The sequence below is a fragment of the Streptomyces sp. NPDC042201 genome (assembly GCF_055582185.1).
This window is the reverse complement of sequence record NZ_JBVJDS010000004.1, coordinates 654,386-751,761: the sequence shown is the minus strand read 5'-3', so window position 1 is coordinate 751,761 and position 97,376 is coordinate 654,386. Positions and strand designations below refer to the sequence as shown.

Below are 97,376 nucleotides of genomic sequence, written 5' to 3'. Positions count from 1 at the left end.
GGGTGGTGGATGGTTCGGTGCGGGTGCCGGGTCGTCCGGCGCGTGAGGTTCCCGAACGGCTCCTGCGGGTCCTCGAACTCTGCGACGGCACCCGCTCCGCCCACGCGATCCAGCTCCACCTGGGACCGGACACCGATGTCGCCGAGGCGCTCGACCGGCTGGTGGAGCTCCGCTGCGTCACCTGGCGGCTCGACGTACCCGCCGACACCCACCCCGAACTGCGGCTGCGCGAAACGCTCGAACGGATCGGCGACCCCGCCGTACGGGAACGGGCTCTGGCCACCCTGGAGGTACTGGAACGCGGCCGCGACCAGGTCCGGGCGGCCGGGGACGATCCGGACCGGCTGATCAGCGCGATGGCGGCGCTGGAAGCCGACTTCGAGCAGCTCACGGACGCCGCCGCCCAGCGCGAGAAGGGAGCCGCCACCGCTCCCTGCCGCGCCCTGGTCTACTCCGACTCCGTGCGTTCCGCGCGGGCCCGGATCGGCGGCGACGTCCTGACGGCGCTCGCGCCACTGGATCTCTTCATGACCAGCGCCACCTGGCTGACCTCGCACCTCGCCCAGCAGGTGATGCACCGGGTCGGCGAGGTCTACGACCGGCTCCGGGAGGCGGCGGGGGACAGCGGCACCGTGGATCTGGCGGCCTTCTGGTTCGCCTGCATGCCCGTGCTGCACGGGGACGCAGCTGCCGACGCGGCACGCCTCCAGGAGGAGTTCCGCCGGCGCTGGGCCTCCATCCTGCGGCTGCCCGAAGGGGCAGGCCGGGTCCGGGTGTCCGGCGCCGAGATCGCCGAGCAGGTGCACGACGCGTTCGGCGACGCCGGCGCGGGGTGGACCGCGGCGCGCTACCTCAGCCCGGATGTGATGATCGCCGCGACCGACACGGCCGCCCTGGAGCGTGGCGAGTTCGAACTCGTCCTCGGCGAACTCCATCTCGCCACCAACACCCTGGGCGCCTCGCTCTTCGTCCATCAGCACCCCGCGCCGGACGAGCTGTTCGCCCTGACCGGCCGTGACCACCCCGGGCCGCGGCTGGTGCCGATGCTGCCCAAGGAACACAAGTCCCGGCTGTCCGCGCGGATCAGACACTCCCTGGTGCGGCCCGAGGACTACTACGTCGCCCTCGTGGACCACTCGGCGGACCCGCACCGCCCGAACACGGTCCTCAGCGCCGACGCCACGGTCGAACGCCGGGCGGACCGCCTGGTCGTGGTGGTGCCCGACGGGGCCGTGTTCGACGCGGTCGATGTCTTCTCGCACGTACTGACCACTCTCGTGATGGACCTCTTCCAGATCCTTCCGGAGAGCGATCGTTCGCCGCGGGTGATGGTGGATTCGATGGTGGTGGCGCGGGAGACGTGGCGGTTCGTGGGGTCGGAGGTGGAGTTCGCGGGGGAGAAGAGTGAGGCGCGTCGGTTTGTGCGGGCGCGTCGGTGGCGGGAGGAACAGGAGCTGCCGCGGTGGGTGTTCGTGGTGTCTCCGACGGAGCCGCGGCCGTTCTATGTGGACTTCGACAGTCCGGTGTACGTGAACATCTTCGCCAAGGCGGTGCGTCGGCTGGCGCGTAAGGATCCGGCGGCGCGGCTGACGGTGACGGAGATGCTGCCGACACCGGAGCAGGCCTGGCTGACCGACGACGAGGGCAATACGTACACCTCGGAACTCCGCTTCGTCGCGGTGACCGACTGACCGACCGATCGGCGGCCCCGCCGATCCATGAGCCGGGCCCGGTCCTGACCCTCAGGACCGGGCCCGGCTCTCGTATGCGCGGGCGCGGAACCGTCGGGGCGGGGGCGGCGGCATCCTCGGTGGCGGCCACATCCTCGGGCGCGCAGGCGGCGAGGGCACAGAAAAGCGGTGGGGCACCGGCCTGATGCCGGTGCCCCACCGCTCTGTCCTGCCGCGCCCCGCAGGGTCAGCCGGCCGCCCCCTCATGGCCGGGGATCAGCCCGTTGACGACCTCCGCCAGGCGCGACACATGGGGAGGCTTCATGACGCCGAAGTGGTCGCCCGGTACCCGGTGGACCTCCACGCCCTCGGTGAGCAGCTCGCGCCAGCGGCTCACATAGTCGGCGAACGTCTGGCCGAACGCCACCTCGTGCTCGCCCTGGGCGAGTTCGTCGCTGACGATCAGATGGAGCCGGCCGGGGAACGGCCGGTGCCGGTAGGCGAGGTCCATCTCCATCACCTCGCGCCAGATCCGGGCGGCGCGCGGCCACGCGTCGCCGACGCCGTCCTCGGGCAGGGTGATGCCGGTCTCCTCGTCGACATCGTCGACCAGGTGGTCCAGCAGATCGAGGATCTCCTGCCGGCGCTCCGGGGTGTTCGCCGCCGCGCCGCCCTGGTCCACCTCGTTGACCAGCCGTTCCAGCCGGCGGATCAGCGCCAGCTCCCGCCAGCCCTCGGCCCGCTCATGGGCGTCGAGGCCGGGGTCGAGGAGCATGAAGGTGACCTCCTCGCCCTCGCTCACCAGCTGTCGGGCCATCTCCGAGGCGATGCCGCTGCCACCGCACCAGCTGAACAGCACGTACGGCCCGCGGGCCTGGGCGCCGCGCAGCTCGGTGAGATAGCGCTCGGCCATCTCCTCGGCGGTCGGCGGGGCCGCCGACGCGTGCGGGCCCGGCCACTCGAACGCGGCCACCGGTCGGTCGGCCGGCAGATGCGGGGCGAGCCGCAGATACCAGTGCGCGCTGCCGCCGCCCGGGTGCACGAAGAACAGCGGTGTACGGCTGCCCTCCTTGCGGATCCACAGCATCGCGCCGGTCGCCCGCTCGGCCTCCGCGCGCCGCTCGCCCCGGGCCGCCTCGATGCTCGACGCCAGCCCGGCGACCGTACGATGCTCGATGAAGGACCGGAACCGCAGCTCCAGATCGTGCCGGGAGCGCAGCGTCGCCACGATCCGCATCAGCGCGAGCGAGTGCCCGCCGAGTTCGAAGAAGTCGTCGTGCGCCCCGACCCGTTCGATCTCCAGCGCTTCTCTCCACGCGGTGGCGATGGCCACTTCCAGCTCGCCGGAGGGCGCCACGTACTCCGACGTGAGCGCGGGCCTGGCGCCGTCCGGCACGGGCAGCGCCGCGCGGTCGATCTTCCCCGCCGGCGTGAGTGGGAAGCCGTCGAGGGCGAAGTAGTGCGTCGGCAGCAGCCCCCGCGGGACCTTGCCCCGCAGGTGCTCGCGCAGCTCGGCAGGCTCCACGCTGTGCCCTTCCACGGTCTCGGAGTACGCCACCAGGGTCGCGTCCGGGGTACCGGCGCGATGCACGGTGACCACGGCGGCGGCCACCGCGGGATGGCTGAGCAGCAGGTTCTCGATCTCGCCGGGCTCGGCGCGCAGGCCGCGCACCTTCACCTGGTGGTCCCGGCGGCCGCGGTACTGCAAGGTGCCGTCGGCGTTCCTGGAGACGAGGTCCCCGGTGCGGTAGAGCCGTGCCCCCGGCTGCTCGCCGTACGGGTCGGGTACGAAGTGTCCCGCCGTGAGACCCGGGCGGTTGAGATACCCCCGGGCCAGTCCGGCGCCGCCGACGTACAGCTCTCCCTCGACTCCGTCCGGCACCGGGCGCAGGTCCGCGTCCAGGACGTATGTCTGGAAGTTGGCGATCGGCCGGCCCATCGAGGGCTGCCGTCCGGTCGCCGCGGCCGGTACCGGAGCGAGGGTGGCGCAGACCGAGGTCTCCGTCGGCCCGTAGGCGTTGATGAAGGTCACCCGGCCGGACCAGCGGGCCGCCTGCTCGGCGGAGCAGGCCTCGCCGGCCGACACCAGGACGCGCAGCTCCGGGAAGTCCGCGGGGGACAGCCGGTCGAGCAGCGACGGCGGCAGCGTCATGTGTGTGACCAGAGCGGACTGCTGCCGCAGATCCCCCACGTCCGTGTCCGGCGGCGGAAGCACCAGCTCGGCGCCGTTGGTGAGCGCCATGAGCACCTCCCAGACGAAGGCGTCGAAGCTCGGTGAGGCGAATTGCAGCACCCGGTCGCCGGGCCGCAGGTCCAGGTGCTCGCGCTGCGCGTACCGCAGGTTGAGGGCGCCCCGGTGCGGTACCCCGACGCCCTTGGGCAGCCCGGTGGAACCGGAGGTGTAGATGACATAGGCGAGAGCGTCAGGACCGGGCCTGACGTCGGGCGCCTGCGGCACAAACTCCTCGTACGGCAGGTCGTCGATGGTCTCCACCGGGCACGTCAGGCCGGACGGCAGCGTGGATCGCAGCGCGCGGGTGCTGAGGGTGACCGTGACCTCGGCGTCGGTCAGCATGTGCCGCAGCCGGTCGGCCGGATACTCCGGGTCGAGCGGCAGGAACGCGCCGCCGGCCTTGAGGGTCGCCAGCAGCGCGACGATCAGGTCGGGGGTACGGGGCAGATGCAGGCCGACGATGGTGTCGGGCCCGACGCCCAGGGCGCGCAGCCGGTGCGCGAGCCGGTCGGCGCGCTCGGCGAGCGCGCCGTAGCCGACGGTCTCGTCCCCGTACCGCAGGGCCACCGAGCCGGGCGCCGACCGGGCGTGCTCGGCGGTCAGCTCGTGCATGAGCAGATCGCGGGGCACCGGCCGCGCGGTGTCGTTCCCGGTCCGCAGCGCCCGCGCGTGGTCGGCGGGCGGCAGGGTCAGCCCGTACGCGTCACCGTCGGGATCGGCGGCCATCGCCTCCAGCACATGGCGGTAGACGCGGCCCAGCAGTTCGAGCTGCGCGACCCCCACCAGGCTCGGCCGGCCGCCGATGCGCAGCACCCCGGGGAAGGTCCATACCTCCAGGGCGAGTTCGCTCGGGCTGAAGTCGTCGACCATGCCGACCTCGCTGGACTGCCAGTCGAGCACATGGAAGTCCAGATAGCCGAAGGCCACATCGATGAGGGTCGGGGACGTGCCCCACTCCCGCTGCATGGCCGGCATCGGGAAGCGGCGGTGCGGCCACAGCGCGGCCTCGCCCGCGAAGACCTCACGGACCAGCTCACGCCAGGTCGGGGCCGACAGGTCGGCGGCGAACGGCACCGTGTTGAGATACAGCCCGCGCACCTCGTCGCCGCGCGCCAGCTCCGGCCTGCCGTTGCAGACCAGCCCGGTGAAGAAGCGACGGCGGCCGCTGACGATGCCCAGCGCCCTCAGATGGGCGGCGTGCAGCACGCTCTTCATGGAGCCGCCGGCCGCCGCCGCCAGCCGCTTCAGACCCGGCGTCAGATCCCGGTACGGCACATCGATGATGGTGGCCTTCTCGTCGTGGTCCGCGCCGCCCCAGGCCGCGGGGAGCTCGAACTTCTCGCTGCCCCGGATCCGGCCGGCCCAGAAGGCGCGGTCCTCGTCCGAGGCGAGCGCCGCGCGCTCCTGGGCGATGAAGTCGGCGAACCGTACGTCCGGCGGTGGCGGCAGATCCGGCGTGCGCCCCTGCCGTACCGTCCGGTAGAGGGAGATCAGCTCGGCGACCACCGAGGTGTGGCTCCAGCCGTCCAGAATGGCGTGGCACTCGATGTGGGTGAGCCACCACTCCTCGTCGGAGACGTGATGAACGTGGTAGCGCAGCAGCGGGGGACGGCCGAGGTCGAAGGGCTTGCGCCGCTCGCCCACCAGGAAGCCGTCCACGATGGCCCGCTGGTCGGCCGACGGGATCGAACGCAAGTCATCGAATCCCAGCGGGAGTTCGGCCTCGCGGTGGACGAGCTGCATGGCCTCGGAGTAACCGGACAGATCGAACGAGGTCCGCAGGATCTCGTTGCGGCCGACCAGTAGCCGGGCCGCCTCGGTCAGCGCCGTCAGGTCGAACGGCAGAGCGTCGCTGACCCGGTAGCAGGAGACGTTCTGGTAGACCGCCCGGTCGGTGGCGGCCAGCATCTCGTAGACCATCCCGGCCTGCGTCTGCGCCATGGGGTAGGCGTCGTCCAGACCCTCGGGCAGCCGGGCCCGGTCCTCGTCGGCCACCAGCGCGAAGCGCTCCACGAAGGAGTCGGCGGCCAGCGCGCCGGCCGTCTCGCCAGCGGTCTTCGAGCGCAGCAGCGCGGCCAGTTCGGCCACCCGCTGGTGGGTGAACATGTCGTGCACGGACAGCCCGAAGCCCTGCTCGCGCAGTCGGCCGACCACCCGGATGGCGCGCAGTGAGTCGCCGCCGAGCTGGAAGAAGCTGTCGTGCACGCCCACCTTGTCGACGGCCAGGGCCGCGGCGAACGCGTCCGCGAGCGTCTGCTCCAGCGTGTCGCGCGGCGCGGTGTACTCCCCGGCCAGCAGCGACCGGCCCGCGTCGGGCGTGGGCAGCGCCTTACGGTCGATCTTGCCGCTGGGCGTCAGCGGCAGGGAGTCCAGCAGCATCCACTGCGCCGGGCACATGTGCTCGGGCAGCCGTCCGCGCAGCTCCTGGCGCACCGCGGCGACGTCCGCCGTGGCGGGTGCCAGATGGGCGACGAGCCGCTCGTCGTGGAGGGTGACCGCGGCCGCGTCCACGCCGGCGCACTCGGCCAGCACCGCCTCGATCTCACCGAGTTCGACGCGCTGACCGCGGATCTTGACCTGGTGGTCGATCCGGCCGAGGTACTCGATGGCGCCGTCGGCCCGGTGACGGGCGAGGTCGCCGGTGCGGTACAGCCGCTCGCCGGGACCGGTGCCGAACGGGCTGGGGACGAACCGGTCCGCGGTCAGTCCCGGCCGGTTCAGATAGCCGCGGGCCAGCTGCACGCCGCCCAGCAGCAGTTCTCCCGGCACCCCGACGGGGACCGGCCGCAGCTCGTCGTCGACGATGTAGGTACGTGTGTTGGCGATGGGCCGGCCGATGGTGACGGGCAGGCCGGGCACGCACCGTACGGCCGTGACATCGACCGCGGCCTCGGTGGGCCCGTACAGGTTGTGCAGCTCGCAGCCGATCCGCTCGTGCACGGCCGTGACCAGATCCGCGGGCAGCGCCTCGCCGCTGCAGATCATCCGCCGCAGCGAAGGCAGCGCGGGCAGCGGCCCGGCCAGGAACGCGCGCAGCATCGACGGTACGAAGTGCAGCGTGGTGATCTCCTCCGCGGCGACGACCTCGGCCAGATAGGAGGGATCGCGGTGACCGCCGGGCCGGGCGAGGACCAGCGTGGCGCCGGTCGTCAGCGGCCAGAAGAACTCCCACACCGATACGTCGAAGCTGTACGGGGTCTTCTGCAGCACCCGGTCGGCCGCGGTGAGCCCGTACGCCTCCTGCATCCAGTGCAGGCGGTTGACGATGGCGCGGTGCTCGACCACCACTCCCTTCGGGCGGCCCGTCGACCCCGAGGTGTAGATGACGTACGCGGGGTGTTCCGGGGCGGGGCCCGGCAGGGGGGCGGGTGCGGGGCGTGCGGACCGGTCGGCGTCGATGTCCACGACCTGCCGGGCGCCGCCGGACACCAGCGACCCCAGGCCGGCGTCGCTGACGACGACCCGGGCGCCCGAGTCGTCCAGCATGAAGTGGAGGCGCTCCGGCGGGTACTCCGGATCCAACGGCAGATACGCGCCCCCGGCCTTGACGACCGCCAGCAGCGCGACGACCAGCCCGGTGCCCCGGGGAAGACAGACTCCGACGACGGACTCCGGGCCCACCCCGTGGGCCCGCAACTCCGCCGCGAGCCGGTCGGCTTCGGCGCCGAGCCGGGCGTAGGACACCGTGGCGCCCTCGGAACGCAGAGCGGGGGCGTCAGGAGTCAGGGCGGCCTGCGCCTCGAACAGCGCGGGCAGCGTCCCGGACGGGTAGGGCCTGGCGGTGTCGTTCCACTCCTCCAGCAGCAGGCTCCGTTCGGCGGCGGGAAGGATCTCCAGCTCGTCGACCGGCAGCCCGGGGGCGGCCGTGGCACTGTCCAGGAGCCGGGCGAAGTGCGCGGCGAACCGTTCGACGGTGTCCCGGTCGAACAGCGCCGACGCGTAGTTCACGGCGCCGGCCAGCGAACCGTCGGCCCGCTCGGACACCCCGAGCGTCAGATCGAACTTGGCGGTGCTCTCACCGACCGGCAGCCGGCCGAGCGTCAGCCCGCCCATCGTCCTCGGGCCCGCCGCCGCGGCCGATTCGTCCTCCCACAGCAGCATCGCGGAGAACAGCGGGGTGCGTGACGGGTCGCGCTCCGGCGCCAGCTCGTCCACCAGCTGCTCGAACGGCACTTCCTGATGGGCGTACGCGTCCAGCGCCGTTTCCCGTACCCGTCGCAGTACGTCCACGAAGGACGGCGACCCGGACAGATCGGTCCGCAGGACCAGGGTGTTGAGGAACAGCCCGGCCATGCCCTGGACTTCGGGCCGGTCGCGTCCGGCCACGGGGGTGCCGACGGCCACGTCCCGCCGTCCGCTCCAGCGGCCGAGCAGGACCGCGTACGCGGCGAGCAGCGCCATGAACGGCGTGGCGCCGTGCTCGCGGGCCAGCGCGGTCAGCCGCCGGGCCACATCCGCCGGGACGGCCAGCGGCACCTGGGCGCCGGCGCTGTCGCGCACCGCGGGGCGCGGCCGGTCCGTGGGCAGTTCCAGCGGCGCCAGCCCGGTCAGGCGCTCCCGCCAGTGGCCCAACTGCCGCTCCAGCAGCTCCCCGGACAGCCGCTCACGCTGCCAGACCGCGAAGTCGGCGTACTGCAAGGGCTGTTGCGAGTCGGCCGTCGGGCGGCCCGCCACTGCGTCGGAGTAGCGGGTCGCCAGCTCACGCACCAGCAGATCCTCGGACCAGCCGTCCGAGGCGATGTGATGCACGGTCAGCAGCAGTGCGTGCTCGGCGTCCGCGAGCCGGGCCAGCGTCGCCGAGAACACCGGACCGCGGGCCAGGTCGACGGGGCGCCGCTCGGAGGTGACGAGCGCGGCGAGCCGGGCGTCCGCCCGCTCGCGGTCCAGGGCGCCGAGGTCCAGCTCGGTCAGCGGCACCCGGCCCGGCTCGTCGATCACCTGCACCGGATCGTCGTCCACCACCGGATACCGGGTCCGCAGCACCTCGTGCCGCGCCAGGAGCCCGTCCAGGGCGGTGCGCAGCGCCGCCCGGTCCAGCTCGCCCCGTACCCGCAGGGCGGCGGTCATCTGATACTCCGTGCCGCCGGGCGCCAACTGGTCGAGGATCCACAGCCGGCGCTGCGCGAAGGACAGCGGCAGCGGGCCGCCGCGCGGCGCCCTGCCGATGGCGTCGTTCCGCCGGGGCGTCACCCCGCCGCGCAGGCGCTGCCGCAGCAGCTCCTGCCGCAACGCCACTCGGTCGCTGATCTCGGTCATCGCACACCTTCCCGGGACAGCAGCCCCGCCACTTCGTCGTCCGACAACTGGGCGATATCGGCCTCGAGGGCCTCGGACACCGCTTCGGCGAGTCCGGCCACCGTGGTGGCCTCGAACAGCCGGCGCAGCGGCAGCTCGATCGCGAACTCCTCCCTGAGCCGGGCGAGGACCCGGGTGGCCAGCAGGGAGTGCCCGCCCGACGCGAAGAAGTCGTCCATGGCACCGATCCGCGCCAGACCCAGCACCTCGCACCAGATCCGGGCGACGGCCTCCTCCGCAGGATCGCGCGGCGCGACGTACTCCCGCCCGCCGTCCGTGCGCAGGAGCACCGGATCGGGCAGCGCCTTGCGGTCGACCTTCTTGCTCGCGGTCAGCGGCAGGGCGTCCAGCGTCACCCACAGGGACGGGATCATGTACTCCGGCAGCAACTCACCCAGATGGGAGCGGAGTTCGCTCACCGCGGGGACGGCGCTGTCCGGCTGAGCCACCAGATAGGCGGCCAGCCGCTTGTCGCCCGGCGCCACGTCCACCGCCACGACGACGGCCTCCTGGACCGCGGGGTGCCGCACCAGGGCGGCCTCGATCTCGCCCAGCTCGATCCGCAGCCCGCGGATCTTGACCTGGTGGTCGATCCGGCCGAGGAACTCGATGGTGCCGTCGGGCCGGTGGCGTACGAGATCTCCCGTCCGGTACAGCCGTTGCCCCGGCTCGGTGGCCAGCGGATCGGGTACGAACCGGTCGGCGGTCAGCTCAGGGCGGCCGTGGTAGCCACGGGCCAGCCGCACCCCGCCGAGGCAGAGCTCGCCCGGCACGCCGACCGGGACCGGCCGCAGATCCGCGTCCAGCACATAGGCCCGCGTCCCGGAGACCGGCCGCCCGATGGGCAGCGCGGAGGCTCCCTGCTCCTCGGCGGGTTCCGTACCCACCGGGTGGAGCAGACAGGTGACGGTCGCCTCGGTCGGCCCGTAGTTGCACAGGAAGCGCCCGGGCAGCCCGGCCGCCGCCCAGCGCCGCGCGTCGGCCACGGTGACCACGTCACTGCCGACGTTCATCAGCTTCAGACCGGTCAGCCGGCACAGGGAGCCGGACTCCGTCATGGCCCGGTAGTAGGCCGGGGTGATCTCCACGATCGTCACGTCGTGCTCGGCGAGGCGCTCCGGCAGCTCGGCGGGCGTCCAGAAGACCGGATCCCCCACCACGATCGTGGCACCGGCCGTCAGCGTGGCCGCGATCTGGTCCATCGCCACGTCGAAGGTGAGCGCGGACAGCAACACCACCCGTTCACCCGGCCCGACGCCGTACGCGTCGGCGATCACCCGGCAGTGCTGGGCGTACGACCGGTGCTCGATCATCACCCCCTTGGGGCGGCCCGTGGAGCCGGAGGTGTAGATGATGTAGGCCAGGTTGCCCGGCGCCGCCGTCACCGGCGGGTTCGCCGTCCGCGCCGGTCCGCCGGCGTCCTCCCACTCCCCGTCGACCGTCACCACCCGGTACGGTCCCGCGCCGAGCCGTTCCGCGAACTCCGCGGAGGTCACCACGGTCGTCGCCCCGACGTCGGCCAGCATGAAGTCCAGCCGCTCCGCCGGATGCCGGGGGTCGAACGGGGCGTACACCCCGCCGGACTTGAGCACGCCGAGCAGCACCACGACCGCGTCGGCGCTGCGCTCCAGGCAGGAGGCGACGACCGTCTCGGGTCCGACGCCGAGCGACCGCAGATGGTGGGCGAACCGGTTCGCCCGGGCGTTCAGCTCCGCGTAGCTGATCCGCTGTTCGCCGCTCACCACCGCGACCGCGTCCGGTGTCCGCTCGGCCTGCCGCTCGAACAGCTCGGGTACGCACAGCGCGTGCTCCGCCACGGGATCGAGGACGCCGAGCCGGTCCCCGTCCGGGTCCGGCCAGCTGGAGAGGATGCTGTGGCGCTCGGCGTCGGTGAGCATGTCGAGGTCGGCGATCCGCGCCGCGGGATCGGCGGCGATGCTGCTCAGCAAGGACAGATAGTGATCCGCCATCCGCTCGATCGTGCCCCGCTCGAACAGCCCCGTGGCGTACTCGAACCAGCAGTTCAGCCGCCCGTCGGCGCGCTGCTTCACCGTCATCGTGAGGTCGAACTTGGCCACGGCGGGGCCGGTACGGAGCGGCTCGATGACCGACTCGCCCAGCGTCGCGGGAACCCCTTCCATGTGCTGGAGCTCGAACATCACCTGGAACAACGGATTGCGGGAGAGGTCGCGGTCCGGCCGCAGCGCGTCCACCAGATGCTCGAACGGCACATCCTGGTGGGCGAGCGCCTCCAGGGACACCGTGCGCACCTGGTCCAGGAAGTCCGTGAAGACGGGATTGCCGGCCAGGTCGTTACGGATCACTAGATTGTTGGTGAAGAAGCCGACCAGCTCCTCCGTCTCCTGCCGGGTCCTTCCGGCGACCGGGGTGCCGACCGCGACATCGGTCCGCCCGGTGTAGCGGCCCAGCATCAGCTGGAACGCCGCCAGCAGCATCATGAACGGGGTCACGCCCCGCTGCGCCGCGAGACCCGTGACGGCCCGGCCGGTCTCCGCCGGCACCTCCACGATCACCGTGTCACCGCGGGCGTCGCGCACCGCGGACCGGAGCCGGTCGGCGGGCAGCTCGACGGGGCTGAGACCGTCCAGCCGGTCGCGCCAGTAGGCGAGTTGCCCGGCGGACTCCTCCGACGACTCCTGCTCCCGCTGCCACACCGCGAAGTCCGCGTACTGCACCGGCTGCGGGCGCAGCGGCGAGGCCTCACCGGCCTCGAACGCCCGGTACGCGCTGTCCAGATCGCGCAGGAAGAACCCCATCGACCAGGCGTCGAAGGCGATGTGATGCAGAGTCAGCGCGACCAGATAGTCGTCGGGCGCCGTACGGATCACCGTGACCCGCAGCGGGGTCTCCGTCTCCAGGTCGAACGGCCGACCGGAGGCCCGGTCCAGCAGCTCCCTGGCTCCGGCGTCCGCGTCCGCGGCACCGATCAGATCGTGCAGCGTGAACGGGACAGCGGCCGGAGGGTCGATGACCTGCACCGGATCGCCGCCGCGCGAGAGATAGCGGGTACGCAGCACCTCGTGCTGGGCGGCGGTCGCGTCCACCGCCCGCCGGAACGCCTCGACGTCCAGCGGGCCGCGCAGCCGCAGCGCCAGCGGGACGACGTACTCGTCGCTGCCCGGTTCCAGCTGGTCCAGGAACCACATGCGCTGCTGGCCGAACGAGAGCGGCAGCTCCCCGCCGCGCTGTACCGCGCGGATGACGGCCTCGTCGGTGTCCGCCGCGACCGAATCGATCCGGGCGGCCAGCGCCGCGACCGTCGGGGCGTGGAACAGCTCGCCGACCGTCAGCTCGATTGAGAAGGCACGCCGCAGCCGCAGCACCAGACGGATCGCCAGCAGTGAGTGACCACCGAGGGCGAAGAAGCCGTCGTCGGCGCCCACCCGCTCCACCCCGAGGACCTCGCCCATCAGCTCGGCGACGGACCGCTCGGTGGCGGTGCGCGGAGCCACCCAGCGCACCCCGCCCGGCCGGTCCCGGCCCTCGGGCGACGGCAGCCGCTTGCGGTCCACCTTGCCGTTCGGGGTCAGCGGCAGCGCGTCGAGGCCGACCGTGACCGACGGAATCATGGATTCCGGCAGCCGGGCCGCGAGAAGCTCACGCAGTTCCTCGGCGTCCGGGAGGGACGCGCCGTCCGCCGGCACGAGATAGGCGACCAGCTCGGTGTCCCCGGACTCCGGCCGGTGCGCGGTCACCACCGCGGCGGCGACCGACGGATGCCCGGTGAGGGCCGCCTCGATCTCGCCCGGCTCGATCCGCACTCCGCGTACCTTCACCTGCTCGTCGATCCGCCCGACGAAGTCCAGGGCGCCGTCCGCGCGGCGGCGCACCAGGTCCCCGGTGCGGTACCAGCGCTCACCGGGCACGGCCGGGAACGGATGCGGCGTGAAGCGGTCCGCCGTCAGGTCCGCCCGGCCGGCGTACCCGCGGGCGACACCGACCCCGCTGACGCACAGCTCGCCGGGGACACCCACCGGCACCAACTGGTCCTCGGTGTCCACCACGAACGTACGGACATGAGGCAGCGGGCGTCCGATCGGGACGATCTCGGCGCGCTCGGTCCCGTCGTAGCGCCATGCGGTGGAGTCGATCGCGCACTCGGTCGGGCCGTAGGTGTTGAACACCTCGACGTCGACGCTCTCCCGCAGGCGCGCGCACAGCTCGGCGGGCAGCGGCTCGCCCGCCGAGCACACCAGACGCAGCGCGGCGCAGTCGCCCAGGCCGGTCTCGGCCAGCAGCAGCCGCAGCACCGACGGGACGAGCTGAAGCACCGTCACGCCGTGTTCCGCCATCGCCCGGATCATCACGGACGGGTCGCGGTGGGCGTCCTCGGGCGCCATGACCACCGTGCCCCCCGACACCAGCGGCGAGAGGAACTCCCACACCGCGGCGTCGAAGCCGATCGTGGTCTTCTGGAGCACCCGGTCGCCAGGACCGATCCCGTACCGGTCGACCGACCACAGCACCCGGTTGCGGATGCCGGCATGGGTGACCACCACGCCCTTGGGCCGGCCGGTCGAACCGGACGTGTACATGATGTACGCGGCATCCGTGTCCCCGACGGACGGCGGCGTAAGAGAGCCGGCGGCCGGCCGGGCGATCTCCTGCCAGGCGCTGTCGACCGCCACCACACACGGGTGCGCGGGCAGCCGGTCACGCAGTGACTCCTGGGTGAGCAGCACCTCCGCCCCGGCGTCGGTGACCATGAACGCCAGCCGCTCCGCCGGATGGTCGGGTGCCAGCGGTACGTACACGGCGTCTGCGGCCAGCACCGCGAGGAGCGCCGTGACGAGATCGGTGCCGCGGTGCATCGCGACCCCGACGGGGGTGCCGCGTACGACTCCGAGGGAGCGCAGGTGCCCGGCGAGCGCGGTCACCCGCTCCGCGAGCTCCGCGTAGGGCGTCTCCTGGCCCCCGGACACCACGGCCACCGCGTCGGGAGTGGCCCGCGCCCGGTCGAGGAACAGCTCGGGCAGGGACCGGTCGGGGGTCACGGCGTCCGTGCGGTTCCACTCGGCCAGCCGCCGCTGCTCGGACTCGGTGACGATCTCCAGCCGGTGTACGGGCACCCCGGGCCGGTCGGCGATGTCGGTGAGCAGCCGCAGCAGGCCGGCCGCCATCCGCTCGATCCGCGCACGGTCGAACAGGGCGGTCGGGTAGAGGAACTTCCCCTCGAACGAGCCGTCGGCCAGCTCGGCCAGGTGCAGCGACAGGTCGAACGCGGAACTCGCCGAGGCCGAGTCGTACCTGCTGACCTCCAGGCCGGGCAGCCGCAGCGGCCGCCGCCGGGCGTTGTGCAGCGCGAAGCCCACCTGGAACACCGGGTTGCGGGACAGGTCCCGGTCCGGCGCCAGATCGGTGACCACCCGCTCGAACGGCACCTCCTGGCATCCGAAGTCGTCCAGGTTCGACTCCCGGACCCGCGTCAGCAGCTCCGTGAAGGAGGGATCACCGGACAGATCGGTGCGCAGCACGACGGTGTTGAGGAACATGCCGATCATCGGTTCCAGCTCGGCCTGCTCGCGGCCCGCGATGGACACGCCGACCGCCACATCACGCTGCCCCGTGTAGCGGGAGAGCAGCAGCTGGAACGCCGCGAGATGCACCATGAACGGGGTCGCGCCGGCGCGCTGCCCGATCTCCGTCACCCGCGCCGCCAGTTCGGCCGGCACGTGGAAGTAGTGGCTGTCGCCCGCGGACTCCCACTGCGCAGGGCGCGGCCGGTCGGTGGGCAGCTCCAGCGGACCGAGATCCGCCAGCCGCTCACGCCAGTAGGCGCGCTGGCGGTCCATCGACTCGGCGGACGCCTCCCAGCTCTCGCGCTGCCACTGGGCGTAGTCCAGGTACTGCACCTCCAGCGGCTCCAGCGGCGAAGGCTCGCCCCGGCCGAACGCGCCGTACAGCGCGCCGAGTTCCTCCGCGAGCACCCCCCACGACCAGCCGTCGAAGGCGATGTGGTGCACCGTGATCAGCAGCGCCGCGTCATCCGGGCCGAGGCGCACCAGCGTCACGCGCCACGGCGGACGCTCCCGCAGATCGATCGGCGTCCGCAGCTCCGCGGCGCTGAGTTCGCGCAGCCGCGCCTCCCGTTCGGCGTCGGGCAGTTCGCCGAGGTCCACCCGGGCGGGCTCCACCGGCTCCGGGTCGTCCACGATCTGCACGCCCGCGTCGTCCACGGCGTCGTACCGCGTCCGCAGCACCTCGTGCCGTACCGCGATCTCGGACAGCGCGGCCGTCAGCGCTCCCATGTCCAGCGGTCCCCGCAGCCGGAACGCCTCATGCAGCAGATACTCGGTCGCGGCTCCGGACCGGAGCTGATCGAGAAACCACAGCTGTTCCTGTGCGAATGACAGCGGGTATGCGCCATCACCGGTTGCCATCGGTCGCCTCCCAGAGCGAGATGTAGGGGTTCACGGGGCCGGAATGAGGACACCCGGCGGCGCGGAGCAGGACACTCCGCGGTAGGGGGTTCGCGGCGCTCACGCCGGACCGGCCACCGTGGCGTCCGACGGCTCGGCCATGGCCACGGCGATCTTCCGCGGTCCGGTGAACGGCTCACGACCGTGCGAGGCCAGCATGTTGTCCACCAGCAGCACATCGTCGAGCTGCCAGTCGAAACGCCGCTGCTCCGCGCGGTAGCAGCTGCGCAGATGTGCCACCACGTCGTCGGGGATGCGCTCACCGTCGCCGTAGAAGGTGTTGGTCGGCAGTTCGTCCTCGCCGAACATCTCCCGGAGACCCGTGCAGACCTCCTCGGCCAGCGTGGTCACATGGAAGAACGAGAGGTGGTTGAACCAGACCTGTTCGCCGGTGACGGGATGCCGGTGCACGGCCTCGCGACGGGCGCGGGTGCGCAGCCCGTTCGCACCGGTCCACTCGGCCTCGACGCCGTTGCGCGCGCAGTACCGCGCCACCTCGTCACGGTCGTCGGTGTTGAACGCCTGCTGCCAGGGCACCCCGAAGCCGTCGATGAAGTTGCGCACCACCATCCAGCCACGGGCCGCGAACTCCTCCCGTACCGCCGGATCGATCGCGCGCAGGACCCGCCGCGTGTCGGCGAGCGGGGTGGACCCCAGGGTCTCCGGGGGCCGCACGCAGTAGAAGAAGAGCGTCAGCGGCCAGGTGGCCTGGTAGGAGTTCTCGTTGTGCAGGAAGATCTCCTCGCTCGGCGGGTAGTCCGTCGAGGTGTAGACCTGTCCCTGGATGGTGCTGCGGGGCGACGAACGCTCCGCGTAGGCGAGAGGTGCGCCGGAGACCGCGCGCACCACGTCCTCGAATCCGCCCACACCACCGACGTCGAATCCGCGCAGCAGGACCGCGCCGTGCTCGCGCAGGCGGCGGCGGATGACCGAGCGGGCGTCCGGCAGGAAATCGGCCACCGGAGAGCCGGGCGTGTCCGCCGACATGACATACGGCAGTGTGGATGGCGTGCTGGACTCCACGGCCGGCTCCGGGGTGGACTGCCGCTCGGCGCCCGCTCGGTCGGACGGGGCGGGCGGGGCGGATGAGTTCGCAGTCATGCGCCTCAGCTTCTGCGGCGGGCCCCGCCCGAACGAGAGAACAACCAGCAGCGCTGTCGGCAGCACCCGTGCCCGCCTCTCTGCGCTTTCTTCTCTGCAACCGGGTTGAGCCACCGGGCAGGCTCGCTCTCGCCACCACCCATCACGTGACGTTCGTGATGCGGCAGCGAAGCCGAGGAGGGCCGCCATGGCCGAGGAACACACCGACGAACGCGTCCACCAGGTCGTTGTGAACGACGAGGAGCAGTACTCCGTCTGGCCCGTCGACCGGGCCCTGCCGCTCGGCTGGCACGCCGAGGGCACCCGGGGCAGCCGTACGGACTGCCTGGACCACATCGGCACCGTCTGGACCGACATGCGGCCCCGCAGCCTGCGCCGGCAGATGGAGCAGGCATCCCACGGATAGCCCCCGCCGAACCGGACCCGCTGGCCGAGGTGCGTGACTGATGAAGACGCCGAGGACCCCTGAACGGGGTCTGCCGGACCGGTACACCCAGGGGCGGGTACCGGCCGCCGTGGCAATGACGACGCCCCACCTCACCCACCGGGCACGGACCCGGGGAAGGAATGCGCGATGACCACCGTCGCGAAGTCCCCGCCCGGCGGACCTCCGGTGACACCGCTGCACCGCAACCGCGACTTCATGCTGCTGTGGAGCGGCTCGGCCGTCTCCATCGTCGGCTCGACGGCTTCCACCGTCGCCTACCCCCTGCTGGTGCTGGCCCTGACCGGCTCGGCGTCCGCCGCCGGGGTCGCCGGTTTCTTCACCCTGCTGCCCACCCTGCTGTTCCAGCTGCCGGCCGGTGCGCTGGTCGACCGCTGGAACCGCAGGCGGCTGATGATCTGGTGCGACGCGCTGCGCTGCCTCGGGGCCGCGAGCATCGTGGCGGCGCTCGTGCTCGGCGAACTGCGCCTGGTACACATCCTGATCGTCGGGTTCGCCGAAGGCACCCTGTCCGTGTTCTACGGACTGGCCGCGCACGCGGCGGTACCGAACGTCGTCGAGGCCGGCCAGCTGCGCCTGGCACTGTCGCGCAACGAAGCCCGCGGACGGGCGGCGACGATGCTCGGCACCCCGCTCGGCGGCATCCTCTTCGGTATCGGCCGGTCGATCCCGTTCCTGCTCGACGCCGTGTCCTACCTGGTGGCGCTGGTCAGCCTGCTGTTCATCCGCAAGGACTTTCAGGCCGCACGGCCCCGCGAGCGCATCGGCGGCATGGCCGCCCAGGTCTGGGAGGGACTGGTCTGGCTCAAGGACCAGCCGTTCGTGCGCGCCGCCACCCTGCTCGTCGCGGGCAGCAATCTGCTCTTCCGCGCGCTGTTCCTGATCGTCATCGTGATGGCCACCGACGCGGGCGCCTCGTCCGCCGGGATCGGCATCATGATCGGCGCCGCCGGAGCCGGCGGCGTACTCGGCTCGCTCACCGCCACCTGGTTCGGCCGCAGGCTTTCGCTGGCCACCCTCGTGATCGGGGCGAACTGGGTGTGGGCCGTGCTGATGGGCGTGATCGTCTTCGCCGACGATCTCGTCGTGCTCGCGCTCGCCTACGCGGCGATGTGGTTCGTCGGGCCCATCTGGAATGTGGCGGTGGGCAGTTATCAGCTCAGCATCACCCCGGACCGGCTGCAGGGACGCGTACTCGCGGCCACCAGCATGCTGTCCGCCGGGGCACTTCCCATCGGCGCGCTCGTCGGCGGCCTGCTGCTGGACGCGGTGGGACCGCAGCAGGCGGCAGGGGCCCTCGCCGTGTGGATGGTCCTGCTGGCCGGCGCCGCGACACTCTCCCGCTCGGTACGGCGGAGCACCACGTCATCGGCGGATTCCTGACCCCACCGGTGCACCGGTGCACAACCAAGGAGGAACAACCGTGTTTCGCACGATGCTCGGACCGCGACTCCCCGGGACGGGGACGAGCCATGCGGCTGTCTGACGCCGGACCCGCCGGGGTGCTCGGGACCATCGGAGCGACGCCACTCGTCGAACTGGCCAGGCTCGACCCGTCCAGACACTTCAGGACGTACGCGAAGCTGGAGGCCCACAACCCCGGCGGCAGCATGAAGGACCGGTCCGCGCTGGAGATGCTGCGCGAACACATCCTCGACGGCCGGATCGTCCCCGGACGGTCGGTCGTCGTCGAATCCAGCTCCGGGAACCTGGGCATCGGCCTCGCCCAGGTGTGCGCGTACTACGGGATCCGGTTCATCTGCGTGGTCGATCCGCGGACCAACCAGCAGAACGTCGCGATCATGCGGGCGCTGGGCGCCGAAGTGGAAGTCGTCCAGGAAACCGACCCGGTGACCGGGGAGTACCTTCCGGTCCGCATCCGCCGGATCCAGGAACTCACCACCCGGATCAAGCACGCCTACTGGCCCGACCAGTACTCCAACCCGCTCAACCCGCGGGCCCACCAGAGCACCATGAGCGAAATAGTCGAGAGCCTGCCCGGCGGACTCGACTACCTCTTCTGCGCCACCAGTTCCTGCGGCACCCTGCGCGGCTGCGCGGAGTACGTACGGGCTCACCGGCTGCCGGTGACCGTCGTCGCGGTGGACGCCGAGGGCAGCGCCATCTTCGGCAATCCGCCGGCCCCGCGGCTGATCCCCGGCCACGGCGCCGCGGTCCGGCCGGGACTGTACCGCGAGGGCCTCGCCGACCAGGTCGTCCATGTCAGCGATCTGGACTGCGTGGTCGGCTGCCGCAGGCTCGCCGCCCGTGAGGCGATCCTGGCCGGCGGTTCGACCGGCGCCCTGATCGCGGCGCTCGGCTTCATGGGGGAGCGCATCCCGGCGGGCGCCAGGGTCGCGCTGATCCTGCCCGACCGGGGCGAGCGCTACCTCGACACGATCTACAACGACGACTGGGTCACCCGCCACTTCGGCGATGTGTCCCACCTGTGGAAGGAGAAGAAGGCGGAGATGAGGGTGGCACCATGCTGATCCTGGGAGCCGAGGACATCCACCAGATCCTCGACGGCGCCGAGAAGAACGTCCTGGAGACGGTCCGCCGGGCCTACGTACTGCATGACCGGGGCCATACGGCCCTGCCGCACTCCGTGTTCCTGCGCTTCCCGCACGACCAGCGCAACCGGATCATCGGGCTGCCCGCCTACCTCGGCGACGAGACCCCGGTGGCCGGCGTCAAATGGATCGCCTCGTTCCCCGGCAACCTCGCGGCCGGCCTGCCGCGTGCCTCCGCGGCGATCATCATGAACTCCATGGCCACGGGCGCGCCCGAGGCATTCCTGGAGGGCTCGGTGATCTCCGCGCGGCGCACCGCGGCCAGTGCCGCACTGGCCGCCGCCACGCTCACCGCGCGGAAACCCGACACCGGGGTCTCGCTGGTCGGCTGCGGCGTGATCAACTTCGAGGTGCTCAGCTACCTCCGCGCGGCCCTGCCGGAGCTGGCCACGGTCACCCTGTTCGACCTGGACCGCGACCGGGCCCGCGCCTTCGCCGACCGCTGCACCGCCCGCTGGCCCGATCTGACGGTGGCTCTGGCGGACACGGCCGAGGAGGCCCTCGCCGCGCAGCGCCTGGTCAGCCTCGCCACCACGGCCTCGGCCCCACACCTGACCACCGACGCCTGCCGGCCGGGCACCCTGGTCCTGCACCTGTCGCTGCGCGACCTCACGGTGGACTCCATCCTGGCCGGGGTCAACGTGGTCGACGACGCGGACCATGTCTGCCGTGAATCGACCTCGCTCCATCTGACCGAGCAGCGGACCGGCGACCGCGCCTTCATCCAGGCGTCGATCGGCTCCGTCCTCGCCGACCCCGCCCCCTACAGGCGCGCGGAGGACCGCGTCACCGTCTTCTCCCCGTTCGGCCTGGGCGTCCTCGATCTCGCCGTCGCCGAGTTCGTCCGCCGCACGGCGGACACCCTCACGCTGGGCACCCGCGTCCCCGGCTTCCTTCCGGTCTCCGGCTGACCCGGGGCACGCCCGGCTGAGACCCGCCCGGCCGGGCCGGTCTCACCCGGGCGTGCCGGCCGGTGGCACTTCCGGCGATCGGCCGCGATCATGAGCTGCGTGTCCCGGATCCCGCCCCCTCACGAGCCCGACGACGCCGTGCCCGCACGGCTCGCCCGGATCGAAGCACTGCTCACGCATGCCCGCTCAGGGATGGGAGAGGCGGACCGCCAGCTGCTGCCGGCCTGGCGCCGTGTCACCCGTGGCGAGCTCCGCTGGTCGTCGGCCGTCGCGGTGCTGGCGGCCATCGCTCTGCAGTGGGCACTGCCGGAGAGGCTCTCGCTGCGCCCGGAGTGGCTGCTGCCCGCCCTGGAAACAGCGTTGCTGATCGCGCTGGTCGCGGCCAATCCGCACCGGATCGACCGTGCCTCCCGGCTGTACCGTGCGGCGGGCCTGGCCCTGATCGCCCTCATCAGCGCGGCGAACGCCTTTTCGGCGGTGTACCTGGTCGCCGGCCTGATCCGCGGCACCGGGGGTGCTGAGGACCCCGGGGCGCTGCTGTCGAGCGGTGGCAGCATCTGGCTGACCAATGTCATCGCCTTCGCGCTGTGGTACTGGGAATGGGACCGGGGCGGCCCCGTCGCCCGCAGCAACGCGACCCGTGCCTACCCCGACTTCCTCTTTCCCCAGATGCAGACCCCCGACCTCGCCACCCCGCACTGGGAACCCGCCTTCCCCGACTACCTCTATCTGTCCTTCACCAACGCCACCGCCTTCAGCCCCACCGACGTCATGCCCCTGACCCGCTGGGCGAAGATGCTCATGCTCCTGCAGGCAGTCGTCTCCCTGCTGATCGTCATCCTCGTCGTCGCCCGCGCGGTCAACATCCTCACGTGACTCCCCGCGAAGCAGCAGCTCCCCGCGAAGACGGGACCGCACGCGAAGACGGGACAGCCCCGGCCGGCGGAGTGCCGGCCGGGGCTGTCCCGGTGCGAACGGAGCGCGGGCGCCCCGGGTGTCGCGTCAGCCCAGAATCGTGAGGGCCTGGTTGAAGGTCTTCGACGGACGCATGACGGCCGACGCCTTCGACACGTCGGGCTGGTAGTAGCCGCCGATGTCGGCCGGCGAGCCCTGTACCGCGACCAGCTCGTCGAGAATCGTCTGCTCCTGCTCCGCCAGCGTCTTGGCGAGCGCGGCGAACGCCTCCGCGAGCTGCGCGTCATCGGTCTGCTTGGCCAGCTCCCGCGCCCAGTAGAAGGCCAGGTAGAAGTGGCTGCCACGGTTGTCGATGCCACCGACCCGGCGGCTGGGCGACCGGTCCTCGTTGAGGAAGACGCCGGTCGCGCGGTCGAGCGTGTCGGCGAGCACCTGGGCGCGCGCGTTGCCCGTGGTCTGCGCGAGGTGCTCGAAGCTGACCGCGAGCGCGAGGAACTCGCCCAGGCTGTCCCACCGCAGGTAGTTCTGCTTGACGAGCTGCTGGACGTGCTTGGGCGCGGAGCCCCCCGCGCCCGTCTCGAACAGACCGCCGCCGTTGATGAGCGGGACGACGGAGAGCATCTTGGCGCTCGTGCCGAGCTCAAGGATCGGGAACAGGTCGGTCAGGTAGTCACGCAGCACGTTGCCGGTGACCGAGATCGTGTCCTCGCCCCGGCGGATACGGTCGAGGGAGAACGCGATGGCGTCGACCGGCGCCATGATCTCGATCCGCAGCCCGTCGGTGTCGTGCTCGGGCAGGTACGCCTTGACCTTCGCGATGAGGTTCGCGTCGTGCGCGCGGCCCTCGTCGAGCCAGAACACCGCCGGGTCGCCGGTGGCGCGGGCGCGGGAGACGGCGAGCTTGACCCAGTCGCGGGTCGGTACGTCCTTCGTCTGGCACATACGCCACACGTCACCGGCGCTCACCACGTGCTCGAGTACGACCTCGCCGGCGTCGTCGAGGACGCGCACCGTGCCGGTGGTGGGGATCTCGAAGGTCTTGTCGTGACTGCCGTACTCCTCGGCCGCCTGCGCCATCAGGCCGACGTTGGGGACCGAGCCCATGGTCGCGGGGTCGAAGGCGCCGTTCGCGCGGCAGTCGTTGATGACGACCTGGTAGATGCCGGCGTAGCTGCTGTCGGGGATGACGGCGAGGGTGTCGGCCTCCTGGCCGTCCGGGCCCCACATGTGACCGGAGGTGCGGATCATGGCCGGCATGGAGGCGTCGACGATGACATCGCTCGGTACGTGCAGATTCGTGATGCCGCGGTCGGAGTCGACCATCGCCAGCGCGGGTCCTTCGGCGAGCTCGGCCGCGAAGGACGCCTTGATCGCCGCGCCGTCGGCCAGCGAGTCCAGCCCGCCCAGGATGCCGCCGAGTCCGTCGTTGGGGCTCAGGCCGGCCGCGGCGAGCGCCTCACCGTGCTCGGCGAACGTCTTCGGGAAGAACGCGCGCACGGCGTGACCGAAGATGATCGGGTCGGAGACCTTCATCATCGTGGCCTTCAGGTGCACCGAGAGCAGCACGTCCTCGGCCTTGGCCCGGGCGACCTGCGCCTTGAGGAACTCACGCAGCGCCGCCACCCGCATCACCGACGCGTCCACGATCTCGCCCGCCAGCACGGGCACCGACTCGCGCAGGACCGTGGTGCTCCCGTCGTCCCCCGCCAGCTCGATGCGCAGCGAGCCCGCGTCGGCGATGACCGCGGACTTCTCGCTGGAACGGAAGTCGTCGGCGTCCATGTGCGCGACGTTCGTCTTCGAGGCGGCGTCCCACGCGCCCATCGAGTGCGGGTGGGCCTTGGCGTAGTTCTTCACCGACGCCGGCGCACGGCGGTCGGAGTTGCCCTCGCGCAGCACCGGGTTGACGGCGCTGCCCTTGACCTTGTCGTACCGCGCGCGGACGTCCCGGTCCTCGTCGGTCTTCGGGTCGTCGGGGTAGTCCGGCAGCGCGTAGCCCTGCTGCTGCAGCTCGGTGATGGCCGCCTTCAGCTGCGGGATCGAAGCCGAGATGTTCGGCAGCTTGATGATGTTCGCCCCGGGAGTCTTGGCCAGCTCACCGAGCTCGGCGAGCGCGTCATCGATACGCTGGCTCTCCTCGAGTCGCTCGGGGAAGCTCGCGATGATCCGCCCCGCCAGAGAGATGTCACGGCTCTCCACGGTCACCCCGGCCGTCGAGGCATACGCCTCGACCACAGGCAAGAACGAATACGTCGCCAGGGCCGGGGCCTCGTCGGTGTGCGTATAGATGATGGTCGAGTCTGTCACCGGGTGCTCCGTTCCAGGTCTGCAACATTGCTCGACATCAAGATATCCCCTGACCGCCCCCCTCTGGACAGGGCCCTGCCCGCGCTGGGCGATCCCGGGCACCGGCGGCCCGGACCGCCTCGTCGAGAACACGGCCGCCGTCGAGCCCGTGCGCTCCGGTCCGAATTGAACGCGTTCGAGTTATCGGCGCGAAATCTCGCATCCCCTTTTGCCGACGGCCTTCCCATAACGCCATAGGGCGACGCGGAAATCACTCCCCGCGCATAGCCGGATGCGAGGGGGAGCCGCCCGGCGGAAAGGGGCGGCCTCTCGCGAATCTGCACACCGGTTACCCGGACGGCACACCGTCTCCCAGAGGTCTTCGTAAGTCGGCCGAGGTATCGGACTTTTGGTGCGGAATGTCGTGTTCGCAGTCGAGAGGGGGCCCTGCCTGCGGAAATTCACTCGTGCGAATGTGTGAAGATGCTGTCACCACTTCATGGACGCATGTGCACACCCGGCCATTTCGAAAGCGCGAAAGGTCACGCCGAGTGCGCCTCCCGATTGGCTGCGCAATGCGCTCGCGTGCTTTGATCCTTCGCACTGCGGCGGTCCCACGAAGGTCTTCCGGTTTCGGATGCCCGCATGGGGTCACCGCAGCAATTCCGAAATATCAGCGCGAAGGGAAGCCCACATCATGTCCTTCACCCCGCAGGTTGAGACCCAGGAAATCTCCGACAGCGACCTGGACAACGTGTCCGGCGGTCTCGTCGACGGTCTGGTCGGCACGGTCGTTGCCACCGCCGACTCCGTCGCCCCCGTCTCGGGTGTCGTGGGCACCGCCACGGGCCTCGTCGGTACCGCCACCGGCCTCGTCTCGGGCACGGGCCTCGTCTCCGGTCTCTGAGCCGGTGAGGTGCCGCTGAGCGGCACTGCCACGCATAGGTGACGACGGCGCGTCGGCTCCCCGGCCGGCAGTCCGCGCCATGTGCCCCGGATCCGCTCCAGGTTCCGGGGCACGCGGCCGCCCAGGCCCGGAAGGGAAGAGTGTCGTGCAATTCCGTCAACAGGCCCTTTCCAAGCTGCAGTCGCCCGAGGAGATCGACCTGCCGGTGCGCTTCGCCCGGCCCCAGGGCTGTCTGGTCCTGGCCGTCACGGTCGTCGTCATGGCCGCCGCGGCCGTCTGGGCGGTGACCGGCTCCCTGTCGTCCACCGTCAGCGCCGCCGGAATCCTCAACCACGCGCAGGGCAGCTACGTCCTGCAGAGCCCGGTCGCCGGCCAGGTCACCGACGTACTCGTCAAGGAAGGCCAGCGCCTTCCCGCAGACACCCCTCTTCTGAAGGTCAGGACCGCGGAGGGATCCACCGTCGTCCGCACGATCGCCGCGGGCCGGGTGACGACCCTGGTCGCCACGATCGGTTCCGTGGTCACCACCGGTGCGGACGTCGCGGCCGTGGAGCGCGTCGACAGCGCGGACGATCCCCTGATGGCGGTGTTGTACCTGCCGGCCGACAGCGGATCAGCGGTCCCCGTGGGGGCCTCGGTGGAGCTCACGGTCCAGTCGGTTCCCGCCAAGCGGTACGGGGTGCTGCGCGGCCGGGTGAAGTCGGTCGGCCGGACCGGCCGGACGGCCCAGCAGATCGCCGGCTTCCTGGGCAACAGCCAGCTGGGCGAGCAGTTCTCCACGGACGGTCAGCCCGTCCCGGTCCTGGTGCGACTGGACCCCTCGTCGCGTACCGCGTCCGGCTACACCTGGTCGTCCTCGGCAGGACCGCCGTACGCGGTCGACTCCATGACACTCACCACCGGCACCATCCACCTGGCCGACCAGCGTCCGATCGATTGGCTGCTTCCGTGACCGCACCGCAGGCATCCGCGACGCCGCGGGAGCGGCTCGCACCACCGGGCCACGGCCGCCATCGCCCCGGTTCCCCGCGGGCCGGGAGGTCCCGGAAGGCCCCCAAGGCCACAAAGCGCAAGACGGTGCGTACCCCCTCCATCCTCCAGATGGAGGCCGTGGAGTGCGGGGCCGCCTCGCTCGCCATGGTGCTCGCCCACTACGGGCGCCATGTCCCGCTCGAAGAGCTGCGCATCGCGTGCGGCGTATCGCGGGACGGCTCCCGGGCCAGCAACCTGCTGAAGGCCGCCCGCAGTTACGGTCTGCAGGCCAAGGGCATGCAGATGGAGCCGGCGGCCCTCGCCGAGGTCCAGGCGCCGGCCATCCTGTTCTGGGAGTTCAACCACTACGTCGTCTACGACGGCATGGGACGCAAGCTGGGCCGCCGGGGCGTACACATCAACGACCCCGGCAAAGGCCGCCGCTTCGTGACGACGGAGGACTTCGACACCAGTTTCACCGGGGTCGCGCTCGTCTTCGAGCCGTCGGCCGGCTTCCGCGGCGGCGGCCGCAGACGGGGCGTCCTGGGCGCCGTGCCGGCGAGGTTGCGCGGCACGACGGGCACGCTGCTGGCCGCGCTGCTCGCCAGTCTCCTCCTGGTCGCCGTCGGCGCGGTCGTACCCGCGCTGAGCCGTACGTACATCGACATGTTCCTGATCGGCAAGCAGACCTCGCTGCTCGGCCCCCTGTTCGCGGCCATGGCCGCGATGGTGGCGCTCACAGCGGTGCTGACCGGTCTGCAGCAGGCGAACCTGCTGCGCGGACGCATCATCTCGTCCACACTGAGCAGCGCCCGGTTCCTGCGCCACCTGCTGCGGCTGCCCGTCACCTTCTTCGCCCAGCGCAGCCCGGCCGATCTGGTCCAGCGGCTGCAGTCGAACGACGCGGTGGCCGAGACTCTGGCACGGGACCTCGCCGCCGCCGGGGTGGACGGGGTCGTGGTGATCCTCTACGCCCTCCTGCTGTGGACGTACGACCCTCAGCTGACGGTCGTCGGCGTGCTGATCGCCCTGCTCAACGTGGTCGCGATGCGGATCGTCATCCGGCTGCGGGCGACCCGTACCCAGAAGCTGCGCGCGGACACCGCCCGGCTGACGAACACCTCGTACACCGGCCTCCAGCTGATCGAGACCATGAAGGCCACCGGCGGCGAGAACGGGTACTTCCGCCGCTGGGCGGGCCAGCACGCGACGACGCTGGAGGAACAGCAGCGCCTCGGCGTACCGACCGCGGCCCTCGCCGTGGTCGCGCCGGCCCTCGCGACGCTCAACAGCGCGCTGATCCTCTGGATCGGCGGCCTGCGGGCGGTGGAAGGCCACCTCTCGATCGGTCTGCTCGTCGCCTTCCAGGCGCTCGTCACGCGCTTCACCGCGCCGATCACCCGGTTGAACGGGGTGGCGGGCCGGGTCCAGGACTTCGCGGCCGATGTGGCCCGGCTGAAGGACGTCGAGAGTTTCCCGGCCGACGCGCTGTACACACGCCGCGCGCCGGAGACGAGCACGCGCAGGCTCACGGGCCATGTGCGGCTGGAGAACATCACCTTCGGCTACAGCCCGCTGGACCCACCGCTGCTCACCGGCTTCTCGCTGACCGTGGGGCCCGGCCGGCAGGTCGCACTCGTCGGCGGCTCCGGCAGTGGCAAGTCCACTGTCTCCAGGCTGATCTCCGGCCTCTACGGGCCGTGGGAGGGGACGATCCGCATCGACGGGCAGCGCCTGGAGGACATCTCCCGTGGCGCGCTCGCCGCCTCGGTCTCCTTCGTCGACCAGGACGTCTTCCTCTTCGAGGGGACGGTCCGCGACAACGTGGCCCTGTGGGATCCGTCCATACCGGACGACGCCGTCGTCACCGCCCTCAAGGACGCCGCCCTCTACGACGACGTGATCGTCCGGCGTCCCGACGGCATCCACAGCCGGGTGGAGCAGGACGGCCGCAACTTCTCCGGTGGGCAGCGGCAGCGGCTGGAGATCGCCAGGGCGCTCGTCCGACGGCCGAGCATCCTGGTCCTCGACGAGGTGACCAGCGCCCTGGACGCGCAGACCGAACGGCTCGTCATCGACAATCTGCGGCGGCGCGGCTGTGCCTGCGTCGTGATCGCACACCGGCTCAGCACGGTGCGCGACAGCGACGAGATCGTGGTGCTCGACCACGGTTCGATCGTGGAACGGGGCCGGCACGAGGACCTGGTCGCGGCCGGCGGGCCGTACTCCGAGCTGGTCAAGGAGCACTGAGGTGTCATCCGTTCCTCCGTCGGCGGAGCCGCCCGTTCACCCCTCCGGGACCGACCCGGTGATCCACTCCCTGGGCGGACTCGGCACGCCGGTCGACCCCAGCGGTCTGGGCAGCGTGCCGCTGGAGGGACCGCAGGTGCTGTGGCTCGTCGTGGGCGGGGCGCTGGACCTGTTCGCGGTCGACGCCGCCCAGCAGGGGCACTGGCACTTCCTCGGGCGCCTCGAAGCGGGCACGCTGCTGCTCGGCCCGGTCGAGGGCCCGCAGCACACCCTGCTCGGCAAGCCTTCGCAGGACTGCCTGCTGCGCCGGATCCCGCTGCGGGAGCTGCACCCCTCCGCGTACGACCCGTCCTCCGCGGACGCCTACGCGTACCCGGACGCGTACGCTCCCACGGACGCCGGCACCTACGCGTACCCGACCTGGGCGCCGACGCCGCTGGAGCACGCGTTCGCGCTCGGCACCGCGCGCGGCCTGGGCGTCCTGTTCGAAGCGCCGCTGGACGGCCGCCCCGGCGGCGACGAGACCATGGCCGACGACGACATCCTGTGGATGCCGGTCGCCCCGGGCAGCGTGCGGTACGGCGCCACGTTCGGCGCGGACGCCGCGGGTGACCTGCTGGTCGACGGCGCGATGTGGCAGCGGATGGTCAATCAGCAGTACCGGCTGCTGTCCGCCCTGGACCGCTGGATCGAACAGCTGGAGCGCGCGCACGCCGACAGGACCGCGGCCGGCATCAGAGCGGGTGAAACGGTCCGCGCACGGGCGGACCAGGCACTGATCGCCTCGATGGGCAGACCCGCCAAGGCCGGGCGGAGCCCGTCCGGCACCCGGGAGACCGGCGACGACGCGGCCTTCGCCATCTGCCGGGTGGTCGCCAGGGCCGGCGGGATCACGCTCTCCGAGCCGCCGAAGAGCGGTCCGGTCAACGACCGCGTCGGCCCGGTCGAGCGCATCGCCGTCGGCGCCCGGATCCGTACCCGCTCGGTCAGGCTCGACGGGCCCTGGTGGCGGACGGACGCCGGCCCCCTGGTGGGCCATTGGGCCAAGTCGGGGGCGCCGATCGCGCTGTTGTGGCGCCGTGGCAGGTACGAGGCGGTGAACCCGGCCTCGGGGCTGCGGATGCGTATCGGCGAGGGCAACGCCGAGGAACTCGAGCCCCGCGCGGTCATGTTCTACCGGCCGCTGCCCGACCGGCCCATGACCATGGGGCGGCTGATGCGTTTCAGCCTGCGCGGTACCGGCGCGGACGCGCGCAATCTGGTGCTCAGCGGGCTGGTGACGGTCGGTCTCGGCGCGCTGGTGCCGATCGCGACCGGGCAGGTCCTCGGGGTCTATGTGCCGAACGCCGAGAAGAGCCTCATCGTCCAGGTCTCACTGGCCGTCATGATCACCAGCATCGTCACCGCGGCCTTCATGCTGATGCAGAACCTCACCCTGCTGCGGATGGAGGGCCGGATCGAGAGCGTGCTGCAGCCGGCCGTGTGGGACCGGCTGCTGCGGCTGCCCACGAAGTTCTTCACCGAGCGCTCCACCGGAGAGCTGGCCAGTGCGGCGATGGGGATCAGCTCGATCCGCCGGGTGCTGTCCGGGATCGGCCCGGTGGCCGTACAGGCGAGCACGGTCGGTGCGATGAACCTCGCTCTGCTGCTCTGGTTCAGCGTGCCGCTCGCGCTGGCGGCCATCGCCATGCTGGTCGTCATCGGAGCCGTGTTCCTCGGGATGGGCCTGTGGCAGGTGCGCTGGCAGCGACGGCTGGTGGAGCTCGGCAACAAGCTCAACAACCAGGCGTTCCAGACCCTGCGGGGGCTGCCCAAGCTCCGCGTCGCGGCGGCGGAGAGCTTCGCGTACGCGGCCTGGGCCGGCGAGTTCGCCCGCTCCCGCGAACTGCAGCAGCGGGCGGGCCGGATCAGGAACCTGACCACCGTCCTCGACGCGGTCTATCTGCCGCTCTGCTCGCTCGTCATGTTCATGCTGCTGGCAGGACCGGCTCGCGGCAGTATGTCGGCCGGCGCGTTCCTCACCTTCAACACGGCCGTGACGATGATGCTGACCTCCGTCACCCAGCTGACCGGCGCGTTCGTCTCGGCGGTCGCGGCGCTGCCGATGTTCGAGCAGATCAAACCGGTCCTGGACGAGGCACCGGAGGTCCGCGCCACCAGCGCCCAGCCCGGCGTGCTGTCCGGCGGGATCGAGGCCAGGAAGCTTTCCTTCCGCTACTCCGACGACGGCCCGCTGATCCTGGACGACGTCTCCCTCGAAGTGCGGCCGGGCGAGTTCGTGGCGATCGTCGGTCCCAGCGGCTGCGGCAAGTCCACGCTGCTCCGGCTCCTCATCGGATTCGACAAGCCGGTCTCGGGCAGCGTGCTGTACGACGGACAGGACCTGGCCGCTCTCGATCAGGCGGCCGTGCGCCGGCAGTGCGGGGTCGTCCTGCAGAACGCCCAGCCGCTCACCGGGTCGATCCTGGACTGTATCCGCGGGGCCGAGCCGTTCTCGCAGGAGGAGGCGTGGGAGGCCGCCGAGATGGCCGGGCTTGCGGAGGACATCAAGCGCATGCCGATGGGCCTGCACACGATGATCTCCGGCGGCAGCGCGATCTCCGGCGGGCAGCGGCAGCGTCTGATGATCGCTCAGGCGCTGATCCGCCGTCCGCGCGTCCTGTTCTTCGACGAGGCGACCAGCGCGCTGGACAACGCGACCCAGCGCGTCGTGATCGAGAGCACGCGCAGCCTGCGGGCCAGCCGGCTGGTGATCGCCCACCGGCTCTCCACGGTCATGGACGCCGACCGCGTGATCGTCATGTCGGAAGGCCGCGTCGTGGAGCAGGGCCCGCCCGGCGCGCTGCTCGCCGATACGGGCGGACACCTGCACGAACTGGTGCGCCGGCAGCTGAGGTGACCCGGCCGGGTGCTGTCACGGGTTTCCGGCACGCCTGACCGGGCCGTGGCCGGCGCCGAGGAGCCATTCGTACGCGACCTCGCTGGTGAACTCGCCCTGGCCGCCGGGGAAGAGCAGACCCGCCGTGCCGTAGACCGGATCGGACGCCGTGCCGGGGACATAGGGAATCGCGACGCAGCGCATCCCGGCGGCGTGCGCCGCCGCCACTCCCGGCGCGGCGTCCTCCACCACGACACAGTCGGCCGGCCCGGCGCCCAGCCGACGCGCGGCCTCCAGAAAAATATCCGGCTCGGGCTTGCCGCGGGGGACCTCCTCGGCGGAGACGGTCGTGGTGAAGTACGCGTCCAGTCCGGTGACGCCCAGCGCCACGTCGATCGCCGCGCGGGACGAACCGGAGGCCACGGCCGTCCGGACGCCCTCGGCACACAGCCGCTCCACGAACGTCCGCATCCGCGGGAACACCTCCGTCGAGACACGTACCCGCTCCAGATAGAACCGGTCCTGCTCGGCCAGCAGTTCGTCGAGCGGTGCGGTGATCCCGTACTCCTCGCGCAGCGCCTCCAGCGTCTCCCGGGTGCTGATGCCGATGAAACGGCTGTGGTGCTCCCAGCTGAAGTCGGCCACGCCGTACTGGGCGAGGAGCCGGCGCCCGGCTTCGTAATAGTTCGGCTCGCTGTCGACGAGTGTTCCGTCGAGATCGAAGATGACCGCCGGGATGCGCGAAGTGCTCATGCGTCCCAGCATGCCAAGCTCACTGTCAGCGCCCTTCGCCGGCCGTCCCGCCCGCCGGCCCGATCTTGTCGAGGTGCCGCTCGACCCAGTCCCGCAGCTGCGCGAGCGGTTCGCCCACGCTCCGGCCGAGGTCGGTCAGCGCGTACTCCACGTGCAGCGGCACGGACGGATAGACGGTCCTGTCGACGAAGCCCATGCCTTCGAGGCGGCGCAGCGTATTGGTCAGCACCTTCGGGCTGATGCCGTCCAGCCGTCGCTGAAGCATCCCGAAGCGCTGCGGCCCCTGCGCCATGGCACCGATCGCCAGCGCCGACCACTTGTTGGCCAGCAGGTCGAGCACCTCACGGCACGGGCACTGGGCCGCGTAGACATCGTGGTGGTCGTGCTCGTCCATCGTGCAGCTCATGACCATGGCGGCGGATCCCCTCTGTCACCTCACTGCTTCCCTTGGGATAGTAACGACCTGGTGCACGATAGCCAGTGGATCAGCGAGCGGCGTCATGCGGCTTCGCATCCAAGGCGGAGGAGGAAGGCGACGCGGAGCGTCGTCGACTGACGACAACGCCGGAGGCGGAGTCGCAGGGCGTCGGGAGCCCGCTGGCTATCGTGCACCAGGTCGTAAAGGCCTACGGGTCACATCCGGCAGCCGTCGACGGCCAGGGTCGATCCCGTGATGTAGGAGGCGTCCGGCGAGACGAGGAAGGCGACGGCGGCGGCGATCTCCTCAGGCTCGGCGAACCGGCCCCAGGCGCTGGAGATCCGGGACAGTGTCTCGGGGGGCAGGTCACGCAACGCCGGGTGGATGTAGTGCCCGCCGTTCTCGGCGGACATGTCCGAGCGGGTGCCGCCCGGCGCGATGACGTTGACGGCGATGCCCCGGGCGGCGAGCTCGGGCGCGAGGTTGAGTGCCAGCGCGGACACGGCCGCCTTGCTCGCGGCGTAGAGGCTGTGCTCGAACACGGCGATACGGGCGCTGACCGACGAGGTCAGCACGATGCGGCCGCCCTCTCCCATCACCGCCGCCGCGGCCTGCGTCGCGAACAGCTGTCCTGCGACATTGACGTTGAACACCCGCTGGTAGTCCGCGAACGTGAGGGATGCGAGGGGACCGAAGTGTTCGATGCCGGCGTTGCTCACCAGGATGTCGAGGCCGCCCAGCTCCTCGGCCGCCCGGTTCACCAGCGCCCGCGCGGCGTCGGGATCGCCGACATCGGCCTGCGCCGTACGCACGCGGCGGCCGTCCCCGTCCAGTTCGGCGGCCAGCGCCTCCGCGGCTTCCGCGCTGCTCCGATAGTTGATCATCACGGACGCGCCGTCGGCGGCCAGCCGGCGCACGATCGCCGCCCCGATCCCGCGGCTGCCACCCGTCACCAGCGCTTTCCTGCCGGCCAGTCCAGCCATGAGATCCTCCTGCCCGAACGGATGATGTCCTCATTTCCTACGATAGGTGCCCGTCGCCGACCGTGAGTGCCTGGCGGGGCCACTGGTGGTGGGCCGGTGTGCGGCCGGTGGGTGGCAGATGGCTGGGAAAGCGCGCCGCTCGCGGCTCAATCCGCGTCTTGTCGTGAAAACGCGCAGCGTGGACCATGCGCTCACGTAATTGATGTGGGCATGACGAATTGGTGGCTCGCCCACGGGCCGTTCGTCTCGCGGCCTTTCATCCCCTGCCCCTTGCACACGATCATCGGAGGATGCTGTGAACCTTGAATTCGCCCGGCGCGTACGCGTGATGGCTGTCGCGTCCGGTCTTCTGGCCGTCGCCACCCTGGTCGCACCGACCGCCACGGCCGACGAGGGCAGATCCAGAGCGACCGCCTCGCAGCTCGCGGCGGCCGACGCCGCGATCCTGGAGGCGGACATCGCGGGTACGGCCTGGTACACCGACGCCACGACCGGCAAGGTCGTCGTCACGGTGGACAGCAGGGTCGGCGCGGCCGAGGTCACCGCGCTCAAGAGGGCCGTGCGGACGCCGGCCGGCGCGCTGGAGATCAACCGCACGTCCGGCACGTTCACCAAGCTCATAGCCGGCGGCGAGGCCATCACCGCTTCCGGCATCCGCTGCTCGCTGGGCTTCAACGTGCAGAGCAGCGGCGGCACCAAGTACGCCCTGACCGCGGGCCACTGCACCAACCTCGGCAGGAACTGGAACATCGGCACGACGGTCGCGACCAGCTTCCCGAACAACGACTACGGCCTCATCCAGCACTCCAACCCGGCCGCCGCGGACGGCAGGGTCTCCCTGCACAACGGCACCTACCAGGACATCACCACCGCCGGCAGCGTCGTCGTCGGCCAGCCCGTCTGCCAGAGCGGCAGCACCACCGGCGTGCACTGCGGCACCGTCACCGCTCTGAACGTGACCATTAACTACGGGGCCGACACCGTCAGCGGCCTGGGCAGGACCAACAGCTGTTCCGAGCCCGGCGACAGCGGTGGCTCGGTCTTCCAGGGCAGCACCGCCGTCGGCATCATCTCCGGCGGCAGCGGCAACTGCACCTCCGGTGGCATCACGTTCTATCAGCCAATCCTCGAGGCGCTCAACGCCTACGGCCTGAGCGTGTTCTGACCACTTCGTACCAGGGCCCGGTGCCACAGCGGAACCGGCGGGCTGCCCGGCAGGGCGGCCCGCCGCCGTCGCACGGCTCATTCCGCGCCTTGTCGTGACCACGCACGGCGGGGAGCATGCGCTCACCTCATTGATATGGGCATGACCATTCAGTCGTGGGTCGTTCGTCTCCCGGCCGTGCGTCCCCTGCCCCCGGAACGTTCATCGGAGGATGTTGTGAACCCTGAATTCACCCGGCGCGCAGGCCTGATGGCCGTGGCGTCCGGTCTTCTGGCCGTCGCCACCGTGGTCACACCGACCGCCACGGCCGACGACGCCGGCAGATCCACCGCGACCGCCTCGCAGCTCGCGGTGGCCGACGCCGCCGTCCTGGAGGCGGACATCGCCGGCACGGCGTGGTACACCGACGTCACGACCGGCACGGTCGTCGTCACGGTGGACAGCAGGGTCGGCGCGGCCGAGGTCGCCGCGCTCAAGAACGCCGTGAAGGCGCCGGCCGGCGCCCTGAAGATCAACCGTACGCCCGGTACGCTCACCCCGTTCGTCAGGGGCGGTGACACGATCTACGGCCCCGGGGGTGTCCGCTGCACGGTGGGCTTCAACGTGCAGGACAGCGCCGGCGTCAAGTACGCCCTGACCGCGGGCCACTGCACCAACGCCGGCAGCGCCTGGTCCATCGGCACCAGAATCGGGTCCAGCTTCCCGGTCAATGACTACGGCCTCATCAAGTACGGCGACCAGAGCCAGGCGGAGGGCGGGGTCAACACCGTCGGCGGAGCCTTCCAGGACATCACCACCGCCCGTAACCCCACCGTCGGCCAGTCCGTCGTACGCAGCGGGAGCACCACCGGCGTGCACACCGGCACCGTCACCGGTCTGAACGCGACCGTCAACTACGGGGGCGGCGACGTCGTCTACGGCCTGATCCAGACCAACGTCTGCGCCGAGCCCGGCGACAGCGGCGGTCCGCTGTGGTCGGGCACCATCGCTCACGGCCTGACCTCCGGCGGCAGCGGCAACTGCTCCTCCGGCGGCACCACCTTCTACCAGCCGGTCGTCGAGGCGCTCGCCGCCTACGGCGTGAACGTCTTCTGACCGTCTTCCGGCCGAGGCACTCCCGCCCCTTGTGCGCGGTTCCCCGCCGTGCACAAGGGGCGGCTCAGGTCGCTCCGGTTCCCGCTCGACAGCGGCCTCCGGACCGGTTGATTGGTCCAGACCGCCTGCTACCGTTCGGCCGGACGTCAGCGGACGGGCCGTTGAGGATCAGCCGAAGAGGGGACACACACTGTGAGCGGCAGGAACGACGGGCGGGCCTTCATCGGGTCCTTCACCTCGGCAGGGGGCCGCGGCATCATCGCCGCGGCCGTGGACGCGGAGACCGGAGCCCTGACGGAGCGTGGAGCGACCGACGCCGTCGCGGACCCGTCCTTCCTCGCACTCGCGCCGGACGGCGCCGTGCTCTACGCGGTCTCCGAGAAGGAGGAGGGCGCGGCAGCGGCCTTCCGCGTACCGGAAGCCGACGCCCGGGACGGGGCGCCCCGGCTGATGGGGGAGCCCGTACCGGTGCGCGGCGCGGCCCCCACTCATCTCACGCTCGCCGCCGGACATCTGGTGACCGCCAACTACGGCTCGGGCAGCGTCAGCGTGCTGCCCGTCCGCGCGGACGGCACGCTGGGGGCCGCGAGCGCGGTGCTCCAGCACGAGGGCGACGGACCGCACCCGGACCGGCAGCGCGGTCCGCACGCACATCAGGTGGTGGCCGATCCGAGCGGGCGCTGGGTCCTCGGCACCGACCTCGGCACCGACTCCGTACGGATCTGTGCCCTGGACGCCGCCTCGGGGGAGCTGACATCGCACGGTGAGACGGCGCTGCGCCCGGGGACGGGACCGCGCCATCTCGCCTTCCATCCGGCCGGCGGCCACGCGTACGTGGTCAACGAGCTGGAACCGACGCTCACCGTCTGCCGCTGGGACGCGGGGACCGGCGTGCTCGAACCGGTCGGTGAGACACCCCTGCTGCCCGATGGCGCGCAGGTCGAGAGCTTCGCCTCCGAGGTCGTCGTGGCGCGGGACGGCCGGTTCGTCTGGGTGGCCAATCGCGGGCACGACAGCATCGCCGTCCTCGCGCTCGACGCGACGCACGAGAAGGCGGAGCTGGTCACCACGGTGCCCTGCGGCGGCCGCTGGCCGCGCGACCTGGCACTGGACCCGATGGGCCGCCGGCTCTACGCCGCGAATGAGCACTCCGGCGATGTGACCTGGTTCGACATCGACACGGCCACCGGCATCCCGGTCCGCGCGGGTTCCATCGTGGCCCCCGCGGCCTCCTGCGTGATCTTCGGCTGACCCGGGGCCGGGGGCCACCGGGGGCCGGTGCCGGGCCCGATCCGTACGGCCCTCCAATGGCCGGTCACGGTCGCGGAAGGGCCCGCCCCGAAGCGGTCCGGTGCGGGCTCTTTCCATACGTACGGGCCTGCCGCCTCCCCGTACGAACGGGCGAGTCAGTGGGTCGGTGTCCCCTGCGGCTGCGGCGCGATGCCCAGCGCCGTCGCGTACTTGGACAGGACCAGCTTGCCGATCGCCGGGTAGGCGCCGAGCGGCTCGGCGGCGGCGCAGTCGGCCTCCTTGAGGGCCGCGTCGAGCAGTCCCCCGGACAGCTCGGGGCCGACCAGATACGGGGCGAGCGCGAGCTGGGTCGCACCGGCGTCGCGCAGCTGCGCGGCGATGGCGGAGACCGAGCCCTCCACGTCGAGCGCGGCGGCCATGACCGGCACGGCGAGGCGCGCGGCCAGCAGCATCCCGGTGATCCCCGCGGTCTGGACGGCCTCCTCGCCGCCCACCGTGACCAGCACGATCCCGTCGGCCGCCGTGGCGACCGTGAACAGCCTGGCGCGGTCGGCGCGGGCCAGACCGGCCTCCGACAGGCGCACGTGCAGACCCTCGGCGAGCAGCGGGTGCGGACCGAGGACATCGGTCAGCTCCGCGGTCGCGCCGCTGTCCGCGACAGCCTGATGTATCCGCCCGACCAGCCCACGGTCGGGACCGGCGAGCAGCGGTACGACGACGGCCGCGGGGCCCTCGGGCTCGGCGGCCTCGCGGCCCGCGGCCTTCGCCAGCTCATAGCGTTCGGTACGCTGCGCGGCGGCCCCGGTCAGGACACTCTGCAGCGTGGGGTATTCGGCGTCGTCGCTGTCCAGGAAGCCGATGACGGCGTTCAGCCCCGGCAGCTCGGAGCGGGCGATGCTGATGACTTCTTCGGCCAGTCCGCGGACGGCGGGCGAAGGGGTGCCGGGAACGGCGAGAACAAGCGCGGGCGCACCTTCGGGAGCCGCCACGGGTTCGGGGCGACGGTGGCGCCCCGACTGACGGGGTCGCGGCATTCGTACAGGCAGGCCGGATGCGGGCCCAGTGGGGGTGCTCATGGCGCCGAATGTTACTGGTTTTGTGGGTGCGGCTGTTCGGGGAGGGGGCGGTCGTGCGCCATCTGTCCTTATTTATCCGTTAGGTATTTTTCTGCTCATCTATCCCGTTGTGTCAGGTCGTTCAGCAGCCGCGGATCGTGCGGCAGCCGCAGCGAGCCGGTGGCGAGCGCCGCCGCGATGAGCAGCGCCCCGGCGAGCGGGTCACCGGCCGGGGACACCGTCGTGGCGTGCGGAAGCTGATCGGCCAGCTCGGCCCGCAGGGGTACGAGCAGCGGATCACCGAGCTTGAACAGCCCGCCGGTGAGGGCGACTTCGGACTCGTCCGAGGGTGGGCAGACCGCGGCGGCGGCCTCCGCGATCTGCCGTGCCGCCACCGCGAGGATGGATTCCGCGACCGGATCGGCGGCCGCGCAGCGGGCCACCTCGGGTGCGAACGAGGCAAGCACGGCGGGCCGGTCGGTGCGCGGGTAGAGCAGTCCCGGCAGCTCCGGGGCGGGCCCGAAAAACGCTTCCATTCTGGACAGCAGCGCGGGTGAACCGCCGCGCCGTCCGTCGTACGCGCGCAGGGCCGCTTCCAGTCCTGCCCGGCCGATCCAGGCGCCGCCACCGCAGTCGCCGAGCAGATGGCCCCAGCCGTCCGCGCGGTGCCAGCCCGTCAGATCCGTACCGAGCGCGATCATGCCCGTGCCCGCCGCGACGACCGCCCCGGGGCGCTGTCCCAGCGCTCCGGCGTAGGCGGTGACCGCGTCCGCGGCGAGCGCCAGCCGGCCGACCCCCAGGGAACGTTCCAGCGCGGCGGGCAGTTCGGCTCGGAGCCCGTCGCCGAGCGTCGCCATCCCGGCCGCGCCGATCGTGATCGCGGACAGCGAGTCCGCGCCCGCCCCCGCCAGCAGTGTGTCCACCGCGGGCAGCAGTTGACCGAGCAGATGGCCGGCGTCGATGCCGGCGGGCCCGGTGCGCACCGGCTCGGCGGAGCTGGTGGTGGCGACCGTCGTGACCCCGGCCGGTTCGGCGGAATCCGTGGAGCCGAGCGCGATCCGCAGGCCGGAGCCGCCGGAGTCCACGCCCAGCACCCAGCTCACGGCAGCCGCCAGTCCACGGGCTGCGCCCCCTGGCGGATCAGAAAGTCATTGGCGCGGCTGAACGGACGCGAGCCGAAGAAACCGCGGTCCGCCGACATGGGGGAGGGGTGGGCCGATTCGATCGCCGGGAAGTCGCCGAGGAGCGGTCGCAGATTGCGGGCGTCACGCCCCCACAGGACGGACACCAGCGGCTTGCCGCGGGCGACCAGGGCGCGGATGGCCTGCTCGGTCACCTCCTCCCAGCCCTTGCCGCGATGCGCGGCGGGCTTGCGGGGCGCCGTGGTGAGTGCCCTGTTGAGCAACAGGACCCCCTGGCGCGTCCAGGGCGTCAGATCGCCGTTGGAGGGGCGGGGCAGCTCCAGATCCGTGTGCAGCTCCCGGAAGATGTTCTCCAGGCTGCCGGGCACGGGCCGCACCTCGGGCGCGACCGAGAAGCTCAGCCCCACCGCGTGTCCGGGTGTCGGGTAGGGATCCTGGCCGACGATCAGGACCCGCACCTCGTCGAAGGGCTGCTGGAAGGCGCGCAGCACATTCGGTCCGGCCGGTAGGTAGGTGCGTCCCGCGGCGATTTCCGTACGCAGGAAGTCGCCCATCTCGGCGATGCGTCCGGCCACGGGGCCCAGCGCATCCGCCCATCCGGGCTCGACGATTTCTTTCAACGGTCGTGCTGCCACGGGGTGTCACTCTACTGGTGCACGCGGCCCCCCTCCGCACGCACCCGACGGACCCCCTCGCCCGCCCCACCGGAACAGGCGTGGACGGCGTCGTTGACGCAGGCGGGGAACAGTGCGACGCGCGTGGCGCTCATTCCTTGGTCGCTCCGGCGAGCATCCCGGACACCAGCGTGCGCTGCGAGAACAGGAAGAGCACCAGAACGGGCAGGATGGCGACGAGAATCGCCAGGGACAGTTCCGGGACGGTGATGTTCAGGCCGGCACCAGCCACCGGGTTGAACGACGGAGTGGAGGTGAGCAGTTGGTTCAGGCCCACCTGGACGGGGAACTGGTCGCTGTTCGGCAGGACGAGGTACGGCAGGAAGAAGTTGTTCCAGTTGCCCACGAAGCTGAAGAACGCGACCAGCCCGACCACCGGCTTCGCCAGCGGCAGCGCGATGCGGGAGAAGAGCTGCCATTCCGTACAGCCGTCGATCCGCGCGGCCGACAGCAGGTCCCTGGGCAGGCTGCTGCCGAAGTAGATGTACACCAGGTACACGCCGAACGGATAGAAGGAGAAGGGCAGGATCACGGACCAGACGGTGCCGATCAGATGGAAGCGGTTGAGCTCCAGGAAAATCGGCAGCACCAGGGTGGCCTGCGGCATGATCATTGTGACCAGGGTGATGGTCAGCAGCGTCTTGCGTCCCCGGAACTTCGTCAGGGCCAGCGCGTAGCCGGCCGGCACGCTGACGGCCAGCGTCAGTACGAGCGATCCGACGGAGTAGATCGCCGAGTTGCGCAGCCATGTGGTCATGACGCCGTCCTGGAAGGAGAACAGGTGCTGCCAGGCGGTGCCGATCTGCTGGAACGAGCCGAAGGACAGCGGGTTGTCGTGCACCACTTGGCCGGCGGTCTTCGACGGCGCGAGCAGCAGCCAGATCACCGGCAGCACGAAGAACACCAGCAGCACGGCCAGGAGGAGGCCCACGACCAGGAAGGAGGCGGCCCGGGAAGGCCGGACGCGGCGGCCAGCGGCTGCCGAGGGGAGAGCGGTTTGTGTCATTTCTCGTCCAACTTGAACAGGTTCGATCGGGCGACCAGCAGACCGGCGGCCATGAGTCCCAGCGCGAGCAGAAAGACGGAGATGGCGGCGGCGCCGTTGAAGTCGCCCTGCTGGAAGGCGTAGACGTAGGCGAGCTGGTTGGGCGACCAGGAGGGGCTCACCCGGCCGAGGCTGGCGGTCTGGAGCAGTTGGGGCTCGACAAAGAGCTGGGTGCCGGTGGCGAAGGCCATGATCGTCATGTACACGATCCACTGCCGGATCATCGGGATCTGGATGTGCCAGGCGGTACGCCAGGGCCCCGCGCCGTCCATCCGGGCGGCTTCCAGTACCTCGTCAGGGATGTTGTTCAGCGCCCCGTACATGACGACCATCCAGCCGCCGGCGCCGGTCCAGAAGGCGATCAGCATAAGGATCAGCGGCAGATTGCCGGGCGCGAGCACGGCCGCGAAGCTCTGCATTCCCATGCTCGTGAGGAGCCAGGACACCGGGCTGACGTCCGGGTCCAGCATGAACAGCCAGACCAGGACGCTGGCGACCCCGGCGAGGGCGCCGGGAATGTAGTACAGGAAGCGGAAGAGCGCCGATGTGCCCGGCCGCACCCGGCTGCGCAGGACCACCGCGACCAGGACGACGAGGACCACGAGGACCACCAGCCACATGACCAGGTAGATCAGCATGTTCGTGAAGGCCGGGACGAAGCGGTAGTCCTGGGCGACTTTCAGGAACTGGTTGATTCCGGTGAACCGGCCCTGGTCGTTGGTGAGCGCCAGGTAGAACGAGTAGCAGGTGGGGAACACACCGAACGCGAACAGCAGCAGCGCGTAGCCGGCGACGAAGAAGTAGCCCGCGAGGCCGCGGCCCCCCCGCCGCGGCGTGATGCCGCGGCGGAGGGGGGAGACGGCGACACGCTCGGTCTCCAGCAGTGTCATTCGTTGACCACCTGGTATCCCTGGGCCTTTGCCTGGTTGCTGATCTCCTGCTGCCAGGCCGGCAGGATCGAGGTCAGGCTCTTGCCAGAGGTCAGGGCCGGCAGTACGACGCTGGACCAGGCGGTGGCGTCCGAGAACTTGGTGTTCGACCAGCCGGTCCACACCTCGTCGGCGGCCTCCTGGAAGGGCTTGCTCACGTCGTTGGCGAAGTAGTCGCTGTTGGCCGGGTTGGCCAGCCACGCTTCGGCGGCCTTGGTGTAGGCGGGGTAGGTGGGCGCGGACGCCTGGTTCTCGTTGGAGGTGGTCAGCCAGGTGGCCAGGTCCGTGGACGCCTTGAGGTTGGCGCTGTGCGAGGACACCATCCACACACCGCCGCCGACGTTGCCGGTGGAGGGCGTGGTCTCGCCCTGCCAGGTCAGCGGAGACGCCACGGCGATCTGCTTGGCCGGAGTCTTGAAGGCGGCCTTGAACAGGTACTGGCCGTACCAGGACGGGCCGTACGCCATCAGCACCTTGCTGCCGCTGTCCTTGGCGAAGCCCTGGCTGAAGAAACCCTTGGTGGTGACGGCCTTGGCCGAGATCAGATCGTCCAGCAGCGTCGCCGTGCGGACGCACTTCGGGTCCTGCAGGGCGGTGCGCAGGACGTCCGGCTTCACCAGGTTGAACGCCGGGCACTGGCCGGCCCAGAAATACGACTCGTGGGAGTTGGTGTCGCCGACCGAGCCGACGAGATAGCCCGGGTGATCCTTGGCGACCTGCTTGCCCAGGGCCGCGTACTGCTCCCAGGTGGTGGGGACCTGATAGCCCCACTTGTCCATGAGGGACTTGTTGTACCAGAGCACCACCTGCGCGATGTCGTTGCGCACGCAGTAGGTGTGACCGTTGAACTGGCAGGGCGCGAGGGAGCCCTTGGCGAAGCCGTCCAGTGTGCTCTGCGGTACGAGCTTGTCGTCCAGGGGCGCGGCGAACGGCTGCGCGCCGGGCTTTGTGGGCTCGGACGCCCAGGTCACGTCGGTGGGTGAGCCGAATACCACGTCCGGCCAGCCACTGCCGGTCCGGTCGAACAGCTGCACCTTCGACTGGAGGTACGTGGAGCCGTCGGCGCCGCCGTCGTACGTGACGATCTTCATCTTCACGTCCGGGTGCGACTTCTGGTACGCCTGCACCGACGGGAGCCGGGTGGAGTCGGCCCACACCGTGATCTGCGAGCCGTCCTTCTGCGTGACCGGCTTGAACGCCGACCCCGAGGAGGAGGACCCGGTGGAGGTGTCGGCGCTGGCACAGCCGGCCAGTACAGCCGCTGTGGCCAGGGAGAGCGCGACTGCGGCGGTGCGCAGTGCCATGCCGCGTCGGCGGGCTCTCGGAGATCCGGAAGACCTCATCGTCTTGCCTTTCTTGTTCTTGCGTGGGACGGGTAACGCGCCGGATGGGGCCCCGGGTGCGGTGGCGGGGCGGACTACTGCCGACCCACCACCGCCCGGTCAGCGCGGCTGCTCGACGAAGCTCTGCAGTTCGCTGCCGTAGCCGAGGTCGAGCGGGAGGGCTATGCCCGGCCCCGTGGGGGCGTGCACCAGGCCCTGAGCGTCCACATGGCGCTCGCGGACGACCTTCGCCGCGGTCACCAGGGACTCGTAATAGGTGGTGTTGGAGATGGCCATGCACAGGTGGTGGTTCGGGATGTCCGAACCGTGCACCTCGGCACGGAGCCGGTAGGCGTCGGCGAGGTGTGCGGTGCGCATGGCGCCGGTGATCCCGCCCCGGAGGGTGGTGCCGGCCCGCACACCGAAGGTGGCGGCACCGGCCCTGATGAAGTCCGCGGAGTTCATGTGTGCTCCGTCGGAGGTCTCGGCCACCAGCAGCGGTACGTCCACGGCGGCCGCCAGCCTCTGGTACGCGGAGATGCTGAACTCGCGCATCGGCTCCTCGTACCAGAGGTAGTCCGCCTCGGACAGTGCCCGCCCCAGGCGGATCGCGTCGGGCAGGTCGAAGCCGGCCGACCCGTCGTACATGAGAGGGACCGAGGGACCGACGTGGTCGCGCAGCGCCAGGCACAGCTCGGCATCGCGGCGGGCGTCGCCCCAGGCGTGCAGTTTGATACCGCGGTAGCCCAGTTCCAGGCACTGGTCCGCCACGTCGAGGAATTCCGCGACGCTGGAGAACGTCGAGGTGGAGGCGTAGGCGGGGATCGCCTCCCGGAAACCGCCGAGCAGGCGCCAGACCGGCTGGCCGTAACACCGGCCGGCCAGGTCCCACAGGGCGGTGTCGATGAGGCCCAGGGTGGGGAGCGGGAGTTCGTGGATACGGTCCAGCTCCCACACCCGGTGCCACAGCCATTCCCGCTGGAACGGGTCGGCTCCGACCAGTTCGTCACGGAAGACCAGATCGACCAGGTCCCGCAAGGTGGTGAAGGCTCCCGGCCGGGCGAACAGAGCCACCCCCTCGGCTCCCTCGTCGGTGCCGATGCGCAGGACCGCGCCGTCGCCCAGCGGAGCGCTTCCGCTCAGTCCGTCCCGCCATTTGAAGGGAGGGCTGGCCGCCGGGACGTCGATCCGGTGTACTTCGACATGGGTGATCTTCATCGTGGCTTTCGTTTTCTGTGGGAACGTGCCGGCCCGGTGAGGGGGACGCGTACGGTCAGAACTCGCCGTACGCCTGGATCTCGTAGATGGAGCCGCCGTTACCGCTGGATCCGGTGACGGTCAGCCGCAGGTAGCGGGCGGTGACGGGCTCGTCGGGGAGCGAGTAGCCGGCCGACGAGACGGTGTTCGTGGAGGTGTGGTCGTCGAGCGTTGACCAGGTCGTGCCGTCGGTCGAGTACTCCAGGCGGTACTTGTAGCCGCTGGACTTCTCGAACGTGGTCACCACGCCGGAGACGCTGGTGTCCTTGCCCAGGTCCACCTGGATCCAGGACGGATCGGGCAGGCCGAGTCCCTGCGCCCAGCGGGTGGTCAGGTCACCGTCCACCGCCTTCTCGGGGAAGTTCTGCTCCGAGTCCGACGACGCGGTGACCGCCTTGTTCAGCGCCAGGTCGTTGTCGGCCGGAGTGGTGAAGGCGGCCGCCTCACTCGGCTCCGAGGTGTTCAGCACGGCGTCACGGGCCACGACGGTGAAGGAGTACTCCTTCTCCGGGGTCAGACCGGAGACCCGCAGGGTGGTGCCACCGGTGACGGCGATCCGCCGGCCGTCCTGGTGGACGACATAGCTGGTCACGCCGGTGTCATCGGTCGCGGCCGGCCAGCTGAGGTCCACCACGCTGGGCAGCAGCGGCGTGACGTCGGGCTGTCCGGGGGCCGCGGGGGCCGTGTGGTCCGAGCTGGGGGCGGCGGCCTCGCCGTACACCTGGAAGTCGAAGATGCTTCCGCCGTTGCCGCTGGAGCCGGTGACGGTCAGCCGTACGAAGCGGCCGGTGACCGGCTCGTCGGTGTGCGAGTAGTCGGTCATCGCCGTGGTGTTCGCGGACGTGTGGTCCGCCAGCGTCTTCCAGTTGACCTCGTCCGGCGAGACCTCGATGCGGTACGTGTAGCCGCTGCTCTTCTCGAAGGTGGTGATCGCGCCGTTCACGTCGTACTGGGCGCCGAGGTCCACCTGGATCCAGGACGGGTCGGGCAGGCCGAGACCCTGGGCCCAGCGGGTGGACAGGTCGCCGTCCACCGCCTTCTCGGGGAAGTTCTGCTCCGAGTCCGACGAAGCGGTGACCGGCTGCTTCAGCGCCAGGTCGCTGCCGGAGGGCAGGGTGACCTTCCGTTCCGTGCTCGGCGCGGACTCGTTGCCGGCCGCGTCACGGGCGGTGATCCGGACGGTGTAGGTCTGGCCGGCGGTCAGGCCGGAGAGCCGCACCGAGGTCTTGCCGGTGGCGCTGACCAGCTTGCCGTCGCGGTAGACGGAGTAGCCCGTGACGCCCGTGTTGTCGGTGGACGCCGTCCAGCTGAGGTCCGCCACCGTCGGGAAGTCGGTGGTCGCGGCCGGGGTGCCGGGGGCGGTGGGCGCCTTGGTGTCGGTGACGACCGGGCCCGGGTCGAGGTGACGGTAGGCCGGCTGGAGACCGGCGTTGTTCACGATCGAGGCCGGGAGCTGGGCGCAGGAGTCGACGGTGACATTGCCGCTGATGTTGCTGTTCGTGCTGTTGAACTGGGTGGTGAAAGCGGGCTGGGTGGTGAAGTTGCCGGTGGCGTTGATGTCCATGCCGTGGTTCAACAACAGCCACTGGTACGCCACGTCACAGAAGGCGTTGCCCGTGTTCTGCCAGTAGCGGCTGCCCTCGTCGTGGTAGACGGCACCGTAGGCGTGCGTCGGAACGCCGTGGATGTAGTTGCCGGACACCGTGCCGCCGGGGTTGGCGCTGAGGGTGTAGACAGCGCCACCGTCGGCCTGCGACTTCATGATGTCGTAGATCTCGTTGCCGGTGACGACGTTGTCCCGGCTGGTCGTGGGGGTGTCCCAGACCGGTACGCCCAGGTTGTCGTCCGGGTAGTTGGTGTCGCCGCCCGCGTCGGTCAGGCCCCAGCCCCAGCCCACGGAGACACCGCTGTAGGGCAGGTCGTAGACCTTGTTGTGGGTGATCACCGTGTGGTCGGTGTAGCCGGCCAGGATGCCCAGCGAGCCGTTGTACTGGTCGGCGACCTTGGTGACGACGTTGTTGTCCACCATGGTGTCCTTGGTGATGTCCCGTGGGTTGTCGGGATGGGCGTCGATCACCTCGACGCCGCCGATCTGGATGCCGGTGGCGGCGATCTGACGGAAGACGTTGCCCGTGACGTCGGTGCCCTGGGTGCCGGTGTTCAGGTTCAGGCCGACCGCGCCGAGGCGGGTGAAGGTGTTGCCCTCGAAGCTGACGTCGTGGCCGTAGTTCACGTTGACGGCTCCGGGCGTCTTCTGCCACTCCAGCCGGGTGGAGTTGAAGTCGGGGTTGTCCTCGCCGACCATCCGGAAGCCCGCCTGGCCCTCGATGAGGCCGTCGGACGAACTCGGCGCGAGCCAGGTCGAGTAGGAGAAGGTGATGCCCTCGAAGGACACGTTGGTGACGGGCTTGGCCCTGGTGCCGTTCAGGTCGACCAGGTCCTGTACGACCGGCACCGTGACGGTCGCCGTCGACAGGTTCTGGCCGTCCTTGGGCAGGTAGTACACCTCGCCCGCGCCCTTGTCCACGTACCACTCACCGGGGGTGTCCAGCAGTTCGCGGGCGTTCTCCAGCCAGGTGGGGTTCTGGATCTCCTGGCCCTGCTGGAGGTTGGCGTTGTGCCAGCAGGGCTGTTCCATCGTCATCGTGTTGCCGGAGATCGACTCCACTCCGCAGCGCTGCAGTTTCCAGCCCCAGCTGCTGACGACCTCCAGGTCCTTGGGACTCTTGTAGGCGCTGATGCCGCTGTCGGTGAACGTGTAGCCGGTGGACGTCTTGCTGAAGCCGGACGGGTTTTTCGTGCTCCGCGCCCGGGTCTCCAGTTCGCCGTTCACGTACAGCTGGCGGGTGTCGAGGTCGCCCACCGTGGCCTTGTAGACCTTGCCCGTCGAGTCGGCCGGGGTCCAGCCGGTGATCCGCTTGCCTCCGCTGATCACGGGGTTCGCGCCGGGAGCGGCCTCGTAGATGACACGGGCGCCGTCCTTGCCCGAGTCCTGAGCGGTGAGGCTGAAGGTGCGGCTCAGCTGATACGTGCCGGACTTCAGCAGCACATGGACATCGCCGCTGACCTTCTTCTTGGCCTCACGCACATAGTCCCGCGCGTGTTCCAGCGTCTTGAACGGATGTGCGGCGGTGCCGGTTCCGGAGTCCTTGCCGGTCGGCGAGACATAGACGGTCAGGCCCGATGCCTTCGACGCGGAGGCATGGGCCGGCCCGGCGGCCAGGGGCGCCGCCGCCGCGGCCAGGGACAGGGCGGCGACGAATACTCTTCGGAGCGGCACGGGTATGTGTTTGCGAGCAGACGGTTCAGACACGGAAATCCAATCGCCTTGATGAAGTGACGTCGGGAACCCGGTCGTCCTCCGGGTTCCTCTGGCGTTGGGCGGCTCGCTCCGCGAGCCGTGGCGCCGGCGTGATGCCGGTTTACGAGGCGGACGTCTCCGGGGACAGTGGCTCGTCCGCGGCACCGGTGCCTCTCGACTGCCGCACTGGTGCCCTGGAGGCGCCGCGGTGGTCAAGGTTGAACAGCCGGTCGCGGATCTTTCGTTCGAACTGGCTCTGAGTGGTGGCGATGTGCGCGACCATCAGCTCCCCGGCGAGATCGGCCTCCCCCGCGGCGACCGCCTCAGCTATGGCGAGGTGCTGTCCCGCCGCCACTTCCAGCGACCCGGGCGCGTCGCCGTGGAAGAGCAGCACATCGGACTGTGACGCCAGGCGCCGCACGCTGGCGACGCTCGACCTCAGAAACACATTGTGTGCGGCGACACCCACCGCGTCATGGAACGCGGTGTCGGCCTTGGCGAAGCCGTACCCGTCGGCCGCCCTGGCCGCCACCAGTGATGTCTCGGCGCACTCCCGGATGGTCCTGACCTCGATCGGCGTGGCGAGGGAGGCGGCGCGGCGCGCTGTCTCCGACTCGATCACCGTCCGGTACTCCAGGAGCATCAGGACGTCTTCCATGCTCGTCGGCCGGAAGTGCGAGAGGTGGTCGTCCACCAGCCCGCCGGCCGAGTCGGCGACGAAGATTCCCGCGCCACGCCGCACACTCAGCCGGCCGATGGCGGCCAGGACCTTCACCGCCTCGCGGGTGACGTTGCGGGAGGCGCCCAGGATCTGAGCCAAGCCTTGTTCAGTGGGCAGCCGGTCCCCGGACCGCAGGTTCTGCTCGGCGATGTAGTTCAGCAGCTGCTCGGCGACCAGTTCGTAACCCGGCCGGTAGCGACCCGACGCTTCGTCATCTCCGTCGCCAGGGACCTGTGATGGAGCTGCCATGGCATAACCCCCCTCTTGTAAGTACTGATTAATCTGGTTCATCGGTGGGGGAAACTATGACATCCACGTTACGTGTTGAGAAGAGTCTGACGGAAACTTCGCCCACTCGCCCTTACGTACCCCTATTTAAGGCATCAAAAGGGACATCTGACACGGAACCATTGTGCGCAAGGGATCAGATCCTTAAGGTCCTACCTGGCGGATGAAGCAGATCCTTTTGCATGGAGCGCGCGGCCGAGCTGGGAAAGACCGCCAAGAGACCGGCACGGCACGACCGGCCCTACCTACGAGCAGGAGACATCGTGTCCGCAAAGTTTTGCCCGGCCGACGCACCGTGGGTGCGCCGACTGCGGGGGGAGGGCTGAGCCGTGCAGCGTTTTGCCGCAGTGATCCGTTTGCGGCCCGAGAAGGAGTCGGAGTACCGCGCACTGCACGCCGCCGCATGGCCGGGCGTGCTCGCGACCCTCAAGCGGGCCAATATCGGCAACTACTCCATCTTTCTGCGGGACGGCCTGCTGTTCAGCTACCTGGAGTACACCGGGACCGATTACACCGCCGACACCGCGGCGATTGCCGCCGACCCGGTCTCCGGCGAGTGGTGGGCGTTGACCGACCCGTGCCAGCAGCCGCTGGACAGCGTGGCCGAGGGGCAGTGGTGGGCCTCCGCCGAGGAGATCTTCCACCTCGACTGAGGGTGCGTGCCCTGCCCGCGTCCGCCGCCCACGGAGATGCGGGCCCGCGCCGCACGCGGCGACGGGCGGGGGCTCGCGTCCGAGAATCCGTCCACCGACCCGAAGGACCAAACGTGCGCATCGACGCTCATCACCATCTGTGGGACCTCGCAGTACGCGACCAGCCGTGGACGCGCGACCTTCCTTCCCTGCGCCGGAGCTTCACCGCCGCCGAACTGCGGCCGGCGCTCGACCGGAACACCATCGACGCGACCGTCGTCGTACAGGCCATCGCCGTGCCGGAGGAGACACCGGAACTGCTCGCCTTGGCGTCCGAGGACTCGCGCGTCCGAGCGGTCGTCGGCTGGACGAGCCTGATCGAACCGGCTGTCGCCGACCGTCTCGCGGAACTGCGCGAGCGGCCCGGGGGCTCCGCGCTCGTCGGCATCCGGCACGGCATCCAGGACGAGGCCGATCCGGACTGGACGGCGCGTCCCGAGGTCCGCAGGGGCATCGAGGCGGTCGGCGCCGCGGGTCTCGTATACGACCTGCTCGTCCGGCCCGACCAACTGCCCGCCGCCGTCCGGACCGTACGCGACCTGCCGGATGTTCGCTTTGTCCTGGACCACGCCGGCAACCCCGTCGTCGGCACGGACAGCATGGAGCCGTGGACCTCGCTGCTGACCGATCTGGCCGACTGCCCCAACGTCGCCGTAAAACTCTCCGGCCTCGTCACCAGGACCGGGGCAGCTCCCGCCCGTACTCTGCGCCCCTACGTGGACGTACTGCTCGCGACGGTGGGCCCGGACCGCCTCATGTACGGCTCGGACTGGCCGGTCTGCCTGCTCGCGGCCGGCTATGACGACGTCCTGGCCGTCGCCGAGACGCTCACCGGCCATCTGAGCGCCGATGAGCGTGAGGCGGTCTTCGGCACGACGGCGGCGCGCTGGTACGGGATCGCCGCGTGACGGCCCGCAGGCTCGGCCGTACGAGTGTCCGCGTCAGTTCCCTGGGGTTCGGCGGCGCCCCCATCGGCAATCTCTACGCCCCGATCGACGACGACCGGGCGCGGGCCACGGTCGAGGCCGCCTGGGATGTCGGTGTGCGGTACTACGACACCGCCCCGCACTACGGGCTCGGACTGTCCGAACGACGGCTCGGCGCGGCGCTCGCCCACCGGCCACGGGCGGACTTCACCGTCTCGACCAAGGTCGGCCGTCTGCTGGAACCCCACCCCGCTCCCACCGGATCCGACCTGGCCGCAGGGGGCTTCGCCGTACCGGACACACTGATCCGCCGCCCCGACTACTCGCGTGACGGCGTCCTGCGCAGCCTTCAGGGCAGCCTGACCCGCCTGGGCCTGGACCGGGTGGACATCGTCTACGTCCATGACCCCGACGACCATCTGGACGCTGCCCTCGACCAGGCACTGCCTGCCCTGACAGACCTGCGCGACCAAGGCGTCATCGGCGCTGTGGGCGTCGGTATGAACACCGTCGCCCCGCTGCTGCGGGTCGTCGCCGAAGCGGACGTGGACACCGTGATGGTGGCCGGCCGCTGGACTTTGATCGACCGCACCGCTCGCCCCCTGCTGGAGGAGTGCGCGAAGCGAGGTGTCTCGGTGGTCGCCGCAGCGCCTTTCAACTCCGGTCTGCTCAGCCGGCCCCGCCCACCCGATGACGCTTCCTTCGACTACGGTCCCGCCTCCGACGCGTTGCTGCGCCGTGCCCGGCGCCTTGCCGACGTCTGCGCCCGGCACGGCACCGTCCTTCCCCACGCCGCCGTCCGCTTCCCGCTGCGCGACCCCACCGTGGCCGGCGTGGTCGCGGGCTTCCGTTCGGCGCACGAGGTCATGTCCGCCGCCCGCTGGGCCGCCAGCGACCTGACCGACGCCACATGGTCGGACCTCGACGCGGCAGCCGAGGACGGGCCCCGGTAGTACGGGGCGGCACCGTCACTCTGCGGATCGTGTTGCCGGCCCTCCACCGGTCAACCGGCCGCCGCCGCACGGTGTTTACGCGCCGAGGGTGGCCGCCCGGACGCAGAGCACATCCGGCAGATGCGAGGCGAGCTGCTGCCAGCTGTCCCCGTCGTCCGCGCTCGCGAACACCTCGCCGTTGCGATTTCCGAAGTACACCCCCGCCGGATCGGCGTCGTCCGTGCACATCGCGTCGCGCAGCACCGTGCCGAAGTGATCACCCTCGGGCAGCCCGGCCGACAACGGCTCCCAGCTGCCGCCCGCGTCCTGGGTGCGGTAGACCCGGCACCGCCGCCCGGCGGGGACACGGTCCGCGTCGGCGTTGATCGGGAAGACATAGGCCACATCGGCGCGGTGCGGATGCGCGGCGACCGTGAAGCCGAAGTCGGACGGCAGACCGGCGCCGATGTCGGTCCACCGGCCGCCCGCGTCGTCGCTGCGGAACACGCCCCAGTGGTTCTGCAGATACAGCCGGTCCAGATCGCCCGCGTCCTGCGCGATCTTGTGGACGCACTGGCCGAACTCCGGATGCGGGTCGGGCAGGAAGACCGCCGACACGCCTTGGTTGGACGGCGCCCAGCTCTGGCCGCCGTCCCGGGAGCGGAACACCCCCGCCGTGGAGACCGCGACGGTCACCGCCGCCGGATCCCGGTGGTCCGTCACCACCGTGTGCACGGCCTCACCGCCGCCGCCCGGCACCCACCGCGAGCGGGTGGGGTGTTCCCACAACGGCCGGACCAGCTCGAAGGTCTCGCCGCCGTCGTCGGAGCGGAACAGAGCGGCCGGCTCGGTGCCCGCGTACACCGTGTGGGGCGTCGCGGGGCCGGCCGGATGCAGCTGCCAGACCCGCTCCAGGGACGCGCCCGTGTCCTTGGGGAATTTCACCGCGGGTGCGCTCGGCTCGGTCCAGCTCACCCCGAGATCGTCGGAGTGGAACACGGACGGGCCCCAGTGCGCGCTGTCACCGCCGACCAGCAGCCGCGGGACGGCCCTGCGCGTGTCGATCCCGATCGAGTAGACCGCCTGTGCGTTGAAATGCGGGCCGTCGAACTCCCATCGGCCGCTGTGCCTGCGGCCGATGAAGAGCCCTTTGCGAGTACCTACGGTGAGCAATACGTCGGGCATGGCCGACACCTCCAGGACGCCGTTGTCGCAGATACGGGTCAGTCTGCACCCGCCCACTGACAGTGGCCCCTGAAGTGAACGTCCGCCCAGGTCAGACGGCATTTCGCCGGGCGTGGCCGGCCCACCGCCGCAGCGGCTGTGCACACCTCAGCGACCCCCGGCGCGTGCGTCCGGCCGCGTCCGGATCGCGGTCACCGCCGACTCCACTCGTCGCTGAGCAGCTCGTAGGAGCGGACCCGGTCGGCGTGGTCGTGGGTGATGGTGGTGATGATCAGCTCGTCGGCGCCGGTGGCGTCGCGCAGCGTCTCCAGCTGGTCGGCGACCTGCCGGGGCGAGCCCACGAACTGGGTTTCGAGGCGGTCCTCGACCAGCGCGCGGTCCTCCTCCGTCCAGGCGTGGGCGCGGGCCTCGTCGGGGGAGGGGAACGGGATGGCGCCGTCGCCGCTGCGGATGCTGCGTACCCACAGGCCGTAGCCGGTGGCCAATTCGCGGGCCGTGGACTCGTCCTCGGCGACGACGACATCGGCGGAGACGCTGACGTACGGCCGCGCCAGCTCGGCGGAGGGTGTGAACGCCGCGCGGTAGGCCTCGGCGGCCTCCAGTACGGTGGCCGGGCTGACGTGGTAGTTGGCGGCGAACCGCAGCCCATTGGCGCCGGCGACCTCCGCGCTGATTCCGGCGCTGCTGCCCAGGATCCAGACCTCCAGCTCGGCTCCCTCACCGGGTACGACGTGTGCCTCGACGCCGTCGGCGGTGGCGTAGGTGCCCGCCAGCAGCGCGAGGACGTCGGCTATCTGCTCGTCGTAGGGCTGGGACTCGGCGCCCGGCTGCTGGAGCAGCTTCTTGTGCAGGACGAAACGCGGGTGGCGCAGCAGGTGCTCGAAGGAGAACCGGGCCGGGATCCTCAGCCCGCCCGGCGTCCGCCCGTCCACGACGGCCGCCGCGCCGACCAGGGCCGGCTGCCGGCCGGACGGCGCGGGCCGGCCGCCGGAGCGCCCCAGGCCGAGGTCGAACCGGCCGGGGTGGAGCGCGTCGAGCAGCCCGAACTCCTCGACCGTGGCCAGGGCGGTGCGGTGCCCTAGCTGCACCGCGCCGGCGCCGAGCCGGATGGTGGAGGTCGCGGCGGCGGTGAGGGCGAGGGCGACCGCCGGGGAGGTGCCGGCGACGCCGGGGTTGAGGTGGTGCTCGGCGAACCAGTAGCGGGCGTAACCGAGGCGCTCGGCCTGCTGGGCCAGGTCGATGCTGTTGCGCAGCGCCTGGCTCGCGGTGGACCCGGACGAGATCGGCACGAGGTCCAGAACAGCGAGGGGAGTGTTGGCCATGATGCTGCTCCTTGTCAGAGGGCCGTGGCGGGCGCGACCGGGCCCCAGGCGAACGGCGGGTCGGGGATCTCACGGCGCAGGGTCGGGGCGATGTCGGACTGGAACAGCTCAAGGCTGTCCCGGTGCCGGCTGTCGGTGAGGCCGTCGCCGTCCGCGTGCAGGTGCAGCACGCTGTGGCCGAACTGCTCGTGGTAGCGGTGCACCTTCTCGATCACCTGCTGCGGGCTGCCGATGAGGGCGGAGCTGCGCTCGACGAAGTCGTCCAGGGTGGGGAAGACCGGTTCGAGGCCGAGCTGCTTCTGAAAGGCCAGACGGCCTTCGAAGACCGGCCGGTAGGCGGCCAGAGCCTCCTGCGAGGTGCGGGCGGTGTAGAAACCGGCCGTTCCCGCGCCGACCGTGGCCAGGGCGGGGTCGTGGCCGTAGTACTCCCACTGCTGCCGGTAGTAGCGGATGAGCTCGGCATAGGGCTCGATCGGGTTGGTGACATTGGCGGAGAACAGCGGATCCCCGTAGCGGGCGGCCAGATCCACCGACTCCCGGCTGGTCGCGCTGCCGTGCCAGACCCGGATCGGCTGCTGGAACGGCCGGGGCCAGACCTCGGCCTCCTTCAGCTCCGGGCGGAAGCGGCTCGCGTACGTCACCTTGTCCTGCCGCCAGATCCGGCGGAACAGCTCGTACGACTCGGCGTTGCGGTCCCACTGGTCCTCGGCGGTGACGTGGAACAGCTCGCGCTGGGCCGTGCCGTTGCCCTTGCCGATGATCAGATCGAGTCGGCCGTTGGAGAGGTGGTCGAGGGTCGCGTAGTCCTCGTACGCCCGCACCGGGTCGAGCAGGCTCAGCGTCGTCACGGCGGTGAACAGCCGGATCCGCCGGGTGAGGGCGGCGAGGTGGCTGAGCACCACCGTCGGCGAGGACGAGATGAACGGCCGTTCGTGGCGCTCGCCGACGCCGAAGCCGTCGAAGCCCAGCTCCTCGGCGAGCAGCGCGTTGTCGATCACCTCACGGAAGCGGTCCTGGGTGGACTTGCGCACGCCGGTCACCGGGTCCGGGGCGTGCACGATCAGGGTGATGGCCAGGAACTTCACGACGCGGCCCGCTCGGCGGCCGCGTCGGCGTCGGGATGGGCCAGGCCGAGGTGGTCGCGCAGGGTGGCGCCCTCGTACTCCGTACGGAACACGCCGCGCTCCTGGAGGAGCGGGACGACGGTGTCGGCGAAGACGTCGAGCCCGCCGGGCGTGATGTGGGGGACGAGGATGAAGCCGTCGGCGGCGTCGGCCTGCACGAATGAGTTGATGGTCTCGGCGACGGTGGCCGGGGAGCCGACGAAGGCCTGGCGGCTCCCGGTCTCGATGACCAGGTCCCGGATCGACCACTTGTTCGCGGCCGCGAGCTCCCGCCACTCGCGGGCGGTGGCCAGCGGGTCGCGGTACATCCGTACCTGGGCGCGGCCGCGGGCGATGGTGTGCTCGCCGAGGTCGGGGTCGATGTCGGGGAGCGGTCCTTCCGGGTCGTAGCCGGACAGGTCGCGGTTCCAGACGAATTCCAGGTGCTTGATGGCGGTGGCGCCGCTGACCTGCTGGCGGCGCACCTCGCGGGCCAGCTCCTGCGCCTCGGTGTCCGTGTCGCCGAGGACGAAGGTCGCGGCGGGCAGGATCAGCAGCTGGTCGTGGGTGCGTCCATGACGGGCGAGGCGGCCCTTGACGTCCGTGTAGAACGCCTGGCCTTCCTTGAGGGTGCTGTAGCGGCTGAAGATCGCGTCCGCGCTCGACGCCGCGAACTCGCGGCCTTCCTCGGAGTCGCCGGCCTGGAAGATCACCGGGCGGCCCTGGGGGCTGCGCGGGACGTTGAACTGTCCGGCGATGTCGAAGTGCCGGCCCTGGTGCACGAAGGCCCCGGCCCGTGCGTCCCGCAGGAAGGTGCCCGACTCCTTGTCGGCGGCTATCTCGTCGCCCTGCCAGGAGTCGAACAACTCGGTGGTGGTGCTCAGGAACTCCTTCGCCCGCGAGTAGCGCTCGTTCTGCGGCAGGAAGCCGCCGCGGCGGAAGTTCTCGCCGGTGAAGGCGTCCCACGAGGTGACGACGTTCCAGGCGGCGCGGCCGTCCGACAGATGGTCGAGGCTGGCGAACTGGCGGGCCACCTCGTAGGGCTCGTTGAAGGTCGAGTTGATCGTGCCGGTCAGGCCGAGGCGTTCGGTGACGGCGGCGAGCGCGGTCAGGACGGTGAAGGTGTCGGGCCGCCCGACGACGTCCAAGTCGTAGATCCGGCCGCCCTGTTCTCGCAGCCGCAGGCCCTCGGCGAGAAAGAGAAAGTCGAACTTGGCGCGCTCGGCGGTCTGCGCGAAGTGTACGAACGAGCTGAACTCGACGTGGCTGCCCGCCTTCGGGTCGCTCCATACCGTGGTGTTGTTGACGCCGGGGAAATGCGCGGCGAGGTGGATCTGCTTCAGTGGCGTGGCGGACTTGCTCATACTCGTACGGTCCTTCCGGCTCAGGCGGCGGCGTAGCGGTTGGCGGGGCGGGTCAGTCCGAGCAGTCCGCGCAGGGTGCTCGCCTCGTACGCGGTACGGAACGCGCCACGGCGCTGGAGCTCGGGCACGAGGTGGCGGGTGATCTGCTCCAGGTCGTACGGAAGGGCGGCGGGCCGCAGCCGGAAGCCGGTCAATCCGGCGTCCCGCAATTCCTCGAGCAGGTCCGCGAGTTGCCCGGGCGTCCCGGTGAAGACGCGGGCGTCGCTGCTGTACTCGGCGCCGGCGCGTTCGTCCAGGCGGGCCTTGCGGTCCGCAGCGGCGCCGGGGTCGGCGTCGAGGAAGACCACCAGGTCGCCGAAGACGTGCACGGTCTCGTCGGCGCGGCCGGCGGCGGCCTGCACCGCGCGGATCTCGGCCAGAACGGCCCGGGCATCATCGGCGCCGCCCGGGGTGACGAATCCGAGGTCGGCCGAGCGGGCGACCAGTTCGTACGGGACGGTCGCGTGCGCCAGCGCGGCGACGAGCGGCTGCCCCTGGGGCGGGCGCGGGGTGATCGAGGGGCCCTTCACATTGAAGTGCGCGCCTTCGAAGTCGATGTAGTGCAGCTTGTCGCGGTCGATGAAGCGGCCGGTGGCGACATCGCGGATCTCCGCGTCGTCCTCCCAGCTGTCCCAGAGCCGGCGCAGCACCTCGACGTAGTCGGCGGCTTCGTCGAACAGCTCCTTCACCCAGGGCTGTCCCGCAGCCGTGGCCAGGTCCTCGATGCGCAGGCCCGGCACCGTACGGCGGCCGAAGTGCGTGGCCTCGTCGGCGCGTCCGGACACCCTGACCTGGATTCCGGCCCGTCCGGTGCTCACGTAGTCGAGGGTGGCGATTGCCTTCGAGAGGTGGAAGGGCTCGGTGTGGGTGACCACGGCGGTCGGGATCACCCCGATGTTCCGGGTCAGCGGCGCCACCCGGGCGGCGATCAGTACCGCGTCCAGCCGGCCCCGTACCTGGTCGGTGCGCTCGTCCGGCTCGACGTAGCGGGAGGTCTGGAGGCTCAGCGAGTCATCGATGGTCACAAAGTCCAGCAGACCCCGCTCGGCCTCGGTGACCAGGCCGGTCCAGTACCGCGCGGTGAACAGTTCGCCGGGCCGGGCGTCCGGCTCCCGCCAGGCCGCGGGATGCCAGCCGGCGCCATCGAGGGCGACGGCCAGGTGGAGGGCTGCGTGTGATGCTCGGGGCATGGGTGCACTGCTTCCTGTGAGCATGCCGAAAGACGTCCGCGCCCGTGCTCAGTCGGGGTGGAGGCGTCCGCGAAAAGGGAAAAGGGCCAGGCGAAAGGGAGGGCCGGGCGAAGGGAGGGCCAGGTGCGGAAACGGCCTAAGCGGCCGGGTGTCGCGCGGCGACGGACTCGTACGCCGGACACAGGGCGGCGGCGACGCGCTGGAGATCGATGTGCCGCCGCGAGTACGTGACGGTGGTGACCATGGGCCGCTGAGGAGCTCCCCGCACTGCCGTCACCTCCATCCCTACCGGCTTACGCCGTCTCGGCCTCGCGCTTGCGGACTCAGCAAGCCAGGGCTTCACGCTGACACTCATGACCTGCCGGCACCGTAACCCGGCTTGGGGCTCCGACACAGTCCTTCTCGCGTGAACACAGATCCTGACCGCTCTGTTCCCGCTTTCCCTCCGAAGGCGGAAATTTGTGGAAGGCCGGATGGGCACCCAGCCGCCGTACGTACGACCCGAGGCGGTCACCAGCGGCGACGCGGCGTACGGCGTCGGCGTCCTCGGCGTCCAGGTGGACCAGGGCCACCCACAGATCCACGTCCGCGGCCGTCAGCGTCTCGCCCAGCACATAAGGGTGCGACGCCAGTTGACGTTCCAGGAGATCCAGCGCCGGGCCCTGGACGAGGCCCTCGCCGAGGAGTTCGCGTACGGCGTCGATGTCGGCGGCCAGGGAGGCGGGCCGCAGACGGGGCAGATCGGCGTTGTCCCGGTCGGTGAAGTGGCGGGCGAGGTCGTCGAGGATGTCGGGGGTGTGATTGCTGACGACCCGTCCGCTCCACCGGTCGCACAGCGCGGGCACGGTCAGCGGACCGGCGTAGTGGTGCCGGGTGGTCTCGTAGGCCGTACGCAGCGGAGCGAGCGCGTCGCGGCCGCCGGCCGGGAACGGCAGGAGCGTGGTGCCGACCGTCTCGCCGAGTCCGAGCAGGCCGAGGGTGATCGAGACGCGCAGCGAGCGCGGACAGCCGCGCGAGAGATACAGGTGGTAGCGGTGCGGCGCCGGGTAGAAACCACCGCCCGGATCGGCGCCGATCCGGGCGCGGAAGTGCGTGGACATGACGGCGTGGGGATCGTGAAGCGTTGCCGGAAGCGACGTGTGCGCAAAGATCTGGGGCATGGCTGTCTCCATGGGTGCGGTGGAGCCACGGTGACTTCTTCGGCGCCGGTGGCCGTGCGGGGAGGACGGCCCGGCGGCGCGCCGCGGCGCGCAACGCCCGGACCCAGGACTGCGATTGCGGACCGGTTCGGCTCAGCCGGTCGGAGCGCAGCCGCGCCGGAGCCGCAGCAGATCGATGTGACGGCGCTTGGTCAGCACATGCGGACGCGGCAGCGGCGCCTGCCGGAGGGGCCGACAGGCGCTCTCGCTCTTCTCGGATGTCGTGGGCATGCGCGCCGGTCCCGTCATCGGGCCTCGCCGGAGCGCGAGACCGCACGTGCCCCACCGCACCGGTGGGGACCTGGTCGACCGTCGCCCATCAGTGTGGGTGCGGCCCGGTGGACCGTCAAGAAGGCGACGGAGCGGCCTGACGCCGCGTCAGTCGACGAGGGCGGCGAGGGTGGCGTCGAGGTCGGTGGCGCGGGGCTGGTTGTGGGGGAGCTTGGCCAGGACGCGGGCCATGCCACACGTGTCGGTGAGGGCGGAGAAGACCAGGCCGCCGGCGACGCCCGCGGACAGCCAGCGGGCCGCGGACCGGCGCTGTCCGGCGATGAGTCCGGTCAGGACGAGGGCTCCGGCGGTGAGCCGGACCTGCCGTTCCATGGCCCAGGCCGTACGGGCGCCGGCGGGGCGGTGGATGTCGTGGCCGAGCCGGATCCAGTTGTCGGTGCCGCCGGTGAGGCCGGCGGCGGATATCCCGTGCTCGGCGAGGCGCCGGCAGGCTTGGGTGGAGCGGACGCCGGAGGCGCAGACGAGAAGGAGATCGCCGCGGCCGGCCGCGGTCTTTATGGCGTCGAGTGCCCGGTCGAGGTGGTCCAGGGGGATGTTGTGGGCGCCGGGCAGGTGACCGGAGGCGTATTCGCCGGGGGTGCGCACGTCGATGACGGTCAGCTCGGCAAGGCGGGCGTGAGCCTGCTCGGGGGCGAGGGCGGTGGTGGTCATGGGGGCCTTCCTGTAGGGGCGGTACTGGTCAGGCGAAAGTGTCAATCACTTGCTCCGGTGGGGTATTCCGTGCGTGGCGTCGAGCACGCCGCGCTGCCGGAGCGCGAGTGGCGCGAACTTGCCCCCGTTCTCGCCGCCCCCGGAGGATGCCCGAGTCGGCATCGGTGGGTCTCAGCGGTCCGACTCCAGCCTGCCGGGCCCGCGCAGCGCCGCCTCCAGCAGTCCCGGCCAGTCCGGGATCTTCACCGACCGCCGCCCCAGTGTCCGCCCGAGCGCCGACTCGGCCTCCTCGATCGCCAGCCAGCCCGGCCACTCCACCGGCCGCTGACCCGACTCCCGCAGCGCGGCGGCGGGATCCTCCGCCACCCGCCGTGCGGCCAGCGCCGGAGCATCGTCGAGAAGGGAGGCGACGGTCTCCTTCGCGCAGGGCCGATTGGTGCCGATCACCCCTGTGGGGCCGCGCTTGATCCAGCCCGCCACATATTCGCCGGGGGAGGGCACGCCGTTCCGCAGCACACGCCCCGCCGTGTGCGGGACCGTGCCCGTGGTCGCGTCGAACGGCAGCCCCGCCAGCGGTACGCCCCGGTAGCCGACCGCCCTCAGCACGAGCTGCGCCTCGATGTCCTCGTACGCGCCGGTGCCCCGCACCCCGCCCTCGCCGTCCGGCACGGTGCGCTCGAAACGCACCCCGGCCACCCGTCCGCCCGCTTCCAGGATCTCCACAGGCCGCAGGAAGAACCGCAGGTGGATCCGGCGTGCCCGGTGCTGCGGAGGCAGCGCCGCCCAGCCGCGTACGACCTCCAGATTGCGCCGGTTCGCCGCCGGCAGGGTCATCTCCGCCGTCCCCGTGTACGCCGGGTCCAGATCCAGGTCCGCCTGCTCCACCCTGATCTCCGCCGACGGGAGCGAGCCCAGCTCCCGCAGCTCCTTGGTGGTGAACTTCGCCTGCGAAGGACCCCGTCTGCCCACGATGTGCGTCTCGCGCAGGCCGCTGGCGGCCAGTGCCCCGAGGGCCGCGTGGGGCACATCGGTCGTGCGCAGTTCATCGGCGCCGCGCGCCAGGATGCGGGTCACATCGACGGCGACATTGCCCACGCCGATCACCACCGCCGACTCTCCGTCCAGCGCGAATCCCCTGGTCGCCGCGTCGGGGTGGGCGCTGTACCAGGAGACGAAGTCGGTGGCGGAGAAGCTGCCGGGCAGCTCCTCGCCGGGCACCCCGAGCGCTCGGTCCCTGGCGGCCCCGACGCAGTAGACGACGCCGTGATACAGCTCGAGCAGCCGCTCGGGCGTGAGCCCTCCCGTGCCCACCTCGACATGGCCGAGAAAGCCGACCCGCTCGTGCTCCAGCACCGCCCGCAGACTGCTCTGGAGCGATTTGATCTTCTCGTGGTCGGGCGCGACGCCGTAGCGCACCAGTCCGTACGGGCAGGGGAGCCGGTCCAGGATCTGCACCTGGACATCGGGCACACGGGTCTGCTGGACGAGGGCCTGGGCGGCGTACACGCCACTGGGGCCGGATCCGACGACGGCGATGCGCAGCACGGCGCACTCCTTCCCACCGGGATTCCAGCATCGCACCGGCGCGCCGGACCGGTGCGATGAGCCGACAGGGTGCCGTACGGAGTGAGCATGTGCGCGCCCCGACAATCGGGGCGAATCGGCTGATTAAGGTGCGAATGTGTCGGAACATAAATTGAATTCCGCCCAGGACCCGAATGAGCACGACGCGTACGAGTGGCCCATCTGGGAGGTGCAGGGGCACGGCACCGTCACCGGCTCCGGGGATCCCCGGGACGGCGCCGCCCGGCGCGAGGTCGTCCCGCCCTGGGTCGACATCCGGCTGACCTTCGCGGACGGCGCCCGGCTCGATGTGCTGGCGGTGGTACGCGACGGCCGCATCGCCATCGAGGGCGCGCAGGCCGATCCACCGCTGGCCCTGGACGGCTTCGCCGCCCTCGCCGAGGCGATCGAGGCACCGCTCGTGAACGCCTGCCAGGTGGTCGCCGGCCATCACCGGCCGCCCGCGCCGCAGCCCGCCGGTGAGCCCGCGGCGGTCGAGCCCGCCGCCAGTGAGGTCGCCCTCGGTGAGCCCGCTCTCGGTGAGCCGGCCGAGCGCGGACCGGACGCCATCGAGCCCGAGGCCGCCGAAGCAGCCATCGAAGCAGCCGTCGAACCCGCCGTCGTCGAAGCGGCCACCGTCGAACCGGCCGTCGTCCAGCCGGACGCGGCTGACGTGTCCGAGAGCGCTCCGCCCGCCGACCGCGGCGAGGAACGTGAGCCGACCGGCAGGCACCGCGGCCGCCCCGCCGTGCAGCGCGGCGGCGCCACCCGGCTGAGCGTCGCCGAGATCTACCGCGCCGCCCAGCAGGAGGGCCAGGATCCGGTGCTCGCGGTGATGTCCGCCACCGGGTTCAGCCGCCGCAAGTCGCTCAGGCTGATCGCCGGCGCCCGCGACGAGGGTCATCTGTCACCCCGTCACCACCGCCGCTGACCGCACGGCACACCGACCGCCGGCCGGCCCGTGCCTCACATCCCGCGCATCCGGCTCATCTCGACGGTCTGCTGGGCGATGACATCGGTCGCCATCTCCTCCACCTGCACGTTGTTGCCCTCCGACAGCGCTTCGGTGGCCATGGTGATCGCCCCCTGATGGTGAGTGATCATCAGCTTGAGGAAGAGCTCGTCGAAGGCATTGCCCTTCGCCGCCCGCAACTGCGCCAGTTGGGCCTTCGTGGCCATTCCGGGCATCGTGCCGTGGTCGTGCCCCGCCTGTTTCCGGGCGCCGCCGTGCTGGGTCAGCCAGCCCTCCATCGCGCCGATCTCGGGCTTCTGCGCGGCGGCGATCCGATCGGCGAGCCCCTTCACGGACGCCGACGCGGCCCGGTCCGGCACGAGCGCCGTCAGTTCCAGCGCCTGGCCGTGATGGACGATCATCATCTGCGCGTAGGTGAAATCCGCGGAGTTGGGGGTGTTGTCGGGGGCGGCCTTCACCGCCTCCTCGGGCGAGAGGGTCCGCGCGGGCTCACCCGGCGCGCCGGGTGCCACCACACCCCGGGCACCGTCGCCCTTGGCCTTCGCGGGGCTGTCGTCGCCCGAGTCGCAGGCTCCCAGGGCGAGTACGGCGACGGCGACCGCGGTCGCGACGGCGGACCTGCGCACGCGCGGGCTCCTGTGGCGGATCAACACAGCGACCTCCTGAGGTACATGACGGGGCAGAACACCGTCCTAACACGCTTCCGTGGACGAGTGATCAAAAACTTTCATTACGTCTCTGTTGCCATCTGTTGAGATGTACATGAGAGGGACGATACTGCCGAGGTCCGTGACCCGTTCAACTCTGAACGGATACAAGGGAGGACGCAGTGATCTCGTTGCACACCACCCGAGCGCGGCGCAGACGTCTGGGCGTGGCGGCAGCCGCGGCCGGGCTCTTCGCCACGCTGCTGACCGCTGGACCGGCGGCGGCCACCCCCGACCCCGGTGATGGCCCCGCCCAGCAGAAGATCTCCGCCGGCGTGGCCGCCGAAGCGAAGGCCGCCATCGAGAAGGGCGACATACCCGGTGTGGACGAGATCGTCCACAGCGACAACATCGAGCACCTGGTCAATGTCCCCAAGGACCTGATCAAGGGCACCAACTCGGACCTCACGTTCCAGGGGAAGTACGCCTTCTCCGGCAACTACGACGGCTTCCGGATCTTCGACATCAGCAACCCGAGGTCGCCGAAGACGGTCGCCCAGGTCCTGTGTCCCGGATCGCAGAACGACATCACCGTCTCCGGTGACCTGCTCTTCCTCTCCACGGACTCCTCCCGCAGTGACAACTCCTGCACGAGTGCCACGCAGCCCGCGACGGAGAAGTCCTCCTGGGAGGGCATGAAGATCTTCGACATCAGCGACAAGCGGAACCCCAAGTACGTCGCCGCTGTCGAGACCGCCTGTGGCTCGCACACGCACACGCTGGTGCCGGAGCGCAAGGACGTCTACATCTACGTCTCCTCGTACTCGCCCAGCGCGACCTTCCCGGACTGCCAGCCGCCGCACGACGGCATCTCCATCATCAAGGTGCCGCGCAAGGCCCCGCAGAACGCCGCGATCGTGAACTTCCCCGTGCTGTTCCCGGACGGCGGCAACCCGGGCGCGCCCACCAACCCGGGTGTCTCCGCGACCACCGGCTGCCACGACATCACCGTGCTGCCCTCGAAGGACCTGGCCGCCGGCGCCTGCATGGGTGACGGCATCCTCTTCGACATCAAGAACCCGGAACGCCCCAGGGTGATCGACCGGGTCCAGGACAATGTCAACTTCGCCTTCTGGCACTCGGCCACCTTCAACCAGGATGCCGACAAGGTCGTCTTCACCGATGAGCTGGGCGGCGGTGGCGCCGCCACCTGCAACGCCGAGATCGGCCCGAAGCGCGGCGCCGACGGCATCTACGACATCGTCGGCCGGGGCGACCACCGCAAGCTGGTCTTCCGCAGCTACTTCAAGATCCCCCGCTACCAGGCGGAGACCGAGGTCTGCGTCGCCCACAACGGCTCGCTGATTCCGGTCAAGGGCCGCGACATCATGGTCCAGGCCTGGTACCAGGGCGGCATCTCGGTGTGGGACTTCACCGACTCCTCGAAGCCGAAGGAGATCGCCTTCTTCGAGCGCGGTCCCATCTCCACCACCAGTGTCACGACCGCGGGGCCATGGTCGGCGTACTACTACAACGGCTACATCTACTCGAACGACATCGCCAAGGGCTTCGACGTGCTGAAGCTCGACGACCGCAGGACCGACCCGGCGAAGCGGGTGCGGCTGGATGAGCTCAACGTCCAGACGCAGCCCGACTACTTCGACCGCTTCGGCCACTGAAGGACGATGTCCTGACTCGTTCCGCCGGGCGGCTCCCCGTCCGGCGGAACGCCGAGCTCCCACTCCAGCCCGTAGCGCCTGAACAGCTCGGCGCGCAGCCGGGGCAGTGGCATCGGCGCCCCCGGCATCAGGACCGCGAAGACCGCGCCCATCAGCAGGGCGCGCAGCAGCGGATAGTCGCTGTCCGGGGCCTGTGAGCCGTACCGCACGACCGTCTCGCGCAGCAGCTGCGCGAGACGCTGCTGTTCCGGGCACTGCACAAAACCCTCGGCCTGCAGGATTCCGGCCATGTGCGTCCGCATCAGCACGGGGCTCTGCGCCGTCAGCCCGAGGATGGCGTCGATCGCCCGCGCCATCAGCTCCCGCCCGTCGTCCGTGGCCGGCTCGCGCTCCAGCGCGGCTTCCAGCGTGCGGTGCATCAGCCGGTGCACGGCGGACTGCAGCAGCTGGCGTTTCCCCGGGAAGTAGTACGACACGAGACCGCGCGCCGAACCGGCCCGGTCGGCGATGTCGGCGAGCGTCGTGGCCTCGTAACCGCGCTCGGCGACCAGCTCCACCGTCGCCTGCAGCAACCGCTCCCGGGAACGACGGCGGAGCTCTTCATTGACCGATGCGCTCCGCGGGGACATGCTTGACTCCTGCGTTGACTGGCTCTCAGCCAATATACTCAGAGCGTCCTGCTGCGCGCCCTCCGGGCCCGTGCGACGGGGCTGCCGCCTGCCTTGGGCGACGCGGGGGATCGCCCAAGGCAGGCGGCTTCGGCATGCCCGGACGGCGCGGGAGCGCCCGTTTCCGGGGTTCCGGCTGTCCGTTTCCGGGATTGAGGCGGGGGCCCGGCCGGGGCCCCCGCCCCAGGGTTACGGCAGCGGTCCCCGGCTCGCCAGGGCGACGACGGGCCGCAGTCCGGCCGGGCGCTCCTCCACCGGCAGATGGTCCACGAAATGCACCGAGCAGCCCAGCTCCGCCGCGCCGCCGTCCGCCCCCCGGTCGTCCCCGACCATCAGCACATCGTGGGGATCCTGTCCCAGCTCGTCGCAGGCCGCCTGGAAGAGCCGCGCGTCCGGCTTCTGGATGCCGTGCTCGTACGAGAGGACATACGCGTCCACCAACGAGTCCAGGCCGTGGGCGCGGAAGACGGGCCGCAGATCCCAGCCGATGTTGCTCACCACCGCGACGCCGAGCCCCCCGCGCCGCAGCGCGCCGAGCACCTCGGCGGCGTCGGCGTACGGACGCCAGGCGGCGGGCGTCATATGGCGCTCGTAGAGCGCGTCGTACAGGGCGGGGTCGGGCAGCGGCACCTGCCGGGCGAGCCCGGTGTACGCGGCGCGGTGCCGCGCGGCGCTCTCGTCGCGGGTGGCCCACAGCGCGGCCAGGTCCGGCGGCACCTGCTGCGGGGAGGGGCCGCCGGGCAGCGCACCCGCCACGGCCAGCCGCATCGCGTACCGCCGCACCTCGTCGGGCGGCACGGCGGCGCCCGCCTCGTCGAGCGTGGCTTGCAGCCAGGATCCCGCCGATTCGATACGGAAGAGGGTTCCGGAGAAGTCGAAGAGCACACCCTTGAACGTCATGCGTCCGATCCTCGCGGGGTCACCGCTCCCGGGACAAGGCCAGGCGGCCGTACGTGGCGATCGAGAGGGCGACCAGACAGCCGCCGAGCAGCCAGCCGCCCAGCACGTCCGTACCCCAGTGCACCCCCAGCCAGAGCCGGGTGAGGCCCACCCCGGCCACCGAGAGGACCGCGACGGCCAGCGCCGTACGCCACACCAGCGGGCCCGCGCCCTGGCGCCGCAGCAGCCACAGCAGCAGTCCGCAGGTCACCGTGGCCGTCATGGCGTGTCCGGACGGGAACGCGGCGAAGTGCGCGGAGTCGACCGGGTCGGGCCACTGCGGACGCTCCCGCCCCACCCCCGCCTTCAGCCCCTGGGAGAGGGCCGCGCCCACCGCACTCGTCGCCGAGACCCAGACGGCGAGCAGCCGGCCGCCCCGCAGATACACCGCGACCACGGCCGCCGCCGTCAGCAGGCGCATCGTCCAGGGATCCCAGGCCCAGTCGGTGAGGACCCGGTTGACCCAGGTGATTCCCGGCTCGGCCACCGCCCAGCGGTGCAGTCCCTCCGCGAGCGCGCGGTCCAGCCGGAGCAGCGGCCCCCACCGCGCCACGACGAGCGCCACCAGCACACCCGAGAGGGCGGCCAGCACGGCGGCCGTACGGGCCGGTGTGACCAGCGGGGGACGCGTCGGGGGAGTGGCCGGCGCGGCAGTGGGAATTGGCGGCGAGTACATGAGGTGATCCTTGCCGACGAAGTGCGCGTCAACCTATCCCAGGGCGCGGAGCGCCGGGACGAAAGCGACCAGCACCGGTACCACCGGCACCAGCGCGGCCGCCGCGGTCAGCCGCAGCCGGCGCCCCGCGGTGAGCCGCGGCACGGGCGCCAGCAGCCGGTTCACCCGCTGCGGCAGCTGCGCGTCCGGGGTGGTGCCGGGCCCGAACACCCCGCGGTCCTCGTTCAGTTCGACCAGCGCGAGCGCGATCGTCAGCCGGCCGAACCGCCGCGAGGCGACATCGTCGGCGGCCAGCTCCACCAGCCGGTGCATCTCGTCACGGAACGCCGCGAACACCGGCACCTGCGGAAAGCCGTACGCGAGCGCCGCTGAGCAGTGCAGCAGCCAGTCGTGCCTGGCGCGCGCGTGGCCCTGCTCATGGGCGAGTACGGCATCGAGCTGCCGGCCCTTCAGCCGGCGCAGCGCGGCGGTGGTGACGACCAGCTGCGGCGCGGCGCCCGGCAGCCACCAGGCGTCGGGCCGCTCGCCCTCCAGCACGACGAGACGATCGCCGCCGGGCTCCTCGCCGGGCAGCAGGGGAGAGCGTACGAGCAGGTCGCCGCGGCGCTGCCCGCGCCGCCTGCGTGCCTGGTGGATCTCCCGGGTGAGCATCGCCGCCGTCCAGAGGCCGCCGCACGCCAGGACCACGGCGAGCAGGGCCGACCACGGCCGGTTCGCGCCGAGGGCGTACGCCTCCACCACTCCGTTCGGGGCGGGCGCGAAGACATGGCCCCGTACAGCCTGCCAGGCGGCGGCCGCGCTGAAGGTCATGGAGAGCGCGAAACTCAGCAGCACGGCCGCCACGACGCACTGCCACACCCACAGCGCCACCACGGGCTCGCGCTCCGGCCAGTCGGCGCGCGACAGGAGCCGCGGGGCGACGACGGCGGCCAGTGCACCGAGCAGCAGCAGCGCCAGGGAGACCATCATGGTCACCAGAGTATGAGGGCGGCGCCGACCAGCGGTACGGACTTGCGGGTCAAGTGACCTACGACACGGTTTCGGCCCGGGTAAAGCGCCGACCCACGGCCGGGACGGGACGTCAGAGCGTGAGCAGCATCGCGAGCATGGCGATGCCCATGGACAGCCGGCAGGCCAGCGCCAGCTCGGGCCGGTCGCCCCAGCCGACCGTGGCCGTGCCGCCGCCCGCCGGCCCGGCCACGGCGGGCCGTGGCAGCAGGCCGGCGCCCGTCCGCAGCACATATCCGGCGTAGTAGACCAGCAGGACTCCCGTGACCAACGGGGCGCCGCCCGCCGTGTGCGCGCCGTGTGCCCCGCCGGGCGCGGCGGCCATCGCCCCGGCCATGTAGACCATCACGGCCATCCCCAGCAGGTGATGCGCGTGGTGCGCCCTGCCGAGGGCCGACGACCGGGTCGGGGCGAGAGCGTACAGCGCCGCACCCGCGAACACCGCTGCGTACACCAGCCAGACCCACCGGGGCGCCGGCAAGGCGGCCGCGGGCACCGCCATGGCCGCCATTCCGAACCCCATCAGTGCTTCGCCGCCCGCCGAACCGCGCTGTTCCTCGACGCTGCTGCGTAACCGGAGCAGACAGTAGCTCCCGGCGGCCACGCAGAGCGCGACGAGCAGCCAGCCGGCCATCGCCGGTCCGTGCACCGCGCACCTCCCCCGTCAACGGTGTCGGGAAGGTGATGCCCGGTGCCACCGAGGGGCATTCGAGCGCAGACGAGCGCAGAGGGACACAGGGGGAGCGCACCGGGGGGACACGGGCCGGATCCGGGGCGGCCCCGCGCTATTGCGCATTTCGCTGGAAACGGAAAGCGTAAAGAAAATGGACTGACACACCGAAGGAATTCTTGGCCGAATACCTGGCGTTCGCAGCCTTGTGGCGGACCGCACCGCCCGACTACTTTGCACAGACGTGCCCTTGGGAGCCGGGCGGACTGCCGCCGCCTGTAAATCCCCCCACTCTCCAGGGCTTTACGCATTTCCGGCAGATATCTGGCGGGAGGAAATCCTCCGTGAATATGTCCCGACGATCGGCCATCGCGTCCGCGCTGGCCGCATCGGCCGCGATCGGTGGCGTCAGCATCGCCCCCCAGGGTGCGACGGCAGCCGAACCGAGACGCCGTGCGAAAGCCGGACCCGCCGCGAGTCCCCCCGGGGACGTGGTCGGCAAAATCACCGTGGGCTACCAGGGCTGGTTCGCCTGCACCGGTGACGGCGCCCCCATCAATGGGTGGTGGCACTGGAGTCAGAACATGGGCCAGCCGCCCTCGCCGGGCAATACCACCATCAAGTCGTGGCCGGACATGCGTGAGTACACGCGGGGTTACCCCACCGCCTACGCGAACCTCAACGGTGGCCAGCCCGCGACGCTGTTCTCCTCGTGGGACCAGCAGACGGTCGACACCCACTTCCGCTGGATGCGGGAGAACAACTGCGACACCGCGGCGCTCCAGCGCTTCAACCCCTTCAGCCCCGAGGGCCCCACCCGGGACGCGATGGCGCAGAAGGTGCGCCAGGCCGCCGAGGCCAACGGCCGGAAGTTCTACATCATGTACGACGTCACCGGCTGGACGTCCATGCAGTCCCAGATCAAGGAGGACTGGACGGCGAAAATGAAGGCGCACACCGCGTCCGGCGCCTACGCCCGGCAGAACGGCAAGCCGGTGGTGTGCATCTGGGGCTTCGGATTCAACGACCCCGGCCGGCCGTTCGAGCCCGCGCCGTGCAAAGAGGTCGTCGACTGGTTCAAGTCCCAGGGGTGTTACGTCATCGGTGGAGTGCCCACCCACTGGCGGAACAGCACCGACGACTCACGGCCCGGTTTCTCGGACGTGTACCACTCCTTCAACATGATCTCGCCGTGGATGGTCGGGCGGATCTCCAGCGCCGCCCAGTCCGATCAGTTCTTCCGCGACATCAACACCCCGGACCAGGCCGACTGCGACGCACACGGCATCGACTACCAGCCCTGCGTGATGCCGGGTGATCTGCAGGAACGGCACCGCGCCCATGGCGACTTCATGTGGCGGCAGTTCTACAACATGGTCAGGGTCGGCGCCCAGGGCGTCTACATCTCCATGTTCGACGAGTTCAACGAGGGCAACCAGATCGCGAAGACCGCCGAGACCGGCGCGCAGGTGCCGGCAGGATCGGGCATCTGGGCGCTCGACGAGGACGGCACCTCCTGCTCGGCGGACTACTATCTGCGGCTGACCGGCGACGGCGGCCGGATGCTCAAGGGCCAGATCGGGCTGACGGCCACGCGGCCGACCCAGCCACGGGTCTGACAGCGGCCCCCAGCACGACGCACCGCACGCGGGCCGCCGGGACGACACACCCGGCGGCCCGTTCGGATCCGCCCGTACGGATCCGCTCGGGCCGTTTCGTACAGGCGGATCCGCTCACTCCGCCGGCAGATGCCGGGCCCGCCCCTCCCGCCCCCGCAGCCGCGGGGCGAACGTCGCGTGGAAGATGGTCGACGCGGCCCCCACCGCGGCCGCCTCCGCGCTCAGCACGGACGGTTCGACCTCGACCCGCCGCAGCCGTCTGGCCGTCGGGAACTCGTTGACCGTACGGGCGATCTCGTCCAGATAGAAGTCGGCGACGTCCTCGGTGAAGAACGGGCCGCCGAGCACGATCAGATCGATGTCCAGCAGATCGACCAGCCCCAGCGCCCCCCGCCCCACCGCCTGGGCGACCTCGCGCACGGCCGCGGCCGCCGCCGGATCGCCCGCCGCCGCGGCCTCACCCACCGCCAGATAGGCGGCGGTGCTCCCCGACGCGGTCGGTACGGGACGCATCCCGCCCCGTACCGCGAGACCGGGCACGGACACCGGCGGATTGCACTCGGGCATCATCTCCGGCCGGCCGTCCTTGTCCACGCGCCCCAGCGCGATGGCGCACAGCTGCCCGAACTCCCCGGCGTTGGCACTGATCCCGCGGTAGATGTCGCCATTGAGATAGAGCCCGGTGCCGACGCCCGTACCGAGATAGAGATACGCGAAGTCCCTCGCCCTGCGGTCCCGCCCGATCCACCGCTCCCCGGCGGCAGCGGCGGTGGAGTCCTTCTCCATGAGGACGGGACACGGGAAGTGGTCCTTGAGCAGATAGAGCAGCGGAAGATCGCCCCAGGCCGACATCAGCGGCGGTCCGAGCACCGTGCCCGACGCGATGTCCACCGGGCCGGGCACGGCGACACCGATACCGAGGAAGCCCTCCTCCCGTACCGCGCCGCGCGCCTCGGCGAGCGTCTCCCGGCCCAGCGCGGCCACCCGTTCCACGAATTCCGCGGGATCGATGTCGGCGGTGACGGGCCGGGTACGGGTGCAGACGATGGCCCCGTCCAGGTCGATGACGACCGCGGTCAGCACCTCCGGATCGATATGGATGCCGAGCGCGTGCGCGGCCGTACCGCACAGCCGTACCGGAGTACGGGGCTTGCCCGACGTGGCGCGGCGCTGAGCGTCCTCGATGAGGATGCCCCGGTCCAGCAGGGAGCGGGCGATCCGGGACACCGACTGCTGGGTGAGACCGGTGCGGTGCGCGATCTCGCCCCGGGTGATGGTGCCGGAGAGCCGTACCGTCTCGATGACCACACACTCGTTGAACGAGCCCAGATCGATCTGATTGACCCCGCTCCACGACTGGCTCTGTGCCGGGCTGTCCGCCGAGCGGCCGGCCCCCAGATGCCCGGCGACGTTCTCGCGCAGCCAGCGCACCGCGGTGCACGGGCTGTCGGCGCGCGCCGTCGCGTACCGCTCCAGCTCGGCGGCCAGATCGAGATAGACGCGGCGCGAGGACTCCGGATGGCTGGTGCTGTCGAGCGCGATCATGGCCCGCAGGAAGGTGCGCCAGGTGGACCGCGCCGGGATGTGATGGCGTGTCACCGGCCCATCGGGGGCGGCGGGCTGCCCGGACGTGCCGGTAGCGCCCGTCGCGTCCGTGGCGCCCGTGGTGGTGCCCGTCGCGTCCCAGAGCGTGATCGCGTGCAGCCCGAGGTCCGGGTGGCTGCGGCCCGCCACGGCCAGATAGTCGGCCAGCCCGCGCGCCGAGGTGCCGTCGTCGGTCACCCGCGCCGGCGCCGCCGTCAGCGCGGCCTCCAGCGCCCGGTCGAGTCCGGCGAGCACATCCGTACCGATCACCGTCCCGGCGGCGGCCGACGGAGCCGGCCCCTGCCGGGTTCCGGCGAGGAGCACGGCGCGCAGCGGGTCCACGTACAGACCCATCACCCACACATCGGCGCCGGGCAGCGGCGGTCTGGTCGGTACGGAAGGAGCCGGCGCCTCGTCCGGTGTCAGCCGCCAGCGCCGCCGGATCCCGGCGACCGTGGCGTGCGAGAGACCCAGTTCCCTGGCGACCGCGCGGGAGGCGCCGCTGCCGCCGGGCGCCAGCAGCGTACGGGTGACGACCTCCGCCTCGTCCACGGTGGCCGGCCTGCCGGTGCGGGGCCGATGTTCCAGACCGTCGATGCCCGCGCTCGTCCAGCGCTGCCGCCAGCTCCCGACGGTCTGCCGGGACACCCCCAGGCGGCGGGAGATCTCGGCGTCGCGGAGCCCGTCGGCGGCGAGCAGCACGACGCTCGCGCGCGTCGCGAGCGGGCCGCCGTCCTCGGCCCAGCGGCGCAGGACGGCCCGGTGCTCCGGGGGCAGAGAGCCCGGGCCGTCGTCAAGGCGGGCTTCAGGCACCGGAGCCTCCCGCTCGGTGCCCGCCCGGAGGGAGGTCCGCCGCCGGCGGCGCCCCGCGGACCAATCGCAGGGTGAGGATCTGGAACGGCCGCAGCGTCAGCGCGACCGAGCCGTCCTGGTGCGGATGGACGGCGAGCGTCTCCTCCAGGAGGTCCGTCTCGCACACCGCCGTGACCGGGAAGGCGGCGGTGAGCGCCGTGCGCGCCCGGCCGCCGCGCGACTCGTAGAGCCGTACGACCACATCGCCCGAGCGGTCGTCGGCGAGCTTCACCGCCTCCACGATCACATCGGGATGGTCCACGGAGAGCAGCGCGGGCACGGCGGGCCCCGCGGGCCCGGGGCGCAGCGGCAGATTGAGGGCGTACCCCTCCGCGACGGCGTCGCCGACACCGGCCCCCGGCCGCAGCGAGTGCCGGAAGCGCTGGGGCCCGCGATCGGCGTGCGGGTCCGGGCTGTGCGCCGATCGCAGCAGCGAGAGCCGCACGGTGGTGGTGGTCCCGGCGTCCTCGCGGGTGTGGCGCGACACGTCGTAGCCGTACGTGGAGTCACCGGCCAGGGCCACGCCCCAGCCGTGCTCGCCGACATGGATCCAGCGGTGCGCCCAGATCTCGAAACGGGCCGCGTCCCAGCTGGTGTTCTCGTGCGTGGGGCGCTCGACATGTCCGAACTGGATCTCGCCCCGGCTGTGTTCGGCGTGCACGTCCAGCGGCCAGGCGGCCTTGAGGATGGTGTCCTGTTCGCGCCAGTCGACGGCGGTGTCGATGGTCAGGGCGCGGCTCCCGGCGGTCAGGGACAGTTCCTGCTCGATCGTGGACCGGCCGGTGCTCCGTACCACCCGTACGGACGCCAGCAGAGGTCCGCTCTCGGCCACTTCGACGCGGTGCGCCCGGTCGAGGTCGCGACAGGTGGCGCGGTACTGGGCGTCCAGATTCCGGGCGCTCCAGCGCGCCGGGTCGTCGCGGTGCAGCTGGAGCAGATTGCCCGCGGCGCCCGGCGCGATGGCCTCCCGGCCGGTGATCAGGTCCAGCGCGGAGCGTACGAGCCCGTCGGCGTCGATCAGGATCCGCAGCAGCCCGTTGTCCAGCAGATGCCCTCCGCCGGCCGCGGCGCCGAGGGTCACCGGCGCGACCCCGGCCGGCTCGCGCCCTGCCGGACCCCGGCCGAGTGCGGGAGCCTCGGCCAGCACGGCGGTCCGCCCGTCGGAGAGCGGCTGGCCGCCGGCCACCGGACCGGCCCCGTCGAGCACGACCACCTCGCGGCGCGGCAGGGGACCGGCGTTGTAGACGGACACGCCGGTGGCGGAGCCGGACTCCGGCGCCCCGACCGCGCGCCGGATCAGATGATCGAGACGGCGGTGGATCTCGCGGTACGTCTGCTCGGCCTCCTGGTGCGCCCAGGCGATCGAGGCGCCCGGCAGGATGTCGTGGGACTGGTGCAGCAGGACCTTCTTCCACAGCGTTTCGAGCTCGTCGTACGGATAGGGGACGCCGTCCCGCACCGCGGCGGTCGTCGACCACAACTCGGCCTCGCGCAGCAGCGATTCGCTGCGGCGGTTGCCGCGCTTGGTGCGCGCCTGGCTGGTGTACGTACCGCGGTGGCTCTCCGGATACAGCTCGCCGCGCCACACCGGCGCGTCCGGATATTCGTCGAGGGCGTCCCGGAAGAAGTGCGCGGGATGCTGGATCCGGACCCGTGGGGAGCCTTCGAGATCGGCCAGCCGCCGGGCGCGCTCCAGCATCTCGCGGGTGGGTCCGCCGCCCTCGGCGTGGCCGAAGGGCATCAGCGAGCGGGTGCCGCCGCCCTTGTCCGCGTACGTCGCGACCGCCTCGGACAGTTCGCCGCCGGTCAGGGCGGAGCCGCCGGTGCCAGCAGTGTCGGCCGTGCCGGCGGGCGGGAAGTGGCTGAACATACGGGTGCCGTCGATGCCCTCCCACCAGAAGGTGTGATGCGGCATGGCGTTGGTGTCGTTCCGCGCGAACGTCTGGGCGAGGAACCAGTGGGCCCCGGCGAGCGCGGCCAACTGCGGGAAGGCGCCGCTCATTCCGGAAGAGCCGGGCAGCCAGACGCCGTCCGTGTCGGTGCCCAGCTCCTCGCGGAAGAAGCGCCGGCCGTACACGAACTGCCTGGCCAGCGCCTCGCCCCCGGGCAGATTGCCGTCGGGCTCCACCCACATGCCGCCGACCGGCGCCCAGTTGCCGTCGGCGACGGCCTTGCGCACCCGCTCGAAGACATGCGGATGGTGGTCCTTCATCCAGGCGTACTGCTGGGCGGAGGAGGCGGCGAAGGTCAGCTCCGGATACTCCTCGGCCAGCGCGGTGATGGTGCTGAAAGTGCGGGCGGCCTTCCGTACGGTCTCCCGCATCGGCCAGAGCCGGGCGGAGTCCGGATGCGCGTGGCCGACGGCCGCGACGGTGTGCGCGGACTCGTGCGCGCGGCGGGCCAGCAGGGGGGAGAGGATCTCGCGGGCCCGCGCGGCGGTCCCGGCGACATCGCGCAGGTCGACGGAGTCGATGGCCTGTTCCAGAGCGCGCAGGATCTCGTACCGGCGCGGCTGTTCCACCGGGAGCGCGTGCATGAGTCCGGCCAGCACATCCATGTCGTGGATGAGCTGCCAGATGTCCTCGTCGCGGACCGCGAGATCGGCGCGGAGCAGCCGGTAGAGCGGCGCGTCGCCGACGGTGACCGGGTCGCCGTAGTGGGTGCCGGTGCCGGAGCGCGCGTCGATCGACGGGTTGGCGGCGGCCTCGATGAGCAGCAGGACCGGCTCACCGCCGCTCGCCGGGGCCGCGACGGTCACGGACCGGTGGTGCGGGTGCAGCCCTTGCAGGGGAGTGCCGTGCGCGTCGTGGACGAGTCCCTCGGCGTGGCCGCCGGAGCCGCTGCGCCGGCCGGGGCCCGGCTCGAAGCCGCCCTCCGGACCGAAGCCGCCCTCCGGACCGAAGCCGAGGTCGAAGACCGCCTCCACCCGCTTGCCGGCCCACCGCTCCGGGACGGCGGCGCGGACCTGGAACCACGTGGTGGACCAGGGGCGGCCCCAGGCATCGCCCACCACGAACGGCGTGTAGTCGGCGCGCAGGGCCACCGCGACGGGGACCGGCTCACCCGGGATGTGCCAGGCACCGACCTCCAGGGGAAGCCGCCCGGTATACAGCGCGGGACGCAAACGGGCGGCGAGGAAATGGGCTATCCGCGCCTCTCCTGACTTCCTGCGGTCATGCATGGGCGGCCCTTCCTGTCCAGCCAGTAACCGCCATGTAAAACCAAGAGTGTTATCAAGTCAACGTCTTTCGCAATTCCTCCTTCTTCCTGGTGGTGAAGGCAGGATGAGGAATTGTCAGGGCAATAAATTTCCGAAAAGTGAAGCGGCCGGAAAGTAAGTGAATTGACGCGAAGGGCGTACGACGACGGCAGGGACACCGCCGCGTCCCTGCCGTCCGGCCGGAAATCTCCCTGCTGACCTGCTGCGAAGACCCTGCTAAATGTTCACCGGCGCCGGCCGGGTACAACTGCTCGCGACCGGGAGCGAGGCGCCCTCCCCGGCCGAGTCGAGCAGCGTCAACATGATGTCGAGGACATGGCGCGCCAGGTCCGCCGAGGTCCGGTGCGGACGGCCGGCGGCGAGCGCCTGCGCCAGATCGGCGAGTCCCGTGCCGCGCCCCGCCCCGATATATCCGGCCGACACCGGAAGGGCCTCCCACTCCGCGCCGGCCCGGTGCAGTGCGACCCGGCCGTCGAAGCCGTTGGGGTCGGGGACCGAGAGGGATCCGCCGGTGCCGTGCACCTCGATGCGCGGCAGCCGGGCGGCATGGATGTCGAAGCTCATCACCAGTGTGGTGAGCGCGCCGCTCGCGTGCCGCAGGATGCCGGTGACATGGGTGTCCACCTCGACCGCGAACCGCTCACCGGCCCGTGGCCCGCTGCCGATCTTCCGCTCGGCGCGGGGCCGGGAGGCCGCGCCGGTGACCGTGACGACCGGCCCCAGCAGATGGACGAGCGCCGAGAGGTAGTAGGGGCCCATGTCGAGCAGCGGCCCGCCGCCCGGCCGGTAGTAGAACTCCGGGTCCGGGTGCCACCGTTCGTGTCCCGCCGTGGTCATGAAGGCCGTCGCGGCGACGGGGGTACCGATCAGCCCGTCGTCGACCGCCTTGCGCGCCGTCTGGATGCCGGTGCCGAGGACGGTGTCGGGCGCGCAGCCGATCCGCAGCCCGGCCGCCTCGGCCGAGGCCAGCAGCGTGTCCGCCTCCTCGCGGGTGGCGGTGAGCGGCTTCTCCCCGTAGACGTGTTTGCCCGCGGCGAGCGCCGCCCGGGCCACCTCGGCGTGGACCGCCGGGATCGTCAGATTCAGTACGGCGTCGACGTCGGGGCGGACCACCAGATCGGCCACCGAGCCGGCCACCGCCACCCCCGGCGCCCGGGCGGCGACAGCCTTGGCGCGGCTCGGGTCGAGATCCGTAACGGCCGTGAGCGTGACGTTCTCCAGCCGCTCCAGCGTGTCCAGATAGGCGCCGCTGATCTTGCCCGCGCCGACCATCCCGATCCTCAGCGGCTCGCCCACAGCAGGCCCCTCTCGGTGAGCGTTCGGACCTCGGGCACATCGAAGTCGTCCGGCTTGTGGCCGATGGCGGAGACGAAGACCCGCCCGGCTCCCCAGCTCCTGGTCCATACGGCGGGCATGGTGACCGGCCGCGACCGGTCCTCGTCCGCCTCGAACTCCGTCACCGCGAGGACATCGATCAGCGGGTCCGTGGCCATCCAGTACTTCTCCGTATGGACGCGGAAGTCGGTGAGACCGGCGATCACCGGATGGTCCGCGCGCTCCTTGACCAGCGTGACCCCGTGGTCGGAGAAACCGGGCGGGTGCATGAGGAACTGGCCGCCGGTGAGCAGCTGGTAGCCGACGTCGCCGCGGAAGGAGTCCACGATCCCGCCGTGCCAGCCGGCCAGCCCGGTGCCGGCCCGGACGGCCGTGGCGAGCCCCGTGCTCTGCTCCTTGGTGATCTCGCCCATGCTCCAGCACTGGACCACCAGATCGGTGGCGGCGAGCAGGGCGGCGTCGGTGTAGACGTCCAGCGTGCCGGAGATCCGGATGTCGTACCCCTGCTCACGCAGGAAGGGCAGGAAGAGATCCGTGATCGTCACGGGCTGGTGTCCCTCCCACCCGCCACGGACGACAAGAGCCCTTCGGGCATCGGAGGTCACGGTCGTTGCACACTCCCATCGGTGTTGCGCAGCAGGGCCCAGCGGTCGTGCTCCAGCGGCTCGGGCACGGGGTGGCGACGGGCGGCGGCTTCGTCGAAGTCGACACCGTGGCCGGGTGTCTCATGGGGGGCGAGGCCCCCGTCGCGGGCCGTGATCGTGCCGGGGAACACCTCGGCGACCGGGGACGCGAAGACCGCCGCCTCCTGGACGCCGAAGGCGTGGCTGCTGATGTCCAGGGCGAGGGTGGCGGCCTGGGCGACGGGGCTGACGTCGGCGGGCCCGTGCGGGGCGAGCCGTACGCCGCGCAGCTCGCAGAAGGCCGCCAGCTTGCGGGCCGGGGTGAGACCGCCCAGGGTCGGGATCCTGATCCGGGCGAAGTCGATGGCGGGTCCTTCGAGCAGCGGCAGGAACTGGCCCACATCGCTGAAGAGTTCGCCGACGGCGAGCGGGACGGAGGAGCCCGCGCGCAGCGCCGCGAAGTGCGACGCGTCCTCCGGGGCGAGCAGATCCTCCACGAAGTACAACCCGGCTCCCTCCACCCGGCGCAGGAAGTCGCGTGCCTGGCGCGGGTCGAGCCGCTCGTGCACATCGTGCAGCAGCTCCACCTCGTCGCCGGCACGTTCCCGTACCTCGGTGAGGATGCCCGGAACCGTCCGTACATACGCGGCGGAGTCCCACGGCACCGACCGGCCCCGCAGCGCGCGGGCGTCGGCCGCGCCCGCCGCCTTCGTGCCGTACGTGTCGGAGCCGGGGACCGCCGCCTGGATCCGGACATGCCGGTAGCCGCGCTCCCTGGCGGCGGCCACCTTGTCCGCGATCTCCGCCGCGTCGGCCCCGTCGACATGGGTGTATGCGTCGGCGCGGGTACGGACCCGTCCGCCGAACAGGGAGTACAGCGGGGCGCCGAGCCGCTTGGCCTTCAGGTCCCACAGCGCGACGTCGATGCCGCCCAGGGCGTTCCCGGTGAGGGAACCGCCCCGCCAGTAGGCGCTGTTGAGCAGCAGCCGGTGGATGTCCTCGATGTCGTCGGGATCGCGTCCCACGAGCAGCGGCGCCAGATAGTCGTCGAGTACGGATCGCACGGCGAGGGTGCGCTGCGGATCGCTCGCACACCCCAGGCCGTACAGCCCCGGTTCATTGGTCTCGACCCGGACGATGAGATGGGGACAGCCGTGCGGGGCTGTCAGGAACGTGCGTACGGCCGTGATGCGGATCGTGGCGCCGCGTTCCTCGACCCAGGGGGCGGGGGCGAGGACCTCGGAGCGGGCATCAGGCTGAGCCATGCGAACTCCAGCGTACAGATAGCAGAATGGTGTACTGCTATCCGAACGTAGGGAAGGGCGGTTTGATTTGTCAATGACTCTACCAAATAAGGGCGCGAACGGGCTCAGTGCTGACCGAGCCGTTTGAGGAGAGTCCGCAGCGAGTGGGCGGCCTCCGTGACCGCCCCTGCGACCTCCTGCGCGCGGGCGTCGTCCATCCGGCTCTTGGGCGCCGAGCAGCTGATCGCGTCGCCGCCGCCATGGCCGGTGCCGAGCGCCACGGCGACGCACCGGATGTCCGGCGAGTTCTCCCCGTCGTCCATCGCCCAGCCGCGCAGCCGCGCCTCCGACAACTGGCTCAGCAGCTCGTCCGGGTCGGTGACGGTGTCGGGTGTGAGCCGCTCCAGCGGCCAGTTGAGCCGCATCCGCACCTCAGCCGCGTCGTACTGCGAGAGCATCGCCTTGCCCAGCGCGGTGGCGTGCGCGGGGAGCCGGCGGCCGACCGCCGAGTACATCCGCAGGGCGTGCCGCGACTCGCGTTTGGCCAGGTAGACGACGTCCGTTCCGTCGAGCCTGCCCAGATGGACCGACTCGCCCGTCTCCTCGGCGAGGGCGTCGAGCACCGGCCCCGCGAGGCTCGCGACATCGTCGCCCTCCAGATAGGCCGTACCCGTCAACAGGGCTTTGAGGCCGAGGCTGTAGCGGGTGCCCGACGGATCGAGATCCACCCAGCGGCGCGCCTCCATCGTGCGGAGGATCGCGTGCAGGCTGCTCTTGGGCACGGCCATCGCGCCGGCCATCTCGGCGAGCGAGAGCCGGGCGCCCTCCGCGCCGAGCAGCTCGAGTACTTCCAGCACCCGAGCGGCGGACTTGACCTCTTCGGGCCTGCGCCCGCGCGCTGCTGCTGCCACCGATTCCACGGAACCTCCGCTTCCCGCACCGGCGCCCCTCGGCGATCCGGTCAGCACGAATCTCGACGTGCGTCTTGACGCTATATCACCACGCTCATAAGTTCAGTCACTCCAACGTCATTCGGCCTTCTGAACGGTTGATCCTTAGGTAGGGGCCATGCGCATACCTTTTTTGCGGAATGTCCGGCGCGCGGCGGTGGCCGCGGCCACCGCGCTCTCACTCACCACCCTCGCCGCCTGCGGCGGCTCTTCCGGCTCCGGCGATGACGCCACGTCGCTGGAGATGTGGACCTTCAAGCAGACCCATGTCGGCGCGCTGCGCAACGCGGCGGCCGAGTTCAAGAAACAGACCGGTATCTCCGTCAAGATCGAGGCCTATACGCCCGACGACGCGTACACCACCAAGGTGCAGAGCGCGGCGAAGACCGGTGACCTGCCGGATGTGCTCGAAGTGCACTCCGACGGCGAGGACCGCGTCTTCGGCGCGGCGGGGCTCGTGTCCGACCTCAGCGGTGACTTCAAGGGCGCGTGGTCCGACCGCGTCCAGCAGCCCGTGCGGCAGTCGGGCCTCGTCACCGACCAGCGGTTCAAGGACGCGCAGCCCGACACCGCCAAGGACCACGGCATCGAGAAGGGCGCCCGCTACAGCGTGCCGCTCACCGTGGGCACCTTCGGCATCGTCTACGCCAACAAGAAGATGCTGGCCGAGGCGGGCATCACCGAGCCGCCGGCCGACTGGGCGGAGTTCCTGGCCGCGCTGAAGGCGACCACCGCCAAGAACCCCAGGACCGGCGGCCTCGCCCTCGGTCTCAAGGTCCAGTCCACCGGCCTGAACTGGGTGCTCCAGCCGCTGGCCTTCAGCCAGCTCGGTCAGCAGGGGTACGAGAACCTCTTCGGCAAGGACAAGAACGCCGACTTCGCCTCGCCCGACGGGATCAAGGTCCTCAGCCTGTACGACCAGCTCACGCCGTACTGGATGCCCGGCACCCAGACCCTCACCATCGACCAGGCGGACCAGGCCTTCGCGCAGGGCAAGTCGGCCTTCAACGTCGGCGGCACCTTCACCCTCGCCTTCCTCCAGCAGAACGGGATGAACCCCGACGACGTGTTCGCGTTCGGGCTGCCCTCCCCGAAGGACGGCGCCGTCCCGGACCGCGCGCTCGGCCCGCTCGCGCTGACCGGCCTCAGCCTCACCGCGACCAGCGGGCAGCCGGACAACGCCAAGAAGTGGATGGAGTTCCTGTCCCGGCAGAAGGTCGCCGCGACGTTCGCCAAGGACGCCTCCGACGTCCCGGCCACCGAACTCGGCGCGGACTCCGTTACGGTCCTCGGCCCGACGCTCGCCGCCATGGTCGACAGCTTCAAGGGCACCCCGGCGAACACGTACGACCCGAGCCGCGGCAATGAGTTCCGCGCGCCGGGCTACGAGCAGGACGACGCGGGCGCGATCCTCGCCGACCTCACCCCGCTCAAGCAGCAGTCCGTCGAGGAGACGGCCCAGAAGCTCCGCGAGCTCAACGCCTCCTACTGGGCGGCGGTGCAGTGACAACCGCTCCCCGACAGACCGCGCCGGGGGCAGCCGGGGACGGCGGCGAGAAACGCCGCCGCCCGGCCGGGGCCCCCGGCGCGGCCGCACCGGCACCGCGCCGGAGCGCGCGGTCGTACGAAACGCTCACCGGGTACCTGTTCGTCGGCCCCGCCGTGGTCCTGTTCTGCGTCATGGGCCTGTACACCGTCGGCTACGGCTTCGCGCTCAGCTTCGCCACCTGGAACGGCTTCTCCCCGAACTGGAAATGGGTCGGCCTCGACAACTACGCCGACCTGCTGTGGCGCAGCCCTGTCTACGCGCCCCGGGTGCGGCACGCGGCGCTCAACACCCTCTGGGTCATGATCGCCGCGCCGGCCCTGACCGTCGCGGTCTCCTTTCCGCTGGCCGTGCTCCTCAACCGGGTCAAGCGGTTCCGGTCGGTGCTGCGCTCGGTGTACTTCCTGCCGTATGTGACCAGCGGGGTCGCGGTCTTCTTCGCCTGGCAGTACATCCTCCAGCCGGACGGCGCCGTCAACCTCCTGCTCGACAGCCTGGGGCTCGGCTCCCTCCAGCAGCCACAGGGCTGGCTCGGCAATCCGTCCACCGCCCTGCCCACCATGATCGTGGTGACGGTGTGGGGGCAGGTCCCGGTCGCGATGCTGCTGTATCTGACGGGCCTGCAAGGCATCGACCGGAGCGTGCTGGAGGCTGCGGAGCTGGACGGCGCCGGCTGGTGGCGTACCAATGCCTCCGTGGTGTGGCCGCTGCTGCGGCCCATCACCGCCGTCGTCGTGCTGCTCAATCTGCGCGAGTCGCTCCAGGGCTTCCAGACCTTCCTGGTGATGACCAACGGCGGCCCGGGCGACCACACCAATGTGCTGGGCCTGGAGGCGTACCGCCTCGCGTTCCTCAAGAATCTCTCGCCCACCCTGGGGCTCGCCAGTGCGCTCGGCTGGATCCTGTTCGCCGCCGCCCTGGTCCTCGCCCTGATCAATCTGCGGGCACTGCGGAGCAAGACATGACATCGCGGAGCACACCATGACATCGCTTTCCCTCCCGGCCCCTCCCGGCCCGCCCGACGAGCGCGGGGCCCGCATCCGCCGGGTCGTCGCCCGCTCCGTCGTCGGCGTGCTGCTCGGGCTGTACGGCCTCGTCAGCGTCTATCCGTTCCTGTGGATGGTGTCCGCCGCCTTCAAGGACCAGATCGAGGTCGTACGCGGCGGGCATCTGATCCCGCGGAACCCGACGTTCGACACCCTGGTCGACACCTGGAACACGCTGCACTTCTTCGACTTCTTCCTGAACAGCCTGCTGGTCACGCTCTACACCGTGGTGCTGACGCTGGTGATCTACGCGGCGGCCGGCTACGCCTTCGCCGTCCTGCGCTTCCCCGGCCGCGGGGCGCTGCAGAAGCTGTTCGTCTCGCTGCTGTTCGTGCCCGGCATCACGGTGATGTTGCCGATCGTGCTGCTGGAGAACAAGATGGGCATCCTCGGCTCGCACTTCGGTCTTGTCCTGCCCTTCGTCAACGGTGGTGCCCCGTTGTCCGTCCTGCTGATGACCGGCGCCTTCATGGCCGTACCGGACGAGCTGCGCGACTCCGCGCGCGTCGACGGGGCGAGCGAACTGCGGATCTTCGCCGCCGTCTATCTGCCGCTGGCCAGACCCGCGCTGATCACGGTGGGGCTGCTGACGGCCATCCCGACCTGGAACGAGTTCCTGCTCACCCGGGTCTCGCTCAACGACCCGTCCACGTACACCCTGCCGCTGGGTCTGCAGACGCTCTCCGCCGAGAACGTGCCGCACTACAACAATCTGATGGCGGGCGCGCTCATCGTGGTCATCCCGGTGATCCTGCTCTTCCTCAGCCTCCAGAGGTACTTCGTCAACGGACTGGTCGGGGCGGTGAAGGGCTGATGCGTGTGCTGGTCACCGGCGCCGCCGGTCATATCGGAGGGTTCGTGCTCGACGCCCTCCTGGCCCATGGCCACCAGGTCGTCGCCACCGACCTCGTCCCCGTCGACGACCCCCGCGTCGAGTCCGTCCACACGGGCGATCTCCAGGACCCGGAACTGGTGCGCAAGGCCATGGACGGAGCCGAGGCGGTCGTCCATCTGGGCGCCATCCCGCACCCCAACATGGACGATGCCAGCGCCCTGTTCGCCACCAACTGCCTGACCGCGCACCGGGTGCTGGACCAGGCGGGCCGCAACGGCGTCCGCCGGGTGGTCGCCGCCTCCAGCCTGTCGGCCGTCGGGCTCGCCTGGTCGCCGGTGCCGCAGTCGCCGCGGTACGTCCCCCTGGACGAGGAACATCCGATCCTCGTCCAGGACCCCTACGGGCTCTCGAAGATCGTCCTGGAGGAGACCGCCCGCGCCACCCACCGGCGCTACGGGACCGACATCGTCTGTATGCGGTTCCCCTTCACCGGAACGGGCGAACGGCTGGCACTCCAGCTCGACGCCGTACGGTCCGATCCCGCGGCTCACCGGATGGATCTGTGGGGCTGGCTGGACACCCGGGACGCCGCCGAGGCGATCCGGTGCGCGCTGGAGACGGAGTTGCGCGGCTGCCATGTCGTCAATGTCGCCGCCTCCGACACGTCCTCGCCGCTGCCGACGGCCGCGCTGATGGCGGAGCACCACCCCGGCGTGCCCGTCTTCGCCGAACTCGTCGGCCACAGCTCGCTGTTCGACACCAGCGCCTGCGCCGGACTGCTCGGTTTCGTCCCCCGGTACGGCTGGCGGTCCGGTACCTCCCGGTCCGTACCTCGCTGATCCGCGTAAGGCACCGGTCCGGCGGCCGTCGAGCGCCGCGGGCGGTGGTCAGCCGGAGGTCCCGGCTGCGGTGGCCACCGCCCGGGTTCCGCGACGGGTCTCCGCGTTAGGCTGCGGGCGTCCCACCGCAGCCCGGATCAGGAGAACCCGCACCATGGACACTGCCTCGCGCTCCGCCGCCGAACTCACCTACCGGGACGCCACGGCAGCCGACGCCGACGCGCTCGTCGCCCTCATCGAGTCGGCCTACCGCGGGGACAGCAGCCGTACCGGCTGGACCACCGAGGCGGACATCCTGGAGGGGCAGCGGACCGACCCGCAGGGCGTGCTCGACGTGATCGAGGCGCCCGGCAGCCGGCTGCTGGTCGTCGAGCGGGACGGCGGGCTGATCGCCTGCTGCCAGATCGAACACCGCGGCGAGGCCGCCTACTTCGGCATGTTCGCCGTGCGGCCGGGACTACAGGGGGCGGGTCTCGGCCGGGTGATCATCGCCGCGGCGGAGCGCATCGCGTGCGAGACCTGGGGGGTCCGCCAGATGCAGATGACCGTGATAACGGCGCGCGAGGAACTGATCGCCTGGTACGAGCGGCGCGGCTACCGCCGTACGGGAAAGCTCTTCCCCTTCCCGTACGGCGACGAGCGCTTCGGCCTGCCGCAGCGCGACGACCTGAAGTTCGAACTGCTGGTCAAGCCGCTGGTCTAGGTCCTGGCCCAGCCGCTGGTCCGGCCCTGGTCCTGTTCAGGGGCGCCGGGGCTCAGGCGGTGAACCGGCCGGTGCGCCGGATCTCCGGGAAGTCGGTGGTCACCGCGTCCAGCTGGAACGCCCGGGCCAGCCGCAGCTGATCCTGGGTGTTCACTACCCAGCCGATGATCCCCAGCCCCTCGGCGTGCGCCCGCTCGACGACCTCCAGGGTCAGTCTGCGGATGTTCAGGGCCAGCGCGCCGGCGCCCACCGCCATGGCCCGGTCCACCACATCCGCGCCCCAGCGGCTGGCGATCAGCACCGTGCGGACGCCCGGCACCAGCGCGGCGATCTCGGCGACCGCCTCGTCGTGGAACGACGACACCTCGACGCGGCCGACGAGCCCGCGCCGGTGCATCACCTCGGCCAGTGCGCGGGCCGCCGCCACGTCCTTGATCTCGGCCTGGACCGGCGACCGTACGGCGTCCAGGACCTCCTCGAAGACCGGCACCCGCTCGCCGTCGCCCGCGTCGAGTTCCCGCAGCTCGGCGAGGGTCTGCTCGGCGATGGGGCCCGTACCGTCGGTCGTACGGTCCACCGCGGTGTCGTGCATCACGACGAGCGCGCCGTCCTTGCTCAGATGCAGGTCCAGTTCGATGGCGTCCATGCCGGCCTGCTCGGCGCGCAGAAAGGAGCGCAGGGTGTTTTCCGGCTCGACACCCATCACTCCACGATGACCGATGGTCTGGAAACTCAAGGCGATCTCGCTTCCGTCGACGGCGACTCCCGCGCGGAAGCCTAGTAGCGGGTCTCCCTCTTGAGACCCCGACGTGCGCGCGGCGGCCGTGGCGCGGTGCGCGGGGGAGCGGCGGTGCGGACCGCCGGGGCTTCCGGTGGCGCGGGGGATATCGGTGTACCACCCCCATACCGCAGGAGAATCAGCGGTGACCACGGGGGTCCGACAGGATAATTTGCCCTACTCCGGTTGTATGGGAGAACGGAAGCCCTATACGGTGTCTTAACGCGAAGTTCTCCTGTGGAGGAAGTGACATGACGGAAATTCTTGCGCAGGAAACCGCCGCCCCCGGCATATCCGGTGCTGCCCGGGTAATCGAGCACCCGGCCTGGCCGGAGCTCAAGAATGCCGTCGAGGAGATCCGGCCCTGGCAGTCCAAGGACGGCTCGATCGACTTCGACGCCGAGGGCGCCCCGTCCCGCGCCGTCGCCGAGGCCGCGCTCGACCGTGTGATCGCCGCCGTCGGCCGGCTCGCCCCGCTCCTCCCGCACGACGCGGCCTACCACACGGCGCTCGTCGCGGACCTCCACAAGTGGGCCGACGGCGCCTTCGGCGTCCCCGACTTCCTGGACTCGCTGCTCGCCTTCCAGCCCGCGGCCGACCGGGTGGACGGCCTCCAGCATCTCGCCGTCTTCCCCATGTACACGCAGAACGGCAACCCGGACCGCAATCTCGAAGCGGTCGTGCTGCGCATGGTCTGGCCCGAGTGGCTCGCGGAGCTGGAGCGCACGCGCTACGACAACCCCCTCTTCTGCGGCATCACCTTCGAGGGCTTCACCGCCGGCTACGACACCAACTCCGCGGTGTTCTTCCCGGAGACCATCGCCGTGCGCGAGGCCCCCGAGCGGTTCAGCTGGGGCGGCATCTTCTGCGACCGCGAGGCCGCCCGCTTCCGCCGGGTCACCGACGCCGCCGTCCGCACCCTCGGGATCGAACTCCCCGACGACATCCGCGAGATGGTCGCCGACCAGGACCGCTGCCAGCAGGCCTTCGTGCTCTGGGACATGGTCCACGACCGCACCCACAGCCATGGCGACCTGCCCTTCGACCCGTTCATGATCAAGCAGCGCCAGCCGTTCTGGATGTACGGCCTCGAGGAGCTGCGCTGCGACCTCACCGCGTTCCGTGAGGCCGTGCGGCTGGAGGCGGACGGCGTCGCGCAGGGCCGTGACGTCCAGTACGCCGTGCTGTTCGACCGGATGTTCCGTTTCCCGGTCACCGGTGAGCGCGTGCGCAACTACGACGGCCTCGGCGGCCAGCTGCTCTTCGCCTACCTCCACCGGCACGATGTGGTGCGCTGGACCGACAACACCCTGCGCATCGACTGGGAGCGGGCCCCCGGGGTCACCAACCAGCTCTGCGAGGAGATCGAGGGCCTCTACCGGGCCGGGATCGACCGCCCCAAGCTGGTCCACTGGTTCGCCGCGTACGACCTGGTCTCGGCCTATCTCGCGCCGCACCCCGGCTCCCGCTGGGCCAAGGGCCCCGATGCCCTGGACCTCACCAAGCCGCCTCGTAAACTGGTCGACGACGTGCTTCCCGACGAGTTTCCGCTCAGCATGTTCTATGAGGCGCTCGCCAAGAAGCTCAAGGACGTGATCGCCTCAACCAAGGGGATCACCGCGCAGGACACCGAGCGAGCGGCCGCGTGAGCCCTCGGGAGCGGGAGGCCACGGCCATGAACGGGAACAGTGACAGGAACGGCGCGCTGGACGGCGCCGTCGTCGCGGTGGCGGGAGCGGCGGGCCCGGCGGGCCGGGCCACCCTGCTGCGGCTGGCCGAGGCCGGTGCGACGGTCGTCGCGGCGGACGCGGATGTCGCGCGCCTCGCGCAGGCCGTCGACGCGGCCCGGTACGCGCACGGCGGAGCCACGGTCACCGGCGACACCGTCGATCTGCTCGATCCCGCCGCCACGCGCGCGTGGGCGGACAAGACCGAGAAGGAGTTCGGCCGGATCGACGGACTGGTCCATCTCGTGGGCGGCTGGCGCGGCAGCGCCGGCTTCGCCGAGACCGACCTGGCGGACTGGGATCTGCTGGAGAAGCTCCTCATCCGTACCGTCCAGCACACCAGCCTCGCCTTCCACGACGGACTGCTGCGCAGCGACCGCGGCCGCTTCGTGCTGGTCAGCGCGGCCGGTGCGGCGAAGCCCACCGCGGGCAACGCCGCCTACTCCGCCGCCAAGGCCGCCGCCGAGGCCTGGACCCTGGCGCTCGGCGACGCCTTCCGCAAGGCGGGGGGCGAGGAAGGCCCCGGGGCCGCGGCTGCGATCCTGGTGATCAAAGCACTGGTGCACGACGCGATGCGCGCCGAGCGCCCGAACGCGAAGTTCGCGGGCTTCACGGACGTCACGGATCTGGCCGAGGCCATCGCCGGGGTCTGGGAGCGGCCCGCCCGGGAAGTGAATGGAAAGCGCCTGTGGCTGACGCCCGAGCCGTGAGGTCCCGTACGACGGACGCCCGCCGGCACCACGATCCCGAGGTGCGCGGCTTCGCCAGCGACAACTACGCGGGAGCCCACCCCGAGATCCTCGCCGCGCTCGCCCTCGCCAACGGCGGTCATCAGATCTCCTACGGCGAGGACGACTACACCGGTCACCTCCAGCGGATCATGCACAGCCACTTCGGTCCGACGGCGGAGGCATTCCCGGTCTTCAACGGCACCGGCGCCAACGTCGTCGCGCTCCAGGCGCTCACCGACCGCTGGGGCGCGGTCATCTGCGCCGAGTCCGCGCACATCCACGTGGACGAGTGCGGCGCCCCCGAGCGGGTCGGCGGGCTCAAGCTGCTGACCGTACCGACGCCCGACGGCAAGCTCACCCCCGAGCTGATCGACCGGCAGGCGTACGGCTGGGACGACGAGCACCGGGCCATGCCGCAGGTCGTGTCGATCACCCAGAACACCGAGCTGGGCACGGTCTACACACCCGGCGAGATCCGGGACATCTGCCGGCACGCCCACGAACGGGGCATGAAGGTCCATCTCGACGGGGCCCGGATAGCCAACGCCGCCGCGTCGTTGGACGTCCCGATGCGGACGTTCACCAATACCGTCGGCGTGGATGTCCTCTCCTACGGCGGCACGAAGAACGGCATGCTCTTCGGCGAGTCGGTCGTCGTCCTCAACCCGGACGCCGTGCGGGCGATGAAGCATCTGCGCAAGCTGTCCATGCAGCTGGCGTCCAAGATGCGCTTCGTATCGGTCCAGCTGGAGGCGCTGCTCGCGGGCGACCTGTGGCTGCGCAACGCCCGGCACAGCAACGCCATGGCCCAGCGGCTCGCGGAGGGCGTGCGCGCGGTGGACGGGGTGGAGATCCTGTACCCCGTCCAGGCCAACGCCGTCTTCGCCCGGCTGCCGCACGACGTGAGCGAGCGACTGCAGCAGCGCTTCCGGTTCTACTTCTGGGACGAGAAGGCCGGGGATGTCCGCTGGATGTGCTCCTTCGACACGACCGAGGACGATGTCGACGCCTTCGTGCTGGCGCTCAAGGAAGAGATGGCCGCACAGCCGTAGGCACGGGACGCCGTCCACATACGGAGAGCCGACCGGAGGCACCGCCTTCCGGTCGGCTCTCCGTATGCGCCAAGTGCACTGAGGTGGACCATCCGGTACTCTGCGGTGCACCGCGGCCGGCCGTGGCGACGACAAGCCCGAAGACAAGGCAGACGATGACCCTGACGCTCACCGTGTCGGACGAGGTACGCACCCTCGTGCCCGGCTTCACCCATCTCGCGGTCGAGGCCCGCGGTCTGGTGAACGGTCCCAGCGATGCCGACAGTTCCGCCCTGCTGGACGACGCGGCACGCCGGCTCGCCGCCCGGCTGGACGGACGCGCTCCGCACGAGGACCCGCACATGGCCGCCTGGCGCGCGGCCTACACCGCCTTCGGCGCCAAGCCGTCCCGTACCCGCAACTCCGCGGAGGCCCTCGCCAAGCGCGCCCTGACCGACGCCGGGCTGCCCCGGATCAATCGGCTCGTCGACCTCTACAACGCCATCAGCGTCGCCCATCTGATCCCGGTCGGCGGCGAGGACACCGACCACATCACGGGCGGTATGCGGCTCGTACGGGCCACGGGCGAGGAGCCGTTCCCGACGGTCGCCGGCGGCGAGGCGGCCGTGGAACACCCCGAGCCCGGCGAGGTCGTCTGGTGCGACGACGAGGGCGTCACCTGCCGGCGCTGGAACTGGCGTCAGGGCGTCCGTACCCGGCTCACCGAGGAGTCGGTGAACGCGGTCTTCCTGCTGGAGAGCCTCACGCCCATGACACGCGGCGAGCTCGACACCGCGGGCGCCGAACTCGCCGAGTCACTGGAGAAGCTCAGCCCCGGGGCACGGATCACCGTCCGCGCCGCGGAGTGAGACCGCTGTCCCGCCGCGGGCCGGATCCGGCCCGCGGAGAGACGTTTCAGCCGGCCTCCGCCGCGCGGGCCTCGGCCGGGGTCGGCGCCGTCCCGCCGAGATGCGCGGGCACCCACCAGGTGTCGTGCGCGTCCCTGGGCCGTACCGGATAGGCGCGCTGCGCCGCCTCCAGCAGCTCCTGCACCCGGTCGCGCAGCCGCCGGGTGATCGCGCCCGCGTACTGGTCCGCGGGCGCCTCCAGCTGCTCGCCGACCCGGATCGTCACCGGGATGTGGCTGCGCTTGAAGTTGCGCGGACGGCCCTTGGTCCAGACGCGCTGGGTACCCCACAGCGCCATCGGGATCAGCGGTACGCCGGCCTCCTGCGCCAGTCGCGCCGCCCCCGACTTGAAGCTCTTGAGCGTGAACGACGGGGAGATGGTCGCCTCGGGGAAGACCCCGATGATCTCACCGGAGCGCAGCGAGTCCAGCGCGTGGGCGTACGCCTGCTCGCCCTGCTTGCGGTCCACCGGGATGTGCTTCATGCCGCGCATGAGCGGACCGGAGACCTTGTGCCGGAAGACCGACTCCTTCGCCATGAAGCGCACCAGGCGCTTCTGGGGGAGCGCGGAGAGTCCCGTGAAGATGAAGTCCAGATAGCTGATGTGGTTACTGACGAGCACGGCACCACCGGTACGCGGGATGTGCTCGGAACCCTGCGTGTCGATCTTCAGGTCCAGCGCCTTGAACATCGTGCGGGCGGCGCCGATGACCGGCCGATAGACGAGCTCTGCCATCTGGTGAGGACCCTTCTGTTCCGGGGAGGGTTCTCCCGGCGGAAGTTACGCAGCCGTAGGTTTTCGGCATTGGGCCGATGGTGCCCCATACGCGGCCCCGTGGCCAGTCCTGTTCTGCGCGTACGGCGAGATTCTTGTCACGTCGGCGCAACACGGCCGTCGTCCGCCGGACCAGCGGATACGGAAGGCGGCGGCCGGCGCGCGGCCGGTGGCCGCGAGACCCGGCCACGGCGGCCCGGAATATTGTGCGGTTGTGTGAACGCTGCACCCTAGCGACGAAGGCGACAGGGCCGGTGGTGTGCGACGGGAGGCCGACGGTGCGCGGGCAGGACAGGGAGAGACGGCTCGGCGCGGCCGAGCTGGGGACCGAACTGGGGGAGCGGGCCACGCTCGTGCAGTTCTCCAGCGCGTTCTGCGGGCCCTGCCGGGCGACCCGGCGCACCCTCGCCGGGGTGGCGGACATGGTCGATGGTGTCTCCCATGTGGAGCTGGACGCCGAGGACCGGCTCGAACTGGTGCGGGAGCTGGGCATCCTCAAGACACCCACGGTGCTGGTGCTGGACGCCGCCGGCCGCATCGTGCGCAGGGCCGCCGGGCAGCCCCGCACGGTGGATGTGATCGCCGCGCTCGGCGAGGCGGTGTGACAGGTGTACTTGACTGAGCCCGCCACGCGTCGTCACCCTGACCAAGTGCCTCAAGAACTCCTTCTCTTCGGGCGGGCCGATGTCGACCTGGCCCGCAACGCGAGCGCGCGCTGTCCGGACGGCTGAGCAGTCACGGCCCCGTTCGAACCCCTCGCAGAAGGACAACTCGATGACGGCAACGCCCGGTCTCGGTACTCCCCAGCTGGCCTCTCCCGACCTGTTCCGCTCCGTGTTCCGGCAGCACGCGGCAGGCGTCGCGGTCATCACGGCCCAGGGTGAGCGCCCGGTCGGATTCACCGCCACCTCGCTCAACTCGGTCGCCGCCGAGCCCCCGTTGGTCTCCTTCGGCGTGGGCACCTCGTCCTCCAGCTGGCCGGTCCTCGCCGAGGCCGGGCATATCGGCGTACACATACTCGGCGAGCACCAGCGGGAGCTGGCCGCCACCTTCGCCCGCAGCGGCGCCGACCGGTTCGCGCCGCCCACCGCCTGGCGGACCGGGCCGGAGGATGTGCCGGTGCTCGACGGCGTACTGGCCTGGCTCGTCTGCCGCGTCGTCGCCCGTGTCCCGGCCGGCGACCACCGCATCGTGATCGCCCAGGCCGTCGTCGGTGACCCCGCGGGAGCCGGCCGTCCGCTGCTCTACCACCAGGGCCGCTTCAACGCGCTGCGCGACTAGGTCCTGTCGGGCGACCCGGCAGGCTGTGAAAGTTCCCCGCTCCCGCTCTTCTCCCGCGTTGGGTAAGTCACAGTTCAAAGCGCTTGCTCAGCGGGAACGCTCTGGGTGTACTGGCGAGTAATATTTACTCCGGTGCGCCGGTCTCCCCGACCGGAAACCGCCCCACAGGGCGCCTATGCTGCGTGCAACAAGGCAGCCCAGAAATGACGACGCAGTAGGAGAGCCGGCGTGAGCCTGAGGATCGTTGTCTGTGTGAAGTACGTGCCCGACGCCACGGGCGACCGGCATTTCGCCGATGACCTGACCGTCGACCGGGACGACGTCGACGGACTGCTGTCGGAGCTCGACGAGTACGCGGTCGAGCAGGCGCTCCAGATCGCCGGTGAGGCGGACGACGCGGAGATCACCGTGCTGACCGTCGGTCCCGAGGACGCCAAGGACGCGCTGCGCAAGGCGCTGTCCATGGGCGCCGACAAGGCCGTCCATGTCGAGGACGACGATCTGCACGGCACGGACGTTCTGGGTACGTCGCTCGTGCTCGCCAAGGCCATCGAGAAGACCGGCTACGACCTGGTCGTCTGCGGGATGGCCTCCACCGACGGCACGATGGGCGTGCTGCCGGCGATGCTCGCCGAGCGGCTGGGGGTTCCCCAGGTGACGCTGCTCTCCGAGGTCTCGGTCGAGGACGGCGTGGTCAGGGGACGGCGTGACGGTGACAGCGCGAGCGAGCAGCTGGAGGCGTCGCTGCCGGCTGTCGTGTCGGTGACGGACCAGTCGGGCGAGGCCCGTTACCCCTCCTTCAAGGGGATCATGGCCGCCAAGAAGAAGCCGGTACAGGCGTTGGATCTGGAGGACCTGGAGATCGACGCCGACGAGGTCGGTCTCCAGGGCTCCTGGACCGCGGTGGAGACGGCGACGCAGCGTCCGGCCCGTACGGCGGGCACGATCGTCAAGGACGAGGGTGAGGGCGGTAAGCAGCTCGCCGAGTTCCTGGTGAGCCAGAAGTTCATCTGAGCCTCGGCCGCCCCGTTCAACTGTCCGCCAGATACTTCGTATTCGCAGGAGAGCAATCCCATGGCTGAAGTTCTCGTCTATGTCGATCACGCGGACGGCGCCGTCCGCAAGCCCACCTTGGAGCTGCTGACGCTGGCCCGCCGTATCGGCGAGCCCGTCGCCGTCGCGCTCGGCACGGGCGCCGCCGACACCGCGGCCGTGCTCGCCGAGCACGGTGCGGTGAAGGTCCTGACCGCCGACGCCCCGGAGTTCGCCGACTACCTCGTCGTGCCGAAGGTCGACGCGCTGCAGGCCGCGTACGAGGCGGTGACGCCGGCCGCCGTGCTGCTGCCGTCCTCCGCCGAGGCCAAGGAGATCGCGGCGCGGCTCGCGGTCCGTATCGGCTCCGGCATCATCACCGACGCCATCGACGTGGAGGCCGGGGCCGAGGGCCCGGTCGCCACGCAGTCGGTCTTCGCCGCCGCGTTCACCACCAGGTCCCGGGTCTCCAAGGGCACCCCGGTCATCACCGTGAAGCCGAACTCAGCTCCGGTCGAGGCCGCTCCTGCCGCGGGCACCGTCGAGGCGCTGTCCGTGACCTTCGGTGAGAAGTCCACCGGCACGAAGGTCGTCTCCCGCACCCCGCGTGAGTCGACCGGACGCCCGGAGCTGACCGAGGCCGCGATCGTGGTCTCCGGCGGCCGCGGCGTCAACGGCGCCGAGAACTTCGCGATCATCGAGGCGCTCGCCGACTCGCTCGGCGCGGCCGTCGGTGCCTCCCGCGCCGCCGTCGACGCCGGCTGGTACCCGCACTCCAACCAGGTCGGCCAGACCGGCAAGTCGGTCTCCCCGCAGCTCTACATCGCCTCCGGCATCTCCGGTGCCATCCAGCACCGCGCCGGCATGCAGACCTCCAAGACGATCGTCGCCGTCAACAAGGACGCCGAAGCCCCGATCTTCGACCTGGTCGACTACGGCGTGGTCGGCGACCTCTTCGAGGTCGTCCCGCAGCTGACCGAAGAGGTCAAGACCCGCAAGGGCTGACCCGCTGCTTCTGTACGGGTCCTGGGGCCGCGCGGTGGACTCCACCGTGCGGCCCCGCGTCGTCCGGGGCCACCATTGACGTAGATCAAGCCCGCCGATTAAGTTCGCTCTACGGATTATGAATTCCGCAGGGTGGAAAACAGTGGGGCGGAAGCAGGAGGGGACAGGGATGGGGCAGCAGGAGAAGGTGGCGACGAGCCTCGCGGGCGCGGTCGGCGAGGACATCAGCCGCTCCCTCGCACCGGTCGACGCGGAACTGGCCCGTCGCTACCCGGGCGACCCCGGCACCCGCCAGCCCGTCCACACCGTCTACGTACCGGCCGACCACTTCGACGCCGGCACCATCCGCTCCTGGGGCGACCGGGCGCTGGCCGCCCTCGACGAACACGCCCCGGACGCCGCCTCGCTGGCCGCGGTCCTCGGCCTCTCCGACGCCCTCGCGGGCCCGGTGTACGAACGGGTACGGGCCAAGCTGAGCCGCGAGCCCGTCGAGGACCTGCGGATCGACTTCGAGGACGGCTACGGGCCGCGCCCGGACGCCGAGGAGGACGAGGCCGCGGCCCGCGCCGCCCGGCTGGTGCACGAGGCGTACGGGAACGGCACCGCCGCCCCGTACATGGGGATCCGCATGAAATGCATGGAGGCCGCCGTACGGGACCGGGGCATCCGGACCCTCGACATCTTCCTCAGCGGGCTGATGGAGGCGGGCGGCCTGCCCGCCGGACTGGTGCTGACCCTCCCCAAGGTCAGCTACGCCGAGCAGGTCACCGCGATGGTGCGGCTGGCCGAGGAGTTCGAGAAGGCACGCGGCCTGGAGCCGGGACGGATCGGCTTCGAGATCCAGATCGAGACCAGCCAGTCCATCCTCGCCGCGGACGGCACCGCCACCGTGGCCCGGATGATCGACGCGGCCGGCGGCCGGGCCACCGGGCTGCACTACGGCACCTTCGACTACAGCGCCTGCGTCGGCGTCAGCGCCGCCTACCAGTCCAGCGACCACCCGGCCGCCGACCACGCCAAGGCCGTCATGCAGGTAGCCGCCGCCGGGACCGGCGTACGGGTCTGCGACGGCTCCACCAATGTCCTCCCGGTCGGCCCGACCGCCCAGGTCCACGACGCCTGGCGGCTGCACTACGGCCTCACCCGGCGTGCCCTCGCCCGCGCCTACTACCAGGGCTGGGACATGCACCCGGGCCATCTGCCCACCCGCTACGCCGCGGTGTACGCCTTCTACCGCGAGGGCCTGGAGCCGGCCGCGGCCCGGCTGGCCGCGTATGTGGCCAGGAGGGGCGGTGATGTGATGGACGAGCCCGCCACCGCGAAGGCGCTCAGCGGCTATCTGCTGCGCGGCCTGGACTGCGGCGCCCTCGACAGCGACGAGGTCGCCCTCCTCACCGGCCTCACCCACGAGGACCTGGAGAGCTTCGCGATCCCGCGCCGCGCGGCCCCGACGGTGACCACGCCGTAGCGCCTGTCCCGCGTGCCGCGGCGGGAGGACGATCCGGGAGGCCGCTACATCCAGCCCCGCCGGGCGGCCTGCCACGCCAGTTGCATCCGTGTGGTCGCGCCCGCGAGGGCCATCATCGCCTGGATGCGGCGCTGCACGGTCCGTCTGCTGAGCCCCATCTGACTGGCTATCGCCTTGTCGGCGACCCCCGCGACGAGCAGCGACAGCAGCTGACGGTCCGTCGTCGAGAGCTCATGGCCGTGGGCCGACCCGTCCGTACCGCTGACCGTTCCGGACTCGCTCACGTGCAGTGGGACCGCGTCCTCCCAGTAGCGCTCGAACAGGGCGACCAGCGCATCCAGCAGACTGCTGCCGCGCACCAGTGCGGCGGTGGGCTCCTCGGAGCCGCCGCTCGGGCCGCCCGGCACCAGGGGGCAGATCGCGATGGCGCGGTCGGCGACGGCCAGCCGCAGCGGAAGGTGCGGGACCGCACGGGCGATCTCTCCCGCGCGCACGCCCTCCACCACGTTGTCGACGGCGCCGGAATCGTCGAAGAACGCCCGCTCGTACAGGACGCGGTAGCGCACCCCGCGGGCGAGGGCGTCGAACTCGGCGCGGTTGCTTCCCGAGGGCATGGCCACGTACTGCGCCTTGCAGAACCACAGCATCTCGTGGCGCGCGCTGTCCTGGATCTGCCGCAGATGCTGGCGCATCGCCTCGGCGCCGGTGATCACTTCGATGAGCTGGTCGGGATCCCTGCGGCGCCTGGTGCGCCGATAGGTCTCCAGCAGATCGGTGACCGCGGCGCGCGCCTGGTCCAGGGCGTCGGACTGCCTCTGGAGGTGCGGCAGCAGGGCGACGTCCGGAGGAGTGGCGGCGAAGCTGTGCGGCGCCCGGTCCGTTCCGCTGGCCAGCCCCTTGGCCGTGAGCGCCGCCAGTATCCGTGCGATGTCCCCCGGCGCCAGGCCCGACTGCTCCGCGATCTCGGCCGCCGACGCGGCGGGCGTCGTCACGAGAAGCCGGTACACGGCTTCCTCGGCCGGGGTGAGGCCCGCTGCCTCCAGCATCGTGCTCCTTTCCGCCCCGGCCGGCGGTGTGCGGGAGCGACGGGACGGGCACGTGGGTGAGCGCCCGGCACCAGGGCCCCGCCGGAACAGGACCGAACACGGGCAATCGCACTATACGCCCTGGTCATCGCTCCACCCGGGCGGGCGCAGGGCGGCGGGTACGGAGGCCTGGACGCACCTCCGTACCCGCCGCCCTTCGGTGCCCGGCCGCCCCCCGGCCGCCGGGTCCGGTGTCCTGCTACTCGCTCAGCAGGTACGCGCGCTCCACGGTCTGCCGGATCGTGTTCCCGGCGCTGTCGGTGGCGGTGACGCGCAGGGTCACGTACGCGTCGCCCCGTGTCCTGGCCGGCCGCTCGACGGTGGCGGTGAAGCGGTTCTGACCGCGGTCCCTGGCCCTGGCCTCCTTCGTCCAGGACCTGCCGTCGTCGTAGGAGGTCTCGACCCGGACCGTGACACCGCGCGGTGCGGGCAGACCGTCCTGGGCGCGGACGGTCAGGGCGATCTCGTGGTCACGCCGCGCGGTGACGGTGTTGCGCTCGTCCACCGGCACGTCGTAGTCGAGCTGGAGCAGCGGGAGCGTCGCCGTCCCCGCGGTGGTGTCCGAGCGGAAGGACCACGAGGTCTCCGTACGGATGCCGAACCCGGACTCGGCGGAGCCGCGGGACGTCGACAGGTCGAGCCGGTAGTCGGCCTTTCCCGGCGCCACCCGGAAGTCGGCCCAGGCGTCCGCGGCGTCGGCGGTCTTCTTGCCGTCCCGGTACAGGCGGGCGGAGACGGTGTCGCCCTCGGGCACGGCACCGCGCGCGGAGGTGCCGATCCCGCCGCCCGCGCCGCCGGTGAGCGCCCGTGACCAGTGGCCGGTGCCGGAGTCGGTGAACTCGGGAATCCGCAGGGAGAGGACGTCGCCGGAGCGGACGGACGGAGTCGTCGTGCCGCGCGGGATCGACGGCCGCACGACGGCCTCGAACCAGTTCTCCTCGGGCTGCTTGCCGGGGCGGTAGGTCCGGGTGTCGTCCCGCATGCCGACCGTCAGCGGGGTGTCGACGTCGGTGGCGGCCGCGTCGTTCACGACGTGCTGCCACAGGGTGTCGTCGGCGCTGACGTACTCGGTGCGCTGCTTGCCGGTCGGCACAAAGCGGCTGTACTGGTTCCAGAAGAAGTCCTGGTAGGGACGGAGGCCGAAACGCTGCTCACTCGCCCACGAGG

Annotated in this window: 75 protein-coding genes (1 of these 75 cut by a window edge); 33 read left to right on the top strand and 42 right to left on the bottom strand. The window is 71.1% G+C overall.

What is annotated here, in order from left to right; all coding sequences use genetic code 11:
* The coding region (locus ACZ6MZ_RS13630) for a lantibiotic dehydratase (protein WP_469351770.1) at positions 1 to 1,691 on the top strand (1,691 nt) is incomplete at its 5' end.
* Positions 1,692 to 1,917: 226 nt separating this feature from the next.
* On the opposite strand, the gene ACZ6MZ_RS13625 is transcribed toward ACZ6MZ_RS13630, so the two are convergent.
* From ACZ6MZ_RS13625 to ACZ6MZ_RS13615, 3 genes are all read right to left on the bottom strand, one after another.
* Complete coding sequence (locus tag ACZ6MZ_RS13625; protein WP_469351768.1) at positions 1,918 to 9,159, bottom strand: amino acid adenylation domain-containing protein; 7,242 nt, start codon at positions 9,157 to 9,159, stop codon at positions 1,918 to 1,920.
* Entirely contained in the window at positions 9,156 to 15,599 is a 6,444-nt protein-coding gene (locus ACZ6MZ_RS13620; RefSeq protein ID WP_469351767.1) for an amino acid adenylation domain-containing protein, read from the bottom strand. Before ACZ6MZ_RS13620 ends, ACZ6MZ_RS13625 begins: the two co-directional genes overlap by 4 nt.
* Positions 15,600 to 15,698: 99 nt before the next feature.
* Positions 15,699 to 16,625, bottom strand: coding sequence for a TauD/TfdA family dioxygenase (locus ACZ6MZ_RS13615; protein WP_389792902.1), 927 nt, complete (start codon positions 16,623 to 16,625; stop codon positions 15,699 to 15,701).
* A gap of 301 nt (positions 16,626 to 16,926) precedes the next feature.
* Here ACZ6MZ_RS13615 and ACZ6MZ_RS13610 point away from each other — a divergent pair, with 301 nt between their 5' ends.
* The 5 genes from ACZ6MZ_RS13610 (at position 16,927) to ACZ6MZ_RS13590 (ending at position 21,544) form a co-directional block, all read left to right on the top strand.
* A complete protein-coding gene (locus ACZ6MZ_RS13610) occupies positions 16,927 to 17,145 on the top strand; it encodes an MbtH family protein (RefSeq protein ID WP_384193381.1) in 219 nt (72 codons plus the stop codon).
* Positions 17,146 to 17,313: 168 nt separating this feature from the next.
* Positions 17,314 to 18,567 (top strand): MFS transporter, encoded by a 1,254-nt coding sequence (locus ACZ6MZ_RS13605; RefSeq protein ID WP_469351764.1) that lies wholly within the window; start codon positions 17,314 to 17,316, stop codon positions 18,565 to 18,567.
* Between the two features lie 89 nt (positions 18,568 to 18,656).
* Complete coding sequence (gene sbnA / locus ACZ6MZ_RS13600) at positions 18,657 to 19,676, top strand: 2,3-diaminopropionate biosynthesis protein SbnA (protein ID WP_389792894.1); 1,020 nt, start codon at positions 18,657 to 18,659, stop codon at positions 19,674 to 19,676.
* A complete protein-coding gene (gene sbnB / locus ACZ6MZ_RS13595; RefSeq protein ID WP_386879468.1) occupies positions 19,670 to 20,668 on the top strand; it encodes a 2,3-diaminopropionate biosynthesis protein SbnB in 999 nt (332 codons plus the stop codon). Before sbnA ends, sbnB begins: the two co-directional genes overlap by 7 nt.
* A gap of 99 nt (positions 20,669 to 20,767) precedes the next feature.
* Positions 20,768 to 21,544, top strand: a complete 777-nt coding sequence (locus tag ACZ6MZ_RS13590) for a hypothetical protein (RefSeq protein WP_389792892.1) — start codon at positions 20,768 to 20,770, stop codon at positions 21,542 to 21,544.
* A gap of 126 nt (positions 21,545 to 21,670) precedes the next feature.
* On the opposite strand, the gene ACZ6MZ_RS13585 is transcribed toward ACZ6MZ_RS13590, so the two are convergent.
* Entirely contained in the window at positions 21,671 to 23,890 is a 2,220-nt protein-coding gene (locus ACZ6MZ_RS13585) for an NADP-dependent isocitrate dehydrogenase (protein WP_469351762.1), read from the bottom strand.
* Between the two features lie 676 nt (positions 23,891 to 24,566).
* Here ACZ6MZ_RS13585 and ACZ6MZ_RS13580 point away from each other — a divergent pair.
* The 4 genes from ACZ6MZ_RS13580 (at position 24,567) to ACZ6MZ_RS13565 (ending at position 30,897) form a co-directional block, all read left to right on the top strand.
* Positions 24,567 to 24,776 carry a type A2 lantipeptide gene (locus tag ACZ6MZ_RS13580; protein ID WP_384190946.1) on the top strand — a complete coding sequence of 70 codons (210 nt, stop codon included), beginning with the start codon at positions 24,567 to 24,569 and terminating at the stop codon, positions 24,774 to 24,776.
* 145 nt (positions 24,777 to 24,921) lie between these two features.
* Positions 24,922 to 25,728, top strand: coding sequence for an HlyD family efflux transporter periplasmic adaptor subunit (locus tag ACZ6MZ_RS13575; RefSeq protein WP_389790283.1), 807 nt, complete (start codon positions 24,922 to 24,924; stop codon positions 25,726 to 25,728).
* The gene (locus ACZ6MZ_RS13570; RefSeq protein WP_389790285.1) at positions 25,725 to 27,998 is read left to right on the top strand and encodes an NHLP family bacteriocin export ABC transporter peptidase/permease/ATPase subunit; all 2,274 of its coding nucleotides are present in this window, start codon (positions 25,725 to 25,727) and stop codon (positions 27,996 to 27,998) included. The genes ACZ6MZ_RS13575 and ACZ6MZ_RS13570 overlap by 4 nt, the downstream gene beginning before the upstream one ends.
* A gap of 1 nt (position 27,999) precedes the next feature.
* Positions 28,000 to 30,897, top strand: a complete 2,898-nt coding sequence (locus ACZ6MZ_RS13565; protein ID WP_469351760.1) for an NHLP bacteriocin export ABC transporter permease/ATPase subunit — start codon at positions 28,000 to 28,002, stop codon at positions 30,895 to 30,897.
* Between the two features lie 15 nt (positions 30,898 to 30,912).
* On the opposite strand, the gene ACZ6MZ_RS13560 is transcribed toward ACZ6MZ_RS13565, so the two are convergent.
* The 3 genes from ACZ6MZ_RS13560 to ACZ6MZ_RS13550 form a co-directional block, all read right to left on the bottom strand.
* The gene (locus tag ACZ6MZ_RS13560) at positions 30,913 to 31,629 is read right to left on the bottom strand and encodes an HAD family hydrolase (protein ID WP_389790288.1); all 717 of its coding nucleotides are present in this window, start codon (positions 31,627 to 31,629) and stop codon (positions 30,913 to 30,915) included.
* A gap of 25 nt (positions 31,630 to 31,654) precedes the next feature.
* Positions 31,655 to 32,035, bottom strand: a complete 381-nt coding sequence (locus ACZ6MZ_RS13555) for a winged helix-turn-helix transcriptional regulator (RefSeq protein ID WP_469351759.1) — start codon at positions 32,033 to 32,035, stop codon at positions 31,655 to 31,657.
* Positions 32,036 to 32,262: 227 nt separating this feature from the next.
* Entirely contained in the window at positions 32,263 to 33,030 is a 768-nt protein-coding gene (locus ACZ6MZ_RS13550; RefSeq protein ID WP_469351757.1) for an SDR family NAD(P)-dependent oxidoreductase, read from the bottom strand.
* A gap of 328 nt (positions 33,031 to 33,358) precedes the next feature.
* On the opposite strand from ACZ6MZ_RS13550, the gene ACZ6MZ_RS13545 reads away from it, so the two are divergent.
* From ACZ6MZ_RS13545 to ACZ6MZ_RS13535, 3 genes are all read left to right on the top strand, one after another.
* Positions 33,359 to 34,195 (top strand): S1 family peptidase, encoded by an 837-nt coding sequence (locus ACZ6MZ_RS13545; protein ID WP_469351805.1) that lies wholly within the window; start codon positions 33,359 to 33,361, stop codon positions 34,193 to 34,195.
* A 249-nt stretch (positions 34,196 to 34,444) separates the two neighbouring features.
* On the top strand, positions 34,445 to 35,290 hold the full coding sequence (locus ACZ6MZ_RS13540; RefSeq protein WP_469351802.1) for a S1 family peptidase: 846 nt from the start codon (positions 34,445 to 34,447) through the stop codon (positions 35,288 to 35,290).
* 192 nt (positions 35,291 to 35,482) lie between these two features.
* The gene (locus ACZ6MZ_RS13535) at positions 35,483 to 36,541 is read left to right on the top strand and encodes a lactonase family protein (protein ID WP_469351755.1); all 1,059 of its coding nucleotides are present in this window, start codon (positions 35,483 to 35,485) and stop codon (positions 36,539 to 36,541) included.
* A 155-nt stretch (positions 36,542 to 36,696) separates the two neighbouring features.
* Here ACZ6MZ_RS13535 and ACZ6MZ_RS13530 read toward each other — a convergent pair whose 3' ends face one another.
* The 9 genes from ACZ6MZ_RS13530 to ACZ6MZ_RS13490 form a co-directional block, all read right to left on the bottom strand.
* On the bottom strand, positions 36,697 to 37,617 hold the full coding sequence (locus tag ACZ6MZ_RS13530; RefSeq protein WP_389790294.1) for a sirohydrochlorin chelatase: 921 nt from the start codon (positions 37,615 to 37,617) through the stop codon (positions 36,697 to 36,699).
* A 95-nt stretch (positions 37,618 to 37,712) separates the two neighbouring features.
* On the bottom strand, positions 37,713 to 38,699 hold the full coding sequence (locus ACZ6MZ_RS13525; protein WP_389790296.1) for an N-acetylglucosamine kinase: 987 nt from the start codon (positions 38,697 to 38,699) through the stop codon (positions 37,713 to 37,715).
* A complete protein-coding gene (locus tag ACZ6MZ_RS13520; protein ID WP_389675495.1) occupies positions 38,696 to 39,373 on the bottom strand; it encodes a uracil-DNA glycosylase in 678 nt (225 codons plus the stop codon). The genes ACZ6MZ_RS13525 and ACZ6MZ_RS13520 overlap by 4 nt, the downstream gene beginning before the upstream one ends.
* A gap of 130 nt (positions 39,374 to 39,503) precedes the next feature.
* Complete coding sequence (locus ACZ6MZ_RS13515) at positions 39,504 to 40,418, bottom strand: carbohydrate ABC transporter permease (protein WP_389790298.1); 915 nt, start codon at positions 40,416 to 40,418, stop codon at positions 39,504 to 39,506.
* Entirely contained in the window at positions 40,415 to 41,347 is a 933-nt protein-coding gene (locus ACZ6MZ_RS13510; RefSeq protein WP_469351753.1) for a carbohydrate ABC transporter permease, read from the bottom strand. The genes ACZ6MZ_RS13515 and ACZ6MZ_RS13510 overlap by 4 nt, the downstream gene beginning before the upstream one ends.
* A complete protein-coding gene (locus ACZ6MZ_RS13505) occupies positions 41,344 to 42,729 on the bottom strand; it encodes an ABC transporter substrate-binding protein (RefSeq protein WP_469351751.1) in 1,386 nt (461 codons plus the stop codon). Before ACZ6MZ_RS13505 ends, ACZ6MZ_RS13510 begins: the two co-directional genes overlap by 4 nt.
* Positions 42,730 to 42,828: 99 nt before the next feature.
* Positions 42,829 to 43,926, bottom strand: a complete 1,098-nt coding sequence (locus ACZ6MZ_RS13500) for an enolase C-terminal domain-like protein (protein ID WP_384190909.1) — start codon at positions 43,924 to 43,926, stop codon at positions 42,829 to 42,831.
* A 55-nt stretch (positions 43,927 to 43,981) separates the two neighbouring features.
* Positions 43,982 to 47,245, bottom strand: coding sequence for a discoidin domain-containing protein (locus ACZ6MZ_RS13495; RefSeq protein ID WP_469351749.1), 3,264 nt, complete (start codon positions 47,243 to 47,245; stop codon positions 43,982 to 43,984).
* A gap of 142 nt (positions 47,246 to 47,387) precedes the next feature.
* On the bottom strand, positions 47,388 to 48,236 hold the full coding sequence (locus tag ACZ6MZ_RS13490) for a FadR/GntR family transcriptional regulator (protein ID WP_384190903.1): 849 nt from the start codon (positions 48,234 to 48,236) through the stop codon (positions 47,388 to 47,390).
* Positions 48,237 to 48,604: 368 nt separating this feature from the next.
* Between ACZ6MZ_RS13490 and ACZ6MZ_RS13485 the strand changes: the two genes are divergently transcribed.
* The 3 genes from ACZ6MZ_RS13485 to ACZ6MZ_RS13475 all read left to right on the top strand — a co-directional run bounded on the left by ACZ6MZ_RS13485 (position 48,605) and on the right by ACZ6MZ_RS13475 (position 50,846).
* Complete coding sequence (locus ACZ6MZ_RS13485) at positions 48,605 to 48,928, top strand: L-rhamnose mutarotase (protein ID WP_384190899.1); 324 nt, start codon at positions 48,605 to 48,607, stop codon at positions 48,926 to 48,928.
* 113 nt (positions 48,929 to 49,041) lie between these two features.
* Entirely contained in the window at positions 49,042 to 49,875 is an 834-nt protein-coding gene (locus tag ACZ6MZ_RS13480) for an amidohydrolase family protein (protein WP_469351747.1), read from the top strand.
* Positions 49,872 to 50,846 (top strand): aldo/keto reductase, encoded by a 975-nt coding sequence (locus tag ACZ6MZ_RS13475; RefSeq protein WP_469351746.1) that lies wholly within the window; start codon positions 49,872 to 49,874, stop codon positions 50,844 to 50,846. The genes ACZ6MZ_RS13480 and ACZ6MZ_RS13475 overlap by 4 nt, the downstream gene beginning before the upstream one ends.
* A 75-nt stretch (positions 50,847 to 50,921) precedes the next feature.
* Here ACZ6MZ_RS13475 and ACZ6MZ_RS13470 read toward each other — a convergent pair whose 3' ends face one another.
* The 10 genes from ACZ6MZ_RS13470 to ACZ6MZ_RS13425 all read right to left on the bottom strand — a co-directional run bounded on the left by ACZ6MZ_RS13470 (position 50,922) and on the right by ACZ6MZ_RS13425 (position 60,714).
* Positions 50,922 to 52,010 (bottom strand): WD40/YVTN/BNR-like repeat-containing protein, encoded by a 1,089-nt coding sequence (locus ACZ6MZ_RS13470; RefSeq protein ID WP_469351744.1) that lies wholly within the window; start codon positions 52,008 to 52,010, stop codon positions 50,922 to 50,924.
* Between the two features lie 191 nt (positions 52,011 to 52,201).
* A complete protein-coding gene (locus tag ACZ6MZ_RS13465) occupies positions 52,202 to 53,332 on the bottom strand; it encodes an LLM class flavin-dependent oxidoreductase (RefSeq protein ID WP_469351742.1) in 1,131 nt (376 codons plus the stop codon).
* Positions 53,333 to 53,346: 14 nt separating this feature from the next.
* Positions 53,347 to 54,417, bottom strand: coding sequence for an LLM class flavin-dependent oxidoreductase (locus ACZ6MZ_RS13460; protein ID WP_469351740.1), 1,071 nt, complete (start codon positions 54,415 to 54,417; stop codon positions 53,347 to 53,349).
* Positions 54,414 to 55,799, bottom strand: a complete 1,386-nt coding sequence (locus ACZ6MZ_RS13455) for an NtaA/DmoA family FMN-dependent monooxygenase (protein WP_389790314.1) — start codon at positions 55,797 to 55,799, stop codon at positions 54,414 to 54,416. The genes ACZ6MZ_RS13460 and ACZ6MZ_RS13455 overlap by 4 nt, the downstream gene beginning before the upstream one ends.
* A gap of 20 nt (positions 55,800 to 55,819) precedes the next feature.
* On the bottom strand, positions 55,820 to 57,028 hold the full coding sequence (locus ACZ6MZ_RS13450; RefSeq protein ID WP_469351739.1) for an LLM class flavin-dependent oxidoreductase: 1,209 nt from the start codon (positions 57,026 to 57,028) through the stop codon (positions 55,820 to 55,822).
* A 136-nt stretch (positions 57,029 to 57,164) separates the two neighbouring features.
* Positions 57,165 to 57,272, bottom strand: coding sequence for a putative leader peptide (locus tag ACZ6MZ_RS13445; RefSeq protein ID WP_469351738.1), 108 nt, complete (start codon positions 57,270 to 57,272; stop codon positions 57,165 to 57,167).
* Positions 57,273 to 57,351: 79 nt separating this feature from the next.
* Positions 57,352 to 58,128, bottom strand: a complete 777-nt coding sequence (locus tag ACZ6MZ_RS13440) for a glutathione S-transferase C-terminal domain-containing protein (protein ID WP_469351736.1) — start codon at positions 58,126 to 58,128, stop codon at positions 57,352 to 57,354.
* A gap of 192 nt (positions 58,129 to 58,320) precedes the next feature.
* Positions 58,321 to 58,458, bottom strand: coding sequence for a hypothetical protein (locus ACZ6MZ_RS13435; RefSeq protein ID WP_469351735.1), 138 nt, complete (start codon positions 58,456 to 58,458; stop codon positions 58,321 to 58,323).
* Positions 58,459 to 58,605: 147 nt separating this feature from the next.
* On the bottom strand, positions 58,606 to 59,169 hold the full coding sequence (locus ACZ6MZ_RS13430) for a rhodanese-like domain-containing protein (RefSeq protein WP_469351733.1): 564 nt from the start codon (positions 59,167 to 59,169) through the stop codon (positions 58,606 to 58,608).
* A gap of 171 nt (positions 59,170 to 59,340) precedes the next feature.
* Entirely contained in the window at positions 59,341 to 60,714 is a 1,374-nt protein-coding gene (locus ACZ6MZ_RS13425; RefSeq protein WP_469351732.1) for an FAD-dependent oxidoreductase, read from the bottom strand.
* 136 nt (positions 60,715 to 60,850) lie between these two features.
* Here ACZ6MZ_RS13425 and ACZ6MZ_RS13420 point away from each other — a divergent pair, with 136 nt between their 5' ends.
* Positions 60,851 to 61,663, top strand: coding sequence for a DUF6214 family protein (locus ACZ6MZ_RS13420; protein WP_469351731.1), 813 nt, complete (start codon positions 60,851 to 60,853; stop codon positions 61,661 to 61,663).
* A 35-nt stretch (positions 61,664 to 61,698) separates the two neighbouring features.
* Here the strand turns inward: ACZ6MZ_RS13420 and ACZ6MZ_RS13415 are convergent, their stop codons facing one another.
* On the bottom strand, positions 61,699 to 62,331 hold the full coding sequence (locus ACZ6MZ_RS13415; protein WP_389790328.1) for a DUF305 domain-containing protein: 633 nt from the start codon (positions 62,329 to 62,331) through the stop codon (positions 61,699 to 61,701).
* Between the two features lie 203 nt (positions 62,332 to 62,534).
* Here ACZ6MZ_RS13415 and ACZ6MZ_RS13410 point away from each other — a divergent pair, with 203 nt between their 5' ends.
* On the top strand, positions 62,535 to 64,031 hold the full coding sequence (locus tag ACZ6MZ_RS13410; protein WP_384190860.1) for an LVIVD repeat-containing protein: 1,497 nt from the start codon (positions 62,535 to 62,537) through the stop codon (positions 64,029 to 64,031).
* Here the strand turns inward: ACZ6MZ_RS13410 and ACZ6MZ_RS13405 are convergent.
* From ACZ6MZ_RS13405 to ACZ6MZ_RS13385, 5 genes are all read right to left on the bottom strand, one after another.
* Positions 64,007 to 64,660 (bottom strand): TetR/AcrR family transcriptional regulator, encoded by a 654-nt coding sequence (locus ACZ6MZ_RS13405; protein WP_389790329.1) that lies wholly within the window; start codon positions 64,658 to 64,660, stop codon positions 64,007 to 64,009. The two genes, ACZ6MZ_RS13410 and ACZ6MZ_RS13405, sit on opposite strands and share 25 nt — an antisense overlap.
* A 228-nt stretch (positions 64,661 to 64,888) precedes the next feature.
* Entirely contained in the window at positions 64,889 to 65,599 is a 711-nt protein-coding gene (locus tag ACZ6MZ_RS13400) for an HAD family hydrolase (RefSeq protein ID WP_469351728.1), read from the bottom strand.
* A 19-nt stretch (positions 65,600 to 65,618) separates the two neighbouring features.
* Entirely contained in the window at positions 65,619 to 66,314 is a 696-nt protein-coding gene (locus ACZ6MZ_RS13395; RefSeq protein WP_389675524.1) for a phosphatase PAP2 family protein, read from the bottom strand.
* A 33-nt stretch (positions 66,315 to 66,347) separates the two neighbouring features.
* Positions 66,348 to 67,283 carry a M56 family metallopeptidase gene (locus ACZ6MZ_RS13390; RefSeq protein ID WP_389790331.1) on the bottom strand — a complete coding sequence of 312 codons (936 nt, stop codon included), beginning with the start codon at positions 67,281 to 67,283 and terminating at the stop codon, positions 66,348 to 66,350.
* Between the two features lie 112 nt (positions 67,284 to 67,395).
* Positions 67,396 to 67,971 (bottom strand): DUF5134 domain-containing protein, encoded by a 576-nt coding sequence (locus ACZ6MZ_RS13385; protein ID WP_469351726.1) that lies wholly within the window; start codon positions 67,969 to 67,971, stop codon positions 67,396 to 67,398.
* A 371-nt stretch (positions 67,972 to 68,342) separates the two neighbouring features.
* Here ACZ6MZ_RS13385 and ACZ6MZ_RS13380 point away from each other — a divergent pair, with 371 nt between their 5' ends.
* On the top strand, positions 68,343 to 69,611 hold the full coding sequence (locus ACZ6MZ_RS13380) for a glycoside hydrolase family 99 protein (RefSeq protein ID WP_389790334.1): 1,269 nt from the start codon (positions 68,343 to 68,345) through the stop codon (positions 69,609 to 69,611).
* A 114-nt stretch (positions 69,612 to 69,725) separates the two neighbouring features.
* Here the strand turns inward: ACZ6MZ_RS13380 and ACZ6MZ_RS13375 are convergent, their stop codons facing one another.
* The 6 genes from ACZ6MZ_RS13375 to ACZ6MZ_RS13350 form a co-directional block, all read right to left on the bottom strand.
* Positions 69,726 to 72,008, bottom strand: coding sequence for an ROK family protein (locus ACZ6MZ_RS13375; protein WP_469351724.1), 2,283 nt, complete (start codon positions 72,006 to 72,008; stop codon positions 69,726 to 69,728).
* Complete coding sequence (locus ACZ6MZ_RS13370; RefSeq protein ID WP_469351721.1) at positions 72,001 to 75,228, bottom strand: alpha-mannosidase; 3,228 nt, start codon at positions 75,226 to 75,228, stop codon at positions 72,001 to 72,003. Before ACZ6MZ_RS13370 ends, ACZ6MZ_RS13375 begins: the two co-directional genes overlap by 8 nt.
* A gap of 255 nt (positions 75,229 to 75,483) precedes the next feature.
* Positions 75,484 to 76,563 carry a Gfo/Idh/MocA family protein gene (locus tag ACZ6MZ_RS13365; RefSeq protein ID WP_469351719.1) on the bottom strand — a complete coding sequence of 360 codons (1,080 nt, stop codon included), beginning with the start codon at positions 76,561 to 76,563 and terminating at the stop codon, positions 75,484 to 75,486.
* Complete coding sequence (locus ACZ6MZ_RS13360; protein ID WP_469351717.1) at positions 76,548 to 77,147, bottom strand: ThuA domain-containing protein; 600 nt, start codon at positions 77,145 to 77,147, stop codon at positions 76,548 to 76,550. The genes ACZ6MZ_RS13365 and ACZ6MZ_RS13360 overlap by 16 nt, the downstream gene beginning before the upstream one ends.
* Before the next feature lie 56 nt (positions 77,148 to 77,203).
* Entirely contained in the window at positions 77,204 to 78,490 is a 1,287-nt protein-coding gene (locus tag ACZ6MZ_RS13355; protein WP_469351715.1) for an enolase C-terminal domain-like protein, read from the bottom strand.
* A gap of 104 nt (positions 78,491 to 78,594) precedes the next feature.
* Complete coding sequence (locus ACZ6MZ_RS13350) at positions 78,595 to 79,380, bottom strand: IclR family transcriptional regulator (RefSeq protein ID WP_469351713.1); 786 nt, start codon at positions 79,378 to 79,380, stop codon at positions 78,595 to 78,597.
* Positions 79,381 to 79,537: 157 nt separating this feature from the next.
* Here ACZ6MZ_RS13350 and ACZ6MZ_RS13345 point away from each other — a divergent pair, with 157 nt between their 5' ends.
* The 5 genes from ACZ6MZ_RS13345 to ACZ6MZ_RS13325 all read left to right on the top strand — a co-directional run bounded on the left by ACZ6MZ_RS13345 (position 79,538) and on the right by ACZ6MZ_RS13325 (position 84,388).
* Positions 79,538 to 80,926, top strand: a complete 1,389-nt coding sequence (locus ACZ6MZ_RS13345) for an ABC transporter substrate-binding protein (RefSeq protein ID WP_469351711.1) — start codon at positions 79,538 to 79,540, stop codon at positions 80,924 to 80,926.
* Positions 80,923 to 81,930 carry a carbohydrate ABC transporter permease gene (locus ACZ6MZ_RS13340; protein ID WP_469351710.1) on the top strand — a complete coding sequence of 336 codons (1,008 nt, stop codon included), beginning with the start codon at positions 80,923 to 80,925 and terminating at the stop codon, positions 81,928 to 81,930. The genes ACZ6MZ_RS13345 and ACZ6MZ_RS13340 overlap by 4 nt, the downstream gene beginning before the upstream one ends.
* A gap of 16 nt (positions 81,931 to 81,946) precedes the next feature.
* Complete coding sequence (locus ACZ6MZ_RS13335; RefSeq protein WP_469351708.1) at positions 81,947 to 82,825, top strand: carbohydrate ABC transporter permease; 879 nt, start codon at positions 81,947 to 81,949, stop codon at positions 82,823 to 82,825.
* Positions 82,825 to 83,685 carry an NAD-dependent epimerase/dehydratase family protein gene (locus tag ACZ6MZ_RS13330; RefSeq protein ID WP_389792248.1) on the top strand — a complete coding sequence of 287 codons (861 nt, stop codon included), beginning with the start codon at positions 82,825 to 82,827 and terminating at the stop codon, positions 83,683 to 83,685. The genes ACZ6MZ_RS13335 and ACZ6MZ_RS13330 overlap by 1 nt, the downstream gene beginning before the upstream one ends.
* Positions 83,686 to 83,839: 154 nt before the next feature.
* The gene (locus tag ACZ6MZ_RS13325; protein WP_384192623.1) at positions 83,840 to 84,388 is read left to right on the top strand and encodes a GNAT family N-acetyltransferase; all 549 of its coding nucleotides are present in this window, start codon (positions 83,840 to 83,842) and stop codon (positions 84,386 to 84,388) included.
* Between the two features lie 52 nt (positions 84,389 to 84,440).
* On the opposite strand, the gene ACZ6MZ_RS13320 is transcribed toward ACZ6MZ_RS13325, so the two are convergent.
* Complete coding sequence (locus ACZ6MZ_RS13320) at positions 84,441 to 85,124, bottom strand: glycerophosphodiester phosphodiesterase (RefSeq protein WP_469351705.1); 684 nt, start codon at positions 85,122 to 85,124, stop codon at positions 84,441 to 84,443.
* Between the two features lie 293 nt (positions 85,125 to 85,417).
* On the opposite strand from ACZ6MZ_RS13320, the gene ACZ6MZ_RS13315 reads away from it, so the two are divergent.
* The 4 genes from ACZ6MZ_RS13315 to ACZ6MZ_RS13300 all read left to right on the top strand — a co-directional run bounded on the left by ACZ6MZ_RS13315 (position 85,418) and on the right by ACZ6MZ_RS13300 (position 89,524).
* Positions 85,418 to 86,815 (top strand): DUF6421 family protein, encoded by a 1,398-nt coding sequence (locus tag ACZ6MZ_RS13315; protein WP_384330417.1) that lies wholly within the window; start codon positions 85,418 to 85,420, stop codon positions 86,813 to 86,815.
* Positions 86,816 to 86,841: 26 nt separating this feature from the next.
* Entirely contained in the window at positions 86,842 to 87,603 is a 762-nt protein-coding gene (locus ACZ6MZ_RS13310; protein WP_384192630.1) for an SDR family NAD(P)-dependent oxidoreductase, read from the top strand.
* On the top strand, positions 87,582 to 88,676 hold the full coding sequence (locus ACZ6MZ_RS13305) for a threonine aldolase family protein (protein WP_389792256.1): 1,095 nt from the start codon (positions 87,582 to 87,584) through the stop codon (positions 88,674 to 88,676). Before ACZ6MZ_RS13310 ends, ACZ6MZ_RS13305 begins: the two co-directional genes overlap by 22 nt.
* Before the next feature lie 155 nt (positions 88,677 to 88,831).
* A complete protein-coding gene (locus tag ACZ6MZ_RS13300) occupies positions 88,832 to 89,524 on the top strand; it encodes a B3/B4 domain-containing protein (RefSeq protein ID WP_469351703.1) in 693 nt (230 codons plus the stop codon).
* 46 nt (positions 89,525 to 89,570) lie between these two features.
* Here ACZ6MZ_RS13300 and ACZ6MZ_RS13295 read toward each other — a convergent pair whose 3' ends face one another.
* Positions 89,571 to 90,299 carry a lysophospholipid acyltransferase family protein gene (locus tag ACZ6MZ_RS13295; RefSeq protein WP_384192636.1) on the bottom strand — a complete coding sequence of 243 codons (729 nt, stop codon included), beginning with the start codon at positions 90,297 to 90,299 and terminating at the stop codon, positions 89,571 to 89,573.
* Positions 90,300 to 90,592: 293 nt separating this feature from the next.
* Between ACZ6MZ_RS13295 and ACZ6MZ_RS13290 the strand changes: the two genes are divergently transcribed.
* From ACZ6MZ_RS13290 to ACZ6MZ_RS13270, 5 genes are all read left to right on the top strand, one after another.
* Positions 90,593 to 90,943 carry a TlpA family protein disulfide reductase gene (locus ACZ6MZ_RS13290; protein WP_384192638.1) on the top strand — a complete coding sequence of 117 codons (351 nt, stop codon included), beginning with the start codon at positions 90,593 to 90,595 and terminating at the stop codon, positions 90,941 to 90,943.
* 169 nt (positions 90,944 to 91,112) lie between these two features.
* Positions 91,113 to 91,619 (top strand): flavin reductase family protein, encoded by a 507-nt coding sequence (locus ACZ6MZ_RS13285; RefSeq protein ID WP_384192639.1) that lies wholly within the window; start codon positions 91,113 to 91,115, stop codon positions 91,617 to 91,619.
* 228 nt (positions 91,620 to 91,847) lie between these two features.
* Positions 91,848 to 92,633 carry an electron transfer flavoprotein subunit beta/FixA family protein gene (locus tag ACZ6MZ_RS13280; RefSeq protein ID WP_384186032.1) on the top strand — a complete coding sequence of 262 codons (786 nt, stop codon included), beginning with the start codon at positions 91,848 to 91,850 and terminating at the stop codon, positions 92,631 to 92,633.
* Positions 92,634 to 92,693: 60 nt separating this feature from the next.
* Entirely contained in the window at positions 92,694 to 93,656 is a 963-nt protein-coding gene (locus tag ACZ6MZ_RS13275) for an electron transfer flavoprotein subunit alpha/FixB family protein (protein WP_469351700.1), read from the top strand.
* Between the two features lie 169 nt (positions 93,657 to 93,825).
* Positions 93,826 to 95,124 carry a DUF6986 family protein gene (locus tag ACZ6MZ_RS13270; RefSeq protein WP_469351698.1) on the top strand — a complete coding sequence of 433 codons (1,299 nt, stop codon included), beginning with the start codon at positions 93,826 to 93,828 and terminating at the stop codon, positions 95,122 to 95,124.
* Positions 95,125 to 95,168: 44 nt separating this feature from the next.
* On the opposite strand, the gene ACZ6MZ_RS13265 is transcribed toward ACZ6MZ_RS13270, so the two are convergent.
* Both ACZ6MZ_RS13265 and ACZ6MZ_RS13260 read right to left on the bottom strand, forming a co-directional pair.
* Entirely contained in the window at positions 95,169 to 96,170 is a 1,002-nt protein-coding gene (locus ACZ6MZ_RS13265) for a helix-turn-helix domain-containing protein (RefSeq protein ID WP_384186041.1), read from the bottom strand.
* A gap of 238 nt (positions 96,171 to 96,408) precedes the next feature.
* A protein-coding gene (locus tag ACZ6MZ_RS13260; protein WP_469351695.1) for a S8 family serine peptidase crosses the window boundary here: on the bottom strand, positions 96,409 to 97,376 show its 3' portion. Its footprint extends 2,827 nt past the window's final position; the window shows 968 of its 3,795 coding nt (coding positions 2,828-3,795); the start codon falls outside the window, past its right edge — the gene reads right to left on this strand; it ends in the stop codon at positions 96,409 to 96,411.

What these genes read in the sequence shown, in the direction of transcription:
- ACZ6MZ_RS13625 (WP_469351768.1), bottom strand. Translation starts at nt 9,159, where the DNA reads ATGACCGAGATCAGCGACCGAGTGGCGTTGCGGCAGGAGCTGCTGCGG.
- ACZ6MZ_RS13620 (WP_469351767.1), bottom strand. Translation starts at nt 15,599, where the DNA reads ATGGCAACCGGTGATGGCGCATACCCGCTGTCATTCGCACAGGAACAG.
- ACZ6MZ_RS13615 (WP_389792902.1), bottom strand. Translation starts at nt 16,625, where the DNA reads ATGTCGGCGGACACGCCCGGCTCTCCGGTGGCCGATTTCCTGCCGGAC.
- ACZ6MZ_RS13610 (WP_384193381.1), top strand. Translation starts at nt 16,927, where the DNA reads ATGGCCGAGGAACACACCGACGAACGCGTCCACCAGGTCGTTGTGAAC.
- ACZ6MZ_RS13605 (WP_469351764.1), top strand. Translation starts at nt 17,314, where the DNA reads ATGACCACCGTCGCGAAGTCCCCGCCCGGCGGACCTCCGGTGACACCG.
- sbnA (WP_389792894.1), top strand. Translation starts at nt 18,657, where the DNA reads ATGCGGCTGTCTGACGCCGGACCCGCCGGGGTGCTCGGGACCATCGGA.
- sbnB (WP_386879468.1), top strand. Translation starts at nt 19,670, where the DNA reads ATGCTGATCCTGGGAGCCGAGGACATCCACCAGATCCTCGACGGCGCC.
- ACZ6MZ_RS13580 (WP_384190946.1), top strand. Translation starts at nt 24,567, where the DNA reads ATGTCCTTCACCCCGCAGGTTGAGACCCAGGAAATCTCCGACAGCGAC.
- ACZ6MZ_RS13560 (WP_389790288.1), bottom strand. Translation starts at nt 31,629, where the DNA reads ATGAGCACTTCGCGCATCCCGGCGGTCATCTTCGATCTCGACGGAACA.
- ACZ6MZ_RS13555 (WP_469351759.1), bottom strand. Translation starts at nt 32,035, where the DNA reads ATGAGCTGCACGATGGACGAGCACGACCACCACGATGTCTACGCGGCC.
- ACZ6MZ_RS13550 (WP_469351757.1), bottom strand. Translation starts at nt 33,030, where the DNA reads ATGGCTGGACTGGCCGGCAGGAAAGCGCTGGTGACGGGTGGCAGCCGC.
- ACZ6MZ_RS13545 (WP_469351805.1), top strand. Translation starts at nt 33,359, where the DNA reads ATGGCTGTCGCGTCCGGTCTTCTGGCCGTCGCCACCCTGGTCGCACCG.
- ACZ6MZ_RS13540 (WP_469351802.1), top strand. Translation starts at nt 34,445, where the DNA reads ATGGCCGTGGCGTCCGGTCTTCTGGCCGTCGCCACCGTGGTCACACCG.
- ACZ6MZ_RS13530 (WP_389790294.1), bottom strand. Translation starts at nt 37,617, where the DNA reads ATGAGCACCCCCACTGGGCCCGCATCCGGCCTGCCTGTACGAATGCCG.
- ACZ6MZ_RS13515 (WP_389790298.1), bottom strand. Translation starts at nt 40,418, where the DNA reads ATGACACAAACCGCTCTCCCCTCGGCAGCCGCTGGCCGCCGCGTCCGG.
- ACZ6MZ_RS13510 (WP_469351753.1), bottom strand. Translation starts at nt 41,347, where the DNA reads ATGACACTGCTGGAGACCGAGCGTGTCGCCGTCTCCCCCCTCCGCCGC.
- ACZ6MZ_RS13505 (WP_469351751.1), bottom strand. Translation starts at nt 42,729, where the DNA reads ATGAGGTCTTCCGGATCTCCGAGAGCCCGCCGACGCGGCATGGCACTG.
- ACZ6MZ_RS13500 (WP_384190909.1), bottom strand. Translation starts at nt 43,926, where the DNA reads ATGAAGATCACCCATGTCGAAGTACACCGGATCGACGTCCCGGCGGCC.
- ACZ6MZ_RS13490 (WP_384190903.1), bottom strand. Translation starts at nt 48,236, where the DNA reads ATGGCAGCTCCATCACAGGTCCCTGGCGACGGAGATGACGAAGCGTCG.
- ACZ6MZ_RS13470 (WP_469351744.1), bottom strand. Translation starts at nt 52,010, where the DNA reads ATGCCCGACGTATTGCTCACCGTAGGTACTCGCAAAGGGCTCTTCATC.
- ACZ6MZ_RS13465 (WP_469351742.1), bottom strand. Translation starts at nt 53,332, where the DNA reads ATGGCCAACACTCCCCTCGCTGTTCTGGACCTCGTGCCGATCTCGTCC.
- ACZ6MZ_RS13455 (WP_389790314.1), bottom strand. Translation starts at nt 55,799, where the DNA reads ATGAGCAAGTCCGCCACGCCACTGAAGCAGATCCACCTCGCCGCGCAT.
- ACZ6MZ_RS13450 (WP_469351739.1), bottom strand. Translation starts at nt 57,028, where the DNA reads ATGCCCCGAGCATCACACGCAGCCCTCCACCTGGCCGTCGCCCTCGAT.
- ACZ6MZ_RS13445 (WP_469351738.1), bottom strand. Translation starts at nt 57,272, where the DNA reads ATGGTCACCACCGTCACGTACTCGCGGCGGCACATCGATCTCCAGCGC.
- ACZ6MZ_RS13440 (WP_469351736.1), bottom strand. Translation starts at nt 58,128, where the DNA reads ATGTCCACGCACTTCCGCGCCCGGATCGGCGCCGATCCGGGCGGTGGT.
- ACZ6MZ_RS13435 (WP_469351735.1), bottom strand. Translation starts at nt 58,458, where the DNA reads ATGCCCACGACATCCGAGAAGAGCGAGAGCGCCTGTCGGCCCCTCCGG.
- ACZ6MZ_RS13430 (WP_469351733.1), bottom strand. Translation starts at nt 59,169, where the DNA reads ATGACCACCACCGCCCTCGCCCCCGAGCAGGCTCACGCCCGCCTTGCC.
- ACZ6MZ_RS13405 (WP_389790329.1), bottom strand. Translation starts at nt 64,660, where the DNA reads ATGTCCCCGCGGAGCGCATCGGTCAATGAAGAGCTCCGCCGTCGTTCC.
- ACZ6MZ_RS13400 (WP_469351728.1), bottom strand. Translation starts at nt 65,599, where the DNA reads ATGACGTTCAAGGGTGTGCTCTTCGACTTCTCCGGAACCCTCTTCCGT.
- ACZ6MZ_RS13395 (WP_389675524.1), bottom strand. Translation starts at nt 66,314, where the DNA reads ATGTACTCGCCGCCAATTCCCACTGCCGCGCCGGCCACTCCCCCGACG.
- ACZ6MZ_RS13390 (WP_389790331.1), bottom strand. Translation starts at nt 67,283, where the DNA reads ATGATGGTCTCCCTGGCGCTGCTGCTGCTCGGTGCACTGGCCGCCGTC.
- ACZ6MZ_RS13380 (WP_389790334.1), top strand. Translation starts at nt 68,343, where the DNA reads ATGTCCCGACGATCGGCCATCGCGTCCGCGCTGGCCGCATCGGCCGCG.
- ACZ6MZ_RS13370 (WP_469351721.1), bottom strand. Translation starts at nt 75,228, where the DNA reads ATGCATGACCGCAGGAAGTCAGGAGAGGCGCGGATAGCCCATTTCCTC.
- ACZ6MZ_RS13355 (WP_469351715.1), bottom strand. Translation starts at nt 78,490, where the DNA reads ATGGCTCAGCCTGATGCCCGCTCCGAGGTCCTCGCCCCCGCCCCCTGG.
- ACZ6MZ_RS13345 (WP_469351711.1), top strand. Translation starts at nt 79,538, where the DNA reads ATGCGCATACCTTTTTTGCGGAATGTCCGGCGCGCGGCGGTGGCCGCG.
- ACZ6MZ_RS13335 (WP_469351708.1), top strand. Translation starts at nt 81,947, where the DNA reads ATGACATCGCTTTCCCTCCCGGCCCCTCCCGGCCCGCCCGACGAGCGC.
- ACZ6MZ_RS13330 (WP_389792248.1), top strand. Translation starts at nt 82,825, where the DNA reads ATGCGTGTGCTGGTCACCGGCGCCGCCGGTCATATCGGAGGGTTCGTG.
- ACZ6MZ_RS13325 (WP_384192623.1), top strand. Translation starts at nt 83,840, where the DNA reads ATGGACACTGCCTCGCGCTCCGCCGCCGAACTCACCTACCGGGACGCC.
- ACZ6MZ_RS13315 (WP_384330417.1), top strand. Translation starts at nt 85,418, where the DNA reads ATGACGGAAATTCTTGCGCAGGAAACCGCCGCCCCCGGCATATCCGGT.
- ACZ6MZ_RS13310 (WP_384192630.1), top strand. Translation starts at nt 86,842, where the DNA reads ATGAACGGGAACAGTGACAGGAACGGCGCGCTGGACGGCGCCGTCGTC.
- ACZ6MZ_RS13300 (WP_469351703.1), top strand. Translation starts at nt 88,832, where the DNA reads ATGACCCTGACGCTCACCGTGTCGGACGAGGTACGCACCCTCGTGCCC.
- ACZ6MZ_RS13295 (WP_384192636.1), bottom strand. Translation starts at nt 90,299, where the DNA reads ATGGCAGAGCTCGTCTATCGGCCGGTCATCGGCGCCGCCCGCACGATG.
- ACZ6MZ_RS13285 (WP_384192639.1), top strand. Translation starts at nt 91,113, where the DNA reads ATGACGGCAACGCCCGGTCTCGGTACTCCCCAGCTGGCCTCTCCCGAC.
- ACZ6MZ_RS13275 (WP_469351700.1), top strand. Translation starts at nt 92,694, where the DNA reads ATGGCTGAAGTTCTCGTCTATGTCGATCACGCGGACGGCGCCGTCCGC.
- ACZ6MZ_RS13270 (WP_469351698.1), top strand. Translation starts at nt 93,826, where the DNA reads ATGGGGCAGCAGGAGAAGGTGGCGACGAGCCTCGCGGGCGCGGTCGGC.
- ACZ6MZ_RS13265 (WP_384186041.1), bottom strand. Translation starts at nt 96,170, where the DNA reads ATGCTGGAGGCAGCGGGCCTCACCCCGGCCGAGGAAGCCGTGTACCGG.